Annotated in this window: 111 protein-coding genes and 1 tRNA gene (1 of these 112 cut by a window edge); 48 read left to right on the forward strand and 64 right to left on the reverse strand. The window is 68.7% G+C overall.

Translation table 11 applies throughout. The features are described from left to right. The 8 genes from RAMLITH_RS22190 to RAMLITH_RS22225 all read right to left on the reverse strand — a co-directional run. Positions 1-125: GTP-binding protein (locus RAMLITH_RS22190; protein ID WP_238344209.1), on the reverse strand; the 125-nt coding region annotated here is incomplete at its 3' end. Between the two features lie 242 nt (positions 126-367). Beyond that, positions 368-2470: an elongation factor G gene (gene fusA / locus RAMLITH_RS22195; RefSeq protein WP_168109645.1), complete on the reverse strand. Its 2103-nt coding sequence runs from the start codon at positions 2468-2470 to the stop codon at positions 368-370. Positions 2471-2540: 70 nt separating this feature from the next. Further along, positions 2541-3014, reverse strand: a complete 474-nt coding sequence (gene rpsG / locus RAMLITH_RS22200; protein WP_168109646.1) for a 30S ribosomal protein S7 — start codon at positions 3012-3014, stop codon at positions 2541-2543. A 164-nt stretch (positions 3015-3178) separates the two neighbouring features. Next, entirely contained in the window at positions 3179-3556 is a 378-nt protein-coding gene (rpsL, locus tag RAMLITH_RS22205) for a 30S ribosomal protein S12 (protein ID WP_017759704.1), read from the reverse strand. A gap of 255 nt (positions 3557-3811) precedes the next feature. Next, positions 3812-4969, reverse strand: a complete 1158-nt coding sequence (locus tag RAMLITH_RS22210) for a D-alanyl-D-alanine carboxypeptidase family protein (RefSeq protein WP_168109647.1) — start codon at positions 4967-4969, stop codon at positions 3812-3814. 14 nt (positions 4970-4983) lie between these two features. Then, entirely contained in the window at positions 4984-5613 is a 630-nt protein-coding gene (locus RAMLITH_RS22215) for a thioesterase domain-containing protein (RefSeq protein ID WP_168109648.1), read from the reverse strand. Positions 5614-5617: 4 nt separating this feature from the next. Next, positions 5618-5959 carry a (2Fe-2S) ferredoxin domain-containing protein gene (locus RAMLITH_RS22220; RefSeq protein ID WP_168109649.1) on the reverse strand — a complete coding sequence of 114 codons (342 nt, stop codon included), beginning with the start codon at positions 5957-5959 and terminating at the stop codon, positions 5618-5620. Then, positions 5956-7089 (reverse strand): VanZ family protein, encoded by a 1134-nt coding sequence (locus tag RAMLITH_RS22225; RefSeq protein ID WP_168109650.1) that lies wholly within the window; start codon positions 7087-7089, stop codon positions 5956-5958. The genes RAMLITH_RS22220 and RAMLITH_RS22225 overlap by 4 nt, the downstream gene beginning before the upstream one ends. 478 nt (positions 7090-7567) lie before the next feature. Between RAMLITH_RS22225 and hemB the strand changes: the two genes are divergently transcribed. The 3 genes from hemB to RAMLITH_RS22240 are packed head-to-tail and all read left to right on the forward strand — an operon-like array spanning position 7568 to position 10418. After that, positions 7568-8569: a porphobilinogen synthase gene (hemB, locus tag RAMLITH_RS22230; protein WP_168109651.1), complete on the forward strand. Its 1002-nt coding sequence runs from the start codon at positions 7568-7570 to the stop codon at positions 8567-8569. Between the two features lie 5 nt (positions 8570-8574). Further along, a complete protein-coding gene (locus tag RAMLITH_RS22235) occupies positions 8575-9678 on the forward strand; it encodes a magnesium transporter CorA family protein (protein WP_168109652.1) in 1104 nt (367 codons plus the stop codon). A 2-nt stretch (positions 9679-9680) separates the two neighbouring features. Next, positions 9681-10418 (forward strand): DUF72 domain-containing protein, encoded by a 738-nt coding sequence (locus RAMLITH_RS22240; protein ID WP_337786195.1) that lies wholly within the window; start codon positions 9681-9683, stop codon positions 10416-10418. An 11-nt stretch (positions 10419-10429) separates the two neighbouring features. Here RAMLITH_RS22240 and RAMLITH_RS22245 read toward each other — a convergent pair whose 3' ends face one another. The 4 genes from RAMLITH_RS22245 to RAMLITH_RS22260 are packed head-to-tail and all read right to left on the reverse strand — an operon-like array spanning position 10430 to position 13264. Next, positions 10430-11083 (reverse strand): glutathione S-transferase family protein, encoded by a 654-nt coding sequence (locus RAMLITH_RS22245; protein WP_168109653.1) that lies wholly within the window; start codon positions 11081-11083, stop codon positions 10430-10432. Beyond that, on the reverse strand, positions 11080-11964 hold the full coding sequence (locus RAMLITH_RS22250; RefSeq protein WP_168109654.1) for an amidohydrolase family protein: 885 nt from the start codon (positions 11962-11964) through the stop codon (positions 11080-11082). The genes RAMLITH_RS22245 and RAMLITH_RS22250 overlap by 4 nt, the downstream gene beginning before the upstream one ends. 1 nt (position 11965) lies before the next feature. Further along, positions 11966-12649 (reverse strand): dienelactone hydrolase family protein, encoded by a 684-nt coding sequence (locus RAMLITH_RS22255; protein WP_168109655.1) that lies wholly within the window; start codon positions 12647-12649, stop codon positions 11966-11968. Between the two features lie 15 nt (positions 12650-12664). Further along, positions 12665-13264: a 2-hydroxychromene-2-carboxylate isomerase gene (locus tag RAMLITH_RS22260; protein ID WP_238344335.1), complete on the reverse strand. Its 600-nt coding sequence runs from the start codon at positions 13262-13264 to the stop codon at positions 12665-12667. 90 nt (positions 13265-13354) lie between these two features. Here RAMLITH_RS22260 and RAMLITH_RS22265 point away from each other — a divergent pair, with 90 nt between their 5' ends. From RAMLITH_RS22265 to RAMLITH_RS22275, 3 genes are read left to right on the forward strand one after another with little or no spacing between them, the layout of a single operon-like run. Further along, entirely contained in the window at positions 13355-14101 is a 747-nt protein-coding gene (locus RAMLITH_RS22265) for an SDR family oxidoreductase (protein WP_168109657.1), read from the forward strand. Further along, complete coding sequence (locus tag RAMLITH_RS22270) at positions 14101-14604, forward strand: MaoC family dehydratase (RefSeq protein ID WP_168109658.1); 504 nt, start codon at positions 14101-14103, stop codon at positions 14602-14604. The genes RAMLITH_RS22265 and RAMLITH_RS22270 overlap by 1 nt, the downstream gene beginning before the upstream one ends. A 1-nt stretch (position 14605) precedes the next feature. Then, positions 14606-15238 carry a MarC family protein gene (locus RAMLITH_RS22275; RefSeq protein ID WP_168109659.1) on the forward strand — a complete coding sequence of 211 codons (633 nt, stop codon included), beginning with the start codon at positions 14606-14608 and terminating at the stop codon, positions 15236-15238. A gap of 9 nt (positions 15239-15247) precedes the next feature. Here the strand turns inward: RAMLITH_RS22275 and RAMLITH_RS22280 are convergent, their stop codons facing one another. From RAMLITH_RS22280 to RAMLITH_RS22305, 6 genes are all read right to left on the reverse strand, one after another. Next, entirely contained in the window at positions 15248-15814 is a 567-nt protein-coding gene (locus tag RAMLITH_RS22280; protein ID WP_168109660.1) for a cyclic nucleotide-binding domain-containing protein, read from the reverse strand. Positions 15815-15824: 10 nt separating this feature from the next. Beyond that, positions 15825-16466 (reverse strand): ABC-type transport auxiliary lipoprotein family protein, encoded by a 642-nt coding sequence (locus RAMLITH_RS22285; RefSeq protein WP_168109661.1) that lies wholly within the window; start codon positions 16464-16466, stop codon positions 15825-15827. After that, the gene (locus tag RAMLITH_RS22290) at positions 16463-17419 is read right to left on the reverse strand and encodes an MlaD family protein (protein ID WP_168109662.1); all 957 of its coding nucleotides are present in this window, start codon (positions 17417-17419) and stop codon (positions 16463-16465) included. The genes RAMLITH_RS22285 and RAMLITH_RS22290 overlap by 4 nt, the downstream gene beginning before the upstream one ends. A 20-nt stretch (positions 17420-17439) precedes the next feature. Then, positions 17440-18252: an ABC transporter ATP-binding protein gene (locus RAMLITH_RS22295; protein ID WP_168109663.1), complete on the reverse strand. Its 813-nt coding sequence runs from the start codon at positions 18250-18252 to the stop codon at positions 17440-17442. Beyond that, a complete protein-coding gene (locus tag RAMLITH_RS22300; protein ID WP_168109664.1) occupies positions 18252-19361 on the reverse strand; it encodes an ABC transporter permease in 1110 nt (369 codons plus the stop codon). Before RAMLITH_RS22300 ends, RAMLITH_RS22295 begins: the two co-directional genes overlap by 1 nt. Positions 19362-19430: 69 nt before the next feature. Continuing rightward, complete coding sequence (locus RAMLITH_RS22305) at positions 19431-20372, reverse strand: LysR family transcriptional regulator (RefSeq protein WP_168109665.1); 942 nt, start codon at positions 20370-20372, stop codon at positions 19431-19433. A gap of 98 nt (positions 20373-20470) precedes the next feature. On the opposite strand from RAMLITH_RS22305, the gene RAMLITH_RS22310 reads away from it, so the two are divergent. The 3 genes from RAMLITH_RS22310 to RAMLITH_RS22320 all read left to right on the forward strand — a co-directional run bounded on the left by RAMLITH_RS22310 (position 20471) and on the right by RAMLITH_RS22320 (position 24677). Further along, positions 20471-22012, forward strand: a complete 1542-nt coding sequence (locus tag RAMLITH_RS22310; protein WP_168109666.1) for a CoA-acylating methylmalonate-semialdehyde dehydrogenase — start codon at positions 20471-20473, stop codon at positions 22010-22012. A 156-nt stretch (positions 22013-22168) separates the two neighbouring features. Next, positions 22169-23920, forward strand: a complete 1752-nt coding sequence (locus RAMLITH_RS22315) for a GMC family oxidoreductase (RefSeq protein WP_168109667.1) — start codon at positions 22169-22171, stop codon at positions 23918-23920. Between the two features lie 220 nt (positions 23921-24140). Next, a complete protein-coding gene (locus RAMLITH_RS22320) occupies positions 24141-24677 on the forward strand; it encodes a DUF2946 family protein (RefSeq protein WP_168109668.1) in 537 nt (178 codons plus the stop codon). Between the two features lie 102 nt (positions 24678-24779). Here the strand turns inward: RAMLITH_RS22320 and RAMLITH_RS22325 are convergent, their stop codons facing one another. Then, positions 24780-25700 (reverse strand): c-type cytochrome, encoded by a 921-nt coding sequence (locus tag RAMLITH_RS22325; protein WP_168109669.1) that lies wholly within the window; start codon positions 25698-25700, stop codon positions 24780-24782. 134 nt (positions 25701-25834) lie between these two features. Between RAMLITH_RS22325 and RAMLITH_RS22330 the strand changes: the two genes are divergently transcribed. Continuing rightward, positions 25835-25910 (forward strand) — tRNA-Arg (locus RAMLITH_RS22330). 53 nt (positions 25911-25963) lie between these two features. Here RAMLITH_RS22330 and RAMLITH_RS22335 read toward each other — a convergent pair. Genes RAMLITH_RS22335 through RAMLITH_RS22370 form a run of 8 tightly spaced genes read right to left on the reverse strand, consistent with a single transcriptional unit; the run spans position 25964 to position 35598 of the window. Further along, positions 25964-26725, reverse strand: coding sequence for an SDR family NAD(P)-dependent oxidoreductase (locus tag RAMLITH_RS22335; RefSeq protein WP_168109670.1), 762 nt, complete (start codon positions 26723-26725; stop codon positions 25964-25966). 1 nt (position 26726) lies between these two features. Continuing rightward, on the reverse strand, positions 26727-28046 hold the full coding sequence (gene hisD, locus RAMLITH_RS22340) for a histidinol dehydrogenase (protein WP_168109671.1): 1320 nt from the start codon (positions 28044-28046) through the stop codon (positions 26727-26729). 47 nt (positions 28047-28093) lie between these two features. Beyond that, on the reverse strand, positions 28094-29026 hold the full coding sequence (gene kce, locus RAMLITH_RS22345; RefSeq protein ID WP_168109672.1) for a 3,5-dioxohexanoate:acetyl-CoA acetone transferase: 933 nt from the start codon (positions 29024-29026) through the stop codon (positions 28094-28096). 8 nt (positions 29027-29034) lie between these two features. Further along, positions 29035-29982 (reverse strand): 3-hydroxyacyl-CoA dehydrogenase, encoded by a 948-nt coding sequence (locus tag RAMLITH_RS22350; RefSeq protein WP_238344336.1) that lies wholly within the window; start codon positions 29980-29982, stop codon positions 29035-29037. A gap of 9 nt (positions 29983-29991) precedes the next feature. Then, a complete protein-coding gene (locus RAMLITH_RS22355) occupies positions 29992-30774 on the reverse strand; it encodes an SDR family oxidoreductase (RefSeq protein WP_168109673.1) in 783 nt (260 codons plus the stop codon). Positions 30775-30817: 43 nt separating this feature from the next. Beyond that, positions 30818-33400 (reverse strand): branched-chain amino acid ABC transporter ATP-binding protein/permease, encoded by a 2583-nt coding sequence (locus RAMLITH_RS22360; protein ID WP_337786196.1) that lies wholly within the window; start codon positions 33398-33400, stop codon positions 30818-30820. Positions 33401-33405: 5 nt separating this feature from the next. After that, on the reverse strand, positions 33406-34287 hold the full coding sequence (locus RAMLITH_RS22365; RefSeq protein WP_168109674.1) for a branched-chain amino acid ABC transporter permease: 882 nt from the start codon (positions 34285-34287) through the stop codon (positions 33406-33408). A gap of 57 nt (positions 34288-34344) precedes the next feature. Next, positions 34345-35598, reverse strand: coding sequence for an ABC transporter substrate-binding protein (locus tag RAMLITH_RS22370; RefSeq protein WP_181017812.1), 1254 nt, complete (start codon positions 35596-35598; stop codon positions 34345-34347). A 170-nt stretch (positions 35599-35768) separates the two neighbouring features. Between RAMLITH_RS22370 and RAMLITH_RS22375 the strand changes: the two genes are divergently transcribed. Both RAMLITH_RS22375 and RAMLITH_RS22380 read left to right on the forward strand, forming a co-directional pair. Next, positions 35769-36500, forward strand: coding sequence for a GntR family transcriptional regulator (locus tag RAMLITH_RS22375; protein ID WP_168109675.1), 732 nt, complete (start codon positions 35769-35771; stop codon positions 36498-36500). Between the two features lie 120 nt (positions 36501-36620). Then, the gene (locus tag RAMLITH_RS22380; RefSeq protein WP_168109676.1) at positions 36621-37238 is read left to right on the forward strand and encodes a DUF2231 domain-containing protein; all 618 of its coding nucleotides are present in this window, start codon (positions 36621-36623) and stop codon (positions 37236-37238) included. Positions 37239-37282: 44 nt separating this feature from the next. Here the strand turns inward: RAMLITH_RS22380 and RAMLITH_RS22385 are convergent, their stop codons facing one another. The 4 genes from RAMLITH_RS22385 to RAMLITH_RS22400 all read right to left on the reverse strand — a co-directional run bounded on the left by RAMLITH_RS22385 (position 37283) and on the right by RAMLITH_RS22400 (position 40073). After that, positions 37283-37510: a hypothetical protein gene (locus tag RAMLITH_RS22385; RefSeq protein WP_168109677.1), complete on the reverse strand. Its 228-nt coding sequence runs from the start codon at positions 37508-37510 to the stop codon at positions 37283-37285. A gap of 142 nt (positions 37511-37652) precedes the next feature. Further along, positions 37653-38402 carry a class I SAM-dependent methyltransferase gene (locus RAMLITH_RS22390; RefSeq protein WP_168109678.1) on the reverse strand — a complete coding sequence of 250 codons (750 nt, stop codon included), beginning with the start codon at positions 38400-38402 and terminating at the stop codon, positions 37653-37655. Between the two features lie 50 nt (positions 38403-38452). Then, the gene (locus tag RAMLITH_RS22395; protein WP_168109679.1) at positions 38453-38869 is read right to left on the reverse strand and encodes a hotdog fold thioesterase; all 417 of its coding nucleotides are present in this window, start codon (positions 38867-38869) and stop codon (positions 38453-38455) included. Between the two features lie 40 nt (positions 38870-38909). Beyond that, positions 38910-40073, reverse strand: coding sequence for a mandelate racemase/muconate lactonizing enzyme family protein (locus RAMLITH_RS22400; RefSeq protein WP_168109680.1), 1164 nt, complete (start codon positions 40071-40073; stop codon positions 38910-38912). 136 nt (positions 40074-40209) lie between these two features. Here RAMLITH_RS22400 and RAMLITH_RS22405 point away from each other — a divergent pair, with 136 nt between their 5' ends. Further along, the gene (locus RAMLITH_RS22405) at positions 40210-41106 is read left to right on the forward strand and encodes a LysR family transcriptional regulator (protein WP_168109681.1); all 897 of its coding nucleotides are present in this window, start codon (positions 40210-40212) and stop codon (positions 41104-41106) included. Between the two features lie 138 nt (positions 41107-41244). Here RAMLITH_RS22405 and RAMLITH_RS22410 read toward each other — a convergent pair whose 3' ends face one another. Then, positions 41245-42117: a c-type cytochrome gene (locus tag RAMLITH_RS22410; RefSeq protein ID WP_168109682.1), complete on the reverse strand. Its 873-nt coding sequence runs from the start codon at positions 42115-42117 to the stop codon at positions 41245-41247. Between the two features lie 9 nt (positions 42118-42126). After that, the gene (locus tag RAMLITH_RS22415) at positions 42127-42534 is read right to left on the reverse strand and encodes a c-type cytochrome (RefSeq protein WP_238344337.1); all 408 of its coding nucleotides are present in this window, start codon (positions 42532-42534) and stop codon (positions 42127-42129) included. Between the two features lie 25 nt (positions 42535-42559). On the opposite strand from RAMLITH_RS22415, the gene RAMLITH_RS26150 reads away from it, so the two are divergent. The 7 genes from RAMLITH_RS26150 (at position 42560) to RAMLITH_RS22445 (ending at position 49202) form a co-directional block, all read left to right on the forward strand. Continuing rightward, positions 42560-42685 (forward strand): hypothetical protein, encoded by a 126-nt coding sequence (locus tag RAMLITH_RS26150; RefSeq protein ID WP_272954212.1) that lies wholly within the window; start codon positions 42560-42562, stop codon positions 42683-42685. Between the two features lie 136 nt (positions 42686-42821). Beyond that, a complete protein-coding gene (gene coxB, locus RAMLITH_RS22420) occupies positions 42822-43808 on the forward strand; it encodes a cytochrome c oxidase subunit II (protein WP_168109683.1) in 987 nt (328 codons plus the stop codon). 20 nt (positions 43809-43828) lie between these two features. After that, positions 43829-44878 carry a sodium:calcium antiporter gene (locus tag RAMLITH_RS22425; RefSeq protein WP_168109684.1) on the forward strand — a complete coding sequence of 350 codons (1050 nt, stop codon included), beginning with the start codon at positions 43829-43831 and terminating at the stop codon, positions 44876-44878. Positions 44879-44881: 3 nt separating this feature from the next. Next, a complete protein-coding gene (gene ctaD, locus RAMLITH_RS22430) occupies positions 44882-47428 on the forward strand; it encodes a cytochrome c oxidase subunit I (protein WP_168109685.1) in 2547 nt (848 codons plus the stop codon). Between the two features lie 5 nt (positions 47429-47433). Further along, positions 47434-47775 carry a hypothetical protein gene (locus RAMLITH_RS22435; protein ID WP_168109686.1) on the forward strand — a complete coding sequence of 114 codons (342 nt, stop codon included), beginning with the start codon at positions 47434-47436 and terminating at the stop codon, positions 47773-47775. Positions 47776-47931: 156 nt separating this feature from the next. Beyond that, entirely contained in the window at positions 47932-48762 is an 831-nt protein-coding gene (locus tag RAMLITH_RS22440) for a TIGR02587 family membrane protein (RefSeq protein ID WP_168109687.1), read from the forward strand. Positions 48763-48770: 8 nt separating this feature from the next. Next, positions 48771-49202, forward strand: a complete 432-nt coding sequence (locus tag RAMLITH_RS22445) for a hypothetical protein (RefSeq protein ID WP_168109688.1) — start codon at positions 48771-48773, stop codon at positions 49200-49202. Here RAMLITH_RS22445 and mobB read toward each other — a convergent pair. Further along, positions 49187-49723, reverse strand: coding sequence for a molybdopterin-guanine dinucleotide biosynthesis protein B (gene mobB, locus RAMLITH_RS22450; protein WP_168109689.1), 537 nt, complete (start codon positions 49721-49723; stop codon positions 49187-49189). The genes RAMLITH_RS22445 and mobB overlap by 16 nt on opposite strands. A gap of 394 nt (positions 49724-50117) precedes the next feature. On the opposite strand from mobB, the gene RAMLITH_RS22455 reads away from it, so the two are divergent. The 3 genes from RAMLITH_RS22455 to RAMLITH_RS22465 all read left to right on the forward strand — a co-directional run bounded on the left by RAMLITH_RS22455 (position 50118) and on the right by RAMLITH_RS22465 (position 54185). Then, positions 50118-52676: a molybdopterin-dependent oxidoreductase gene (locus tag RAMLITH_RS22455; RefSeq protein ID WP_168109690.1), complete on the forward strand. Its 2559-nt coding sequence runs from the start codon at positions 50118-50120 to the stop codon at positions 52674-52676. Positions 52677-52707: 31 nt separating this feature from the next. Next, positions 52708-53487 carry a 4Fe-4S dicluster domain-containing protein gene (locus RAMLITH_RS22460; RefSeq protein ID WP_168109691.1) on the forward strand — a complete coding sequence of 260 codons (780 nt, stop codon included), beginning with the start codon at positions 52708-52710 and terminating at the stop codon, positions 53485-53487. Between the two features lie 62 nt (positions 53488-53549). Next, positions 53550-54185, forward strand: a complete 636-nt coding sequence (locus RAMLITH_RS22465) for a TorD/DmsD family molecular chaperone (protein WP_168109692.1) — start codon at positions 53550-53552, stop codon at positions 54183-54185. A 51-nt stretch (positions 54186-54236) separates the two neighbouring features. On the opposite strand, the gene RAMLITH_RS22470 is transcribed toward RAMLITH_RS22465, so the two are convergent. From RAMLITH_RS22470 to RAMLITH_RS22510, 9 genes are all read right to left on the reverse strand, one after another. Then, the gene (locus tag RAMLITH_RS22470; RefSeq protein WP_168109693.1) at positions 54237-54683 is read right to left on the reverse strand and encodes a rhodanese-like domain-containing protein; all 447 of its coding nucleotides are present in this window, start codon (positions 54681-54683) and stop codon (positions 54237-54239) included. Between the two features lie 18 nt (positions 54684-54701). Further along, positions 54702-55523, reverse strand: coding sequence for a class II glutamine amidotransferase (locus tag RAMLITH_RS22475; protein WP_168109694.1), 822 nt, complete (start codon positions 55521-55523; stop codon positions 54702-54704). A 48-nt stretch (positions 55524-55571) separates the two neighbouring features. Further along, on the reverse strand, positions 55572-55817 hold the full coding sequence (locus tag RAMLITH_RS22480; RefSeq protein ID WP_168109695.1) for a thioredoxin family protein: 246 nt from the start codon (positions 55815-55817) through the stop codon (positions 55572-55574). Between the two features lie 54 nt (positions 55818-55871). Then, the gene (locus RAMLITH_RS22485; RefSeq protein ID WP_168109696.1) at positions 55872-56924 is read right to left on the reverse strand and encodes a permease; all 1053 of its coding nucleotides are present in this window, start codon (positions 56922-56924) and stop codon (positions 55872-55874) included. A 69-nt stretch (positions 56925-56993) separates the two neighbouring features. Further along, complete coding sequence (locus RAMLITH_RS22490; protein ID WP_168109697.1) at positions 56994-57608, reverse strand: sigma-70 family RNA polymerase sigma factor; 615 nt, start codon at positions 57606-57608, stop codon at positions 56994-56996. 40 nt (positions 57609-57648) lie between these two features. Beyond that, entirely contained in the window at positions 57649-58722 is a 1074-nt protein-coding gene (gene arsB, locus RAMLITH_RS22495; protein WP_168109698.1) for an ACR3 family arsenite efflux transporter, read from the reverse strand. Between the two features lie 11 nt (positions 58723-58733). After that, positions 58734-59240: an arsenate reductase ArsC gene (locus RAMLITH_RS22500; RefSeq protein WP_168109699.1), complete on the reverse strand. Its 507-nt coding sequence runs from the start codon at positions 59238-59240 to the stop codon at positions 58734-58736. Next, positions 59237-59584 carry an ArsR/SmtB family transcription factor gene (locus RAMLITH_RS22505; RefSeq protein WP_168109700.1) on the reverse strand — a complete coding sequence of 116 codons (348 nt, stop codon included), beginning with the start codon at positions 59582-59584 and terminating at the stop codon, positions 59237-59239. The genes RAMLITH_RS22500 and RAMLITH_RS22505 overlap by 4 nt, the downstream gene beginning before the upstream one ends. 51 nt (positions 59585-59635) lie before the next feature. Beyond that, positions 59636-60103, reverse strand: a complete 468-nt coding sequence (locus RAMLITH_RS22510) for an Lrp/AsnC family transcriptional regulator (protein ID WP_168109701.1) — start codon at positions 60101-60103, stop codon at positions 59636-59638. 128 nt (positions 60104-60231) lie between these two features. Between RAMLITH_RS22510 and RAMLITH_RS22515 the strand changes: the two genes are divergently transcribed. Next, positions 60232-62091, forward strand: coding sequence for a thiamine pyrophosphate-dependent enzyme (locus RAMLITH_RS22515; RefSeq protein WP_168109702.1), 1860 nt, complete (start codon positions 60232-60234; stop codon positions 62089-62091). Continuing rightward, positions 62088-62675, forward strand: coding sequence for an indolepyruvate oxidoreductase subunit beta (locus tag RAMLITH_RS22520; RefSeq protein ID WP_168109703.1), 588 nt, complete (start codon positions 62088-62090; stop codon positions 62673-62675). Before RAMLITH_RS22515 ends, RAMLITH_RS22520 begins: the two co-directional genes overlap by 4 nt. A 16-nt stretch (positions 62676-62691) precedes the next feature. On the opposite strand, the gene RAMLITH_RS22525 is transcribed toward RAMLITH_RS22520, so the two are convergent. The 3 genes from RAMLITH_RS22525 to RAMLITH_RS22535 all read right to left on the reverse strand — a co-directional run bounded on the left by RAMLITH_RS22525 (position 62692) and on the right by RAMLITH_RS22535 (position 64421). Further along, positions 62692-63525, reverse strand: coding sequence for a dioxygenase family protein (locus RAMLITH_RS22525; protein ID WP_168109704.1), 834 nt, complete (start codon positions 63523-63525; stop codon positions 62692-62694). A gap of 34 nt (positions 63526-63559) precedes the next feature. Next, positions 63560-64009 carry a DoxX family protein gene (locus tag RAMLITH_RS22530; RefSeq protein WP_168109705.1) on the reverse strand — a complete coding sequence of 150 codons (450 nt, stop codon included), beginning with the start codon at positions 64007-64009 and terminating at the stop codon, positions 63560-63562. Between the two features lie 64 nt (positions 64010-64073). Continuing rightward, entirely contained in the window at positions 64074-64421 is a 348-nt protein-coding gene (locus RAMLITH_RS22535; protein WP_168109706.1) for a DUF4148 domain-containing protein, read from the reverse strand. A 167-nt stretch (positions 64422-64588) separates the two neighbouring features. Between RAMLITH_RS22535 and RAMLITH_RS22540 the strand changes: the two genes are divergently transcribed. From RAMLITH_RS22540 to RAMLITH_RS22550, 3 genes are read left to right on the forward strand one after another with little or no spacing between them, the layout of a single operon-like run. Continuing rightward, positions 64589-65635, forward strand: a complete 1047-nt coding sequence (locus RAMLITH_RS22540) for a histone deacetylase family protein (protein ID WP_168109707.1) — start codon at positions 64589-64591, stop codon at positions 65633-65635. 16 nt (positions 65636-65651) lie between these two features. Further along, on the forward strand, positions 65652-66551 hold the full coding sequence (locus tag RAMLITH_RS22545; protein WP_168109708.1) for a LysR substrate-binding domain-containing protein: 900 nt from the start codon (positions 65652-65654) through the stop codon (positions 66549-66551). An 18-nt stretch (positions 66552-66569) separates the two neighbouring features. Then, the gene (locus tag RAMLITH_RS22550) at positions 66570-67637 is read left to right on the forward strand and encodes a phospholipase A (protein ID WP_238344339.1); all 1068 of its coding nucleotides are present in this window, start codon (positions 66570-66572) and stop codon (positions 67635-67637) included. Between the two features lie 72 nt (positions 67638-67709). On the opposite strand, the gene RAMLITH_RS22555 is transcribed toward RAMLITH_RS22550, so the two are convergent. After that, positions 67710-68441, reverse strand: coding sequence for a transporter substrate-binding domain-containing protein (locus tag RAMLITH_RS22555; RefSeq protein ID WP_168109710.1), 732 nt, complete (start codon positions 68439-68441; stop codon positions 67710-67712). A 99-nt stretch (positions 68442-68540) separates the two neighbouring features. On the opposite strand from RAMLITH_RS22555, the gene RAMLITH_RS22560 reads away from it, so the two are divergent. Next, positions 68541-69317 (forward strand): SDR family NAD(P)-dependent oxidoreductase, encoded by a 777-nt coding sequence (locus RAMLITH_RS22560; protein ID WP_238344340.1) that lies wholly within the window; start codon positions 68541-68543, stop codon positions 69315-69317. A gap of 78 nt (positions 69318-69395) precedes the next feature. On the opposite strand, the gene RAMLITH_RS22565 is transcribed toward RAMLITH_RS22560, so the two are convergent. From RAMLITH_RS22565 to RAMLITH_RS22585, 5 genes are read right to left on the reverse strand one after another with little or no spacing between them, the layout of a single operon-like run. Then, the gene (locus RAMLITH_RS22565; protein ID WP_168109711.1) at positions 69396-70379 is read right to left on the reverse strand and encodes a Bug family tripartite tricarboxylate transporter substrate binding protein; all 984 of its coding nucleotides are present in this window, start codon (positions 70377-70379) and stop codon (positions 69396-69398) included. Between the two features lie 34 nt (positions 70380-70413). Further along, entirely contained in the window at positions 70414-71760 is a 1347-nt protein-coding gene (locus RAMLITH_RS22570; protein ID WP_168109712.1) for an MmgE/PrpD family protein, read from the reverse strand. A gap of 18 nt (positions 71761-71778) precedes the next feature. Beyond that, positions 71779-73194 (reverse strand): aldehyde dehydrogenase family protein, encoded by a 1416-nt coding sequence (locus RAMLITH_RS22575; RefSeq protein WP_168109713.1) that lies wholly within the window; start codon positions 73192-73194, stop codon positions 71779-71781. Further along, positions 73191-73814, reverse strand: a complete 624-nt coding sequence (locus RAMLITH_RS22580; protein WP_168109714.1) for a thiamine pyrophosphate-dependent enzyme — start codon at positions 73812-73814, stop codon at positions 73191-73193. The genes RAMLITH_RS22575 and RAMLITH_RS22580 overlap by 4 nt, the downstream gene beginning before the upstream one ends. A 10-nt stretch (positions 73815-73824) precedes the next feature. After that, on the reverse strand, positions 73825-74367 hold the full coding sequence (locus RAMLITH_RS22585; RefSeq protein ID WP_168109715.1) for a thiamine pyrophosphate-binding protein: 543 nt from the start codon (positions 74365-74367) through the stop codon (positions 73825-73827). 221 nt (positions 74368-74588) lie between these two features. On the opposite strand from RAMLITH_RS22585, the gene RAMLITH_RS22590 reads away from it, so the two are divergent. Next, on the forward strand, positions 74589-75572 hold the full coding sequence (locus tag RAMLITH_RS22590; RefSeq protein WP_168109716.1) for a tripartite tricarboxylate transporter substrate binding protein: 984 nt from the start codon (positions 74589-74591) through the stop codon (positions 75570-75572). A 4-nt stretch (positions 75573-75576) separates the two neighbouring features. Continuing rightward, a complete protein-coding gene (locus tag RAMLITH_RS22595; protein ID WP_337786197.1) occupies positions 75577-76410 on the forward strand; it encodes an alpha/beta fold hydrolase in 834 nt (277 codons plus the stop codon). 18 nt (positions 76411-76428) lie between these two features. Here RAMLITH_RS22595 and tcuB read toward each other — a convergent pair whose 3' ends face one another. The 3 genes from tcuB to RAMLITH_RS22610 form a co-directional block, all read right to left on the reverse strand. Beyond that, a complete protein-coding gene (gene tcuB / locus RAMLITH_RS22600) occupies positions 76429-77592 on the reverse strand; it encodes a tricarballylate utilization 4Fe-4S protein TcuB (RefSeq protein ID WP_168109717.1) in 1164 nt (387 codons plus the stop codon). Then, entirely contained in the window at positions 77579-78988 is a 1410-nt protein-coding gene (gene tcuA, locus RAMLITH_RS22605) for an FAD-dependent tricarballylate dehydrogenase TcuA (RefSeq protein ID WP_168109718.1), read from the reverse strand. The genes tcuB and tcuA overlap by 14 nt, the downstream gene beginning before the upstream one ends. 296 nt (positions 78989-79284) lie before the next feature. After that, positions 79285-80217: a LysR family transcriptional regulator gene (locus RAMLITH_RS22610; RefSeq protein ID WP_168109719.1), complete on the reverse strand. Its 933-nt coding sequence runs from the start codon at positions 80215-80217 to the stop codon at positions 79285-79287. Between the two features lie 178 nt (positions 80218-80395). Between RAMLITH_RS22610 and RAMLITH_RS22615 the strand changes: the two genes are divergently transcribed. From RAMLITH_RS22615 to RAMLITH_RS22670, 12 genes are read left to right on the forward strand one after another with little or no spacing between them, the layout of a single operon-like run. Continuing rightward, positions 80396-81541, forward strand: coding sequence for a CaiB/BaiF CoA transferase family protein (locus tag RAMLITH_RS22615; RefSeq protein WP_168109720.1), 1146 nt, complete (start codon positions 80396-80398; stop codon positions 81539-81541). A 1-nt stretch (position 81542) separates the two neighbouring features. Further along, a complete protein-coding gene (locus tag RAMLITH_RS22620; protein ID WP_168109721.1) occupies positions 81543-82340 on the forward strand; it encodes an enoyl-CoA hydratase/isomerase family protein in 798 nt (265 codons plus the stop codon). 2 nt (positions 82341-82342) lie between these two features. Beyond that, the gene (locus tag RAMLITH_RS22625) at positions 82343-83290 is read left to right on the forward strand and encodes a hydroxymethylglutaryl-CoA lyase (RefSeq protein ID WP_168109722.1); all 948 of its coding nucleotides are present in this window, start codon (positions 82343-82345) and stop codon (positions 83288-83290) included. Positions 83291-83306: 16 nt separating this feature from the next. Continuing rightward, positions 83307-84497 (forward strand): acyl-CoA dehydrogenase family protein, encoded by a 1191-nt coding sequence (locus RAMLITH_RS22630; protein ID WP_168109723.1) that lies wholly within the window; start codon positions 83307-83309, stop codon positions 84495-84497. A gap of 55 nt (positions 84498-84552) precedes the next feature. Beyond that, positions 84553-85905: an MmgE/PrpD family protein gene (locus RAMLITH_RS22635; RefSeq protein ID WP_168109724.1), complete on the forward strand. Its 1353-nt coding sequence runs from the start codon at positions 84553-84555 to the stop codon at positions 85903-85905. A gap of 38 nt (positions 85906-85943) precedes the next feature. Beyond that, positions 85944-86972 carry a TRAP transporter substrate-binding protein DctP gene (dctP, locus tag RAMLITH_RS22640; protein WP_168109725.1) on the forward strand — a complete coding sequence of 343 codons (1029 nt, stop codon included), beginning with the start codon at positions 85944-85946 and terminating at the stop codon, positions 86970-86972. Then, on the forward strand, positions 86972-87541 hold the full coding sequence (locus tag RAMLITH_RS22645; RefSeq protein WP_168109726.1) for a TRAP transporter small permease: 570 nt from the start codon (positions 86972-86974) through the stop codon (positions 87539-87541). Before dctP ends, RAMLITH_RS22645 begins: the two co-directional genes overlap by 1 nt. A 1-nt stretch (position 87542) precedes the next feature. Then, positions 87543-88817, forward strand: coding sequence for a TRAP transporter large permease (locus RAMLITH_RS22650; RefSeq protein WP_168109727.1), 1275 nt, complete (start codon positions 87543-87545; stop codon positions 88815-88817). Next, the gene (locus tag RAMLITH_RS22655) at positions 88814-90334 is read left to right on the forward strand and encodes a class I adenylate-forming enzyme family protein (protein WP_168109728.1); all 1521 of its coding nucleotides are present in this window, start codon (positions 88814-88816) and stop codon (positions 90332-90334) included. The genes RAMLITH_RS22650 and RAMLITH_RS22655 overlap by 4 nt, the downstream gene beginning before the upstream one ends. Next, the gene (locus RAMLITH_RS22660; RefSeq protein WP_168109729.1) at positions 90322-91299 is read left to right on the forward strand and encodes an aldo/keto reductase; all 978 of its coding nucleotides are present in this window, start codon (positions 90322-90324) and stop codon (positions 91297-91299) included. Before RAMLITH_RS22655 ends, RAMLITH_RS22660 begins: the two co-directional genes overlap by 13 nt. Beyond that, positions 91280-92101: a GntR family transcriptional regulator gene (locus tag RAMLITH_RS22665; RefSeq protein ID WP_168109730.1), complete on the forward strand. Its 822-nt coding sequence runs from the start codon at positions 91280-91282 to the stop codon at positions 92099-92101. The genes RAMLITH_RS22660 and RAMLITH_RS22665 overlap by 20 nt, the downstream gene beginning before the upstream one ends. A 52-nt stretch (positions 92102-92153) precedes the next feature. After that, positions 92154-92543 (forward strand): RidA family protein, encoded by a 390-nt coding sequence (locus tag RAMLITH_RS22670; protein WP_238344341.1) that lies wholly within the window; start codon positions 92154-92156, stop codon positions 92541-92543. 27 nt (positions 92544-92570) lie between these two features. On the opposite strand, the gene RAMLITH_RS22675 is transcribed toward RAMLITH_RS22670, so the two are convergent. Together RAMLITH_RS22675 and RAMLITH_RS22680 are read right to left on the reverse strand one after the other, a co-directional pair. Then, positions 92571-93764: a CaiB/BaiF CoA transferase family protein gene (locus RAMLITH_RS22675; RefSeq protein WP_168109732.1), complete on the reverse strand. Its 1194-nt coding sequence runs from the start codon at positions 93762-93764 to the stop codon at positions 92571-92573. 3 nt (positions 93765-93767) lie between these two features. Then, a complete protein-coding gene (locus RAMLITH_RS22680; RefSeq protein ID WP_168109733.1) occupies positions 93768-94928 on the reverse strand; it encodes an acyl-CoA dehydrogenase family protein in 1161 nt (386 codons plus the stop codon). 154 nt (positions 94929-95082) lie between these two features. Here RAMLITH_RS22680 and RAMLITH_RS22685 point away from each other — a divergent pair, with 154 nt between their 5' ends. After that, positions 95083-95871, forward strand: a complete 789-nt coding sequence (locus tag RAMLITH_RS22685) for an SDR family oxidoreductase (protein ID WP_168109734.1) — start codon at positions 95083-95085, stop codon at positions 95869-95871. Here the strand turns inward: RAMLITH_RS22685 and RAMLITH_RS22690 are convergent. After that, positions 95854-96366 carry a GNAT family N-acetyltransferase gene (locus tag RAMLITH_RS22690; RefSeq protein WP_168109735.1) on the reverse strand — a complete coding sequence of 171 codons (513 nt, stop codon included), beginning with the start codon at positions 96364-96366 and terminating at the stop codon, positions 95854-95856. The two genes, RAMLITH_RS22685 and RAMLITH_RS22690, sit on opposite strands and share 18 nt — an antisense overlap. A gap of 28 nt (positions 96367-96394) precedes the next feature. After that, complete coding sequence (locus tag RAMLITH_RS22695; protein ID WP_475493629.1) at positions 96395-97828, reverse strand: MFS transporter; 1434 nt, start codon at positions 97826-97828, stop codon at positions 96395-96397. 72 nt (positions 97829-97900) lie between these two features. Here RAMLITH_RS22695 and RAMLITH_RS22700 point away from each other — a divergent pair, with 72 nt between their 5' ends. After that, positions 97901-98389 (forward strand): c-type cytochrome, encoded by a 489-nt coding sequence (locus RAMLITH_RS22700; RefSeq protein WP_168109736.1) that lies wholly within the window; start codon positions 97901-97903, stop codon positions 98387-98389. A gap of 35 nt (positions 98390-98424) precedes the next feature. On the opposite strand, the gene RAMLITH_RS22705 is transcribed toward RAMLITH_RS22700, so the two are convergent. The 3 genes from RAMLITH_RS22705 to RAMLITH_RS22715 all read right to left on the reverse strand — a co-directional run bounded on the left by RAMLITH_RS22705 (position 98425) and on the right by RAMLITH_RS22715 (position 101032). Continuing rightward, positions 98425-99417 carry an NYN domain-containing protein gene (locus RAMLITH_RS22705; protein WP_168109737.1) on the reverse strand — a complete coding sequence of 331 codons (993 nt, stop codon included), beginning with the start codon at positions 99415-99417 and terminating at the stop codon, positions 98425-98427. 13 nt (positions 99418-99430) lie between these two features. Continuing rightward, entirely contained in the window at positions 99431-99703 is a 273-nt protein-coding gene (locus RAMLITH_RS22710) for a hypothetical protein (RefSeq protein ID WP_168109738.1), read from the reverse strand. A gap of 624 nt (positions 99704-100327) precedes the next feature. Continuing rightward, a complete protein-coding gene (locus tag RAMLITH_RS22715; RefSeq protein WP_168109739.1) occupies positions 100328-101032 on the reverse strand; it encodes a hypothetical protein in 705 nt (234 codons plus the stop codon). Positions 101033-101398: 366 nt separating this feature from the next. Here RAMLITH_RS22715 and RAMLITH_RS22720 point away from each other — a divergent pair, with 366 nt between their 5' ends. The 3 genes from RAMLITH_RS22720 (at position 101399) to RAMLITH_RS22730 (ending at position 108513) form a co-directional block, all read left to right on the forward strand. Further along, positions 101399-106000 carry an AAA domain-containing protein gene (locus RAMLITH_RS22720; RefSeq protein ID WP_168109740.1) on the forward strand — a complete coding sequence of 1534 codons (4602 nt, stop codon included), beginning with the start codon at positions 101399-101401 and terminating at the stop codon, positions 105998-106000. A 609-nt stretch (positions 106001-106609) separates the two neighbouring features. Then, entirely contained in the window at positions 106610-107311 is a 702-nt protein-coding gene (locus RAMLITH_RS22725; protein WP_168109741.1) for a hypothetical protein, read from the forward strand. A 5-nt stretch (positions 107312-107316) separates the two neighbouring features. Continuing rightward, entirely contained in the window at positions 107317-108513 is a 1197-nt protein-coding gene (locus RAMLITH_RS22730; protein ID WP_168109742.1) for a PIN domain-containing protein, read from the forward strand. A 23-nt stretch (positions 108514-108536) separates the two neighbouring features. Here RAMLITH_RS22730 and RAMLITH_RS22735 read toward each other — a convergent pair whose 3' ends face one another. After that, a complete protein-coding gene (locus RAMLITH_RS22735) occupies positions 108537-110081 on the reverse strand; it encodes an argonaute/piwi family protein (RefSeq protein WP_168109743.1) in 1545 nt (514 codons plus the stop codon). Continuing rightward, positions 110078-110092: the 3' end of a toll/interleukin-1 receptor domain-containing protein gene (locus RAMLITH_RS22740; RefSeq protein ID WP_168109744.1), read on the reverse strand. Its footprint extends 1374 nt past the window's final position; the window shows 15 of its 1389 coding nt (coding positions 1375-1389); its start codon lies beyond the right edge, outside the window; the stop codon is at positions 110078-110080. Before RAMLITH_RS22740 ends, RAMLITH_RS22735 begins: the two co-directional genes overlap by 4 nt.

Raw genomic sequence — 110092 nt, forward strand, 5'->3', positions numbered from 1 at the left:
CCGCCGAACTTGGAAGCCAGCACCGAGGTGATCGCCGCCGTCAGCGTGGTCTTGCCGTGGTCCACGTGGCCGATGGTGCCAACGTTGACGTGCGGCTTGGTGCGCTCGAATTTTCCTTTTGCCATTTCAAATCTCCAAAGAGCATGCCCGTGTCGGGTTTAACGTCTGCATCGCACTGCTGGTTCCTTCGCCACGGGCAGCGAAGGTGGTGCGATCGCAGACAAATTCAATTCGGATGCGGACCTCCGTACGCAGAGGCCGCAGAAGATACGCAGAAGCCGCAGAAGAACAACCAGATGCTGATTGGACTTTTCTGCGGTCTCTGCGGCTCCTTTGCGCCCTCTGCGTACGGGTGTCCGATTTCGCCTTACTTCTGACGGGCAGCGACGATCGCCTCGGCCACGTTGCGCGGGGCCTCGGCGTAGTGCTTGAACTCCATCGTATACGTGGCGCGGCCCTGCGACATCGAACGCAGCGTCGTCGAGTAGCCGAACATCTCCGACAGCGGGACCTCGGCCTTGATGACCTTGCCGCCGCCGGGCATGTCGTCCATGCCCTGCACCATGCCGCGGCGGGACGACAGGTCGCCCATCACGTTGCCGGCGTAGTCCTCGGGCGTTTCCACTTCCACGGCCATCATCGGCTCGAGGATCACGGGGCTCGCCTTGCGCGCGGCCTCCTTGAAGCCGAAGATGGCGGCCATCTTGAACGCCTGCTCGGACGAGTCCACTTCGTGGTACGAACCGAAGGTCAGCGTCACCTTGACGTCCACCACCGGGTAGCCGGCCAGGACGCCCGAAGTGAGCGCTTCTTCCACGCCCTTCTGCACCGCCGGGATGTACTCGCGCGGCACCACGCCGCCCTTGATGGCGTCGACGAACTCGAAGCCCTTGCCGGCCTCCTGCGGCTCCAGCGAGAAGACGACGTGGCCGTACTGGCCCTTGCCGCCCGACTGGCGCACGAACTTGCCTTCGACGTCGGTGACCTGCTTGCGCACCGTCTCGCGGTAGGCCACCTGCGGCTTGCCGACGTTGGCTTCAACGCCGAATTCGCGCTTCATGCGGTCGACGATGATTTCCAGGTGCAGCTCGCCCATGCCGCCGATGATGGTCTGGCCCGACTCCTCGTCGGTGTTGACGCGGAACGACGGGTCCTCGGCGGCCAGGCGACCCAGCGCGATGCCCATCTTTTCCTGGTCGGCCTTGGTCTTCGGCTCCACGGCCTGCCGGATCACCGGCTCCGGGAACACCATGCGCTCCAGCGTCAGGATCGAGTTCGGGTCGCACAGCGTCTCGCCCGTCGTGACGTCCTTCAGGCCCACGCACGCTGCGATGTCGCCGGCGCGGATCTCGTCGACCTCGAGGCGGTTGTTGGCGTGCATCTGCACGATCCGGCCGATGCGCTCCTTCTTGCCGCGCACCGGGTTGTAGACGGTGTCGCCCTTGGAGAGAACGCCGGAATAGACGCGCACGAAGGTCAGCTGCCCGACGAACGGGTCGGTCATCAGCTTGAACGCCAGCGCCGAGAACTTCTCGCCGTCGTCGGCCTTGCGCTGGACCGGCTTCTCGTCCTCGTCCATGCCGCTGACCGGGGGAATGTCCACCGGCGACGGCATCAGTTCGATCACGGCGTCCAGCATCCGCTGCACGCCCTTGTTCTTGAACGCCGTGCCGCACAGCATCGGCTGGATCTCGCCGGCGATGGTGCGGGTGCGCAGGCCGTGCGTGATCTCGGCTTCGGTCAGGTCGCCTTCCTCGAGGTACTTGTTCATCAGGTCCTCGTTGGCTTCGGCGGCCGCCTCGACCATCTTCTCGCGCCATTCCTTGGCCTGCTCCAGCAGGTCGGCCGGAATGTCCTCGAAGGTGAACTTCATCCCCTGGGACGCTTCGTCCCAGATGATGGCCTTCATCTTGCGCAGGTCGACCACGCCCTTGAAGTTCTCCTCGGCGCCGATCGGGATCACGATCGGCACCGGGTTGGCCTTCAGGCGCGCCTTCATCTGGTCGTAGACCTTGAAGAAGTTCGCGCCGGTGCGGTCCATCTTGTTGACGAAGGCCAGCCGCGGCACGCGGTACTTGTTGGCCTGGCGCCAGACGGTCTCCGACTGGGGCTGCACGCCGCCCACGGCGCAGTACACCATGCAGGCGCCGTCCAGCACGCGCATGGAACGCTCCACCTCGATGGTGAAGTCCACGTGGCCGGGGGTGTCGATGATGTTGATCCGGTGCTCGGGGAAGGACAGGTCCATGCCCTTCCAGAAGCAGGTCGTCGCGGCGGACGTGATGGTGATGCCGCGCTCCTGCTCCTGCTCCATCCAGTCCATCGTCGCGGCGCCGTCGTGCACCTCGCCGATCTTGTGGTTCACGCCGGTGTAGAACAGGATGCGCTCGGTCGTCGTCGTCTTGCCGGCGTCGATGTGGGCGGAGATGCCGATGTTGCGGTACCGCTCGATGGGCGTTTTTCGGGCCATGATGCTCTTTCGATCAATGGACGCAGGCCCGCTCGTGACGGGCCCGCGCGCCAGGTGTTTGGGACGGAGGTTAGAAGCGGAAGTGGCTGAACGCCTTGTTCGCTTCCGCCATGCGATGGACTTCGTCGCGCTTCTTCATCGCGCCGCCACGGCCTTCCGTGGCCTCCATCAGCTCGTTGGCCAGGCGCAGGGCCATCGACTTCTCGCCGCGCTTCTTGGCGGCTTCCTTCAGCCAGCGCATGGACAGCGCCAGCCGGCGCACCGGGCGCACTTCCACGGGCACCTGGTAGTTGGCGCCGCCGACGCGGCGGGACTTCACTTCGACCATCGGCTTCACGTTGTTGATGGCGATGGTGAAGGCTTCCACCGGGTCCTTGCCCGGGTTCTTCTTCTCGATCTGCTCGAGCGCGCCGTAGACGATGCGCTCGGCGACCGCCTTCTTGCCGCCTTGCATGATGACGTTCATGAACTTGGCGAGCTCGATGTTGCCGTACTTGGGATCCGGCAGGATTTCACGCTTAGGGACTTCGCGACGACGTGGCATTTCAATACTCCAGTTGCTTCAGTTGGCCGGCCCTTCCGGGTGGCCGCGGGTGCCATCGGGCATCCCACTTACTCGACCCACAGGCACAATTGCCTGCTTCGGGTCACTACGCTCTGCTCAGCCTGCCAGGGCCGAACGAGCACCGACAAACCATGAATGGCCGATCAGGCCTTCTTCGGGCGCTTGGCGCCGTACTTGGAACGCGACTGCTTGCGGTCCTTGACACCCTGCAGGTCCAGGGAGCCGCGAACGATGTGGTAGCGCACGCCCGGCAGGTCCTTGACCCGGCCGCCGCGCACGAGCACCACCGAGTGCTCCTGCAGGTTGTGGCCTTCGCCGCCGATGTACGAGATGACCTCGAAGCCGTTGGTCAGGCGGACCTTGGCGACCTTCCGCAGGGCGGAGTTCGGCTTCTTCGGCGTGGTGGTGTACACACGGGTGCACACGCCGCGCCGCTGGGGGCTGTTCTGCATCGCGGGGCTCTTGGACTTGGTCTTTTCGACCTCCCGCCCCTGACGCACGAGTTGATTGATGGTTGGCATGAAGAAAACGTCCCTAAACGTCTGGTGTCGAAGGCGCCGGACGGCGCCGATCGCCGCGGATGCGGCAATTGCTCTCCCGCCCCAATTGCGGGAAAGCCCTCCAGTATAGCCCGATGGGCGCCCGCCCTCAATAGTCGAGGAGGCTTTTCCGGCCTCCGGGGTGGCAAGAAAGGCGCCGCAGCCGAAAAGAGAGGCCGATAGTTCCAAAAAGTCAGCCTGGCTGCCCCACCCGTCTGCCAGGCAGCACGGGCCCCGTCACTTGATCCACAGGCGCAAGGCGTCCCAGGCGCGGCTCAGTGCGCCGGCCTCCTCCACCGCCTCCAGCGCCACCAGCGGCACCTCCAGGAGCGGCTGCTCGCCCGAGACGACCTTCAGCGTGCCCACCTGCTGGCCCTTGGCCAGGGGGGCGATCAGCGGGTCTGGCCGCGCCACCTGGGTCTTGACCCGGCTGGCGGTGCCCGCCGGGACCGCCACCACGATCGGCTGGGCGCGGCCCAGCTTGGCCGTCTTTTCCCGGCCCTTCCAGACCGTCGGCGTCACCACGGCCTGGTTCGCATCGAACAGCTTGATGCCCTCGTAGGCCGTGTAACCCCAGTTGAGCAGCTTCTGCGCTTCATTGGCGCGCGCGGTCTCGCTGGACGCGCCCAGCACCACGGCCAGCACCCGGCGCGCGCCGAGGTTCGGAAAGTCCCGCTTGGCCGTCGCGATGAGGCAGAAGCCGGCCGCCTGGGTGTGGCCGGTCTTGAGGCCATCCACCGTGGGATCGCGGAACAGCAGCATGTTCCGGTTGGTGTCGTTGGCCGTCGGCGTGCCGGCGTAGCGGTACTTCTTGATCGCGTAGTAGTGCGTGTACTCGGGGAAGTCTCGCAGCAGGCGCGTTGACAGGATGCTCAGGTCGCGGGCCGTCGTCGTATGGCCAGGCTCGGTCAGGCCTTCCGGATTCTTGTACGACGTATTCTTCATGCCGAGCGCCTTCGCCTGCTCGTTCATGAGCTGGACGAAGCGCTCGACGGTGCCGCCGACGCCTTCGGCGAGCGCCACGGTCGCGTCGTTGCCCGACTGGACGACCATCCCCTTGATCAGGTCGTCCACCGGCACCTGCATGCTCGGGTCGATGAACATCCGCGAGCCGGGCATCTTCCAGGCCCGCGTGCTCACCGGCAGGGTCTGCTTGAGGTCGATCTTCTTGCTGCGCAGCGCGTCGAAGACCAGGTACTGGGTCATCAGCTTGGTCAGGGAGGCCGGCTCGACCGGCGTGTCGACGTCGCGTCCAGCCAGCACCTGGTCCGCCGTGACGTCCATCACCAGGAAGGACCGCGCCGCGATTTCCGGCGGTTGCGGCGCCTGCGCCAGGACGGTGAGGCTGAACAAGGCAAAGAATGCGGCGGCGATGGCCTGCTTGGCAGTTTTCATTGGGGCGTGGGGGATCAGGAACGGAGGTGGCGCGCCACCAGGCTTTTGAGCAGCGGCAATTGTCCGTGAAAGAAATGACCGCCCCCGGGAACCACCGTAACCGGGAGTGTCTGCGGCCGCGCCCAGTCGAGCACGGCGGCCAGCGGCACGGTGTCGTCGTGTTCGCCGTGGATGACCAGGGTGGCGTCGTGCGCCTCGGCCGGCAGCTGCGCCACATCGAAGCGCGAGGCCGCCGCGCCCACCAGCACGATCTTTTCGGCGCGGCGACCCGCCCACAAGGCGGCCGCCGCGCGGCTGGCGACGAATGCGCCGAAGGAGAAGCCGGCCAGCGCCAACGGTCCGTCGGGCGCCTCGCTCGCCACCAGCGCCAGCATGTCGTCGAGTTCGCCGCGCCCCTCGTCGTGCACCCCTTCGGTCGCGCCGACCCCGCGGAAGTTGAAGCGGACGGCGACCCAGCCGGACTGCACGAAGGCGCGGGCCAGCGTCTGCACCACCTTGTTCTCCATGGTCCCGCCGAACAGCGGATGCGGATGCGCGATCACGGCGGTGCCGCGCCGTGCCAGCCCCGCTCCCGGCTCGTCCCGCAGCGCCTCGATCGCGCCGGCCGGACCGGCCGCGCGGAAGCGCCGGGTGTGCACGTTCACGGTCTCAGCGGCCCAGGTGCGGCGGCGTCAGCAACCGCTCGACCACCCGGCCGTTCTTCAGGTGCGACTCGACGATCTCGTCGATGTCGTTCAGGTCCACGTAGGTGTACCAGACGGCCTCCGGATAAACCACCGCCACGGGCCCGGCGGCGCAGCGGTCGAGGCAGCCGGCCTTGTTGACCCGCACCTGCCCCGGTCCCGCCAGTCCCGCGGCCTTCACCTGCGCCTTGCAGCGGTCGAACGCCTCCTGGGCGTGATGGTCGGCGCAGCAGGGCTCGCCGTTGGTCCGCTGGTTCAGGCAGAAGAAGATGTGGCGCTGGTAGTAGGACGAAGCGGGTTGCGTCATGCCGTGATTTTATTTTGGCGGTCCGGTGCCGAGAGCCGCAGCACCACATACAGCAGCACCGCGTAAGGCCAGAGCCACCCGAGCCACTGCGCCAGCCCGTGGAAACGGATGAACCGGCCCTGCTCCCACGCCTGCAGGGTATCGGCGAAGTAGGCGCTCGCCGGCGCCTGGTTCAGCAGGCTCAGGTGCAGCATCAACGCGAGCAGGACCAGGGCGGCGCAGCCGCGCCGGGGCATCGCGAGCAGCACCACGGCGAACCCCAGCCCGACGGCCAGCCCCAGCCGCACCGGCAGGCTGAGCCAGGCCCAGGCGTGGGAAGGCCCCCAGCTCAACGCCGCGGACAACGCGGTGGCGGCGACGCCCACCGCCACCGTCGCGACCGCGAACACCGCGCGGCGGCCGGGCGACCGGATCACCGAATACGCCAACAGGCAGGGCGCCAGCGCGCCCAGTGCCACGCACACCAGTTCGACCCCCGGAACCAGCGGCTGGAGTTCGACGTCGCGCACCGGCAGCCACTCGAGGAAAGGGGTGTCCATCAGCCACTCGGCGAGCGCCAGCTCGAGCCGCTCGAACACCTGCCCGAGCCCCAGCGGCACGGCTGCCGGGAACAGCAGCGCGAACGGCCACAGCGCCAGCAGGACCAGGGCGCCACGCGCATCCTCCACGAACCAGCGCACCCGAAAGCGGCTCCACCGGTCGATGGCGCCGAAACGCTCCAGGCCCGCGGCCGCCAAGGCCCCGGCCAGCGCCCCGGCGGCATTGAGTCCGAAGTCGAGGTTGGACGCCACGCGCGAAGGCAGGTACGTCTGCAGCGCCTCCATCGCAAGCGACAGCGCCGCGGCGGCCGCGCCGGCCACGGCGATGGCCGCCGTACGGCTGGACGGCGCAAACCGGGGACTGCCGCGCCGCAGAAAGCTGAGCGCGAGCAGGAAACCAAGCGGCGCATAGCCCGCCGCGTTCGCGGCAACGTCGAAGCCGGTCCAGTACCTGGGCCAGGGGCTCCAGAGGAACTCCCAGGGCGCGATGCCCTGGTCGCGCCACCCGGCGAACGGGTAGAGGCTCGCGTAGAAGATCAGCGCCGCATACGCTTGCGCAAGCGGCCAGGCGGAGGTCTTGTGCTTGGGCACCGGTCAGCAGCGAAAGCGCATCTGTTTGCGCAAGATCAAAAGCGCACGTTGCACCTCGGCCACGAAGAGCCGCGAGCCGGCCCGAAAACCGGTTGCGGCAAGCCGTCGCGCAGGCATTCGGTCGCACCGGCGCATGGTCGTGGCGGGTCTGGGAACCGGGGGCAAAAGCATGCCGCGAGTGTATGGACAAACGGGTAGCCGCGGCTGGCCGCCTGGCAGCTGCAGGAAGCGGTTTTCCCTCTGGGAGCACAAAAAAAACCCCGGCCTGAAAGCCGGGGTGGGAAGCCTTTTTGCTGTCACACATCAAGGCGCCCGCTCAGGGAGGAAAAGCGGGGGACGGCAAGCCGCCCGGAATGAATTTAGCAAAGCACCCCGCGCCTATCAATACGGCCCGGATGAACCTTTACCCCGGGACCGGGGCGCCGCACCGTGCGCGAGCCGGCGCGCCGCATGTGCGGATGGTGGACAATTTCCGGCCATGAGCCTCCATGCCCCTTATCCCCAAGGCCGGCCGCGCCGGCTGCGCCGCGACGAATTCACGCGCAACCTGGTCCGCGAACACAGCGTGACGGCGCACGACCTGATCTATCCGGTGTTCGTGCTCGACGGCCAGCGGCGCCGCGAAGCGGTCGCGTCCATGCCGGGGGTGGAGCGCCTGAGCCTGGATCTGCTGCTGCCGGTCGCCGAGCAGTGCGTCGCGCTCGGCATTCCGGTCATGGCGCTGTTCCCCGTCATCGATGCGTCGCTGAAGACGCCCGACGGCCGGGAAGCCTTCAATCCGGAAGGCCTGGTGCCGCGCGTGGTGCGCGAACTCAAGCGGAAGTTCCCGCAGCTGGGCGTGATGACCGACGTGGCACTGGACCCGTTCACGAGCCACGGCCAGGACGGACTGCTCGACGAGACCGGCTACATCCTGAACGACGAGACCGTGGAAGTGCTGGTGCGCCAGGCCCTGACCCAGGCGGAAGCCGGCGTCGACATCGTGGCGCCGAGCGACATGATGGACGGGCGGATCGGCGCCATCCGCAGCGCGCTGGAAGGCAGGCGCCTGATCCACACCCGCATCATGGCGTACAGCGCCAAGTACGCCAGCGCCTTCTACGGCCCGTTCCGCGACGCGGTGGGTTCCGCCTCCAACCTCGGCAAGAGCAACAAGAAGGTCTACCAGATGGACCCCGGCAACACCGACGAGGCGCTGCGCGAGGTCGCGATGGACATCGCCGAGGGCGCCGACATGGTGATGGTCAAGCCCGGCATGCCGTACCTGGACGTCGTGCGGCGCGTGAAGGACGAGTTCCGCGTCCCCACCTTCGCCTACCAGGTGAGCGGCGAATACGCGATGCTCAAGGCCGCGGCCGGCAACGGCTGGCTTGACCACGATGCCGTCATGCTGGAGAGCCTGCTCGCGTTCAAGCGCGCGGGGGCGGACGGCGTGCTCACGTACTTCGCGATCGACGCGGCCAGGCTGTTGCGCGCCTGAAACGCATGCAGGTCGTCGAGTTCGCCGGCGGCAACCTCCGGTTCCTGGACCGCCCCCCGCCGCGCGCTCCCGACGCCGGCTTCGTCTGGATCGCCGTCGAGCGCCCGGCCCTCGAGCGCGAACTCCCGCTGCTGCAGCAGGCAGCCCAGGACCTGGGTGGCTCGACGCTGCTGGACCTGCACCTGAAGGACCTGGGGAACGCGGCGCACCCGTCGCACTACGACTACACGTCGGTGTACGACCTGGTGATCTTCCGCCGGCTCTCCACGCCCTCGGAACTGCCGTCCGAAGCCGATGACGGCGGCGAACCACCAGTCCACGCGGGGTCCCTGCCGGCCTTCGGGCGCATTCGCACGCAGCCGGTCGGCTTCGCCGCGTTCGACCGGCTGCTGATCACCGTGCACACGTCGGGCTGCGTCATCGCCAGAACGTTCACCGAGCGCTATGCCGCCGAAGCCAGGCAACCGAACGGAGGCGGCGTCGCCGCGCGCAGCCGCCAGCCGTCGAATCCCGACGACCTGATGCTGCGCATGCTCAACGTCATGGTCGACAGCTACCTCGAGCTGCGCAAGCACCTGGCGCGCGAACTCGAGCACTGGCAGCGCCAGTTGCTCATGCCGCGCTCGCGCGGCGCGGACTGGGGCGCGCTCATGGCGGCACGGCAGGCCCTGCACACCCTGGAGGACCTGTGCGAGGAGCAGAACGACGCGGTTCAGGAATGGCTCGACACGCACCAGGAGGAGCCGCCGGCCGGCATGCGCCAGGCCGAGCACGACAACCTCGTGGCGCGGGCGCGCGACGTCATCGAACACATCGCCCGCGTCGTGCACCACGTGCGGCGCATGGAACATGGCGCCGAAACGGCGGTGCAGATCCACTTCTCGGCCCAGGGCCAGCGCACCAACGAGACCATGCGGGTGCTGACGGCGCTGACGGCCGTGTTCCTGCCGCTGAACCTCATCACCGGTTTCTTCGGGATGAATTTCGAGTTCCTGCCGCTGATCCACTCGGTGGACGCGATGTGGGTCGTGCTGGCGATGATGGCGCTGGTCGCGGCGGTGCTGCTGATCCTGTTCTGGCGCAAACGCTATCTGGCGCGCAGCGGCTAGCCGTGGCGCAGGCGTTCATCGGCTGCGCCGGCTGGGCCCTGCCGCGCGACGTGCAGGACCGCTTTCCGGGCGAGGGCAGCCACCTGCAGCGCTACGCCGGGCAGTTGCCGGTCGTCGAGATCAATTCCTCCTTCCACCGCCCGCACCGGCACGCCGTCTACGCGCGCTGGGCGGCCAGCGTGCCGCCTCACTTCCGCTTCGCGGTCAAGCTGCCGAAGACGATCACGCACGTCGCCAAGCTGCGTGGTGGCGCGGTGGAACTCGACGAGTTCCTGGGCCAGGCGACCGGCCTGGGTGAGCACCTGGGCTGCCTGCTCGTGCAGCTGCCGCCCAGCCTGGCGTTCGAGGCCGAAGTCGCGGGGACGTTCCTCGACCTGCTGCGCACGCGCTGGGCCGGACCCGTCAGCCTCGAGCCGCGCCATGCGTCATGGTTCACGGGCGAGGTCGACCTGTGCCTGGCTGCGCGGCACATCGCGCGCGTCTTGGCCGATCCCGTGCTGCATCCAGGCGGCGAGCGCCCCGGCGGCTGGGACGGCTTCGCCTATCTGCGGCTGCATGGCAGTCCGCGCACCTACTACTCCAGTTATCCGCTGAAGTTGCTGCGGGCGCTTGCCCGGCGGCTGGCGCGGGCGGCGCGGGAAGGGCAGCCTGTATGGTGCATCTTCGACAACACGGCCGCCGGGGCCGCCGCAGGCAACGCGCTGGTCCTTCAGGAGTGCCTGCGCGCCGAACCAGCGTGACCGCCGGCCGCTCACACGAACGGCGCGGCGAGTTGCTCGTTGGCGAACACGCGCTGGACGGCCGGGCGCGCCAGCATCCGCTGCAGGTAAGGCCCCAGGTGCGGCCGGTCGCGGGCCGGCGCCTCGTTGCGGAAATTGCGCGTCCAGCGGCACATCGTGAAGACGTAAGGGTCAAGCGCGCTGTACGTCGCGCCGCCGAACCACGGCTGCCCGTGCCGCGCCAGTTCGGCATCGAGCTGGTCCAGCAGCCCGGCGACCTTGCGCTCGGCGTGGCGCTTCACCTGGGCCGCGCCCTCGGCATTGCCTTCGTCCACCCAGCGCTCGGGATAGAAGTACAGGATCAGGCTGGCCTGCAACGTGTTGGTGAGCCACACGAGCCACTTGTAGAAGTGCGCGCGTTCCGGCGTCCCCGGCGGCGGCGCGAGCTTCGCCTGCGGCTGCGTGTCGGCCAGGTGCAGCGCGATCGCCGCGGTCTCGTACAGCACCAGGTCGCCGTCGACCAGCACGGGGATCAGCCCGTTCGGGTTCAGGCGCAGGTACTCCGGCTGCCTGTGCGCGTTCGCCGCGCGCGACACCGGCACCCGCTCGTACGGCGCGCCGATCTCCTCCAGCAGGATGTGGGGCACCATCGCGGCGGTGCCAGGGTCGTGGTGAAGTTGCATCATTGGCCGACTCCAAACAGGTTCGCGCCATTCTCCCACCCGATGCGCGCGGCGACGTCGGTGGGCAGGTCGCCGAGCCAGGTGCGGTAGCCCTGCATCAACTGGTCGTAGTACTGCCAGCGCTGGTTCACCCAGGTGTCCGAGCCGATCATGAAGCGGCCCGGATATTTGAGCAGCAGCTGCCGCCACTCGGGACAGAGCCTGCCGCCCTCGCACGTGAGTCCCGGACGATAGGACAGCTCGCCCATCAGCAGCGGATAGCGTGCGAACAACTGGTCCACGCGAGCGGCCGGCGCGCCGCCGATGCCGGTGTGCGCCCAGATCAGCCGCACCTTCGCGCCCTTGGAGGGGGTGTTGGCCATCAGGAGCTCGATCGCCGTGTCGTCCACGTGCGCCAGCACCGCCAGCCGCCTTTCCTCCGCCAGCGCCATCAGCTTCTTCGCCACTGGGCCGTTGGCATTGGCGCTGTCGTACAGGTGGAACTCGCCGATGCCGCGGAACGGCCCGGAGGCCGTGCCACGCGCCAGCTCCGCCAGCACCATCTCGTGGATGGACTCGTCGCGGTACCAGTTGTCGTAGTCGGCACGGTTCCGGTACAGCCGCACGAACGGCACGACGCGCACGCCGGCCTGCGCCGTCTTCGGTGAAGCGGCCAGCGCCGTCGTGCCGTCGTTCGGCCGCGAATTGGCCAGGACGGCACGCACGCCGTTGCGCTGCATGCGTGCCAGCACGTCGTCGAGCGGATGCGGCGACCGTGCCTCGTCGTTGTAATGCAGGTGCGCGTCGAACAGCGGCCCCGCGTAGTCCGCGGCCCGCGCGGCGAGCGCCAGCGGCAGCGCCGCCAGCAGCGCGAGTGCCCGCCGCGCGAAACGCCGTGCGTCCATGTCAGCGCAGGTGTTCGGCGAAAAACGCCAGCGTGCGCTCGCGCGCCAGTTTCGCCGCGGCGGCGTCCCACGAACCGCGCTGGTCGCAGTTGAAGCCGTGATTGGCGTGGTACACCTGCACCTGCACCTCGGGATGGGCCTTGGCGAAAGCTTCCACGCTGTTCATGGGAATCCAGTGATCCTGGTCCCCGAAGTGCGCGAGCACTGGCACCTTCGGCCGCCGCGCGACCTCGTCCGGGGTCGTCATGCCCCCGCCGTAATAAGGCGAGGCGGCCGCGAGGCCGTCGAGCGTGCACGCCGCGCGCCAGGTGAGCAGCCCGCCCCAGCAATAGCCGACGATGCCCACCTTGCCGGCCCGGGACGCGTGGTCGATCGCCGCCTGGATGTCCGGCATCACGCCAGGCGCTGGCAGTGCCTCGACCGCCGTCTTGAGCGCCATTCCGGCGGCCATGTCGTCCTGCCCGTAGCCCAGTTCGACGCCGGTCTTGACGCGGTGGAAGGTAGACGGCGCGACGGCCAGCCAGCCCTCCTGCGCGTAGCCGTCGGCCACGGCGCGGATGTGCGAATTCACGCCGAAGATCTCCTGCAGCACGACGACGCCGCCCTTGGGCTGGCCCGCAGGCTGCGCGACGTAGGCGGGAAACACGAAGCCGTCAGCGGCCTTGAGGTCGATGAAAGAACCCATGAACTCTCCTTGTGGTCAAGATTGCAGCCGTCGCTGCACGAATTCGAGCCTGTCCTGTCCCCAGAACAGTTCGCCGTCGACCGCGTAGGTGGGAGCGCCGAACACGCCGAGATCGGCCGCCTCCTGGGTGTTGGCGTCATAGCGCTGCTGCACCGGCGCGCTGCGCGACTCCTCCAGGCGTTGCGGCTGCAGCCCGTTTTCGGCCAGCAACTGCCCCAGCACCTGTGCGTCGGCGATGTTGCGCTCCTGCGCCCAGACGGCCCGCAGGATCGCCCCCGCGATGGTCAGCGCCGCCTGGGTGCCGTCGTGCAGGTCGACGGCGATGATCAGGCGCGCCGCGTCGTCGCCTGCGACCGGAAAGTACTTCGGCTGCACGTTCAGCGGAATGCCCAGGTGCTCGGAGAACCGCCGCAGTTCCACCAGCCGGTAGGCCTGGCGCTGCGGTGCGCGCTTTTGCAGCGGCAGGCCGCCGGAAACCGGAAAGATCCGGCCCAGGTCCACCGGCAGCACGCGCACCACGGCGCCGGCCTGGGCCGCCATGGCGGCGAAGCGTTCGTGGCCGAGGTAGGTCCAGGGACTCTGGGGTGCGAGGTAGTAGTCCGCGCGGTGGCTCAAGGGATCTCCTTTCGATGCGCTCGCGCATCTTTGCTGTAATGGCGAACCACGGGTTGTAGCGTACCCACGGCTTTTTTGCAGGAGATGGTCTTGGAGCAGGTTCTGTTGGTCACGGGTGGCAGCCGCGGCATCGGCGCGGCCACCGCCCTTCTCGCGGCGGCCCAGGGCCATGCCGTGGCGGTCAATTTCGTCGGGCGAGCGGACGCGGCCGCTCAGGTGGTGCGGCGCATCGAGGCGGCGGGCGGGCGCGCCATCGCCGTGCAGGGCGACGTCGCCAGCGAGGCCGACGTCCTGCGGATGTTCGCCGAAGTGGACGCGCGCCTCGGCCGCCTCACGGCCCTCGTCAACAACGCCGGCGTCGTCGATGTGAGCGCCCGCGTCGAGGACATGAGCGCCGCCCGGCTCAAGCGCATGTTCGACATCAACGTGATCGGCACCATGCTCTGCGCCCGCGAGGCGGTCAAGCGCATGAGCAAACGCCACGGCGGCAGCGGCGGCGCGATCGTGAATGTCTCCAGCGCCGCGTCGCGGCTGGGGTCGCCGGGCCAGTACGTCGACTACGCCGCCGCCAAAGGCGCGGTGGATGCCTTCACCGTCGGCCTCGCCAAGGAAGTCGCTGCCGACGGCATCCGCGTCAACGCGGTGCGACCGGGACTGATAGACACCGAGATCCATGCGTCCGGCGGGCTGCCCGATCGCGTGCGCGACCTGGCGCACCAGGTGCCGATGGGGCGCGGCGGGACGGCCGAGGAAGTGGCCCAGGCGATCGTCTGGCTGCTGTCGCCGCAGGCGAGCTACACCACCATGTCGATGCTCGAAGTATCGGGAGGCCGTTGATGGCGGACATCAGGCACTACTGGGAAGACCTCGCCGCCGGTTCCACTCGCGACCTCGGCACCGTGACGCTCACGGCGCAGGAGATCAAGGACTTCGCGCGCCAGTTCGATCCGCAGCCGTTCCACCTCGACGAAGAGGCGGGCCGGCGTTCGATCTTCGGCGGCCTGTGCGCCAGCGGCTGGCACACCTGCTCGCTTGCGATGCGGCTGACGGTGGAGAACTTCCTGCGCGAGTCCTCCAGCATGGGCTCGCCGGGACTGGAGAACCTGAAGTGGCTCAAGCCCGTCTATCCGGGCGACACGCTGCGCCTGCAGCACGTGATCCTGGAGTCGCGGCCGCTGCGCACCCGGCCGGACGTCGGCCTGGTGCGTTCGCGGTGGGAGATGTCCAACCAGCGCGGCGAACCGGTGATGCAGATGGAAGGCTACGGCATGTTCCGCCGGCGGCATCCCGCCGCGGCGGACGAGATGGACCGCTCCGAAACGAACGGGGACAAGGACTGACGTGGACTTCAAGCCGCTGGTGACCCTGCTCGCGATCGTCAATCCGCTGGCGATCGTTCCCTTCTTCATCCACTACACGCAGGGCTTCACGCTGGAGCAGCGGCGCCGCACGGTGACAACCGCGGCGATCACGGCCTTTCTCGTCATCGCCGCCAGCGCGCTGCTGGGGCTGCGAATCCTCGAGTTCTTCGGCATCTCGCTCGCGAGCTTCCAGGTCGGCGGCGGCATGCTGCTGCTGATCAGCTCGCTGAACATGCTCAACGCGCAGCCGGCCGAGGCCAAGCCGAACAGCCATGAACTCGAGGACGGCGCGCAGAAGGCAGCGATGGGCGCGAGCATCGCCGTGGTGCCGCTGACGATTCCGCTGCTGACGGGCCCCGCGACGATCTCCACCGTGGTGATCTATGCCGACCAGGCGCGGACCTGGCTGCAGCTCGTGGCGCTGGTGGGGTATGGCGTGGTGATCGGCGTCGCGACCTGGCTGGCGCTGGCCCTGGCGTACCCGATCTCCCGCGTGCTTGGACGCACCGGCATCAACGTCATGACCCGCCTGATGGGACTGATCCTGGCGGCGCTGGCCGTGGAAGTGATGGCGCTGGGGCTGCTGAAGCTGTTTCCGTCGCTGGGCAGGTGAGGCGAGGGCTTACGCCGGCCCCGTCTTGCGCAGGATCTTCACCAGCTGGTTGCTGGTGTTGCGCAGGCGCTGCGCCAGCTGCTGCGTGAGCTTGACCAGCAGCTTGGCGCCCAGCGCCGGATGCGAGTTGATCAGGCGGGTGACGGAGGGCCGAGTGAGTACCGCGGCCTCCACCTCGCTCAGCGCCCAGACGCTCGCGTAGCGCGGCTCGCCGTCGAGCATCGACATCTCGCCGATCACGGCGCCTTGGCGCAAGACCGCGAGGCGCGTGGTGTCGCCCGGCTCCTGGCTGTCCATTTCCGCGCCCACCTTGCGCTTGCCGATGTCGACGGTGCCGTGCAGCAGGATCATCATCCAGTCGCTCGCCTCGCCTTCCGCGATCAGGATCTGGCCGGGCTGCGCGCCGATCCGCAACATGTGCGCGCCCAGCAGTTCCGCTTCCGCCGGAGTGAAGTCGCGCAACAGCGCCGATTCGGCGAGCAGCTCGGTACGGTGCGACAGGTGATCGCACGGCCCGAGCAGTTGCAGCCCGCGCTCGCGCAGTTGCTGCTCGATCACCTGGTTCGCGGTGGGCACGGCCGGTGCCTCAAGGCTGCTGGTGCAGCCACTGCGCGATCTCCTGCGCCGCGGCGTCGGTCGCGGCCGCGAGTGCGCGCACCCCGCCCGCCGCGTCGGGACTCGGCGCGGGCCGGCGCAACGACACGCTGCGCTGCCCCAGCAGGCGTTCGCCGGCCGGCGTGTTCTCGGTCAGGGTGGCGCGCACCCGGATGAGTCCCCAGCTTTCGCGCGGCGTCTCGAACCAGTGCGAGAACTCCTCCAGCTGCAGCCGCAGCACGCGCGGCATTCTGCCGTCGGTGCGGGCAAGGGCCGAACTCTCGCCGGCGTCGAGCACCGGCCGCTCGCGCGAGAGCAGTTCGCGCAGCCGCTGCCGGATCAGTTGCGGCGGCGGCGCCGACCAGCGCGCCTGGGCGTAAGGAAGCAGCTGGTTTCCGTCGGCATATCCCAGGCGGTACAGCAGCGCCGAACCGTCCCACGCGCTCGACGTCTCGATCTCGGCCAGGATCAGGGGCGCGAGCGGCGGCAGCGCCGCGGCCGGCGCCGGCGCGACCGGACCCGGACCGAAGTCGTACCGGGTCGCCCGCCCGGGCTTGTCGGGGATGACCGAGCAGCCCGCCAGCGCGAGCACGGCGCAGGCGGACACGAGGAGCGAGCGCAACGTCGATTTCATCGGGCGGCCCCCGGCGTGGTGAAGCCCGGCTCGCCCGGACCCGGCGGCACCGGCCCGGTGCCGTACAGCAGCGACTGCGGGTTGTCGCCGATCTGGTTGGCCGTGCGTCCGAGCTGGCGCACGGCGCGCGAGGTTTCCTCGGTGACGCGGTTGATGCGCGGCAGCGTCGACGCGTTGAACGCGTCGGCCGCGTGCGACAGCGCCGCGGTGCCTTCGGCCAGCCGGTCGATCGGGCCGTCCTGCGCGTTGAGGCGGCTGGCCGTCTGGCGGAACTCCGCCGCCGTGCGGCCGATCTCGTCGGCGCTCCGCTCGAACGACTTCATGGTCCTGGCCGCCTCGGTCAGCACCGGATCGACCCGCTGCGCCACGGTCTGGTCGAGCCGCTTGACGAGCTGGTTCGCGCTCACGGCGGCCGAGTCCAGGTTCTCCAGCGTAGAGGCGAACCGCTTCTGGTTCGGCTCGCCCAGCAGCTGGTTCATGCGCTTCGTCGTCTCCTCCACCTGCTCCAGGATCACCTCGCCGCGTTTTTCGAGCTTGGCCAGGAACCCGGGCTGCAGCGGAATGCGCGGCGGATTCTCGTCGTCGGGCGGCAGCCGCGGCGCCGGCTTGCCGCTGTCGTCGAGTTGCACGAAGGCCAGTCCGGTGACGCCCTGGAAGCTCAGGGCGGCGAAGGTTTCGCGGGTGACGGGCGCTTCCTCGTCGATCTCGAGCTGCACCAGCACGTTCCCCTGGACCTTCGGGTCGAAGGCGATCGACGACACCTTGCCGACGTCGACGCCGCGGTAGCGCACCGGCGCCTGTTCCTGCAGGCCGGTGATGGACTCGCGCGTCGAGATCTCGTAGACATGGCGCACGCCGGTCTCGCGCGTCAACCAGGCGGCCAGCGCGATCAGCAGCACGGTGACCGCCACCACGAAGATGCCGGCGGCGAGGGCATGGGCTTTGTTTTCCATGAATGGCCCTTTCTTGAAATCTAGACGGCAAACGGGTATTCGCGCAGCAGCTCCATCGCGCGCTGCCCGCGCTCGCCCAGAAAGAAGTCGTGGATGAATGGATGCTGGAAGGCGATCACTTCCTTGGGCGGGCCGGTCACGATGACGCGGCGGTCCGCCAGCACGGCGATCCGCGTCGACAGTTCGAACAGCGTGTCGAGGTCGTGCGTGACCATCACCACCGTGAGCGCCAGGTCGCGATGCAGCGAACGCAGCAGCGTGACGAAGCCGTCGGAGCTTTCCGGGTCGAGCCCGGCGGTGGGTTCGTCCAGCAGCAGCAGCGGCGGGTCCATCACGAGCGCGCGCGCCAGGGCCGCGCGCTTGATCATGCCCCCCGACAGGTCGGAAGGCATCTTGTCGGCGTCCTCGGGCTTGAGGCCCACCATCTGCAGTTTCACCATGGCCGCCTCGCGCACGAGCGCCGCCGGCAGCGTCTTGAGTTCGCGCAGCGGGAACGCGATGTTCTCCAGGACGCTGAAGGCCGAGAACAGCGCGCCGTGCTGGAACAGCATGCCGATGCGGCTGGCGGCGCCGGCCTTGCCGATCTCAGACACCGGCTGCCCGAGCACGCTGATCTTGCCCCTGGCGGGCTGCTCCAGTCCGAGCATCTGGCGCAGCAGCACTGTCTTGCCGGTGCCCGAGCCGCCGACGATCGACAGCACCTCCCCCGGCCAGACGGCAAGGTCCAGGTTCTCGTGCACGACGAAGCGCTTCTCGGGCGTGGTGAAAACGCTGGAGAGCCCGCGGATGTCGACCACGGGTTCCGGCGCGGACGGCGGGACGCTGGCGTCCATCAGATCCCCACGTCCTTGAACAGCACCGCAAAGAGCGCGTCCACCAGGATCACCACCGTGATCGACGCGACCACCGACGCCGTCGTGCCTTCGCCGAGACTTTGCGTGTTGGGCTTCACGCGCAGGCCGAAGTGGCATCCGACGAGGGCGATCAGCAGCCCGAAGACCACCGACTTGGCACTGGCCAGGGTGAGGTTGTCGACGTGCACCGCCTCGGGCAGCGCGCTCATGAAGAACGCCGGTGTGATGCCGAGCGACACGTCGGCGGCGATCATCCCGCCGCCCAGCGCCCAGGTCGTCGTCCAGACGCTGATCAGCGGCATCGCCACGGCCAGCGCCAGGGCACGGGGCAGCACCAGCCGGAAACCGTGCGAGATGCCCATCACGCTCATGGCGTCCAGTTCGTCGGTCACCCGCATCACGCCGATCTGCGCGGTGATGGCGGAGCCGGAGCGGCCGGCGATGAGGATGGCGGCCAGCATCGGCCCGAGTTCGCGGATGACGGCGATGCCCAGGATGTTGACGATGTAGGCGTCGGCGCCGAACTGCCGCAGTTGCTGCGACGTGAGATAGGCCAGCACAACGCCGATCAGGAACCCGACCAGGGCCGTGATCGGCAGGGCCGTCCCGCCGATGCGGTAGAGGTGCCCCGAGAAATCGCGCCACGGACCGGTGTGCGGCAGGCCGGCCAGCCGCAGCAGGTTGAGCGCGAGTTCGCCGATCAGCTGGACGAACCCGCGCACGTGGTTCACCACCCGCAGCACCGCTTCGCCCAGGCCGAGCCAGGCACGGCGCCAGCTGCGGCGCGGCCGGGGGGGCCGCGCCCCGGTGAACCGAGCCACCCGCTCGAGCACCGCACGCTGGGTAGGGAGCGCCTCCAGGTCGTCCGGCCAGCGCCGCCCCCACCGGTCCCACAACCACTGGGCGCCGACATGGTCCAGGCGCTCGGCTCGGCTCAGGTCCCAACCGCCGGCCGGCCCGAGGCTGCGCTCGAGCGACCGCAGCAACCGGGGCCGGGCGAACTGCGCCGCCGTCCATTGGCCGAGAACCAGCAACCGGCCCCCTTCGCTCGCGGGTTGTCGTTCGATGCGGGGGGTGGGGTCCGGCACGACTGCATCCTAACGGCAGAGCCACGCCCCGCCTTGTAGGACTCGGCTGTCGGTTTGCCGGCCAGGCGATCAACGGCCGGAAATCGGGAAGCCCTTGGCAAACACCGTCCGCAGATGGTCCACCAGGCATTGCGCCGCGCGCGGGACCTGCGGCGACCAGGGCCGGATCGCGTAGATGCCGTCGCCGAAGAATCCGAGCGGCCGCCAGCCCGGCAGCACCGGCACCAGCTCCCGCGGTCCCAGGTGTCCCGCCGCGCTGAAGTCGGGCAGCAGGCCGATGCCCAGGCCGCCCAGCACGGCCTCGCGCAGCACCTCGCTGTTGTTGGCGCGCAGGGGCCCGTCGACGGCGACCACCACCCGCTCGGCCTTGCGGCTGCTGCCGCGCTCGAACGACCAGCTCTGGCGGCCGCCTTCGCGCAGGTAGGGCAGGCAGGCGTGCGCCGCCAGCTCCGACGGATGGGCCGGCTGGCCGCGCCGGCGCAGGTAGGCAGCACTGGCCACGAGCAGCGAGCGGGTCGGACACAGCAGCCAGGCCACGTGCGTTTCCGGCGGCGACTGGGTGTGCCGGATCGCCATGTCGAAGCCTTCCTGCGCCAGGTTCACGAAGCGGTCGGAGAGGTCCAGTTCCAGCCGGATCTCCGGGTATTGCAGCAGGAACGCGGGGAGCGTCGGCGCGATATGCTGGCGGCCCAGGGCCACCGGCGCCGTGAGCCTCAGCAATCCGCGCGGGCTGCCGGCCAGGTCGCGGATGCCGGCAAAGCTCTGCTCGATCCGCTCGAACGCGCCGCGCGTCTCGTCGGCCAGTTGCTGTCCCGCCTCGGTCAGCCCGACCGAGCGCGTCGTGCGCCGCACCAGCGGCACGCCGGCGGCGCGCTCCAGGTCCGCGATGCGGGTGCTCACAGACGCCTTGGAGATCCCCAGGCGCCGGGCGGCCTGGGTGTAGCTGCGCGTCTGCGCCAGCACGGTGAGCAGGTGCAGGTCGGCGAAGGCGGGCGACGGATCGGTTTTCATCTGGATTGTTCATTTTGCCGAACAATCTGATCGGCAGGCGCGTATTTCCAAACCGCGCGCCGAGCCCTAGACTGGCCGGCATTGCCAAGGAACCCGCCATGAACGCACCCGACAAGTCCCGTCCCGCCGCCGCGCTGTCTTCCATCGAGCACTGGATCGGCGGCCGCGTCGTCCCCGGCCAGAGCGGCCGCCGCGCCGACGTCTTCAATCCCGCGACCGGCCAGGTGAGCGGCCAGGTCGCCATGGCGAACGCCGGCGAAGTGGCTCAGGCCGTGGCCGCCGCGCAGGCCGCCTTCCCGGCCTGGGCCGACACGCCGCCGATCAGGCGCGCCCGCGTGATGTTCAAGTTCCTCGAACTGCTGAACAAGTACCGCGACGACCTGGCGCGCACCATCACCGCCGAACACGGCAAGGTCTTCACCGACGCCCAGGGCGAGGTGAGCCGCGGCATCGACATCGTCGAATTCGCCTGCGGCATTCCGCAACTGCTCAAGGGCGACTACACCGACCAGGTCTCCACCGGCATGGACAACTGGACGATGCGCCAGCCGCTGGGCGTCGTCGCCGGCATCACGCCTTTCAACTTCCCGGTGATGGTGCCGATGTGGATGTTCCCGGTCGCGATCGCGGCCGGCAACGCCTTCGTGCTCAAGCCGAGCCCGCTCGACCCGAGCGCGTCGATCCGCATGGCCGAACTGCTGAAGGAGGCGGGCCTGCCCGACGGCGTGTTCAACGTGGTGCAGGGCGACAAGGAGTCGGTCGACGCGCTGCTGGAGCATCCCGACGTCAAGGCGGTTTCGTTCGTGGGCTCGACGCCGATCGCCCAGAAGATCTACGAGACCGGTGCCCGCCACGGCAAGCGCGTGCAGGCCCTGGGCGGGGCAAAGAACCACATGGTGGTGATGCCCGACGCCGACATGGACCAGGCCGTCGACGCCCTGATCGGCTCGGCCTTCGGCTCCGCCGGCGAGCGCTGCATGGCGATCTCGGTCGGCATCCTGGTCGGCGAGGCCGCCGACCGGATCATGGACAAGCTGGCCGAGCGCACCCGGTCGCTGAAGGTGAAGAACGGCACCGAACTCGACGCGGAGATGGGCCCCATCGTCAGCAGCGTCGCCCACCAGCGCATCACCGGCTACATCGGCCAGGGCGAAACCGAAGGCGCGAAGCTGGTGGTGGACGGCCGCAAGTTCCAGGGTGCGGCGGCCGGCGCCGGCTGCGACAACGGCTTCTGGATCGGCGGCACGCTGTTCGACGATGTCAAGCCCGGCATGAAGATCTACCAGGAGGAGATCTTCGGCCCGGTGCTCGGCTGTGTCCGCGTGAAGGACCTGAAGGAAGCGGTGGACCTGATCAACGCGCACGAGTACGGCAACGGCGTGTCGTGCTTCACGCGCGACGGCAACGTGGCGCGCGAGTTCTCGCGCCGGGTGCAGGTGGGCATGGTCGGCATCAACGTGCCGATCCCGGTGCCCATGGCCTGGCACGGCTTCGGCGGCTGGAAGAAGAGCCTGTTCGGCGACATGCATGCCTACGGCGAGGAAGGCGTTCGCTTCTACACGAAGCAGAAGTCGATCATGCAGCGCTGGCCGGAGAGCATCGGCAAGGGCGCCGAGTTCGTGATGCCTACGGCGAAATAAGCAGCGGCAGGACAGCCGGACGCAGAAGCCGCGAAAGTGACGCAGAAGCCGCAAAGAAAACCATGATGTGTTTTCCGCGGCTTCTGCGCAACTTCTGCGGCTTCTGCATTCTGGATGTTGAAACCGGACGCAATGTGAATGGCGCGAGGAGCCGACATGAGTGACACCACGTTCGACTACATCATCATCGGCGCCGGCACCGCCGGCTGCCTGCTGGCCAACCGCCTGTCCGCGGACCCGTCCAGGCGCGTGCTGCTGATCGAGGCCGGTGGCAAGGACGACTACCACTGGATCCACATTCCCGTCGGCTACCTGTACTGCATCGGCAATCCGCGCACCGACTGGATGTACTACACCGAAGCCGACGCGGGCCTGAACGGCCGCAAGCTGCGCTATCCGCGCGGCAAGACGCTGGGCGGCTGCTCCAGCATCAACGGCATGATCTACATGCGCGGCCAGGCGCGCGACTACGACGGCTGGGCGCAGGCCACCGGCGACGCCGACTGGACCTGGGACCGCTGCCTGCCGTACTTCAGGCAGCACGAGGACCACTTCCGCGGCGCCGACGAAGTGCACGGCGCCGGCGGCGAATGGCGGGTCGAGAAGCAGCGGCTGCGCTGGGACATCCTCGACGCGTTCTCGCAGGCCGCGCAGCAGACCGGCATCCCGGCCACCGACGACTTCAACCGCGGCAGCAACGAGGGCGTGGGCTACTTCCTGGTCAACCAGAAGAACGGCTGGCGCTGGAGCGCGGCGCGCGCGTTCCTGCGGCCCACCTGCGCCGCCCGGCCGAACTTCGAGCTGTGGACCTCTTCGCAGGTGGCGCAATTGCTGGTCGAGCAGCAGCCCGACGGCAGCAAGCGCTGCACCGGGGCGAAGGTGTGGAACGGCAGCGAACTCGTCACGGTGCGCGCCGCCGGCGAGGTGATCCTCAGCGCCGGCAGCATCGGCTCGCCGCAGATCCTGCAGCTGTCCGGCATCGGCCCCGCCCCGCTGCTGCAGCGCAGCGGCATCCCGGTCGTGCACGAACTGCCGGGCGTGGGTGGCAACCTGCAGGACCACCTGCAGATTCGCGCCGTGTTCCAGGTCGATGGCGTCAAGACGCTCAACACCATGGCCAACAGCCTGTTCGGCAAGGCGCAGATCGCGCTGCAGTACGCGCTGATGCGCAGCGGCCCCATGAGCATGGCGCCGTCGCAGCTGGGCGCCTTCACGCGCAGCTCGCCCGACATGCCGCATCCGAACATCGAATACCACGTGCAGCCGTTGAGCCTCGACGCCTTCGGCGAGCCGCTGCACGACTTCGACGCCTTCACCGCCAGCGTGTGCAACCTCAATCCGACCAGCCGCGGCACCGTGCGCATCCGCAGCAACCGCTTCGAGGACGCGCCGCTGATCGCGCCGAACTACCTCAGCACGCCGGAAGACCGGCAGGTGGCCGCCGATTCGCTGCGTCTGACGCGCAAGATCGTGAGCCAGCCGGCCCTCGCGCACTACCGGCCGCGCGAGTTCCGGCCCGGCACGCAGTACCAGAGCGACGATGAACTGGCGCGGCTCGCCGGCGACATCGCCACCACCATCTTCCATCCGGTCGGCACGACGAAGATGGGGCGCGACGATGATCCGCAGGCCGTGCTCGATTCGCGACTGCGCGTGCGGGGCATCGCGGGCTTGCGCGTCGTGGACGCCGGCGCGATGCCCACCATCACGAGCGGCAACACCAATTCACCGGTGTTGATGATGGCCGAGAAATCGGCCGGGTGGATCGTCGAGGCCGCCGCGGCGCGCCGTGGCGGCGCGGTCGCGGCGACGCCGGCTGCGGCGCCCGAGAAGAGCACGGTCGTACTTTTTTCATCCCGAATCCCCGGCCGGGAAAGTCCCGATGCCACGGCTGGGTCCGGGGGTTAGAGTCAGTTCACTCGCAGCGGGCAGTCAGGGGCCCGCGAGGGCGAGGGACCGAGGAGACAAGCCCTAGAACAGCACAAGATCTGTCGCTGGCACACAGAGACAATGCCCGCTTCACATCACGCCGCCTTCGGGCGGCGTTTTTTTTGCCCACTCTCCGGGCGGGGTCTCTGCCGGTGCGGGCATGGCTCCAGGGCGAAGCATGCCGTCCCATAATGTTCCGATGGATGACATCGTTCGCCAGGCGCTTGCGAAATGGCCCAACGTTCCTCATTGCTACGGCTGGCTGGGCCTCGACCGGCGCGGCCAGTGGTACATGCGCGACGACCGCGTGCAGGCCGCCGGTCCGTTCGCGGTGAGCAAGGGCGCGCTGCTGCGCCACGACAAGCTGATCGAGTTCATCGGCCGCAACTACGACCATGACGAACGCGGGCAGTGGTTCTTCCAGAACGGCCCCCAGCGCGTGTACGTCGAGCTCGAGGTCGCGCCGTACATCTGGCGCGTGGCCGCCGACTTCGCCGTGACGGCGCATACCGGCCGGGCCGCGCAGCCGCGCCGCACGGTGGTCGACGAAGGCGGTCGCCTCTACCTGGACACGGACATCGGCTTCGGCCTGGTGCACTCGCTCGACGTGCAGATCGCGGCCGACGCCATCGAGCAGGGCTTGTGGACGCCCGAGACCATGCGCGCGGGCGAGTTGCCCCAGCGCTTCGGCTACGCGTGCAGCCCCGCGACGCTGCGGCAGGAGGCCGCGGCCTGAGCCACGGGGCCCCCGACGAGCAGCCAGGATCAGGCAGAGCGGCACCCTCTGCTCGTGAAAAAGCCGGTCGGTGACCGGCTTTCTCGTTGTGGACGGCGCGAGTTACTTCGACGCGTTCACCATGTAGTTGACGGCTGCCGCGATCTGCGCGTCGGGGGCGGTCGACCCGCCCTTGGGCGGCATCGCGCCCTTGCCCTTGATCGCGCTCTGCACCAGGGCCGGCACGCCTTGCTGGAGGCGCGGGGCCCAGGCGGCCTTGTCGCCGACCTTCGGCGCGCCGGCGACGCCCGCGGCATGGCAGGCCAGGCAGGCCTGCTTGTACAGGGCCTCGCCGGCCGCTGCGTCGGCCGTCGCGGCCGGGGCCGCTGCCGCAGCCGGCGCGGGAGCCGCAACCGGTGCGGGGGCCGCCGCAGCGGCGGGAGCGGCGGCAGCCACGGTGGCGGGGGCAGCGGCGGCAGCCGGCGCCGCTGCGGCGGCCTGGCCGTTGGCGGCGGGGCGCTGCGGTTCGGCGAACTTGGCGCCGGCGGCGTTGGCCATGTGGACGACACCGCGCGCGATCTCCACGTCGTCGAAGTCACCGCCAGCCTGCGGCGGCATCGCGCCCTTGCCCTTCAGGGCGGACTGGACCAGCGCATCGAGCCCGGTGGCGATCCGGCCGGCCCAGACGCCCGCGTCGCCGAACTTGGGCGCCCCGGCCACGCCGGCGCCATGGCAGGCGGCACACTGCACGTTGTAGACCTCCTGGCCTGCGCGCAGCGGTCGGTTGGCGTCGCGGATCTCGACGGTGCCGACCTTGCGGATGCGCTCGGCCACGCCGCGTTCCAGGTCCTGCGGCGTCACGCCGCCCAGCGCCTGCTTTTCCGCCTGGAGGCTGCCGGCCGGCTTGTTGTCGGACACCACGTACGTCACGAGCCCGATGATCACGAACACCGGCACCACGAAGGAGAAGATCACCGTCAGCAGCAGCTGCTTGGGGGTCCTGATCGGGCCGCTGTGGGCGTCGTCGTGCATGGGATCGCTCATGTTGTCTCTATGAATCTGGCCGAGGGAGGGAGCCGGCGATTATAGCCAGCGCCCCCCGCGCGGCCGGGCCATCGGCGACCTGCCGCGGGACCGCCGCGCGTTTCGAGGATAATGCGCACTCGCCTCTTCATGATGCGGCTGTAGCTCAGTGGATAGAGTATTGGCCTCCGAAGCCAAGGGTCGTGGGTTCGATCCCCGCCAGCCGCGCCAGATCCCGGTTCCTGAACGGGGCACTCCGTCACCTGTTGCCCGCCGCGCGACGTTCAAGCGGCCGTCCAGCCGCCATCGAGCATGAGCGCGCTGCCGGTCATCAGGCTCGAGGCGTCGCTGGCCAGGAAGACGACAGCACCCATCACCTCCTCCGGGCGGCCGATCCGGCCCAGCGCGATGTTTCCGGTCGCCCACTCGCGAAAGCGCCGGTCCTCGAACATCGGCGCCGTCATGTCGGTCTCGATGAACGTCGGACAGAGCGAATTCACGCGGATGCCGGCGCTTCCGAGCTCCCAGGCCAGCGCCTTGGTCAAGCCCTCGATGGCGTGCTTGCTCGCGCAGTAGAGGGTACGCCGGGGACTGCCTACATGCCCCATCTGCGACGAGACGTTGATCACGGATCCCGGCAAGCCCGCGGCCAGCAGCCCGCGCGCGACCGTGCGGGTGACGTAGAAGGCCGCCTTGACGTTCAGGTCCAGAACGGCGTCGATGTCCTGGTCCTCCACCTCGACCAGCGGCTTCGGCCGGTTCATGCCGGCGTTGTTCACCAGGATCTGGAACGGACCGCGCTGCGCCAGCTCGCGCGTGACAGCCGCGGATTCGGTGACGTCAAGCACGAGGGTCTCGCACGCCAGTCCCGTGCCCCGCATCCGGTCCGATGCGGCCTGCAGGTCGGCGGCCGACCGGGCTGCCAGCGTGACCGACGCGCCTGCCTGTGCCAGTGCCACCGCCGCGGCAAGTCCAAGCCCGCGGCTGCCGCCGGTGACCAGCGCCCGCCGCCCGTCCAGCCGGAAGTCCGGGGGGCGCGGCAGCATGTCAGCGCTCCGCGGGAACAGGCTGGTACCAGGGCAGCTCGGGCCGCTGGCCGTAGCGGCGCACCCGGATGTTGGCCTGCTCGCCGTGCCCGGCGAAATTCTCCATGTGGCACAGGCGGGAACAGTACTCGCCCATCAGCGCGCTGGCCTCGTCGGTCAGCACCTTCTGGTAGGTGCAGGTCTTGAGGAACTTGCCGACCCAGAGGCCGCCCGTGTAGCGGGCGTTGCGGTTGGTCGGCAGCGTGTGGTTGGTGCCGATGACCTTGTCGCCGAAGCTGACGTTGGTGCGCGGTCCCAGGAACAGCGCACCGTAGTTGGTCATGTTCGCCAGGAACCAGTCGGGGTCGCGCGTCATCACCTGCACGTGTTCGAACGCGAGCTCGTCGGCCTTGGCCAGCATTTCGGCGTCGCTGTCGCAGACGATGACCTCGCCGTAGTCGCGCCAGCTTTGCGAGGCGATGGCCGCCGTGGGCAGCGCCTGCAGTTGCCGCTCGACCTCGCGCATCGTGTCCTGCGCCAGCTGCTCGCTGGTCGTGAGCAGCACGGCCGGCGACGTGGGGCCGTGCTCGGCCTGCCCCAGCAGGTCGACGGCGCACAGTTGCGCGTCGACGCTGTCGTCGGCGATCACCAGCGTCTCGGTGGGACCGGCGAACAGGTCGATGCCGACCCGCCCGTAGAGCTGGCGCTTGGCTTCGGCCACGTACATGTTTCCGGGACCGACCAGCATGTCCACCGGGGCGATGCTCTTCGTGCCTACCGCCATCGCAACCACGGCCTGCACGCCGCCCAGCACCAGGATCTCGTCGGCGCCGGCCATGTGCATCGCCGTCACGATCGCGGGATGCGGGCGGCCCTGGAACGGCGGTGCCGTCGCCACCACGCGCTTGACGCCGGCCACCTTGGCCGTGAGCACGCTCATGTGGGCCGACGCGATCATGGGGTACTTGCCGCCCGGGATGTAGCAGCCCACCGCGTTCACGGGAATGTGCTTGTGGCCCAGGACGACGCCGGGCGCCGTCTCGACCTCGACGTCCTTCATGGACTCGCGCTGGATGCGTGCGAACTGCCGGATCTGCTTCTGCGCGAAGGCGATGTCCTCGATCTCGCGCCCGGACAGCGCCCGGCGCGCCGCCTCGACGTCGGCCTGCGACAGGCGGAAATCGGCGGGATCCCACTGGTCGAACTTGCGGCTGTAGTCGCGCACGGCCGTGTCGCCGCGCCCCTCGACGTCCTTGATGATGGCCTCGACGGTCGCGCGCACCTTGGCGTCGTCGTCGGCGCGCACTTGCACGTCCTTGCCGCGCTTGAGAAAACGGATCATGTGATTCCCCGCAGGTTGGAGCCGGCGCGCGATGCGCGCCGTCGGCTCTAGAAGGCGACCTTGTCCGCGCCCTTCAGGCCCAGCAGGCTGCGAGCCTCGGCCGGCGTCGCCACTTCCAGGTTCAGCGCCTCCAGCACGGTGCGAATGCGCGTCACCTGCTCGGCACTCGATTTTGCCAGCTGCCCGGGCCCGATCCACAGCGAGTCCTCCAGCCCCACGCGCACGTGCGAACCCATCGCTGCGCCGATGCTGGCCAGGGCGATCTGGCCCTTGCCGGCGCCCAGGATCGACCACTGGTACTGGTCGCCGAACAGCCGGTCGGCCGTGCGCCGCATGTGCATGAGGTCCTCCGGGTGCGGGCCGATCCCGCCCAGGATGCCGAACACGGACTGCACGAACAGCGGACCGCTCACCAGCCCGCGGTCCAGGAAGTGGGCCAGGTTGTACAGGTGGCTGATGTCGTAGCACTCGAACTCGAAGCGGGTGCCGTTCTCGGTGCCCTTGCGCAGGATCGCCTCGATGTCCTTGAACGTGTTCTTGAAGATCAGGTCCCGGCTGTTTTCCAGGTGCTGTCGCTCCCACTCGTGCCTGAATTCCCTGAATCGCTGCAGCATCGGAAACAGGCCGAAGTTCATCGAGCCCATGTTCAGCGACGCCACCTCGGGCTTGAACGCCATGGCCGGCCGCATCCGGTCCTCCACGGTCATGTGGGGACTGCCGCCGGTCGTGATGTTCACCACCGCATCGGTCCGCGCCTTGATCTGCTCGAGGAACGGGACGAACAGCTCGGGATCCTGCGACGGCCGGCCGTCCTCGGGATTGCGCGCATGCAGGTGCAGGATGGCGGCGCCGGCCTGAGCCGCCGCGATCGCGGCGGCCGCGATCTCGTCGGCGGTCACCGGCAGGTACGGCGACATGCTGGGCGTGTGGATCGCGCCGGTCGGGGCGCAGGTGATGATGACCTTTCGGCTCTTGCTCATGGGATTCCTCAGGTTGTCTCTTTGCCGGCGGCCTGCTTGTGCAGCGCCAGCGCCATCAGGCGGCGGTCGCGCCAGGTGCGGCGCTCGCCGAGTGCCTCGGCCGGCAGCAGGGCGCGGCGCTCCGCATGGAGGCGGGCCACCAACTCCGGCGACCAGGGCTCGGTCGAGGTCTGTTCCTTCGCGATGGACTGATACAGACCGCCGTACCGGCCGCAGTAGTCGGCCAAGCCGCCCGGGGCGTTCAGGTCGATCGTCTCGAACGGTCCAATGAACGACCAGCGCAGGCCCAGCCCGTCGCGTACCGTGGTGTCCAGCCCGTCGGCGTCGACGTACCCCTGCTCGACCAGCCGGAAGGCTTCGCGCAGCAGCGCGCCCTGCAACCGGTTGAGGATGAACCCTTCCAGTTCCTTGCGCACATGGACCGGCTTCTGGCCGATTGCGAGCATGAGCGCCTGGCATCGGTCAATGGTGTCGCTGCCGGTCCACGGCGCGCCGCACACTTCCACCACCGGAATGAGATACGGCGGGTTCACCGGGTGGGCGACCAGGCAGCGGGCGCGCCCCGCGAGCTCCTCGGTGAAGGCCGAGGCCGGGATGCTGGAGGTGGAGCTGGCCAGCACCGCGGCGGCCGGCGCGATCGCGTCCATGCGCGCGAAGATTTCGCGCTTGAGCGCCAGGACCTCGGGCAGGTTCTCCTGCACGTAGTCGACGCCGCCCAGTGCATCCTCCAGCCGCGCGCAGGTGGCGACCCGCGCTACCAGTTCGCCCGCATTCCGAACCAGGCCGCTGCCAGCGAGCTCGGCCGCCAGTTCGCCCACCAGCACCCGTGACCGGGCCAGTGCCGCCGCGTCGCCGTCCCACAGCCGCACCTCGCACCCGGCGCGGGCGAACACCAGCGCCCAGGCCTGGCCGATCAGCCCGGCCCCGATCACGGCAATCTTCATGCTCTTGTCCATGCTGCTCTTTCAGCTCAAGGCCTGGGTGTGGCCGTCCACGGCCAGCGCCTGGCCGGTGATGCTGGCGGCGGCGGCGCTGCTGGCGAACAACACCGTGTTGGCGACGTCCTCGGCCGTGACCATGCGCCCGAGTGAGGCCTGGCTTTCATAAGCCTGCGTCACGCTTTCCACGCTGGCTCCGCTGACACCGGCTTTCGCGGCGATCACCGCCCGGATGCGCGGCCCGTCCACCGCGCCCGGAAGCACCGCATTGACGCGGATTCCTTCGCGGCCCAGCTCGATCGCGAGCGACTTGGTCAACCCGATCACTGCCCACTTCGACGCGGAGTACGCGGAACGCCCGGGCATGCCCAGGTGACCGGCGGCCGAGGACATGTTGAGGATCGAAGGACTGCGCGCCCGCCGCAGCCGGTGCACGGCGTGCTTGGCGCAGAGGAACTGGCCGACCACGTTGACGTCCAGGGTCCGCACGATGTCTTCCCGCCGCAGATCCGCGATCAGCGCCGTGGGGCCAGCGACGCCGGCGTTGTTGACCAGCACGTCGAGTCCCCCGAGGGCCGCGTCGACCTGCGCGAACATCGCTTCGACACTGGCTTCGTCGGCGACGTCGGCCACGCACCCGTTGAGGCCGGCAACCGCCGCCCGCGCCTGCGCCAGTGCCGCCGCGTCGATGTCGCAGACGAACACCTTCGCCCCCGCTTCGGCGAAGCCGCGCGCCATGACCAGGCCGATGCCGCTGCCGCCGGCGGTGACCAGGACCCGCAGGCCGGCCAGTGAAGGATCTTTCAGCATGGATCGTGCTTCTCTCTGTGTTGATGGTCCGGGTGGATTGGCTTCAGATCCAGAGCTTCTCGCGCCGGAAGTCCAGGTCCTTGAGCAGCGGCAGCGCCGGCCCGTGATGGGAGACGCGGCCGCGGTCGAGCACGATGGCGCGGTCCGCCAGCGCCAGCGTCAGGTCGAGGTTGTGGTCGACGATCAGCATCGTCACCTCACCCTTCAGGCGCAGGATGGCGTTGAACACCTCCTCGGTCATCGCCGGCGACAGGCCCTCGAACGGCTCGTCCAGCAGCAGCACCTTGACGTGACCGGCGAGCGCGCGCGCGATGGCGACCATCTGCTGCTCGCCGCCCGAGAGCAGCTCCACGTTGACGTCGTAGCGCTGGCGCAGCTGCGGGAAGATCGTGAAGATCCGATCGTCGGTCCAGGCGTTGGCACCGGCGCCGCGGCGGCGCAGCCGGCCGAGCATCAGGTTGTCCCGCACGGTGAGCCCGGGGAACAGCCGCCGGCCCTGCGGCACGAACGCGATCCCCAGCCGCGCCATCACCTCGGGCACCGGCGCCGTGATGGTGCGCCCCGCGATGCGCACTTCGCCGGCGCCCAGCCGGGCCATGCCGATCAGGCTCTTGAGCAGCGTCGACTTGCCGGCGCCGTTGCGGCCCAGCACGGCCAGCACTTCGCCGTCGCGCGCCTCGAAGCCGATGCCCGAGAGTATGTGGCTCTTGCCGTAGTACGCCTCGATGCCGGCGACGGCGATGCACACGTCCTCGCCGAGGCGGGTGGGCACCACCTTCTGCGCCAGTGCCTCGGTCCCCGAGCCGATGTAGATTTCCCGAACCCGCTGGTCGGTGCGCACGGCGGCCGGAGGGCCCTCCACCAGCACCGTCCCCATGCTCATCACGGTGATGCGGTCGGACAGCTCGAAGACGCGGTCCACGTCGTGCTCCACCAGCAGCACCCCGATGCGCTGCGCCAACTGGCGGATCAGGCGCCCGATGCGTTCGCGCTCGGCCGCGGCCAATCCGGCCAGCGGTTCGTCCAGTAGCAGGATGCGCGGCGCCGAGCCGAGGGCGAGCCCCATGTCCACCAGGCGCTGGCCGCCGTAGGAAAGATCCTCCGCCGGCGCAGCTTCCATGCCGTCGACGCCGAGGAAGCGCACCAGTTCGTCGGTCTGCGCTTCGGTGTGCTCGAGCGCGTCGGCGCGGCGCAGCATCGAGAAACGGTGGCGGTCGCGCGCCATGACCGCGAGCCGGAGGTTGTCGCGCACCGACAGCCCGCCGAAGAGATTGGTGATCTGGAACGACCGGCTGATGCCGGCTGCGCAGACCGCCGTCGGATCGTTGCCGCCGAAAACCCGGTCGCCCAGGCGGATCGAGCCCGTGGCCGGCGTGAACATGCCGGACAGCAGGTTGAACAGCGAGGTCTTGCCGGCGCCGTTCGGGCCGATCAGCGCATGCAAACCGGCCGGCATGACCTTCAGGTTCACGTTGCTGACGGCCTTGAACGGGCCGAAATGCAGGCTCACGTTGTCCGCGACCAGCGCCGCCTCGCCGCCGCCCGGCAGGAAGGACGGGAACGGCTGCGCCGTCGCCGGCGTCTTGCGCGCGGCCATGGCGGCCGACACGGTGGCCTCGGGACGGAGCCAGCGCAGCAGCCGTGCGCCGATGCCGACCAGGCCCGAGGGCGACAGCAGGATGAAGGCCACGAACACCAGGCCGAAGAACAGCAGCCAGTTCTCCGTGTACTGCGAGAGGTATTCGCGGAAGAGCAGGAAGAACAGCGCGCCGATCAACGGCCCCGCGAAGCTGCGCATGCCGCCGATCAGCACCATCGCCAGCAGTTCGCCGGAGAAGGGCACCGAGAGCATCTCGGCCGAGGCGATCCGGTGATTGAGCACCGACAGGCCGCCGGCGAGGCCGGTGACCAGCGCGGAAATGACGAACGCGGCCAGCTTGTAGCGGCCGATCGGGAAGCCGATGAAGCCCGTGCGCTGCTGGTTCTCGCGGATGGCGACCAGCACCTTGCCGAACGGCGACTGCGTCAGGCGCAGCATGAACATGCCCACCAGCAGCGCGATCACCGCCACGAAGACGTAGAAGTTCCAGGGATTGTCGAGGGAGATGCCCAGGACCGATCGCCGCTCGACGCCGCCCAGGCCGTTCTCACCGCCGGTCAGCGCCGTCCAGCGAAACGCCACCGTGAACGCGAGCGCGCTGAGCGCCAGCGTCAGCAGCGAGAAGTACACGCCCTTGCGGCGAAGGATCAGTGCCCCGAGGACGGCCGATGCCCCCAGCACCAGCGCCGCCGACAGGGCCAGCGGCAGGACGACCGAGCCCGGGAAGTAGCGCAGCTGGATGATCGCCACCGCATAGGCGCCAAGCCCGAACCACGCCGCATGGCCGAACGAGACGAGGCCCGTCGAGCCGAGCAGCAGGTTCAGGCCGAGGCCGACCATCGCGAGCAGCACGCAGTCGACCGCGGAGGTCATGGTCAGCCCGCCGGCCTGCAGGGCGAACGGCAGCACGACCAGTCCGAGCGCCATGCCGGCGGCGACCTTGGCCTCGCGCCAGGCGGAGGAACGGGTGGCGGCCGCCTGCTGGTCCACCTGGAGGCCCTGAAGGGTTCTTGCGTTCGTGCTCACGGGCTTCACTCCAGGCGATCCATGCGCTCACCCATCAGCCCGCGCGGACGCAGCAGCAGGACGATCAACATCAGGACGTATAGCGACGCCTCGGACGCGGGCGGAAAGAAGTAGGTGGTCAGGCCCCGGATCACGCCGACCAGCAGCGCCGCCACCACCACGCCCCAGAAACTGCCCAGTCCGCCGATGACGACGACGACGAAGGCCGCGGTCATGATCTCCTGTCCCATCGCCGGATGCACTCCCGTGATGGGCGCCAGCAGCACGCCGGCCAGTCCCGCCATGCCGATGCCGATGCCGCACACCGCCGTCAGTACCGGACCGAGCGAGATCCCGAGCGCCCGCACCATCTCCGGGTCCGCGACGCCGGCCTTCACCACCTTGCCGAACGACGTCCGGTTCAGCAGCACCCAGGTGGCCGTCAGCGTCGTGGCCGCCACCGCGAGCATGCCGATGCGGTAGTACGGGTACATGAAGTCGCCGATCGCCAGCTGGCCACGGGCGAAGGCGGGAATATTGAATTGCAGCGGCGAGGCGCCGTAGGCCATGCGCAGCCCCTGCTCGATGATCATCGCCAGCCCGAACGTGAAGAGCAGGCTCAGCACCGGATCGGCCTTGTAGAAATGCCGCAGGAACAGCCGCTCCAGCAACATGCCCAGCGCCGCGACGATCAGCGGCGCGGACACGAAGGCCACGCCGTAGCCCGCCAGCTGGGTGACCTGCACCATCAGGTAGGCGCCGATCGCGAACAAGGCCCCGTGGGCCAGGTTGACCACGCCGCCGAGGCTGAAGATGATGGACAGCCCCAGCGCGATCAGCAGGTAATAGACGCCGAGCAGCAGGCCGTTGATCACCTGCTCGGCCAGAAACACGAATTCGACAGCCAACGCTTTCTCCCCGGGGTGTCCAACGGGCCGGGTGCAGCGGCACCCGGCCCCCTGCCGTCAGGCGAACGTACAGGCGTTTTCCTCGCGGGTCGGCGCGAGCACTTCAAGGCTCTCGTTCGGGCCGGGGACCGACGCGCTGGTCTGCATCACGTCCCACTTGCTTGCCGGCTTGCCCTCGGCCGGCTTGACGGTGTACATCTCGAACATCAGCTGGTGGTCCCACGGGCGGAAGTAGCCTTCGCGGGCGCGCAGGACGTCGAACTTGACGCCGCTCTCCAGGTAGCCGATGAGTTTCTGCACGTCGGTGGTCTTCGTTTCCTGCATCGCTCGGGCCAGGACCTTCACCGCCAGGTAGTCGGCCACGGCCTGGTTGTCGGGCGGCCGGCCCCAGCGCTTGGTGAAGCGCTCGGTGAAGGCCTTGGCGGTCGGCGACTGGACCTGGTGCGTCCAGATGATGGGCCAGGTTCCGGAGAAACTGCCCTCCCCGGCGCCCCAGATGCTGGACGCGTTGAGGTCGGCGCCGGCCAGCGGGATCGGCAGGTTGAACTCCCGGTACTGCTTCATGAAGTTCGTCGTCTGGTTGCCGGCCAGGTTGCTCATGACCAGGTCCGGCCGCTGCTGCCGGATCTTCAGGATCATCGAGCTGTATTCGGTCGCGTCGGTCGGGATGTTGTCGTTGGAGACGAAGACGGCGCCGTTCTGGTCCATGAAGCGCTTGGTCTTCTCGAACAGGTCGTGGCCGAAGGCGTAGTCGGCGGTGAACGCCATCCAGCGCTTGCCCTTGACCATGTTCTGGCGCAGCATCTCGCGCCCGATGGTGCGCACGTACATGCTGTTGTTGGCCTCGAGGTGGAACATGTAGCGGCTGCAGCTCTTGCCGCGCAGTTCGTCCGAATTGCAGCCGGTCTGCAGGAACAGCTTCTGCGCGCGCGAGGCAACCTGCGCGATGGCCAAGCCGGACGCCGAACTGATTTCGCCGACGATCACGTCCACCCGGTCGCGCTCGACCATGCGTTGCGCCTTGGTGGAGGCCGTCTGGGGATTGACGCTGTCTTCCATCAGCAGTTCGTAAGGCCGGCCGAGCACGCCGCCGGCGGCGTTGATCTCCTCCACGGCGAGCGTGACGCCCATGACCGCGTACTCGCCCATCGGGCCCAGGAAGCCAGTGCGCGGCGTCAGGTGGCCGATGCGGATCGAATTGGACTGCGCCCGCAAGATGGCCGGCGCACCGAGGCCGAGGGCCGCCGTCGCCATCGCGCCCAGGACAAGCCGCCGGTCTTGCTGCGCGGGCAAGCTCTTTTTGTCATTCATGTGCTGTCTCCTCGTGGTGAATCCGCAGCGATGCGGGAAATGAGGGTGTCGCCCTCGGCCCGCGCATGGTAACGTTGTGATCACAGATATCTGATACGGGATTACCCTGCGACCCGCCGCGCCGGGCCGTTTCCACACCGGCGAAAATCCGGGTTCATGGATGGAGTCACATGTCAGTCACGAGCCTGGTCACGCCGCTGAAACGCCAAACGTTGAGTGGAGACGTCTACGACCAGTTCAAGGAACTGCTCATCAGCGGCCGCATGATGCCGGGCGAGCAGATCTCGCTGCGCAACATGGCGCAGGCGTTGGGAGTCAGCGTCATGCCGGTACGGGAGGCCGTTCAACGGCTGGCGGCCGAGCAGGCACTGGAAATCTCGCCGAACCGGACGCTGCGGGTGCCACGGATGTCGGTGAGCCAGTTCCGCGAGATCACCAGCATTCGCACGAATCTCGAAGGGATGGCGACGGCTGCCTCGACCGCGACGATGGAGACCGCTGAGATCCAGCAGGTGGTGCTATGGCACGAGCGGTTCACGCACGAAATGGCAAAGAAACAGCCGGACGGCTCGCACCTGATTTCCTTCAACAAGGAACTGCACTTTGCCATCTACCGCGGCGCGCGCATGCCGGTGCTGCTGCAGCTCATCGAAGCGTTGTGGCTGAGGATAGGACCTATCCTCAACTACGACTTGCGATCCGGCCCCACGCGGGTCGGTGAGCGCGTCGCCCTGAGCCACCACGCCAGTCTGGTCCGCGCGATACAGGCCCGCGACAGCGAGGCGGCGAGGACGGCGCTGCAGGCCGACATCAACAGCGCGGCCGATTTCATCATCTCGGTGGGAGCCTTGGTCGCCGCCGATGCACCACCGCCGGTTCCGCAGGCTGGCAATCCGAAGTGAGGCTGGCCTGACCAACGCTGCGGCGGCGCCGGTCCCGTCCGGCATCCAGTCGCAAGCCGGTCCTACAGCGCCATGAAGCGCCCCGGGTGATGGTGGGGTTCCGCACAGAGGAGCCCTGCCATGCGCACGCCCGCCCAGCTCGCCGGCCATCCAATCCACCCGATGCTCGTTCCCATCCCGATCGGGTTGTGGCTGTTCTCGTTCGCCTGCGACGTCATCGCGACCCGTGTCGCGGAGCCGGCCAGCTGGGTCACCGCATCCGAATACGCGATGGTGGGCGGCATCCTCGGCGCGCTGGCGGCGGCGCTCCCCGGGCTGGTCGACCTGCTGTCGCTGCGCGGCCGCCCCATCCAGAAGACCGCCATCAAGCACATGGTCCTCAACCTGGTCGTCGTCGCCCTGTTCGCCGCCAACGCGTGGCTGCGCCTGCAGGATTCGATCGGCCACGGCGCATCGCTTGCGCTGTCGGCCGTGTCGATCGCGCTGCTCGGCGTCTCCGGCTGGCTCGGCGGAAAGATGGTCTACGAAGCCGGCGTGGCGGTGAATGCCGACGATGCCGCCGCGACTCGCGCCACCGGCTGGCAGCCCGACCGCAACCGGGGCCGTCCCGCGTCGCAAGGCTTCGGCACCGGCCACGCCATGGCCGCGGACAGCGCGCGTCCTTCGCGCGACCGCAATGACGGCCGCGCTTCGGCCGCGCGAAGCGAACGGGACACGGACCGGGACTCCGGCCGCTGACCGACCCCCTGGGCCGGGACGGTACTTCCGTCCCGACCGCGAGGTCACTGCGCGTCGTGGGCCGTCGGACGATCCTGCGAGCGCAGGGAACGGCTGACCGAGTCCTGCACCGCGCTGCATTCGTCCTTCAGCCGGCGCACCTTTTCCTCGAGGATCGCCACCGCGCGCCCGCCGGGGTTGCGCTGGCGTGCGGTACGCAGTTCCAGGTCCGCCAACACCCATTCGCCGTAGGTGGACCGCCACCGCTCCAGACCGCTCTCGACCGAATTCATGCCTGCTTCCTTTCCTCGCGGCTCCCCCGCGTGCAATGCACGAGCGTACGGCCAAGCGCCGATCCCTTGCGTAGGTCCCGCGTCGCCAGTTGCGTAGGAATGCGCGGACAGCCGGGCCGGGACCGAGTCCGGTCGGTGACGTTCACCTGCCAGGTGCCGGCGCAGCCGGCGCCGAGCGGCGCGCCATCGCCAGCCAGGCCGGCGCCGGCAGGTCCCAGCGCCGCTCGATTTCCGCGGCCCGCGCGGCAAGCACATGCTCGGGCGGCAGTTCGCCGCAGTGCGCGATCACGACCACGTTGCCGGCCTCGGTGGGCGGAAACTGCCACAGCGCACGCGGCCGCAGGCCTTCGCGCAGCCGCGCGACGCACGCGCGCGCATCGAGGGCCCGGCCGATCAGGTTCACCGCGACGGTGCCGCCTTCGCGCAAGCCGGTGCGGCAGCCGGCGTAGAAGGCCTCGGTATCGAGCACGGGCTTGTCGACCGAGCCGGTATAGGCATCCACCTGCAGCACGTCGATGCTGCGACGGGTGGCCGGCCGCGCGATGTATTCGGCGGCATCGCCGTGCACCACCCGCAGCCCGTTGCCGTCGGGCGGCAGCATGAAGTGCGCGCGGCACGCTTCGATCACGCCCGCATCGATCTCGACGGCGGTCGCGTGCATGCCGAGCACGCGATGGGCGAACTTCGTCAGCGAACCGGCGCCCAGACCCAGGGTGACGAGGTGCTTGCCGGCCAGCGACTCCGGGTCGTGGAAGAGCAGCCACGCCGACATCCGCACGGCGTACTCCAGTTCCAGCCGGTCCGGTGCGGCTATGCGCATCACGCCCTGGCACCACCGGGTGCCGAAGTTCAGCAGGCGCAGGCCCTCGGCCTCGGTGACGACGATTTCCATCGAGCGAGCCTACCGCAGGCCATAGGCCGTCGCCGCTCCGTCCTGCGCCGTCAGCCGGCCTGCTCGCGAATGATCCGGAACGTGCCCTGGCCGAGGGCGACCACGCCGGCGCGACCATCGAGGATCTCGGCGCGCATGAAGACGGTGCGGCCGGTCTTCCGCAGGCTCGCCGCTTCGCACGTGAACGGGCCGTGCGTCGCCGGCGCGGGGTACTGGATGCTGCAGTCGACGGTGGCGACGCTCTCGCCGGGCCCGGCCAGCGACATCGCGGCCCAGGCCATGGTGGTGTCGATTACCGTGAACAGCACGCCGCCGTGCGGGCTGCCCGGCGAAGGCCAGCAGGCATTCGCCGTGGGTGCGAGCGTGGCCCGCGCCTGTCCGCCGCCGCAGTGCTCGATCCGGATGCCCAGCGCGTGGTACAGCAGGTTGTCGTTCAGGCGAGCAAGCGTGTCGGGCGAAAAATCCACGGAAGTCTCCTCGGGCCGCCCAGGATGATGCCAGCTTGTGTCACGCCAGCTGGCGCATCACCTCGTACAGCGCCGCCTTGGCTTCGAAGCCGACGCCGGGCACCTGGGGCAGGCCGACGTAGCCGTCCTGCACCGAGATGCCGTCGGCAAAGCCGCCGAACGGCTGGAATACGTCCGGGTACGACTCGTTGCCGCCCAGGTGCAGGCCGGCCGCGATGTTCAACGACATCTGGTGGCCGCCGTGAGGCACCACGCGCCGCGTCGACCAGCCAAGCTCCTTCATGACATCCAGCGTGCGCATGTACTCGACCAGGCCGTACGACAGCGCGCAGTCGAACTGCAGCCAGTCGCGGTCGGGGCGCATCCCGCCATAGCGCAGCAGGTTGCGCGCGTCCTGGTGGCTGAACAGGTTCTCGCCGGTGGCGAGCGCGCCCGGATAGTGCCCGGCCAGTTCGGCCTGCAAGGCGTAGTCGAGCGGGTCGCCGGCTTCCTCGTACCAGAACAGGCCGTAGGGCAGCAGCGCCTTGGCATAGGCGATCGCGGTCTTGAGGTCGAACCGGCCGTTGGCGTCGACGGCGAGGTACTTGCCGTCGCCCACGACGGCCAGCACCGCCTCGATACGGCGCAGGTCCTCTTCGAGGCTGGCGGCGCCGATCTTCATCTTCACGACCTTGTAGCCGCGATCGAGATACCCGCGCATCTCGTCCTGCAGCTTGCCGTGGTCCTTGCCCGGGTAGTAGTAGCCGCCGGCGGCATACACCCACACCTTGTCGTCGGCCTCGCCACCGCGGTAGCGGTCCGCTAGCAGCCGGTACAAGGGCTTGCCCTCGATCTTGGCGACCGCGTCCCACACGGCCATGTCGATGGTGCCGACGGCCACCGAGCGCTCGCCGTGGCCGCCCGGCTTCTCGTTGGTCATCAGGGTCTTCCAGATCGCGAACGGATCCAGGTTGTCGTGCTCGCGGTCGACGAGGCTGTCGGGATTGGCGGTCAGCACCCGGTCGATGAAGCGCTCGCGCATCAGCGCGCCCTGCCCGTAGCGGCCATTAGAATTGAACCCGTAGCCCACCACGGGCTTGCCGTCGCGCACGACGTCGGTCACCACCGCGACGACCGAGCACGTCATCTTCGAGAAGTCGATGTAGGCATTGGCCATCGGCGACGCGATGGAAACGGTCTTTTCCCTGATCTCGGTAATTCGCATGTGCAGCTCCAGTTCGATTGACGTCGCCAAGGGTACGGCCGCGGGCGGCGCGGGGCCAATGCCGTTTCGCGGCCGCGCGATGCCGTTGCGGCATCGCCCGGGAAGCGCCGGATAAGCTGCACCAGGCGCTCGCTGCATGGAACTGGTCTGGCTGCAGGATTTCGTCGCGCTCGCCGAGTGCGGCAACTTCTCGCGGGCCGCCGCGGCCCGCCACGTCACCCAGCCCGCCTTCAGCCGCCGCATTCGCGCACTGGAGGAGTGGATCGGCGTTCCCCTGTTCAACCGCACGCCGCACGGCTGCAGCCTCACGGCGGCCGGCGAGCGGTTCCGTCAGGACGCGGAGCATGTCGTGCGGCAGCTGCTTGCGCTGCGGCAGGAGGCCAGGGACGCTGGCGGCAAGGAGTCGCGGACGCTGCGGTTCGCGGCCACGCAGACCTTGTCGTTCACGTTCTTTCCGGGCTGGATGAGGATCCTCGGGCAGCAGGCGGACTTCGGCGAGATCCAGCTCAACACCGGCAGCATGGCAGCCTGCGAGCAGATGCTGCTGCACGGCCAGGCGCAATTCCTCCTGTGCCATCGGCATCCGGCCGTCGAAGTGCCGCTGCCGCGCGACGATTTCACGTTCCTGGTCGTCGGCCACGACCGGCTGGTCGCGCTGACCGCCGCCGACGAGAGCGGCAAGCCGCGCTGGCGCCCCGGCCATGGCGGCGACATCTCCTACCTGGGCTACAGCCCGGACTCGGGCATCGGCCGCATCGTCGAATCGCTGGCGCCACCGCAGCACGCCCGCTCCACGCATCGTCCGGTGCTCACGTCGCACCTGGCCGCGGCCCTGCTGCCGATGGTGCGCAGCGGCGATGGCCTGGCGTGGCTGCCGCACAGCCTGGCGCAGGCCGAGATGGAGGCCGGCCACCTGGTGCGGGCGCTGTCAGCCGGGCAGGACATTCCCCTCGAAATCTGCCTGTTCCGGTCCGTCGCGCCGCTCGGCGGCGCCGCCGAGGCCTTCTGGCAGCTGCTGCAGGCGCGCGGCTGACGACGCCGCGGCGAGCGCGATCGCACGCGTCTCGGGCTTGGGTCCGCGCCCCGGATCGGAGTCGCAGCCGAAAGGTCCCAGCAGCACGGCGACCATGAAGACATAACGTGGCGTCATTGCGTTCTCCCGATAAGGCCGTCAGTGCACCTCGTCCAGCGTGGCCAGGAAAGCCGCGATGTCGCGTGCGTCGCGCTCGGCCAGCCCCAGCGCCGGCATCGCCGACAGCGGATCGAACTGCTGCGGGTTCTGCAGCCATCGGACCATGTTGTCGGGCGTGTTGGGAACGACGCCGCCGATGGAACGGCGCGTGCCCATGCCGGTCAGCGGCGGCCCGACGTGCCGGTTGGCGCCGACGATGCCCGGGATGACGTGGCACGTCGCGCACAGGTAGTGATGCGCGGCCCGGCGCCCGGCGTCCGGATCCCCGCGCGGCGCGGCCGAGGCCAGCGTGGCGCCGCCACCGGCGCCCTGCTCGCGCTGGTGGCGAGGCGGCGCGGCATCCTGCGTCATCGCCGCATACTCGCGCGGCGTCATGCCCACGCTGGCCTCGACGAAGGCGACCGTGTCCCAGATCTCGTCGTCGGTCATGCGGTATTGCCACGCCGGCATGCCGCTCATCTTGACGCCGTGCTTGACCACCCAGAACGTCTCCGCGGGCTTCCAGGTGCGCGCCGTGGCCACCAGGTTGGCCGGCGCCGGCGTCATGCCCAAGGCGAGCGCGCCCGGAGCGACCCCCGGGGCGCCATGGCACTGGACGCAGTGCTCGCGGTAGTGCGCGGCGCCGCGGCGCACGCGCTGGGCATCGCGGAGATTCGGCACGGCGTCCTCGTCTGCCCGCGCCATGACCGAGCGCCGCATCGCGTAGTCGAGCACGTGGTAGACGGGCGCCGTGTGCTGGTCGGTCGCCGAGATGTCGTAGAGGCCCAGCCAGACCACCAGCCCCGCGCCGGCGCCGCCCAGCCCCAGCAGCAGCAAGGCGGCCATGGCGAGCGTGCGCAGCCTGATCGTCATCGCCACGGTTCAGTGGACGGAATACAGGTAGGCGGCCATGTCCCGAGCCTCCGCTTCGGAAACGCCAAGCTTGGGCATCACCGTCCGCGGTGCGACGGCCGGCGGGTCCTGCAGCCATCGCACCAGGTTGTCCGGAAGGTTGGGCAGCACGCCGGCAAGGTAGACGCGGGATGCGAGCTGGCCCAGCGGCGGTCCGACGTTCGCGCCGTAGGCAGGGATGCCGGGAATGGTGTGACACGCCGGGCAGCCGTAGCGCTCGATCACCGCCTTGCCGCGCCCGGCTTCGCCGCCGGCAACGTGCAGCTTCGGAGGCGACTCGCTGCAACCGACGAGCAAGGCCACCGACGCGAGCAGCCACTGCAACGGCCAGCGGTTGCAGTGCGCCGGGCTGGGTGCGCGAGCAATCGTCGCGCGCAAGGTGGATCGTTGTCGTGACGGCGGCATGGATGCGCTGGCTCGCGGCGGTGGCGCGCCGACGGCCCAGGTGAAGCGTTTCATTCTGCGGGAGCGGCTCGGCGCGGCGGCGCGCAACCGTTTGTTCCGGCCGGTAACAAACCAAAGCAAGTGAAAAAAACGCGTAGCCGGCCCGCACCGCGCGCCATCGCGGCCGCGATTCGTGAATCATTTGTGCCAATCGATGGGCGCGCCGGCACCGCCAGTGCCACGCCGCGCCATCGCAACCGCCTCATCAACTGCTCCTCTCCATGCCGTCCGCATTGACGATCTGCCTCCTCGCGGTCCTGCCCGCCGCGGCCCATGCGCAGATCGCCGCCTTCGAGCCGGCGGGGGACCTCGCGGCTCAGACCCTGGCGATCACCAACGTCCTCTTCATCGGCGGGGGCGTGATTTTCGCGGCCGTGATGCTGGTGCTCGGCGCGGCCATGCTCGGCCCGGCCCGGCTGCGCGCCGCGCTGTCGCACCGCCGCTGGCTCGTCGGCGCCGGCGTCGTCTTTCCGGTGGTGGTGCTGTCGGCCCTGCTGGTCTACACCTTCAGCGCCGCCTCGGCGATGGTGACGGGGCAGCAGGCGCCTGCCGCCGCCCGCATCGAGGTCGCGGCCGAGCTATGGTGGTGGCGCGTGCGCTACCTCGACGAGCGCGGCAACGCGCTGTTCGAAACCGCCAACGAGATCCGCATTCCCGCCGGGGAGCCGGTGCAGCTCGACCTGATCTCGCCCAACGTGATCCACAGCTTCTGGGTGCCGGCGCTGGCCGGCAAGATCGACATGATCCCCGGCCGCGTGAACCGGATGCGTTTGCGCGCGACGGCGCCGGGCACGTACCGCGGCCAGTGCGCCGAATACTGCGGTGGCCAGCACGCGAAGATGGCATTCCACGTGGTCGCGCTGGCGCGCGACGACTACGCCGGCTGGATCGCGCAACGACGCGGAGCAACGGCGGGCGCCGGCGAGCGGCCCGGCGCGCCGGGGCGCGACCTGTTCTCGCGCAACGGCTGCGGCCTCTGCCACGCGGTGCGCGGCACCGAGGCCGCCGGCACGATCGGACCGGACCTGACCGACGTCGGCAGCCGGGAGTGGCTGGCCGCCGGCACGCTGCCGAACACGAGAGCGAACATGGCGCGCTGGATCAGCGACAGCCAGGCGCTCAAGCCCGGCAGCCGCATGCCCGCCTATCGGCAGTTCTCCACCGAGGAACTCGCCGCCCTGGCCGATTACCTGGGCAGCCTGCGTTGAGCGCGCCGACCGGACCTCGCGTGGAACCGCTCGATTTCAGCTCCAACCCGCCCGGCCTCAACGCCGCCGTATTCGCTGCGTCGGCCGCCGTCGTGTGGATCACCGGCACGAAGGTCGCGCACTACGCGGACGACCTGGCCATTGCCAGCGGTATCGGCCATGCCACGGTCGGGTTGGTGCTGCTGGCGGGCATCACCTCGCTGCCGGAGGTTGCCGTCGCGCTATCCTCCGCGGCCGCCGGGGCGCCGGCGCTTTCCGTCAACAACCTGCTGGGTGGCGTGGCGATGCAGATCGCCATCCTGGCCGTGGCCGACGCGATCATCGGCAAGCAGGCGCTGACGGTGATCGCGGGCACGCCCCTGCTGCTGCTGCAAGGCACGGCAACGGTGATGCTGCTGCTCCTGTTCGTCGCGGGCGTTGCCGTCGGTGACCGGCCGCTCCTCGGCGAGGGCGCGTGGTCATGGGGCCTGCTGGTCCTGTACCTGCTGTCCATCTGGACCATCGCCAACGCGCAGGGCAGCCGCGTCTGGCTCGTGCACAAGACGCAGGAGCAGACGGAGCAGGCCCCGGTCCACGAGCCGACGCAAACGGATGGCGGACACCTGAAGCCGCTGTTGCTCAAGCTCGCCGCCGGCGCCGCCGTGATCCTGGTGGCCGGCTTCGTCCTCAGCCGCGCCGGCGATGCGATCGCCGCCCAGACCGGCCTCGGGCGGAACTTCGTGGGCGCGGTGTTCCTGGCGCTGTCGACGTCGCTGCCCGAGATCAGCGCGGTGCTCGCCGCCGTGAAGCTGCGGCGCTACGAAATGGCCATCTCCGACATCTTCGGCACCGGCCTGTTCAACGTGGCGCTGGTGTTCCTGGTCGACGCGGTCTACGCCGGCCCGCCCGTCCTCAACGAGGTCGGGCGCTTCTCCCTCTTCGCTGCCGTCACGGCCGCCCTGCTGGTGTGCATCTATCTGGTCGGCCTGATCGAGCGGCGCGACCGCACCATCGCCCGCATGGGCATCGACTCCCTGGCGGTGCTGCTCGCCTACGCCGGCAGCCTCGCGATCCTGTACCACCTTCGATAAGCCATGGCACAAGACGGCAGCACCCTCGATCCGCTTCCGAACCCGCTGCCGCGCCCGGACGGCGAGCTCGAGGAGTTGAAGCGGGTGTGGAAGCCGCCGTCGGGCTTCGCCTTCATCACCGCGGTCAACAACACCTACATCGGGCTGTTCTACGTCGGCACGGCCTTCCTGTTCTTCCTGCTGGCGGGGGTGCTGGCGCTGCTGATGCGCACGCAGCTGGCGGTGCCGGAAAGCGACCTGCTCACGCCGGACCGCTACAACCAGATCTTCACCATGCACGGCACGGTGATGATGTTTCTTTTTGCCGTGCCGGTCGTGGAAGCCGTGGGCGTGCTGCTGCTGCCCAACATGCTGGGCGCGCGCGACCTGCCCTTCCCGCGCCTGAGCGCCTACGCCTTCTGGGCCTACGCCGTCGGCGGACTGGTGTTCTTCGGCACCATCTTCTGGGACCTCGCGCCGCGCGGCGGGTGGTTCATGTACCCGCCGCTGACCAGCTCCGCCTACGACCCGCAGACCAACGCGGACTTCTGGCTGCTTGGCATAGGCTTCATCGAGATCTCCGCCATCGCGGGCGCGATCGAGATCGTTGTCGGCGTGCTGCGCACGCGCGCGCCGGGCATGACGCTCGACAAGATGCCGGTGTACGCCTGGGCCATGCTGGTGGTCGCCGGGATGATCATCTTCGCGTTCCCGGCCGTCATCCTCGCCACCATGCTGCTGGAGGTCGAGCGCGCCTTCGGCTGGCCGTTCTTCGTCGCCGACAAGGGCGGCGATCCGCTGCTGTGGCAGCACCTGTTCTGGTTTTTCGGCCATCCCGAGGTCTACATCATCTTCCTGCCCGCGGCCGGCATGGTGTCGATGATCATCCCGGCGATGACCGGCACCCCGCTGGTCGGCTACCGGCTGGTGGTGCTGGCGCTGATCGGCGCGGGCTTTCTCAGTTTCGGGCTGTGGGTGCACCACATGTTCGCGACCGGCATCCCGCAGCTTTCGCTGAGCTTCTTCTCGGCCGCCAGCATGGCCGTGAGCATCCCGAGCGCGATCCAGGTCTTCGCCTGGATCGCCACCATCGCCGCCGCCCGGCGCCTTCGCCCGCTGAAGGTGCCGATGCTGTTCGTGCTGGGGTTCTTCTTCCTGTTCGTGCTCGGCGGCCTGACCGGCGTGATGGTGGCCGTCGTGCCGTTCGACTGGCAGGCCCACGACAGCTATTTCATCGTGGCGCACCTGCATTACGTCCTGGTCGGAGGGATGGTATTCCCGCTGTTCGCGGCCTTCTATTACTGGACCCCCTACGTCAGCGCGAAGCCGCTGTCGGAGCGGCTCGGCAAGTGGAGCTTCTGGCTCATGTTCATCGGCTTCAACCTGGCCTTCTTCCCGATGCACCTCACCGGCCTGGCCGGAATGCCGCGCCGGGTCTACACCTACGACGCCTACCTCGGCTGGGGACCGCTCAACATGGTCTCGACGGTCGGCGCCTTCGTGATCGCCGCGGGCGTGCTGGTGTTCATCGTCGACGCGGCGTTGCACTTCCGCGTGAGCCAGGAGAAGAACGCCGGGAACGTGTGGAACGCCGGCACCCTGGAATGGCTGCCGAACGGCACGTACTCGACGCGCAGCATCCCCATCGTGACCAGCCGCGAGCCGCTGTGGGACCAGCCTGGCCTGCCGGAAGACGTGGAAGCGGGACGCTACTACCTGCCGGGCGCGGCGACCGGCCGCCGTGAGACGATCGTCACCAGCGCGCTCGACGCGCGGCCACAATACCTGGTGCAGATGCCGGGGCCGGGCTGGTCGCCGCTGGTGGCGGCGCTCGGCACGGCCGGCTTCTTCCTGCTGCTGACGGTGAAGCTGGTCTGGCCAGCCGCCATTTGCGGCGCGATCGCCATCGTGATGGTGCTGCGCTGGCTGTGGGCCAGCGATCCGGGCCCGTACCACGCGCCGGTGGACATCGGCGGCGGCATCACGCTGCCGGTGTACTGCAACGGGGCCGCCTCCCATTCGTGGTGGGCCATGGTGGTGCTGATCCTGGTGTCGGGCTCCATCTTCGCGTCGCTGGTGTTCTCGTACCTCTACCTCTGGACCGTCTCGCCCGAGGTGTGGCCGGACGGCGGGGCGCTGCCCGCGCTGCGCTGGCCGCTGGCCTCGGCGGCGCTGCTGGTGGCGAGCGCCGCACTGGTCTGGTGGTCGGCGCGACGGCTGCGCAGCGACGGCGCCAGCCGGCAATGGCGGCTGCAGGTGGCGCTCACGCTGGGCGTGCTGCTGCTGTGCGGCGCGCTGGGGCTCGAGATCGCCGGCCACCTGCTCGCCGGGCTGAGCCCGCGCGACAGCGCGTACGGCGCGGTGGTGTTCATGACCATCGCGCTGCAAGGCGTGTTCGTCGTGACGATGATCTTCATGGGTCTGTACACGGTCGCGCGCTCCATGTCGGGCCTGGTCAGCGTGCAGCGCCGGGCCACCTTCGACAACACCATGCTGTTCTGGTACTACACCGTGGCGCAGGGGCTGATAGCGCTGGTGCTCGTGCACTCCTTCCCGCGGCTGGTGGGATGACGGCCATGCGCAGCTCGCCCTTCACCCACGACTTCCTGCTGCTGTTCTCGGCCCCGCTGATCTGGGCCTTGCACTTCGTCGCCATCTACGGCTTCAACGGCATCCTGTGCGCCCGCCCCGGCGCCAACGCAGCGTGGCTGGGGCTGAGCGTCGCGACCTGGGTGCTGCTCGCGGCCGGGCTGGCCGCCGCGGCCGCGATCGTGGCCTGCATGACCGTCGCACCGCGCGATGCCGCCCGCGAGAACCGCCGCTTCGTCCGCTGGGTCACGCGCGGCCTCGGCGGGCTGGCGCTCGTCGCCATCGCGTGGGAGACCATGTCGGTGCTCCTGGTCCCGGGCTGCCCATGAACGAACGCCCGTCGCCTCGCCGACTTCCGATCCGCCGTCGCCAGCTCTTCAGGCAGCGTCCGACACGTGCCGGTCCTGCCGTCCGATGTGGCACGCGCGCGACTCGGCCGATCATCGGTCGAACCGGACCGCGCACCAGCCGCCGCGGCCGCATCGATGACCAGTCACACCCAGCGCCGCAACATCGACTTCCTGCGGGGCCTCGCACGGGCCTTCGCGGGCGCGATCATCTTCGCGCTGCCGCTGCTGATGACGATGGAGATGTGGTTCCTGGGCTTCTCGATGGAAACCTGGCGGCTCGCCCTGTTCCTCGTGCTGTTCTTCCCGGTGCTGGTGGCGCTGTCCTGGCACATCGGCTTCGAGGACACCTTCAGCTGGCGCGATGACGTGGTCGACGCGCTGGTGGCCTACGCGGTCGGCTTCTGCTCAGCCGGGCTGATCCTGCTGGTGCTGGGCGTCCTGGACTCGACCGACTCGCCGCGCGAGATCGTGGGCAAGGTGTCGCTGCAGGCGGTGCCGGCCAGCATAGGCGCGCTGCTGGCGCAGACGCAGTTCGGCGAGGAGAAGGCGGAGGGTGCGGCGCGGCGGCAGGGCCCACGGTATGCGAGCGAGCTGTTCATCATGGGCGTGGGTGCCCTCTTCCTCGCCTTCAACCTCGCGCCCACGGAGGAAATGCTGGCGCTGGCCTTCAGGATGACGCAGGTGCACGCGCTGCTGCTGGTGGCGTTGTCGCTCGCCTTGATGCACGCGTTCGTCTACGGCGTGGCGTTCCACGGCCGGCCGGGCGGCCACGAACAGACCCCGGCCTGGAGCCTGTTCCTGCGCTTCACCATCGCCGGCTATGCCATCGCGCTGCTGCTGGGCGCCTACATCCTGTGGTCGTTCGGCCGGCTCGACGGCGTGTCGCTACTGGTGGCGGTGAAGGCGGTGGCGGTGGTCGGCTTTCCGGCCGGCATAGGCGCCGCGGCCGCGCGCCTCATCCTGTGAAGGCGGACATGGCAGACACCCAGCACGAACAGCAACGGGCCCGTCCGCAGGCCGGTTCGCCCGAGGCCGCGCCGCCGTTCTGGGAATGGGTCGCGGCCGGCGCCGGCCTGCTGCTGGTCCTGGCCAGCGTCGGCGTACTGGCGTATTACGCCTGGACCGGCCGGGCCGACCTGCCGCAGCCAGAGGTGCAGGTGGTCGCGATCGAGCGGCAGCCGGCCGGCTGGCTGGTAGCCGTCCGCATCCACAACCGGGCGCAGGCGACGGCGGCCGCGCTGCGCCTGACCGGGCAATTGCGGCAGGGACCCGACGTCGTCGAGGAACGCGGACTCGAGCTGCAATACCTGCCCGGCGGTTCGTCGCGCGAAGGCGGGGTCTTCTTCTCGCGCGATCCGCGGCTGCACCGCCTGGAGTGGGCGTTCGAGAGCTACGAACGGCCGTGAGCGGCGCGGCGCTGCGCTACCCAGCCGCGGGACTTCGCATTCGCGACCACGAAATCAGCGACGGCAGCGGTGTCGTGCAGGTCCAGGCCCGTCACGGCGCCCGTCGGCAACGGCCGGTCGCTCGCGACGGCGACGATCCCAGGCCACGCCGGCCACAGCAGCGGTTTGCCCACGGCGGCGCGCCACACTTCCAGTTTCGGGAAATCGTCGCCCTTGAAGCCTTCGACCAGCACGAGATCGCAGGCCTGCATCCGGTCCAGCAGGTAGTCGAGCGACGGCTCCGGCGCGCCGCGCTGTTCGTGCATCAGCGCCCACCTCTTGTCGCCCAGCAGCAGGACCTCCATGCAGCCGGCCTCTCGCAGCCGGTAGGAATCCTTGCCGGGCCGGTCGATCTCGATGTCCTTGTGGCTGTGCTTGATGAGGGACACCGAGAGACCGCGTGAACGCAGTTCGGGCACCAGCCGCTCCAGCAGCGTGGTCTTGCCCATGCCGGAATGCCCGGCGACTCCGAAGACTTTCATGGCGGCAGCGTAGCCGCGGCCGCGCGTCGGGGCGTGACCCGCGTCAAGCGCGGCAGCGATCGCGGCCTCGCCCGCGTCGCGTCGCGTCGGGGTGCCCGACCAGTGCGGTCGACCATTGTCGTAAACCCTGAGAACGTTGACACCGCTCAACGCGCTGCGCAGTGGAACCGGCACAGTGCGCACCAAGAGAAGGCCATCAATCCGGAGGTTCGCAGTCAGGGTCACGACACGGCGCGAGTGATTCTTCGCGCATTGCTTCGACGGTAATCATCACGCATCGCAGCCGCGGGTCACGCACTCGCCGGCCAGGGAGAGCTTTGCGCCGTCGCAAGCCCCTGCACGCCTCATCCTGTTGATGGCCCGACCGGGTCTTCAATCCTTACCAGGAGCACACATGAGGCTGACACGGCGTAGTTTCATCATGGCGTCGGGCGCCACGGCGGGCCTGGCAGTCTCCGGCTGCGCGATGCTGCCGCGCGCGCCGCTGCACAGCGCGCTGGTGCCGTACAAGGCGAAGCCGAGCAGCCCCGCGCAAGGGGAATGGGTCGCCAGCACCTGCCAGGGCTGCACCCAGTGGTGCGCCATCGAGATCTTCGCGCAGAACGGCCGCGCGGTTCGCGTGCGCGGCAACCAGGCGAGCAAGTCCAACCACGGCTATGTCTGCCCGCGCGGGCACATGATTCCGCAGCAGATGTACGACCCGGATCGCATCAAGGGGCCGATGAAGCGCACCAATCCGGTCAAGGGCCGCGGCATCGATCCGAAGTTCGTGCCGATCACGTGGGACGAAGCGCTCGACACGGTCGCCGACAAGATGATCGAACTGCGCAAGGCCGGCGAGACGCACAAGCTGGTCTACCTGCGCGGCCGCTACTCGTCGACCTCCACCGAGCTGCTCTATGGCACGCTGCCCAAGGTGTTCGGCACGCCCAACTACTTCTCGCACAGCGCGATCTGCGCCGAAGCCGAGAAGATGGGACCTGGCCTCACGCAGGGCTTCTTCGGCTATCGCGACTACGACCTGGAGAAGACCAACTGCCTCGTGGCCTGGGGCTGCGACCCGCTGGCCTCCAACCGCATGGTCCCGAACGCGATTCACCGCGTCCACGAGATCGCCAAGCGCGGCACGGTGATCGCCGTCGATCCGAGGCTGTCGAACATCGGCACCAAGGCGCACGAGTGGCTGCCGGTGAATCCGGGCACCGACGGCGCGCTGGCCGGCGCGATGGCGCACGTGCTGCTCACGGAGGGCCTGTGGAACCGCGACTTCGTCGGCGACTTCAAGGACGGTCGCAACCAGTTCGTCGCCGGCAAGGCGGTGGACGAAGCGGCGTTCGTCGAGAAAGAGACCCACGGCTTGGTCAAGTGGTGGAACCTGGAGCTGAAGGACCGCACGCCGGCGTGGGCCGAGAAGGAAACGCTGGTGCCGGCCGCACAGATCGTGCGCGTGGCCAGGACGATGGGCAAGGCAGCCCCGAAGACCGTCGTGTGGATGGGCCCCGGCGTCGCGATGAACCCTCGCGGCACGTATGCCGCGATGGCCGTGCACGCCTTGAACGGCCTGCTCGGTTCCATCGACGTCGAAGGCGGCGTGTGGCAGAGCCCGACGGGACCGAAGCTCGGCAGCTTCCCCAAGGCCGACGCGTACGTCGACGAGCAGGCCAAGAAGGCCGCCGCCAACAAGAAGCTGGACGGCCGGGGCGCCAAGGACATGCCGGCAATGATGGGCGCCAGGCCCGGCAGCGGCGTGGTCACCAACAACGTCGCCAACGGGATGCTGAAGGACCCGGGTGCCGTGAAGGTGATGATCGCGTCGTGGGCGAACTTCAACTTCTCCTGCACCGGCGCGGACCGCTGGGACAAGGCGATGGCCAAGGTGCCGTTCTTCGTGCACATGGTCCCGAATCCCTCGGAGATGACCCAGTTCGCCGATATCGTGCTGCCCTCCACCTTCAATTCGGCGGAAGGCTGGTCGATCATCACCAACATGGCCAACGGCTATGCCTACGCGGCCATCCAGCAACCCACCGTCAAGCGGCTGTGGGACGTGAAGCAGGAAGAGACGGAGGTGATGTGGCTGCTGGCCGAAAAGCTCAAGGCCAAGGGCTTCCCGAACCTGTTCGACTACTACTCGAAGGAGTTCAAGGATCCCGAAACCGGCAAGGCACCGGCCACCGCCATGGAGTTCTCCGCGATCGCCACCAAGATGTCCAGCGCGCCGATCTGGGCCGCCAAGGAAGCGCTGCCGGGCGACGCGCCGATCAAGGGCTGGGCCGAGTTCAGGAAGAAAGGGATGTTCAGCGGCGCGCGCTACCCGCTGAAGAAGAACTGGGGCGGCAAGTTCGCCACCGCGACCAAGAAGTTCGAGTTCTACAGCGAGACGCTGAAGAAGGGCCTGCTGGAACACGCGAAGAAGTACGAGACGACGCCCGACGACATCCTGGCCGTGAGCGGCTACCTGGCGCGCGGCGAACTCGCCTTCGTGCCGCACTACGAAGCGCCCAAGCGCCATGGCTCGGTGCAGGACTATCCCTTCGCGTTCGTGGACTACAAGTCGCGGCTGAACCGCGAGGGCCGCTCTGCCAACCTGCCCTGGTACCAGGAGTTCAAGAAGGTCGATCCGGGTGACGTGTCGTGGAACGACGTGGTCAAGATGAACCCGGCCGACGGCGAGAAGCTGGGCCTGAAGAGCGGCGACACGGTGCGCATCACCTCGCCGGCCGGGGCGATCGTCACCCAGCTGCGCCTGTGGGAAGGCGTGCGACCCGGCACCGTGGCGAAGTGCTACGGCCAGGGGCACTGGGCCTATGGGCGGGTGGCGGCGAAGGACTACGCCAAGGCGATCCCGAACGGCGCGAACAACAACGAGCTCCTGGTGGACGACTACGACCGCCTGAGCGGCTCCACGGCGCGCAACGGCGGCTTCACCGGCGTCCGCGTCCAGAAGGTATGAGCAGCGCAACCAGCAGACATTGGAGCGATTCATGACAAGACTAGGAATGGTCATCGACCTCTCGAGATGCGTCGGTTGCGGAGCCTGCGCCTTCGCCTGCAAGGCCGAGAACAACACGCGCACCCGCGGCTCCGGCCAGAGCTACAACTGGGGCGACTTCCTGATCCGCACGGAAGGCCGCTTTCCCAACGTCACCCACCAGGTCATGCCGGTGATGTGCAACCACTGCAGCGACGCGCCCTGCGTGAAGGAATGCAAGGCCAAGCCGAGCCCGCACAAGGCGATGTACAAGACGCCCGAGGGCATCACCATGCACGACCCGGCGCTGTGCATCGGCTGCCAGCGCTGCCAGGAGGTGTGCCCTTACAGCAGCGAGCAACTGGGCATGCCGAGCCTGGACGGCAGCAGCTACAGCGTCATCAGCTTCAACTACGACGACGAGCCGACCCAGCCCGAGTGGGCGGACAAGAAGGCGGCGATTCCCGGGTGCACCGCTTCCGGGGCCGAAACGGCGGCAAAGGCCGGCGCGCCCGTGCCGGCGATGAGCCAGTGGACCGCGGGCGACCTGCAGCCGATCCGCAAGGACGGTGTGGTCGAGAAGTGCACGTTCTGCTACCACCGCACGCTCAACGGCCTGCAGCCCGCCTGCGTGGAGGTGTGCCCGTCGCAGGCCCGCATCTTCGGCGACCAGGACGACCCGAAGAGCCGCATCTCGCAGGTGCTGGCCAGCCAGAAGAGTTTCCGTCTCCTGGAGGAAAAAGGAACGAAGCCGAACGTACACTACATCGGCAAGTACAGCCCGCGCGCCTGAGCTGCGCGAGGCAGCACCGATGGGGCGGTTCCGGCCGCCCCTTTTTCATTGCAGGAGTCAACATGCCCGAACTGGACCTCGAACAGGCGACCGCGCGCGAAGACCTGTGCCGATTTCTCGCCGCCTGCCACTACGAGCCGGATGCGGCCTTCGCCGAGGAGAAGGTGTTCGATTCGATGGCCGCCGCGGCGCGGCGGCTCGATCCGCAGCTCGAGGCCGGCGCCCGGCGCCTCGGCGAGGCTTTCGCGGCGCAGGACCTGCAGGAGTTGCTGGTCGATTACACCCGCCTGTTCCTGGGACCGCCGTCGCCGCTGGCCGCACCATACGGCTCGGTATGGCTCACCGGCGAAAACGCCGTGATGCAGGAATCCACCGTGGCTTTGCAGGGCCTGTACGGCGAAGCCGGCTTCGAGCTCGATGAGGATCTGGCCGAAATGCCGGACCACGTCGCCGTGGAACTCGAGTTCCTGTACCTGCTCACGTTCAAGCAGAACGAGGCGTGGCGAGCCGGCGACGAGGTCGCGATCGGCGCCTGGAACCAGTTGCACGGGCTCTTCCTGCGCGACCACCTGGGCGCCTGGATCGGGCGCTTCGCCGCGGCGGTGCGGGACCGCGCCCAGACCTCCTTCTACCGCGAACTGGCCGACCTGACGGCGCGGTTCGTGCAGGCCGAATCAGCCCGCCGGCAGCCGCGCTGAGCAGGCAACAGGTGCGGGCTGGCCTGGCCCCCGGCCCGCCACGTCCGGCAGCTACCTGATGTCTTCCAGGAACTCCTTGGCATCATCGCCGCGCAGGCGCTCCGCCAGGCCAATCAGACCGTCGGCGAGGTAGCGCGCGTTGTAGCCCTTGCTGCGCAGGTAGGCCATCGCGAGCGCCGACCGATCCTTGTGCGGGCAGGCGACGACCACGAGTTTGTCCCTGGGTAGCTCCTGCCAGCGCGCAGGCAGCGCGTTCAGCGGGATGTGCAGGCCGAACCCCATCTTCCACGCCTGCGTTTCCTCGGGGAACCGGATGTCCACCAGCACCGCCTTCTTCTCGACCAGCAGCGTGACCAGCCGCTTGCTGTCGATCTTCATGTCGGCGCGCGTCTCGTAGTCGAAGCTCCGCAGGAACCGGTCGAAGTCAGCCTCCTGCGCCGATGCCGCACCCGTACAGGCCAGGACCAGGATGGCCGCCACCGTGATCGCCGTCTTCATCGTCGTTCCCTCGCTTCGTCAGTCCGGCAGGCGCCTTGCCAGAAGTTCGCCGCCACGCACCGCCAGCAGCTCGCCTTCCGCCAGCGGACGCCAGGCTTCGTCCGTCAGCGGCACGCTGGCGACGCACTGCACCGTTCGCCCGCCATCGCCATCCATGATCGACACGCCGCCCTGGCACTGGGGCGGTTCGTCGCCGCCGGCGCAATGCCGCTGCAGCGTCCACAGGCCGGGCGGCTCGATGCGGCCCAGCGCCGGTTGGATGCGCCGGTGCCCATGGGCGAACAACGCGTCGCCGTCCGAGTAGAGGAAGTTCGCCGGACCCAACCGGCGCAGGTCGGCTGCGAAATCGGCCAGCAACGGCAGGCGTTCCAGCAGCGCAGGCACGGCCGCTGCGGCCCACAGCGGCTCGACGCGGGCCAGCAGCGCGCAGAACGCCCGTTCGGAATCGGTGTCGCCTACGGGCTGCCAGCGGCCTGCGCCGAGCGCGTCCCTTGCTTCGATGCCCAGCAGGTTGCCGTTGTGCGCGAACACGTGGGCCCGTCCGGCGAGCTGCCGCACGAATGGCTGGGTGTTCGCCAGCCGCACCGAACCTTGCGTCGCGTGGCGGATGTGCGAGATCGCCAGTCCCGTCGCCGGTCCGTGCGACTCCAGGAAAGTCACCAGCGCGCTGTCGCCGGCGGCGCCCGGCTCGCGATACAGGGCGACGTCCTCGCCCTGGTAGAAGGCGACGCCCCAACCGTCGCGCGTCCCGCCCGTGGGGCTGCCGCGCGCGGCCAGCGTGTGCAGCGAAAACGCCAGGCGCGCGGGCTGGGAGGTGGAGACGGCCAGCAGTTCACACATGGAGGACTCAGGCGAGTGCGGCGAAGGCCACGGTGGCCGCTCGCCGCTTCAGGCCGCGAGCCACGCCTCGATCTTCTCACGGCTGGGCACGCCGCCGGCATGCACCACCTTGCCGTCGATCACCACGCCGGGCATGCTCATCACGCCGTAGCCCATGATGTCGCGCAGTTCATCGATCCTGCTGAGGGTGACGGGTATGCCCTTGGCCCTGGCGACCTGTTCGATCTGTTCCATCAACGCGACGGTGTTCCTGCCGGTCGCGCAGCAGCCCGTGCCCAAGACCTTGATGTCCATGGAAGCCCTCCAGAGTGGATGAAAGTGAAATGCCCGGGAATCGGCGGCGCGGCATCACAGCACCGCGTTGAAGACGAAGCCCACGACCAGGATGCCGGTGGCGACCACGGCTACGAAGGTCGCGATCAGCCGAACCTTGAGCACCTTGCGCAGGATGATGAGTTCCGGCAGCGAAAGCGCAATGACGCTCATCATGAAGGCGAGCACCGTTCCCAGCGCCGCGCCCTTGACCAGCAGCGCCTGCACCACCGGGATGATGCCGGCCGCGCCGGAGTACATCGGCACGCCGACCGCCACCGCCAGCGGCACCGACCACCAAGCGTCCTTGCCCATGAACGAGGCCATGAACTCCTGGGGCACCCAGCCGTGGATGGCGGCACCGACGGCGATGCCGGCCATCACGTAAGGCCAGACCTTGCCGACGATCTCGCGCACGCTCGTGAACCCGGCATCGATCCGCTGCGGCAGCGTCATCGCCTGGCCAGCGACCGCGGCCTCGACGCGAGGCATGTCGCGTACCCAGTCTTCGAGGTGGCGTTCCATCTTCAGGCGCCCGATCACCCAGCCGGCGACGACGGCGATGGCCAGGCCCAGGCCCAGGTAGAGCACAGCGATCTTCCAGCCGAACAGCGCCAACAGCAGGGCCAGGGCGACCTCGTTGATCATCGGCGCGGCAATGAGGAAGGAGAACGTCACGCCCAGCGGCACGCCCGCTTGCACGAACCCGATGAACAGCGGCACGGCCGAGCACGAGCAGAACGGCGTCACGATGCCAAGGCCGGCGGCCATCACGTTGGCCGCGCCTTCGGCACGGCCCGCGAGCAGTGCCCGAGTGCGCTCCGGCGTGAAGTAGGAATTGACCATGCCCATGACGAACACCACGCCGGTGAGCAGCAGCAGCACCTTGGGGGCGTCGTAGAGGAAGAATTGCAGCGCCCCGCCGAGATGGCTCGTGCGGTCGACCGGCAAGGCGGCCACGAGCCATTCGGACGCCGGCTCCAGCGTCAGGTAGACGGCGAGCCAGACAAGGGCCGCCAGCACGAGAAAGACGCGCGGCGATTCCCTGGGCAGGATCCGGGTGCGCCACGCCACTGTGAGTTCGGTCATGTCAGCCTCCATGCACATGGAGACGAACCGGGGGCGAAAAGGATGCAGGCGGCCGCGCGACGGCCGCGCTCAGGAACCGCTCCAGGAAGGGCCGTCCGACGGAGCCGCGTGGCAGCAGACCCTGCCCTCGCCGTCGAAGCGGACGCCGCAGGCCCGCACCAGCTCGGCGCGCAGCCGCTGGCGTGCGCGCAGCAGCCGCGACTTGGCGGCGGGCAGGGAGAGCGCGTGAGCCGCGGCAAACTCTCGTTGCGGCACGCCGTCGATGTCGCAAGCCCGCAGGATGGCGGCGTCCTCGACCGGCAGGACCTCCAGCGCCCCAGCCAGGCAGGCGGCGAGTGCGTCGACCGGATCCAGCGCCTGCCGTCCCGGCGCCTCGAGGCGATCGGCGTGATCCTCGATCGGCTCCACGGGATGCGCGGTGCGCATGCGGTCGACCATGGCGTTGCGGGCCACCTGGAACAACCAGGCCCGCGGGCGCTCGAGCGAACAGAAGGCCGCCTGATGGCGCAGCGCCTTGACGAACACGTCCTGCAGCACGTCGTCGGCAGCCGCCGGGTCGCTCAGGCGGTGCCGCAGGTAGGCGTGCAGTTCGGCTTGGTGCAGGGTCCAGGCCGACACGACGCACGGGAACGAGCCGCCATCCGCCGACGCGCCTGGCTCGGGTGGCGATGAGCTGGTTCGCATTCGGTCGCCTGCGTCCTGATGCGGGTACCCGGTGCCGGGTTCAGCGCGCCGCCCCGCGCTCGTACCAGCCCTTGCTGGAATTGACGACGCGCACCACCAGCAGCATCACCGGCACTTCGATCAGCACGCCCACCACGGTGGCGAGCGCCGCGCCGGACTGGAATCCGAACAGGCTGATCGCCGCGGCCACCGCCAGCTCGAAGAAGTTGCTGGCGCCGATCAGCGCCGACGGGCAGGCGACGCTGTGCGACTCGCCCAGCTTGCGATTGAGCCAGTAGGCGAGGCTGGAATTGAAGAACACCTGGATCAGGATCGGCACCGCCAGCATGGCGATGATCAAAGGCTGCTCCAGGATCGCCTTGCCCTGGAAGGCGAACAGCAGCACCAGCGTCGCCAGCAGGGCCGCGATCGACCACGGCCCGATCCGGTGCAGCGTGGCGTCGAACGCCGCCTGGCCGCGCGCCAGCAGTGCCTTGCGCCACCACTGGGCCAGGATGACGGGGATCACGATGTACAGCACCACCGACGTGATCAGCGTGTCCCACGGGACGACGATCGAAGACAGCCCGAGCAGCAGCGCAACGATCGGCGCGAAGGCGAACACCATGATGGTGTCGTTGAGCGCCACCTGCGACAGGGTGAACAGCGGATGGCCGTTGGTCAGCCGGCTCCAGACGAAGACCATGGCCGTGCATGGCGCGGCCGCCAGCAGGATCAGTCCCGCGACGTAGCTGTCCGCCTGGTCGGCCGGCAGGTAGGGCGCGAACACGTGGCGGATGAAGATCCAGCCGAGCAGCGCCATCGAGAACGGCTTGACCGCCCAGTTGACGAACAGCGTCACGCCGATGCCGCGCCAGTGCTGGCGCACCTGGTGCAGCGCGCCGAAGTCCACCTTCAGCAGCATCGGGACGATCATCACCCAGATCAGCAGGCCCACCGGCAGGTTGACCTGCGCGACTTCCATGCGGCCGACAGCCTGGAACAGCGCGGGAAAGAGCTGGCCCAGCGCGATGCCGGCGACGATGCACAGGAACACCCAGACGGTGAGGTAGCGCTCGAAGACGCTCATGGAAGCCGACGTGGGGGCCGGGGCGGAAAGGGTTGTCGTGTTCATTCTTCGGTTGTTCAGTTGCGGCCGATCTCGGCCAGCGCCTCGCGCAGCGCGGCGGGCTCCATGGTCTCCAGCGGCAGGGCGAGCAGTTGGAGCATCCGGTAGCCGAGGGCCTGGCGCGTCAGTTCGAACGCGCGCCGCTTTCCTGCGTCTCCTCCGTCCGCGTTGGAAGGATCCGGATAGCCCCAGTGCACCTTCAACGGCTGGCGGCCGCTGCCTCCGAAGAACACAGGGCACTGCTCGGCGGCCGCGCTGTCGCAGACCGTGATGACGATAGCCAGCGGCGGCGCGCCGTCGCCGGTGAACTCGTCCCAGCTCTTGCTGCGATAGCCGGCAGTGTCCACGCCGGCGTTGTGCAGCGCCTCCAGCGCAAGCGGATTGAGCCGGCCGCTCGGCGCGCTGCCGGCGCTGTGTGCACGAACGTCCTTGCCCAGCCTTGCAGCCCAGTGATTCAGCATGCCTTCGGCCAGCACGCTCCGGGCCGAGTTGTGCGTGCACAGGATCAGGACGTGAACCGTCATGCTGCCACCTTCTTCGGCCGCGCGGTCCGCTTCGCGGCCGGCAGCTCACACGTCCCCCCGCCGGCCTCGCAGCAGTGCGCCGTCAGGTAGCCGAGCAACTCGTTCATCTGGGCGAGCGACGGGCGGTAGATCAGGTTGCGTCCTTCGCGCTCCTGCGACACCAGGCCGGCGTGCAGCAGCTCCCTGAGGTGGAATGACAGCGTCGACGCGGGCACATCCAGCGCCGCGGCCAGGGCGCCGGGCGTCATGCCTTCCGGCGCGGCGCCGATCAGGGCCCGGAAGACGCGCAGGCGCATGACCTGAGCCAGGGCCGCGAGCGATTCGACGGCAATTGATTCATCCATATTTCCATTATTGTGGAAATATGGAATCGGTGCAAGCGGCCGCGCCGGCCCTCACACCGGCAGCACCGTCGTCTCCTTCACCCGCTGCAGCGCGAAGCTCGACTTCACGTCGGCGACGCCGGACTGCTTGAGCAGCTTGCCCATGATGAAGCGCGAGAAGTGGTCCAGGTCCTCCACCTGCACCCGCAGCAGGTAGTCCATGTCGCCGGTCATCGAATAGCACTCGGTCACCTCGCTCCAGGTCTCGACCGCGCTGGCGAAGTCCTCGGCCGGCATCTGGCCCTTCTTCTCCAGCTTGACGCTGACGTAGGCCAGCATGTTCAGCCCCACCTTGGCCGGATCCACCAGCGCCACGTAGCGCTTGATCACGCCCGCCTCCTCCAGGCTGCGCACGCGGCGCAGGCACGGTGACGGCGACAGGTTCACCTGGGCCGCCAGTTCGTTGTTGGCGAGCCGGCCGTCGCGCTGCAAGGCGTCGACGATGCGCCGGTCGATGCGGTCCAGGGCCTGCTGGTTCATGGGTGTCTCCGCTGAGGGTGTTCGCGCAACTATATAGCTCGTATGGACGATTCCACGGCATCCAACGCAATCGGATTGCCTGGATCGCGCCATAACATCACCAGAGAACAACAGGTCCAGGAGACGCCATGGGATCGCGCGACAGCGGGCTGCAGACCCGGTTCATGTCAGGCAACGAGGCGGTGGCGCAAGGCGCCCACGACGCCGGGCTGGCCGTGGCCGCCGCCTATCCGGGCACGCCGTCCACCGAGATCGTCGAGACGATCTCGCGCTTGCCCGGCGTGCATGCCGAGTGGTCGGTCAACGAGAAGGTGGCGCTGGAGGTGGCGCTGGGCGCTTCGCTGATGGGGCGGCGGGCGCTCACCGCGATGAAGCACGTCGGCCTGAACGTGGCGGCCGACACGCTCATGTCGGCGGCGCTGACCGGGGTGCACGGCGGGCTGGTGATCGCCGTCGCCGACGACGTGGGCTTCTCCTCTTCGCAGAACGAGCAGGACAGCCGCGTGTGGTCGCGCTTTGCGCACCTGCCGGTGCTGGAGCCCGCCGATGCGCAGCAGGCGTACCTCATGACGCGGGACGCCTTCGAGCTGTCGGAGCGCCACGAAGTCCCGGTGCTGCTGCGCCTGACGACGCGCGTGTGCCACGTCAAGCGTGCCGTGCTGTTGCAGCCGGCGATGCCGCGTCCGGATCCCATCGAATACCGCAAGAACGCCGAGCGCTGGGTGCTCTCGCCTGGCCACGTGGCCAAGCGGCTGGAAGCCCGTGCCGCCCGCGACGCCGCGCTGCGCGACGTCGCCGAGCAGTCGCACTGGAACGTCGTGACGCCCGGCGCCGACCGGCGCCTGGGCGTGATCGCCTCCGGACCGGTCAGCCATGCGGTGCGCGAGGCGCTGCCCGATGCGCCGTTGCTGACGCTGGGTCTCAGCGCGCCGCTGCCTCTGGGGCTGGTGCGCGAATTCGCCGCCGGCGTCGGCACGCTGCTCGTGGTCGAGGAGTCCGAACCTGTCGTCGAGCCCGAACTGCTGGCCGCCGGCCTGGCCGTGCATGGCCGCGCGGTGCTGCCGCCGTACGGCGAGATCAGCGCGCGCCACGTGCGCGACGCCGCCCGCACCATCCTGGGCGAGCCGGCGGCGAGCCCGCCGGCCGTGACGGCGCAGCGAATCTTCACGCGGCCGCCCACGCTGTGCGCCGGCTGCGGCTACCTGGGCGTGTATTACTGGTTGTCGCGCATGCCCAATGCCGTCGTCTGCGGGGACATCGGCTGCTACACGCTGGGCGCGAGCCCGCCGTGGAGCTCGGTCGACACGGTGCTGGCGATGGGCGCTTCGCTGGGCATGGCCGGCGGCGTCGCCAAGGCGCAGGCAGGAGACGCCGCGCCGCGGCCGGTGGTGGCCGTGATCGGCGATTCCACATTCCTGCATTCGGGCATGCAAGGCCTGCTGAATCTCACCTACCAGCAGGCCAACGTGACGGTGCTGTTGCTGGACAACAGCGCCACCGCGATGACCGGCGGCCAGAACAACCCGGCCAACGGCCGCGACCTGCACGGTGGCGCGGCGCCGGTGAAGGTCGACTTCGCGAAACTGGTCGAGGCCCTCGGCGTGCGGCCGGAACGAATCCGCCACGCCGATCCCTACGAACTGCCGGTCTTCGTCAAGACGCTGCGCGAGGAGATGAAGGCCAGCGCGCCGTCGGTGATCATCACCAGCCGGCCCTGCGTCTTCACGCCGGACTTCAACCGCGACCTGCCGCTGGTGGTGGACGAGGACCAGTGCAACGGCTGCGCCAACTGCCTGGACGTCGGCTGCCCGGCGGTCCTCACGACGCGGCGCGAGCAGCAGGTGCGCGCCTCGGGCAAGGTGGTCGACCTGGCCTGGGTGAAGATCGACCCGCAACTGTGCACCGGCTGCGAGATCTGCGCCAAGGCCTGTGCTCGCGGCGCCATCGCCAAGCCCGCCCGCCGCGTCATCGCCCTGGAGCCCGCATGAACTCGAACATCCTGGTGGTCGGCGTCGGCGGCCAAGGCGTCATGACCGCCGCCGAGGTGCTGGCCCGCGTGGCGCTGCGGGCCGGCTGGGACGCCTGCAAGACCGAGATCGCCGGCATGTCGCAGCGCGGCGGCGTCGTCAGCTCGCAGGTGCGCATCGGCGAACAGGTGCATGCGAGCGAGATCACGCCCGGCACGGCCGACGTCCTGCTGGCGCTCGAGTCGGCCGAGGCCTTGCGCTGGTGCCACTGGCTGGCGCCACGGGGACGCGCGGTGGTCAACACCTTGCGCGCCGTGCCACCGGTGGTCAGCAGCGGCCGTGCCACCTATCCCGACGATCCGGTGGGCTCGGTGCGCGCGCTCGGTTACGAGGCATCGGCGATCGACGCCACCGGCATTGCCGTCGGCCTGGGCGACGTGCGCCTGGCCAACACGGTGATGCTCGGCGCGGCGGCATCCTGCCTGCCGTTCGAGGCGCAGGCACTGCTCGACGAGGTGCTGCGGCGCTTCGCCGGCAAGCAGGCGCTGGCGCGGCTGAATGCGCAGGCTTTCGAGGCCGGGCGGGCGCAGGCTACGCTGCACTGAGCTCGCGCGACGCCGGTCAGGCGCGCTGCACCAGCGGCTCGGCTCGGGCCGTGCCGCCCAACCCGTCGATCGCCGCGCCGAACACGTAGGCATCCATCGCCAGCACGCCGTGGACGATGCCGCCGTCGATCACCGTGGCCGGGCGGCGCGATGCGGCAGCGCCGGCAGCCACCAGCAATGGCCAGAAGTGCTCCGCCGTCGGATGCGCCCGGCTGGCATGGGGCGCGCGCTCCAGGGCGAACTGCAGCCGCTCGCAGTCGCCACTGGCCACCGCCTCGCGCATCCAGTGCGCGAATTCGGCGGCGTAGCGCTCGCCGGCGCCCTGCGCCATGCGGAACTCGTACAGGTTGTGGGTCAGGCTGCCCGAGCCCACGATCAGCACGCCTTCACTGGCCAGCGGCGCCAGCGCGGCGCCGAAGGCCCAGGCGGCTTCGGGGTCGAGGCGCGACGGCAGCGAAACCTGGAACACCGGCACGTAGGCCTGCGGCAGCAGGTGCAGCAGCGGCACCCAGGCGCCATGGTCCAGGCCCCGGCGTTCCTCGGCATGCGCCGGCCAGCCGGCCGCACGCAGCACCTCGATCGCCCGCTGCGCCAGGTCGGGATGGCCTGGCGCCGGATAGCGCAGGTCGTCGAGCGCCGGGTCGAACCCGCCGAAGTCGTGGATGGTGTCCGGCCGAGCGGCCGTGCCGACCCGCGCGGTCGGCGTCATCCAGTGGGGCGACACCACCAGCACCGCGGCCGGCCGCTCGAGCGCGCGCCCCAGCTGGCGCAGGCGCTGACCGGCCAGGCCCGGCTCCAGCGCGAAGGTGGGGGCGCCGTGCGAGACGAACAAGGTGGGTTGGCGATGCATCATGGTTTCCCGGAAATGAGCGCGGTTGTGCTTGTCAGTCGCGGGCCGCTGCAACCAGCGCGGCATCGGCCGAGGCCCGCCCGGCGCCGCTGACCAGCAGCGACAGCGAGGCGGCAAACATGACGAGGGCGAATTCGTAGCCGTTGTTGGCCATGAACAACCCCTTGTCGATGTGGACGCTGAAGATCGCGACCAGCATGGCGAAGGCGAGCGCCGCAGCCGCGGGCCGCACGAGCAGGCCGAGCACCAGCGCAAGGCCGCCGAAGAACTCGGCGCCGCCGGCCAGCAAGGCCATGAGGTAGCCCGGAGCGAGGCCGATGGACCCCAGCCACTGCCCGGTGCCTTCGAGGCCGTAGCCGCCGAACCAGCCGAACAGCTTCTGCGCGCCGTGCGCGATGAAGATGAAGCCGACGGGAAGGCGCAGGGCCAGCGGCGCGAGGCCGGCGTCGGTCGAGGCGATGCTCTCAATCAGTCGATTGCTCATGGAGTGCTCCGTGAAAGTTGGGAGGACAGGCCCCCCGGGGCCCGTCCGGTCGGTGGTGAAGCGGTTACTGCGCCTGCGTCGGCTGGCCGGCGAGGCGGACGGCCTGGGCGCGAGCGTCGCGGTTGCGCACCAGGAAGGCCGAGCCGCTGTCCTCGGCGGTGAGCGCGGCGACTTCGCGGCGCGACGCCAGGTACTCGGCCACCACGTCGGCGCGGCTGCGCTGGGCGCTGAAGTGGGCCAGCGGGTTGTACTGGGTGGACCACACGTTGGGGCCGCGCTGCTGCAGCTGGGCCTGCACTTCGGCGCGCGTCCTGGTGGAGACGAACGGCGTCGTGTCGATGGTGATGTCGTCGGCAAACGCGGTGGTGGCGGCGGCGGCGAGAACGAGGGCGAAAACGGAATTGCGGTTCATGATGGATCCTTGAGGTCGTTGCGGTGGAGGGGCCGGGCGGCTGGTGACCCGGCCCGTGTGCCTCGGAAGGGATTCGTCCGCGGCATGGGATGAACTTTAAATATTCAACGACAAGAGATAAACTTGCGTCAGCGGCATTCACTGTTTCGAATTTTGGGCTAATCTCCATGATCACCTTCCACAACGACCTGCACGCGCTGCACCACGGCAAGCTGGAGATGTTCCGCGGCGCGATGGTGCCCTGCTTCGAGGTGCCGGCCCGCGTCGACCACGTGCTGGCCGAACTGCGGGCGCGCGCGCTGGGACCGGTGCAGGCCCCGCCGGCCTGCGGCGACGACCCGATCGCGCGCGTCCATGCCCGCCGCTATCTCGACTTCCTGGCCGGCGCCTGGGACGAGTGGGTGGCGCTGGATCCGGCCAACGCGAGCCGCGACGCCATCCCGTCCTGCTGGCCGATCCGCACCTTCCGCAGCGACGTCCTGCCGGCCAGCTTTCCGGCGCGGCTGGGCCTGTTCTCGTTCGACGCGGGCAGCCCGCTGACGGCGGGCACCTGGACGGCGGCGCGCAAGGGAGCCGATTGCGCGGTCGCCGCCGCGCAGCGGCTGCTGGCGGGCGATCGCGCCGCCTTCGCGCTGACCCGGCCGCCCGGCCACCATGCCGGCGCCGACTTCTTCGGCGGCTACTGCTTTCTCAACAACGCGGCGATCGCGGCGCAGGCGCTGCGCGACGGCGGGCTGGACCGGGTGGCGGTGCTCGACATCGACTACCACCACGGCAATGGCACGCAGTCGATCTTCTACGGCCGCGGCGACGTCTTCTTCGCCAGCGTCCATGGCGATCCGCGCACCGAATACCCGTTCTACCTGGGTCACGCCGACGAGCGAGGCCTGGGCGACGGGGCCGGCTGCAACCTCAACCTGCCGCTGGCCCGCGGTACCGGTTTCGACAGCTGGCGCAGCGCGCTGGCGCAGGCGTTGCAGGCGATCCGCGCGTTCGGCGCGCAGGCGCTGGTGTTGTCGCTGGGCGTCGACACGTTCGAAGGCGATCCGATCTCCGGGTTCCGGCTGGCGAGCCCCGACTACCTGAGGGTCGGCGAGGACCTCGCGGCGGCGGGCCTGCCGACGGCCTTCGTGTTCGAAGGCGGCTACGCCGTCGCCGAAGTGGGAATCAACGCCGTCAACGTGCTCGACGGCTTCTGCCAGCGCGCGGCCTGACCGCGAAGGAGGTGCCGTGGACCGATTCCAGGAAATGAGCGTCTTCGCGGCCGTCGTGGATGCCGGCAGTTTCGTCGGTGCCTCCGATGCGCTGGAGATGTCCAAGCCGGCGGTGTCGCGCCACGTCGCCGAGCTCGAGGCGCGGCTGGGCGTGCGGCTGCTCCACCGCACGACGCGGCGGCTGTCGCTGACCGAGGAAGGCGAGGTGTTCTACGCCCGCTGCAAGGAGCTGCTCGGCGAGCTGGAAGAGGCCGAGGCCGAGATCACGTCGCGCACCGGCAAGGCCTCGGGCCAGTTGAAGGTGAGTGCCCCCGTGTCGTTCGGGCTGCTGCACCTGGCGCCGCTGTGGGCCGGCTTCATGGCGCGGCATCCCGACGTGGTGCTGGACGTGACGCTCTCCGATCGCATGGTGGACCTGGTGGAAGAGGGTTTCGACCTGGCCGTGCGCGTGGCGCGCCTGCCGAGCTCATCGCTGGTCGGCCGCAAGCTGTCCTCGACCCGCTCGGTGCTGTGCGCCTCGCCGAAATACCTCAAGGCGCACGGCACGCCCACGCACCCGGCGGAGCTCGCACGGCACACGGTCATCGCCTACAGCCTGCTGTCCACCGGCGACACGTGGTCGTTCGAGGGCCCCGAAGGGACCGTCGCGGTGAAGGTGGAGCCGCGCATGCGCACCAACAGCGGCGACACCTGCCGCGCCGCGGCGCTCGGCCACCAGGGCATCATCATCCAGCCCACCTTTCTGGTCGGCGACGACCTGCGCTCCGGCGCCCTGGTGGAATTGATGCCGCAGTATCGCGGCGTCGAACTGGGCGTCTACGCGCTGTACCCTACGCGCAAGCACGTCCTGCCGAAGGTGCGGTTGCTGGTGGACTACCTGGTCGCGGCGCTCAAGAAGAAATCGTGGCCGGACTGAATGACAGGAGAAGCGCGAATGCGAAGAACGACCGCCGCGCGGCGGCAGGCATGGTGGCTCGGCGTGGCTGCCCTGGCCTGGTCGACCACGGGCGCGGCGCAAGGCGTCGCCGAGTGCGTCATGGAGGCCGACAACCAGTTGCGGCTGGCCTGCTACGACCGGCTCTTTCGCGAGCGCAAGCCGGCCGGGCCGGCGGCCAGGCCGGTGGCCGCCGCGCCGACCGAGCCGGCGCAGCCGGCCGACCGGCCAGAAACCCTGCTGGTGTCCACGGCCTTCACCAAGGCCTGGGAGCTGACGCCAGAGGCCAAGCGCGGCACCTTCGTCGTGCGCACCTACCTGCCCAATTTCATCCTGCCCCTGCACGCCACCAGCAGCATCAACCGCACGCCGACCAGCCCGACGCGCGGCGTCACCACCGGGCGCCCGGACTACAAGCCGCTGGAAGCCAAGATGCAGGTGTCGCTGCGCGCCAAGGTCGCCGAGGGACTCGTGCTGCCCGATGCCGACCTGTGGTTCGCCTTCACCCAGCGCTCGCTGTGGCAGGTGTGGAACCGGCAGGAATCGTCGCCGTTTCGCAGCACCGACTACCAGCCCGAGGCGATCTACGTGATTCCGGTGCCGCCGCGCCTGGGCGCCTTGCCGGGCGGCTGGCAGTGGCGCATGGCACAGCTGGGCATCGCACACCAGTCCAACGGCCAGGGCGGCTCGCTCTCGCGCAGCTGGAACCGCGTATATGCGTCGGCGGCCTTCGACCATGGCGAATTCGGGCTGGTGCTGCGCGGCTTCCGGCGCCTCGGCGAGAAGACCAACGACGACAACCCGGACATGTCGCGCCACATCGGCAACACGGAGGTGATGGCTTCCTGGTTGCCGGGGCTGGCCACGGCGTCGCTCACCTGGCGCACTCACCCGCGCGCGCTGGATCGCGGTTCGCTGCAGTTCGACTGGACCTATCCGGTGAGCGTGAAGCAGCCCGCCGGGCTGCGCTGGTACGCGCAGGTGTTCACCGGCTACGGCGAAACGCTGCTGGACTACAACCACCGCCAGACCAGCCTGGGGCTGGGGCTGACGCTGTTCCAGTTCTAGCCGCGCCGGCGGTCTGGACTCCCTCTCCCGCTTGCGGGAGAGGGCGGGGGTGAGGGTGCCTCCTGGGCCGGGTCAGTGGAGCGCCGTCGCGCCTTCTATGCCGTGGCGCTGCAGCGCCTCGCGCACGAACCCGCTGCGGCGCTGCTCCACGATGAAGGATTCGAGCAGGGCCTGCGCCGCGTCGCTGCGCCCGCGCGGCATCGCCATCGCCTGCTCGATCACCATGAAGCGGCCCGGCAGCAGTCGCACGCCGCCCACGCGGCGTGAGTCCGCCTCGAGCTGCTGGCGCACGCCGGCCGCCACTTCGATCGCCGGGTCGGCCAGGAACGCCTCGACCACCGCTTCCGACGTGGCCACCTTCACCAGCTTGGCGTGCTGCAGGTGCCGGCTGAGGAACAACTCGTAGGCGCTGCCCTCGCCCACCACCACGCGGGTTCCGGCGCGGTCGACTTCCTCGTTGCGCTGCAGCGCGGACGCCTCGCGCACCATGTAGCAGCCTTCGATCTGCACGTACGGCGACGTGAAATGGATCGTCTCCGCGCGCTTGGGATCGATCGCCATGAATCCGATGTCGGCTTCGCCGGCGGCGACGGCAGCCCCGGATTTCGCGGCCGTTTCGTACTGCAGCAACTGCGCTTCCACCCCCAGCATCCGCGCAAGGCGGCGCGTGAGGTCGATGGTGACGCCGGCCGGCCGCTCGGGCGACGTGCGGCTGTGGGCGAGCACGGGATTGCCCATGTTGAGGGCTGCGCGCAGGCTGCCGGTGGGCGCGAATTCGCGCACGATGGAAGGATCGATCTGCATGGCCGCAGGATACCGCCTGCGGTCAGCGGGGCAAAGCGCGCGCTCTACACTTGCCGTTCGACGGCGCCGTCGCGCCGCGCATTTCACGAGGAGCAACGCATGCTGGAACTGGGCCTCAAGGACAAGATCGCGATCATCACCGGCGGCAGCGACGGGCTCGGCCGCGCGAGCGCGCTGAAGCTGGCGGCCGAAGGAGCCAAGGTGGCGATCGCCGCGCGCCGGGCCGAACACCTGCAGCGCGCCGCCGACGAGATCCGCGCCGCCACCGGCGCCGACGTGCTGGCGGTGCCGGCCGACGTCACGGTGGCCGCCGATTGCGAGCGGCTGGCCCAGGCCGCGCTGCAACGCTGGGGCCGGGTCGACATCCTGCTCAACAACGCCGGCACCTCGGCGGCCGCGGGATTCGCCGACGTGGACGACGGCAAGTGGCAGGCGGACTGGGAGCTGAAGGTGATGGGCGCCGTGCGCATGTGCCGGCTGGTGCTGCCGCACATGCAACGGCAGCGCGACGGCCGCATCGTGAACATCACCACCGTCAGCGGCAAGACGCCCAAGGCGCGCAGCCTGCCCACCTCGGTGAGCCGCGCCGCCGGCATCAACCTGACCAAGGCCCTGGCCTGCGAATACGCGCCCGACAACGTGCGCGTCAACACCATCTGCATCGGACTGGTGCACAGCGCGCAGATCGACCGCATGGCCAAGGGCGGCGACCTGGAGGCGCACTACGCGCGGCTGGCGAAAGAGCGCGTGCCGTTGGGACGCGTGGCGCAGGCGACCGAGTTCGCCGACCTGTTCGCGTTCCTGGTGTCGGACCGGGCGAGCTACATCACGGGGACGGCGATCAACTTCGACGGGGGCGGCGGGGCCACTGTCTGAATTGCCGGATACAGGCAGACGTACGCAAGAATGAAACGGGCAGCACAAGGCTGCCCGTCCTGGTCAGGCGAGCCGGGCTTATTGAGCCGTAGCGCCCGAAGCCTTCACCACGGCCTTCCACTTCTCGTACTCGGCCTGGGTGAACTTGCCGAACTGCTCCGGCGTGCCGCCGACCGGGTCCGCGCCTTCGCGCACCAGCTGCTCCTCCAGCCCCGGCAGCACGTCGTTGACGGCCTTGTTGATGGTCGCGATCACCTGCGGCGGCGTCCCCTTGGGCGCGAAGAAGCCGAACCACGAGCCCGCCTCGAAGCCGGGGAAGCCCTTTTCGGCCACCGCCGGAATGCCCGGCAGCGAGCGCGAAGGCTTCGCGCTGGACACGGCCAGGGCGCGCAGCTTGCCGGCCTTGATGTGCTGGATCACCGAGGGGATGGTGGCGAACATGAATTGCAGGCGGCCGGCCAGCAGGTCGTTCAGGGCCGTCGCACCCTTGTACGGCACGTGCAGCGCTTCGGCGCCGACCCGCTGCGTCAACATGTAGCTGGAGAGGTGGGCCGAGGTGCCGACGCCGGTGGAGCCGTAATTGAGCTTGCCGGGATTGGCCTTGAGGTAGGCGACGAACTCGTCGAAGGTCTTCGCTGACACCGACGGATGCACCACCAGCACGTTGGGCACGTCGGCGATCTGGACGATGGGGACGAGGTCCTTCAACGGGTCGTACGACAGGGTCTTGTACAGCGTCTGGTTGATCGCGATCGGGCCGACCGAGTCGACGATCAGGGTGTAGCCGTCCGGCGCCGAACGCACGACGAACTCGGTGCCCAGGTTGCCGCCGGCGCCCGGCTTGTTGTCGATGACGAACGGCTGGCCGAGCTTCTCCTGCAGCTTCTGGCCGACGGCGCGCGCCAGGATGTCGGTGGTGCCGCCGGCCGTGAACGCCACGACGATCTTCACCGGCTTGGCCGGATACGGGTCGGCAGCCACCGCGTTCGGGGCGGCCACGGCGACGGCAGCCGCCAGCAAGGCGCCCAGGAACTGCTGGCGAGTGGGGGCGAAGGACTTCATGCGGGGTTGCTCCTCGTTGTGGTGAATGCGGTCGTCACAGGCTGCGCAGCTTCAGCGCCGCGAGGTCCTGCCGTTCCAGGTGCCAGAGCTGGTCGAGCAGCGCTCGCGCCGGCTCGGCGCCGATCACCGGCGATGCCAGTTCCAGGAACTTGTCGTTCAGGTCGGCGTCGGTAAGCGGCGCCTCCGGATCGCCCTTGCGGCACGGCGCGAACTGCTCGATCACCTGGCCGTTGCGCAACTGCACCGTCACCCGCGCCGCGCGCACGTTGGGGAATTTCGCGCTGAGGTCCGGATCGGCAACCAGCCTTGTCCTGGCCATGAGTGCGCGGATCGCGATGTCCGCCAGCCGCTGGTCCTCGAAGGCGTTGAGCCGCACCGCGCCGTACAGCAGCGCGTGGCCGACGACGTAAGGCAGGCTGAACTTGGCCTCGAACGCCGTGCGCGGCTCGAAGTTGCCGGTGACGTCCAGCGCCGTCTTGTAGGTGTCGACGCGGATAGCCTCCACCTGCGCCGGGTCGATGCGATGCTGCGCCCGGATGTCCAGCATCGCGTCGATCGCGGCGAAGGTGTGGCCGCAGCAACCGTGGTTCTTCTGGGTGATGGCCGTGATGTTGTAGCGCGTGCCGAGGCCGTCGGCGGCGCGCTCCCACTTCGGATCGTCGGACAGCGCCGCGCCGAAACCGGCCGCGCCTTCCAGGATGTCGAGCGCGCCGGTAATGCCGCTCGCCGCGCCCACGCCGGCCGTGACGCCGACCCAGGCGGCATGGCCCGCGTGCAGCGCCTTGGTCATGGCGTCGGAGCGGAATGCCTGCTGCAGGCCGGAAGCGAACGACGCCGCGGTCGCCAGCGAATGGCGCATGACGTCCGCATTGCCGGGGCCGGTCAGGGCGGCCGTCGCCGCGGCGCCGCCGAAGCAGCCGACGGTGCCGGTGGTGTGGAAGAACTTGTAGTGCGAAGGCTGCACGGCCGCGCCGATGCGGGTGGAGATCTCGTAGCCGATCGTGATCGCCTTGAGCAGCTGCTCGCCGCTGGCGCCGCGGTCCTCGGCAACCGCCAGCGCGGCGCCGATGGTCGGGCAACCCGGGTGGTAGACCGCGTCACGGAAGATGTCGTCGAACTCCACGGCGTGCGACACGCTGCCGTTGATCCAGGCGGCAGTGGCGGGAAAGGCGCTGGTGCGCTGGCCCGGCAGGCTCGAGCGGCCGTGTCCCAGTTCGGCGGCATGGGCCTTCAGCAGCTGGGCATTCGGCGCAACGCCGATGCCGGGGAACAGCGCCGAGAACCAGTCGATCAGCGCGCGCTTGGCGTGGTGGCTGACTACCGGCGACAACGGGCGGCCGGCTTCGAGCTGCGCGTAGCGGGCGAATTCGTCGATGATCATGATGAAGCTCCGTGGCGCTCAGTAGGCGACCGTGACCAGCCGCTCCTCCGTCATCTCGCGGATGGCGTAGGCCGGGCCTTCCCAGCCGAAGCCGCTGTCCTTGACGCCGCCGAACGGCATGGCGTCGACGCGGGCGCTGGACGCTTCGTTGATGTGCACGCCGCCGAAGCGCAGTTCACGGGCGGCCTTGAACGCCGTGTGCAGGTTGCTCGTGAACAGTCCGACGGCCAGGCCGAACGACTGGTTGTTCGCCTTCGCCACGGCTTCGGCTATGCCGTCGAACGGCACCACCGACACCACCGGGGCGAAGATTTCCTCGCACACCACCTTCATGTCGTCGCGCACGTCGGTCAGCACCGTTGGCTGCATCACGCTGCCTTCGCGCTTGCCGCCGGTGAGCAGCTTCGCGCCGGCGGCGACGGCGGCATCCACCCAGCCTTGCGCGCGCTCCGCGTGGTGCAGGCTGATCATCGGGCCGATGATGGTCGCCGGATCGGCCGGATCGCCGGCCTTCATCTTCCGCGCGGCGTCGACCAGCTTCGGCACGAACGCATCGACGATGCGCCGGTCCACGTACAGGCGCTGCACCGAGGTGCAGACCTGCCCCGCCTTGCGCAGCCCGGCGCTGAGGATCTTGGGGATGGCGAGGTCCATGTTCGCGTCGTGGCACACGATGGTGCTGGCGATGCTGCCCAGTTCCAGCTGGGTGCGGCGCAGGCCCGCGGCGGCCTGGATCTGCCGGCCCACCCGCGTGCTGCCGGTGAACGCGTAAAAGGCGATGCGCTGGTCGGCGAGCAACTGCGGGCCCACCACGGCGCCCTCGCCGTGCAGCAGCGCCAGCAGGTTCGCGGGCAGCCCGGCTTCGATCAGCACCTTGCACAGCTCGATGGCCGTGAGCGGCGTGAACTCCGACGGCTTGACCACGACCGCGTTGCCGCCGGCCAGCGCCGGACCGACCTTGTGCGCCAGCACGTTGAGCGGCGAGTTGAACGGCGTGATGGCGCACACCACGCCGCGCGGCGCGCGGATGGTGAAGCCGAAGCGGTTCTTGACGCCGTCGCCGGCCTGCAGCGGCGCCATGTCGCCGTTCAGGCGCTTGGCTTCCTCGGCCGAGAGCTCCAGCGTCTGCATGCAGCGGCGCACCTCGTTGTCGCCGTCGGCGCGGGTGAAGCCGGCCTCGTGCCGCATCAGCTCGATCAGCGGCTCGATGCGGCCTTCCAGCAGGCGCGCGGCCCGCGACAGGATCTGGAAGCGCTGGTACGGGCTCAAGGTGGACTGCCGCTGTCCCTCGATGGCGCCGCTGACGGCCGCCGTCACCTGTTCGGCGGACGCGACGGCCATCTGGCCGTACACGTCGCCGCTGTACTTGTCCTTGAGCGCTTCGCTGGAGGCGCCCGCGACCCACTGGCCGCCGATCAGCAGCTGGCCGTTCATGCCCGGCTGCTCCCGTTCAACATGCCTTCCATGAACCGGATGCGGATCTTGTTGGCGTCGCGCTCGGTCACGCCGGCCGGCGGCTGGTTGTCGGTGCGCGCGCAGATGAAGATCGGCCCGTCGCCCTTGAGCGCCAGGTCCACCAGCGATTCGAAGTGCGACTCGTCCTTCGCCCAGGTGCTGCGCGCGATGCCGGCGCCCTTGGCGATGGCGACCAGGTCGACGTTGGTGGACGTCATCGTCGGCTGCGCGCCGGTGATCTGGTAGGCCCCGTTGTCCCACACGATCACGGCGAGGTTGCGCGGATTGACGGCGGCGATCGTGCCGAGGGCGCCGAGCTGCATCAGCAGCGAGCCGTCACCTTCGAGGGCGAACACCTGGCGCTGCGGCTGCGCCATGGCGACGCCCAGCGCGATCGGCGCGGCCAGGCCCATGCTGCCCAGCATGTAGAAGTTGGTCGGGCGCTGGCCGGCGGCCCACAGGTCGAAGTGGGTGTGGCCGATGCCGCCGACGACGGCTTCTTCCTTCTTCAGCTTCGCGACCAGGCGGCGCGTGAGGTCGGAGCGATTCATCACCTTCACCGCGTCGCGGGTGGTGGAGATCAGGGTGGTGTCTTGCATCGCGCGCTCCTCAGTAGCTCTTCTTGCCGCGGCTGGTGAGCAGCGGCGACATGATCAGGGCGGCGCCGGCCTGCGTGGTGAAGGCCTGCTTGATCATCCGGTCGGTGACGAACTCGACGTCCTCCAGGCGCTGGATCGCGAAGTGCTCGATGCCCAGCGTCTCCAGGATCGGGCGCATGGTGCGGCAGACGATGGCCTGTCCCAGCTGGTGGTCGCCGATCGTGCCGCGCTCGGAAATCATCATCACCAGCGGGATCTGGCACGGCACGGTGAGCGAGGCCAGCACGTTGGCCAGCGTCGTGAAGCCGCTGGTCTGCATCAGCACGATGCCGCGCAGCCCCGCCATGTAGGCGCCGGTCACGATGCCCACTGCCTCTTCCTCGCGCGCCGGGCTGATCACCGTGAAGTAGTCGTCGGCCTGGAGGCGCTTGATGACGGGCGCGAGCACCTTGTCCGGCACGTAGGCGACCAGCTTCACCTCGTTCGCCTTCAGGACCCGGACGACGATCTCGTCCCAGGTTTCGCCGGCCCTGCCGGCCATCTCTTCAGCCATCGCACTACTCCTCGGTTCGGGACCACGCACGCCCGCGCATGGTCGGAGGATTTTAGGTGTCGCCTCCCGGCGCAGCCATCACGATCCGTGATGACCCCCACAGCCGCCGCGCGGCCGGCATGGGGAAACCGCGAGGCACGATGACTCGCGTGCCGGGCCAGAATCCGGACGGACGCCGCGCGCCGGCGCACGCTGAACTCACCATCAACAGGAGACCAGGGATGACTCCCAATCGCAGACAAGTTCTCACCGGCGCCGCCGCCCTCGCGCTCGGCGGCATGGCGCCGCTCGTGCGGGCCCAGGCCGGTGCGGAGTGGCCGAACGGCCCCGTCAAGATCGTCGTCGGCTTTTCCGCCGGCGGCCCCACCGACCTCGCCGCCCGCCTGATCGCGGCCAGGCTGCAGGCCGCCTTCGGCCAGAGCTTCGTCGTCGAGAACAAGGCCGGCGCCGGCTCCAACCTGGCCTCCGAGATCGTCGCGGCCGCAGCGCCGGACGGCCATACGCTGCTGATGGCGGCCGCGCCGATCGCGATCAACGGGCACCTGTACAGGAACCTCAAGTTCGACGTGCTGAAAAGCTTCGACCCGGTCAGCCAGGTGATGTCCGCGCCCTGCATCCTGGCGGTGCGTCCCGATTCGTACAAGACCATGGCCGAACTGCTCGCCGCGGCGAAGAAGGAGCCCGGCCGGCTGAGCTACTCGTCGTCCGGCGCCGGCGGCTCGCAGCACCTGGCCGGCGAGTTGCTGCAGCAGAAGGCCGGCATCCAGTTGATCCACGTGCCGTATAAGGGCGCCGCGCCGGCGCTGAACGACCTCCTGGGCGGCCAGGTGGCGATGGGGTTCATGACGTCGCTGTCCTCGGTGCCGCACTTCAAGTCCGGCAAGCTGCGCGCGCTGGCCGTGGCGGCACCGCAGCGCCTGCCGCAACTGCCGGACGTGCCGACCATGGCCGAAGTGGGCCTGCCCGGCGTCGAGATCAACTCCTGGTCCGGCCTGCTGGCGCCGGCGAAGACACCGCCGCAGGTCGTCGAGAAGCTGCAGCGCGAAGTGGCCAAGGCACTGGCCGCGCCGGACGTGCGCGAGAAGCTGGTGGCGCAAGGCGCGGTGGTCGTCGGCGGCACCTCGGGCGAGTTCGCCAGCTACCTGGCGCGCGAGCACGGCGAATACGGCAAGCTGATCAAGTCCATCAAGCTCAGCCTGGACTGAACGGGTGTCCCAAAGCGAAGACGACGCACGGGCGCTGGTCGCCCGCCTCGAGCAGCGTGCGGCAAGCGTCGACGCCCGCTTCGAGGGCTCGCGCATCCGCTGGCGGCGTATCGGCAGCGGACCGCCGCTGGTGCTGCTGCACGGCGGCAACGGCAGCTGGCTGCACTGGGTGCGCAACATCGAGCCACTGGCCGGGCGGCACCAGCTCTGGTTGCCGGACCTGCCGGGCTGCGGCGACTCCGACGAGGTCGCGCCGCCCGCGAACCTGGAGCGGCTGGTGGCGACGCTGCAGCACAACGTCGCCGAGCTGGTGGGCGGCGAGCGCGAGATCGACGTGGCGGCGTTCTCGTTCGGCTCGGTGCTGGCCTCCAACCTCGCGCTGGCGCGCGGCCGCGTGCGGCGGCTCGCGCTGCTGGGCGCCACCGGCCACGGCCTGCAGCGGCGCCAGCTGGCGCTGAAGAACTGGCGCACGCTGGAGCCCGGGTCCGCGCAGGAGCAGGCGCACCGGCACAACCTGGCCGAACTGATGCTGCACGAGCCGGCGGCGCTCGACGCGCTGGCGATGCTGGTGCATCGATCGGCCAGCGAGCGCACGCGGCTGCGCAGCAAGCAGTTGTCGCATACCGACGCGACGCGCCGGGCCCTGGACAAGCTGCAAATTCCAGTTCTGATGGCCTGGGGCGAACACGATCCCACGGCCAGCGGCGCGGCGACGGCGCTGGCGTTGGGGCATGGCCACCCGGAACGACGGTGCGTGGTCGTGCCGGGGGCCGGCCACTGGGTTCAGTACGAACGGGCCAACGAGATCAACACGCTGCTGGCGCGCTGGTTCGACTGACGACGCGCCGCCGCGGCCTCAGTCCGCCCCCAGCGCCAGCCTGTTCGGCTGCCGCTTCTCGATCGCGTGCTTCATCAGCGCGGCGGCGCGGTACACCGCATGCGCGAACTTGCCATAGGGCAGCGTCAGGAACAGGCCCATCACGAACCCCAGGTGCACGGCCAGCAGCGAGGCCATCGCGCCGGTGTCGCGCCACGCCAGCAGCGCGAGGCCGGTCAGGGCGTTGCAGAACAACAGCGTGATGAACGCGCGGTCCATGGGACGCTGCGCCGGGTCGCCGTGCAGCGGATGGCGCCGCAGGTTCAGCCACAGCAGCCCGGCCGGCCCGACCAGGAGGCCGATGCCGCCCAGGGTGCCCAGCACCACCGGCAGGCTGGTCACCGGATATGGCGCCGGCCAGCCCAGCAGGTAGTGGTACAGCGTGGCGACGCTCGTCGCCGCGAAGCACAGCAGGAAGCCGTAGAACGTGAAGTGGTGGAAGCGCCGGCGCGCCAGCGTGAAGCGGTCGTCGGCTTCGTTGCAGCCCTTGCCGTGGCCGCCGTCCAGGTACGTGAGGCGCAGCACGTCGTGCGTCGCTTCGGCCGCGGCCCCGCCGCTGGCGGGCCCCGGCGTCCACTCGCGCCAGAAGCGCCGGGCGCCCATCGCCAGCGCCAGCAGGGCGAAGCCGAACACCGCGCCGAACATCGCGACCAGCATGTTGTGCGGGAACACCGCGTAGAAGTTGCCGGCCAGCGGCTCGTGGACCAGCGTCCCGCGCCAGGCCAGCACCAGCACCAGGAACAGCGCGAGGCCCAGGCCGGTGGCCAGCGCCACCGTCAGGCCGTTGCGACGGTACAGCGCGCCGAACGCCGTGGGCCAGGCGTAGTCGGTGTAGGTCTGCTGCCTCACCTGCGCCATGGCCCGCGGCACGTTCACCGCGAACTCGTGCGGCGGCGCGTACTGGCACGCGTGCAGGCAGGCGCCGCAGTTGTGGCACAGGTTGGCCAGGTAATGGATGTCCGCCTTGGCGAAATCCAGCCGGCGCGTCATCGCCGGGAACACGGCGCAAAAGCCCTCGCAGTAGCGGCAGGCGTTGCACACCTGCATCTGGCGCGCGACTTCGGCCTCGCCTGCCGTCAGCGACACCGGTTCGCCCTGGGCCAGCGCGACCGCGTCGCGCGCGAGCGCGTCAAGCTGCTGCATGGATGCGCTCCTCTTGCTTCAGTGCCGCGGCGGCGGCCTGGGTGCCGGCGATCCGGCCGAAGGCCGTGCCTATGCTCATGCCGACGCCGGCCGTGTAACCCTGGCCCAGCACGTTGCCGGCCATCATCTCGCCGGCGACGAACAGGTTGCCGCTCGGCTCGCCGCCGAAGTGCACGGCGGCCTGGTCGTTGGTCTTCAATCCGAGGTAAGTGAAGGTGATGCCGGGCCGCAGCGCGTAGCCGTAGAACGGCGCCGTGTCGATGGGGCGGGCCCAGTGGGTCTTGGGCGGCGCGAGCCCTTCGGTGTGGCAGTCGTCGAGCACCGTGTGGTCGAAGTCGCCGACCCGGCAGGCCGCGTTGAAATCGGAGACGGTCTGCATGAAGGTCGCGACGGGCAGGCCAAGCTTCGCGGCCAGCTCGGGCAAGGTGTCCGCCTTCTCGCCGGGAAACACCGGCGGCATGAAGCGGCCGATGGCCTTGCTGTCGATGATGCAGTAGCCGATCTGGCCGGCCTGCTGCGCGACCAGCCGGCCCCAGATCGCATAGCGCTTGGGCCAGAAGTCCTCGCCTTCGTCGTAGAAGCGCAGCCCGGCCTGGTTCAGCATGACGCCCAGCGACACGCAGTCGACGCGGGTGCAGATGCCGCCGTCGTACAGCGGCGCCCGGGCGTCGATCGCCACGCAATGCGACTGCGAGGGGTCGCCGATGATGTCGGCGCCCGCTTCCATCATGTACTTGATCAGCACGCCCTGGTTGAACCGCGTGCCCCTGATCAGGAAGTTGTCGGCCGGCCATTCGCCCAGTTCGTTCCGGCCCCAGGCCTCGCGCAGCCATTCGCGGTTGGACTCGAAGCCGCCGGCCGCCAGCACACAGGCTTTCGCCGCGATGCGCTCGCCTTTGCAGTGCGCCGCGACGAAGCGCCCCCCCTCCAGTTCCAGCCGGTCCACCGGCGCTTCGTAGCGGATCTGAACGCCGAGCTCCTCGGCGCTGCGGTAATACGCGTTGACCAGCGCCTTGCCGCCGCCCATGAAGAAGGCGTTGGTGCGCGACAGGTGCAAGGTGCCGGACAGCGACGGCTGGAAGTTGACGCCGTGCTTGCGCATCCAGCCGCGGCAGGTGGAGGACTCGCGGATCACCAGGCGCGCCAGCTTCTCGTCGGTCACGCCCTTGGTGACCTTGAGCAGGTCCTGCCAGAACTCCTCTTCCGGGTAGGCATCGACCAGCACGTCCTGCGGCGCGTCGTGCATGCAGCGAAGGTTGCGGGTGTGCTGCGAGTTGCCGCCGCGCCATTCGCGCGGGGCGGCCTCCAGCAGCAGCACGCTGGCGCCGGCCTCGCGCGCCATCAGCGCGGCGCAGAGCGCGGCGTTGCCGCCGCCGATCACAAGGACATCGATCAATTGTTTTCTCCCGGGGCCCCGGTCGAGGCGCTGCCGCGCCCCGGGCCTTTCGACGTCATGAACTGTACTGGCGCGGGCGCGGCGGCGACAGCCGGGACGGCGCTCGGCGGTATCACGAATCGTGATGACGGGGAAGCTCTGAACAAATCGCGTCGCGCGCGCTCGAGGCAGGAACGGGATGATTTGTGCGCCAACGTTTCGCAGCCGGTGCTGGACGCACCGGCCAGGAACTTGGTGCGCAAAGCGCCCGTTGTTGCCCGAGCCCGTAGGGACGGCGGGCTTTGGTCAGAGCTTCCCTACGCCGCCGCCAGCGTCGCCCCGCCCCAGCGGCCGGCGCCCACCAGGTCGCGCACGCACTGGGCCAGCACCACGCGCGCGGCGAGGCCGGCCGGCGACAGCTCGTCGTCCGACAGGCTGCACAGCGAATTGAGGCGGCTCGCCTCGGGGTCGGCAAGCTCGGTCAGCACGAAGCGCCTGGCTGCGTCCGCCTGCCGCCCGATGGCGGCCCAGGGCTGGATCGTGCATCCCAGGCCATGGTCGACGGCGTCCATCAGCACCGCCAGCGAATCGATCTCGGCGACCAGCCTGGGCTTGGCCCTGGCGCGCGCAAAGGCGGCGTCGAGCGTGCTGCGCAGGCCGTGCGGCCCGCTCGGCAGCACCAGCGGCAGCTCCTTCAGTTCGGCGATGCGCGCGCTCGCGCCGAATTCGCGCACCAGATGCCGGCGCGACTGGATCAGGAACAGCTTTTCCTGCAGCAGCGGCGTGACGCTCCAGCGCCGCGCCGGATGGGTGTCGAACAGCACCGCGAGGTCGAGCTGGCGCGAGTTGAGCATGTTCGACAGGTGCCCGGACAGCGCCGACACCATGTGCAGCCGCACGTCGGAGTAGCGCTCGCGCATGGCCAGCATCAGCGGCACGCCGAGCACGGAGGCGGTGGTCGGCGCCAGGCCGACGCTGACGCTGCCGGTCAGGCGCGACTCGTGCGCCGCGCGCGCGGCCTGGTCGGCGTGCCGCAGCGCGAGCTGCGCTTCGCGGAAAAACGCGAGCCCTGCTTCGGTCGGCGTGATGCCCTTGCTGGTGCGCCGCAGCAGCCGAGTCGCGAGCTCGCCTTCGAGGCGGCCGATCTGCTGGCTCAGCGCGGACTGCACCAGTTGCAGGTCGAGCGCGGCGCGGCTGATGCTGCCGAGCTCCACGACGCGTACGAAATAGCGCATCTGGCGCAGTTCCATGGCTAGTCGCGCGTCCTGAAGGTCATTCGGCGATTCTACGAAGTCAGGGTTTTTCCGGGGACGGTCGGGGACCAGCGGCGTTGACAGCAGCCGGCCGCGAAGCCTACGATCTGTCCGTACATTTGAAATGTACGGACATTGACGGGCGCCCGCACCTGGCGCCGCTCACCACACCAGCATGACCAAGCCTCCAACGCCATTCGCGGACCTCGTCGTCGTCGAACTCGGCCACAGCGTGTCGGCCCCGTTCGCGGGCCAGATCTTCGGCGACCTCGGCGCGCAGGTGATCAAGATCGAGAAGCGCGAGGGCGACGACGCGCGCAAATGGGGGCCTCCGTTCTGGGAAGGCGCGGCCGCCTCGTTCCAGACCCTCAACCGCAGCAAGCGGTCGGTCGTGTGCGACCTGCGCTCCGCGCGCGACCGCGACGCGCTGCTGACGCTGATCGTGGAGCGCGCCGACGTCGTGCTGCAGAACCTGCGGCCGGGACAGGTCGAGGAACTCGGGCTGGACGGTGCGACGCTTCTCCAGCGCAAGCCGGCGCTGGTCTACTGCAACATGGGCGCCTTCGGCCGCGCCGGCCCGCTCAAGGATCGTCCCGGCTACGACCCGCTGATGCAGGCCTTCGGCGGCGTGATGGCGACCACCGGGGAGCCGGGCCGGCCGTCGGTGCGGGTCGGCCCGTCGATCATCGACATGGGCACCGGCATGTGGGCCGTGATCGGCATCCTGGCGGCGCTGCGCGAGCGCGCCGCCACCGGCAAGGGCGCGGTGGTCGACGTGTCGCTGTACGAGACCAGCACCAGCTGGGTCTCGCTGCTCGCGTCGCAGTACCTCGCTTCCGGCGAGTCGCCGGGCAAGCAGGGCTCGGGCGCCAACGGCATCGTGCCGTACAAGGCCTACGCCACCCGCGACGGCGAACTGGTGGTCGCCGCCGGCAGCGAGGGCCTGTTCCGCAAGCTGGCCGCCGTCGTCGGCCATCCCGAGTGGATAGCCGATCCGCGCTTCGCCGACAACCCGGCCCGCGTGCGCAACCAGGGCGAGCTGTACGCGATGCTCGACGCGATCATGCTGACGGCCGACACGGCGCACTGGGCGGCGCAGCTCGAGACCGCCGGCATCCCCTGCTCGCCCGTGCAGTCGATCGCGCAGATGGTGGCGCACGAACAGACCGCCGCGCTGGGACTGGTGCAGGACGTGCCGGGCACCGCGATGCGCTTCCTCGGGCTGCCGCTGGCGATCGACGGCCAGCGGCCGCGGCCCAGCGCCCGCCCGCCGGCGCTCGGCGAACACACCGGAATCCTTTTTGGCCACAGCGAGAACTGACATGGACTTCCCCCGCTACGAAACCCTGCTCACCGAGATGGTGGGCCCCCACGTCCTGAAGCTGACGATGAACCGGCCCGAGGTCGGCAACGCGCTCAACACGCAGATGGGCCACGACCTGCTGGACGTCTGGAACCGCCTGACGGTGGACGCCGGCGACGTGCGCTGCGTGGTCTACACCGGCGCCGGCGACCGCATCTTCTGCGCCGGCGGCGACCTCAAGGAGCGCAACGGCATGACCAGGCAGCAGTGGGTGCGTCAGCACGAGCTGTTCGAGCGCATGTACTGGACCCTCACCGACATGCCAGTGCCGGTCATTGGCGCCGTGAACGGCCACGCCTATGCCGGCGGCTTCGAGATGATGCTGTGCTGCGACTTCGCGTATGCGTCGAGCGCGGCGCGCTTCGCGCTGACCGAGGTGACGCTGGGCATCATGCCCGGCGCCGGCGGCACGCAGAACCTGCCGCGCGCCATCGGCGAACGCCGGGCCAAGGAGATCCTGCTGACCGGCCAGCCGATCACGGCCGCGAAGGCGCTCGACTGGGGGATCGTCAACGAGCTGTGCGAGCCGGGCCAGGTGTACGACCGGGCGCTCGCCACCGCCAACACCATCGCCGGCAACGCGCCGCTGTCGGTGCGGCAGATCAAGAAGTCGGTGCGCTACGGCGGCCAGATGGAACTGCGCACGGCCTTCCGGTTCGAGATCGAGGCCTACAACCACCTGGTCGAGACCGAGGACCGTTACGAAGGCGTGCGCGCCTTCAACGAAAACCGCAAGCCGGCCTTCAAGGGATGCTGAACATGAAACACGACATCGATGTCATCGTGCGCGAGGTGGGCCTGCGCGACGGCCTGCAGATCCACCAGACCTTCATGCCGACGGATCGAAAGCTGGCCTGGATCCAGGCCGAAGCCGCCGCCGGCGTGTCGGAAATCGAAGTGACTTCCTACGTGCCGGCGAAGGTGATCCCGCAGTTCGCGGACGCCGAGGAGGTGACGGTGCGTTCGCTGGGCATCCCCGGCCTCACCGTCGCGGCGCTGATCCCGAATTTCCGCGGCGCCGAGCGCGGCATCGACCTGGGCGTGCACAAGCTGAACTTCGTGATGTCGGTCAGCCGCACGCACAACATGAACAACGTGCGCCGCGAGCGCGAGGAATCGGTCGCCGACTTCAAGCGCATCGTGGAGCTGGTGCGCTCGCAGCCGGCCGGCAAGCGGCCGATCCTGGTCGGCGGCCTGGCGACGGCGCTGGGCTGCTCGTTCGAAGGCCGGGTGCCGGTCGACGACGTGGTGCGCTATGCGGTCGCGCTGGCCGAGGCGGGTGCGGACGAACTGGTGGTGCCGGACACCGTGGGCTACGCCGACCCGGCACACGTGAAGCGCGTGTTCAAGGCGGTGCTGGCCGCCGTCGGCAAGCTGCCGGTGGCCGCGCACTTTCACGACACGCGCGGCACGGGCCTGGCCAATGTCACGGCAGCGCTGGACTGCGGCGTGACTCGCTTCGACGCCTCGCTGGCCGGCATCGGCGGCTGCCCATTCGCGCCCGGTGCGACCGGCAACATCGTCATGGACGACCTGGTCTTCATGCTGGACTCCATGGGCCTGCGCACCGGCGTCGACATCGAAAAGCTGGTCGCCGTGCGCGAGATCGTGCGCGAGACCCTGCCCGATATCGAGATGCACGGCGCCATCGCGCGCGCCGGGCTGCCGAAGAACTACGTGGGCGCCGCGGCACGCGCGGCCGCCTGAACCCCGGGACAAAGAGATGAGCACCACCACCCGAATCGAAGACGTGTCCGTGCCGCTGGGCGAGGACTTCCCCGAGATCCGCGAGAGCGTCCGCCGCATCTGCGCCGGTTTCCCCGGCGCCTACTGGCGCGGCCTCGAGGAGCGCGAGGCCTACCCGACCGAGTTCGTGCAGGCCCTGACCAAGGCCGGTTTCCTGGGCGCGCTGATCCCCGAGGAGTACGGTGGCGCCGGGTTGCCGCTGCGCGCCGCGGCGGCGATCCTCGAGGAGATCCACGCCGCCGGCTGCAACGCCGGCGCCTGCCACGCCCAGATGTACATCATGGGAACGCTGCTGCGGCACGGCTCGCCCGAGCAGAAGGACCGCTACCTGCCGAAGATCGCTTCCGGCGAACTGCGGCTGCAGGCCTTCGGCGTGACCGAACCCACCAGCGGCACCGACACCACCAAGCTCAAGACGCGGGCCGTGCGCGACGGCGACCATTACGTCGTCCATGGCCAGAAGGTGTGGACCTCGCGCGCGCTGCACTCCGACCTGATGCTGCTGCTGGCGCGCACCACGCCGCTGGAGGAAGTGAGCAAGCGCACCGAAGGCCTGTCGGTGTTCCTGGTCGACATCCGCGAATGCCTGGGCAAGGGCCTGGAGATCCGGCCGCTGAAGGCCATGATCAACCACCACGCCACCGAGGTGTTCTTCGACGGCATGAAGGTGCCGGCGAAGAACCTGATCGGCCAGGAAGGCAAGGGCTTCAAGTACATCCTGGACGGCATGAACGCCGAGCGGATCCTGGTGTCGTCGGAGGCAATCGGCGATGCCCGCTGGTTCACGAAGACCGCCGTAGCCTACGCCAACGAGCGCGTCGTGTTCGGCCGGCCGATCGGCCAGAACCAGGGCATCCAGTTCCCGATCGCCCGCGCCCACGCCGAGACCGAGGCGGCCGCGATGCTGCTGCGCAAGGCGGCCGCCCTCTTTGCCGCCGGCCTGCCCTGCGGCGACGACGTCAACATGGCCAAGCTGCTGGCGTCGGAAGCGTCGTGGCACGCGGCCGAAGCGTGCATGCAGACCCATGGCGGCTTCGGCTACGCCAGGGAATACGACGTGGAGCGCAAGTGGCGCGAGACGCGGCTGATGCAGATCGCGCCGATCTCCACCAACCTGGTGCTGTCCTACATCGCCGAGCACGTGCTGGGCCTGCCCCGGTCGTACTGATCGTTCAACGTGTTCCGGGCGCCGCGACCAGGGTGCAGCGTCCGCAGGAGGATCCATGAGTGGTTTGACCGCACAACTTGCCGCCTTCACCGCGAATCCGCGGTTCCCCGACCTGCCGGCTCGCGCCGTCGAGATCGTCCAGTCCGGCTTTGCCGACACCATCGCCACCATGCTCGCCGGGCGCGAGGAGCCGGTGGTGCGGATCGCGCAGGACTTCGTCGCGGCGCGCCAGTCGCCGGCGAGCGAGTCTTCGCTGCTGCTGGGAACGCGCAAGGCCGCCAGCGCCGACGCGGCGCTGGTGAACGGCGCGGCCGGCCACGCGCTGGACTTCGACGACGTGGCGCTGGGCGGCCATCCCAGCACCGTGCTCGTGCCGGCGGTGCTGGCCGAAGGCGAGCGCCTCGACGCGAGCGGCGAGGAAGCGCTGCGCGCGTATCTCGTGGGTTACGAAGTATGGGCCGAGCTGTTCCGGCGCGAGCCGGACGCCTACCACCTCAAGGGCTGGCATCCGACGGCGGTGCTCGGCACCGTCGGCGCGACGGCCGCGGTGGCCTGGCTGAACAAGCTGCCGCAGGACAAGTGCCGGCATGCGATCGCCTTGTCGGCCAGCATGGCCTGCGGGTTGGTGGCGAATTTCGGCACCATGACCAAGCCCTTGCACGCCGGCCGCGCGGCCGCCGCCGCGATCGACGCGGTGCGGTTCGCCGCCGCCGGGCTCACCGCCGCGCCCGATGCCATCGAGCACCACGCCGGCTACCTGGCCGCGCTGTCGCCGCAGGGCCGCGCCGACCGCGAGTCGCCGGCCTCCGCCCTGGGTCGCGAACTGCGGGTCCTGGAGTACGGCCTCTCGATCAAGAAATACCCCACCTGCTACGCGACCCACCGCGTGATCGACGGCGTGCTCGACCTGGCACGCGAGCACGGCGTGCGCAGCGAAGACGTCGAGGAAGTTCGTGCCCGCATCGGCGTCGCGCAGGCGTCGATGCTGCGCAACCACCAGCCCGTGACCGGCCTGGAAGCCAAGTTCAGCCTCGAGTTCGCCGTCGCGTCGGCGCTGGTCGCCGGCAAGGTGGGCCTCGCCGAACTCACCGACGAATTCGTGGGACAGCGTGCCGTGCGCGACGTCTTTTCCAAGGTGAAGATCGCGACCGACGACTCGCAGTGCCCGATCGAGCCGATCTTCGCCGAGAACGACCAGGTGCAGATCGTGCTGCGCGACGGCCGCACGCTGGCCAGCGGCGACATCCGGTTCGCGCGCGGCAACGCCATGGCGCCGCTGGCGCAGGCCGACCTGCGCACCAAGTTCATCGACTGCGCCGGCCGCGCCGGCGACATCGATGGCGCGGCGCTGTTCGACCGGCTGATGGACCTGCGCTCGGTGCCACGGCTGCGCGCCCTCGCCCGTTGACCCCTGTTTTTCTTCACAACGATCCATAGGAGACAACCATGATCACGAAACGCATTGCCCTGCTCGGCGGCCTCATGGCCGCCGCTTCCGCCTTCCTGCCCGTGCCTGCGGCGGCGCAGGAGAAGCTTCGCATCACGCTCGACACCAATCCGACCCACGTGCGCAACCGGGGCGTCGAGGTCTTCGCCGAGGAACTGAAGAAGCGCGTGGGCAGCAAGCTGGCGGTCGAGATCTATCCGAGCGGCCAGCTGTTCCGCGATCGCGACGTGCCCAAGGCCCTGCGCCAGGGCGCTGTGGAAATGGCGGTGCCCGGCACGTGGCAGCTCGATGGCGTCGAGCCGAACGTGGCGCTGCAGACGCTGCCGATGTTCTACGGCGTCGAAGGACCGGTGGTGCACCAGGTGCTCGACGGCAAGCTGGGCCAGTTCCTCAACGCCAAGCTCGAGGACCGCATGAAGGTCAAGGTGATCGGCAAGTGGATCGACCTGGGCGGGCAGCACTTCTTCGGCATCAACAAGCCGATCAACAGCTATGACGACCTGAAGGGCCAGAAGATCCGCCACTCGGGCGGCACCGCGAACGCAGCCCGGCTGGCGGCACTGGGCGCCAATCCGATGCTGGTGCCGTTCCCCGACGTGCCGATGGCCATGAGCCAGGGCGTGATCGACGGCGTGGCCACAACCTATGAAAGCGCCTGGACGTCCAAGCTTCACGAGTCCGGCCTGAAATTCGCGTTCGAGGACAACCAGTTCTTCGGCCAGTACGTCCCGATGATCGGGCAGCAGTTCTGGAACAAGCAGCCCAAGGACGTGCAGGAGGCGATCATCGCCGCGTGGGACATCGCCGCGCGCGGACAGCGCGAGCTCGCCGCGAAGTCGCAGGCCGAGGCTCGCGACAACCTGGTCAAGGCCGGGATGAAGATCGTCAAGCCCGCGCCGGCCGCGGTCGACGCCAGGCGCAAGCAGCTGATGGCGACCCAGGACGACCTGGTCAAGCAGATGAAGATCGAAGCCGATGCGATCCAGGCCGCCAAGGCAGGGCTCGCCGCCGCCAAGGTGCCGTTCTGATGGAAGCCAAGGATGCAGCGCTGCCGCCGCAGCCTGCCGTCTACGAGGCGCTGCGGCAGAAGGCGGCGGCCGAGCTGGCACAGGAGCATGGCGAAGCGGCGCAGCCCTTGTGGCTGCGCATCGAGGACCTGCTGGTCGGCGGCCTCGCCGTCTGCGCCCTCCTGCTGTGCTCCTACAACGTGGTGGTGCGCTACTTCCATCCGGCGTGGACGCTCGAACTGGTCGACGAGGTGCAGGTGTACGTGATCGTGTGGGCGGTGCTGCTGTCGCTGGGCGCCGTCACCGTCGCCGACCGGCACGTGAAGGCCGACCTGTTCGTCACCTTCTTCCCGGAGAAGCTGCGCCGCGCGACGGAACTGTTCGTCGACCTGCTGGGGCTGGCCTTCGCGGGAATGCTGCTGTGGTACGGCGCGACGCTGGCCTACCAGTCGTGGGACTACGGCGACGTTTCGACGACCACGCTGCGTTTTCCCCTGTGGATCTACTTCTCGGCGTTGCCGGCGGGCGGGCTGGCCCTGTGCATCGGCTACCTGATCCGGCTGCGCCGGCGCCTGCGCACCGGGAGCTGACATGGCCGTCGCGACCATCCTGCTGTTCTTCGGGCTCCTGGTCATCGGCGCCCCGATCTACCTGACCCTGGGCGCCAGCGCCGCCGTGATGTTCGCGGCCGCGGACAGCCTGCTGCCGTTCGCGCAGAAGATCATCGACGAGCTCAACTCCGTCACACTGCTGGCCGTGCCGTACTTCGTGATCGCCGCCACCTTCATGGAACGCGGCGGCGTCGCGCGGGCACTGATCGATGCCGCAGCTGGATGGGTGGGCCGCCTGCCGGGCGGGCTCGGGCTGGTCGCGGTGCTCGCCTGCACGATCTTCGCGGCAATGTGCGGCTCGTCGGTGGCGACCGCCATCGCGATGGGCACCATCCTCGTGCCCGCGATGCTCCGCGGAGGCTACGCCCGAGGCTTCGCGTCGGGCATCGTCGGCGCGTCGGGCACGCTGGGCATCCTGATCCCGCCGTCGCTGGCTTTCGTCGTCTATGGCGTGCTGGCCGACATCTCGATCCCGCGGCTGTTCCTGGCCGGGGTCGTGCCTGGGCTGATGCAGGCGGCGCTGCTGGCCGGCTACATCCTCTGGTTCAGCCGGCGCGCCGGTTATGCGCTCGAAGCCGAGATGCCCACGCGGGAGAAGCTGCGACGCACCTGGTACGCGCTGCCGGCGCTGTCGGTGCCGGTGATCGTGCTGGGCGGACTCTATGGCGGCATCGTCACGCTGACCGAGTCCGCCGCGCTGTCGGCCATCGTCGCGATCGTGCTGTCGCTGTTCGTCTACCGCGGCATCCAGCCTGCGGCGCTGCTGTCGACGATGGCCGGTGCGGTGCGCAACGCCGCGGTCATCATGATCATCATCGCCGTGGCGCTCGCGTTCGGCCACTGGGTGACCGAGACCGGCGTCACGGCGCATGCGGTGCAGCTGATCAAGGACTGGGGCATCGAGGGCTGGCAGTTCCTGATCGTGATCAACATCCTGCTGCTGATCCTGGGCATGTTCCTCGAGGTCTACTCGGTGATGCTGCTGATCGTGCCGGTCGTGATTCCCATGCTGGAGCCGCTGGGCATCGACCCGATCCACTTCGGCGTCGTGCTGGTGATCAACATGGAGATCGCGCTGCTGACGCCGCCGGTCGGGCTCAACCTGTTCGTCATCGCCAACATCTCCAAGACACCGCTGGCCGAGGTGGTGCGCGGCACCATGCCTTTCGTCGCGCTGATGCTGTGCCTCCTGGTGCTGGTCACCTACGTTCCGGTGTTCTCGACGTGGCTGCCCGGGTTGATGCTGTCGAAATGAACGCCGTCCCGTGGTCGGCCCAGTTGCGCGCGCTCGCCGCGCGCTTCGGTGATGCGCCGGCCGTGACGGCGGAACACGGCGGCACGCTTTCGTACGCCGGGCTCAGCGACCGCGCCCACGCGCTGGCCGAAGTGCTCGCGGCGCGCGGGATCGCTGCCGGAACACCGGTGGCGATCCTGTTGCCGAACTGCGCCGAAAGCGTGTGGTGCGCCTACGGAGTGCGCCTGGCCGGCGCGGCCGACACGCCCCTCGGCTGGGGCTCCACCGGCGAGGAGGTCGCCTGGGCGGCGCAACTCGCCGGTTTCAGGACCGTCATCACGACGGCCGACCGCGCGGAGGCCGTGCGCGCCCTCGGCCTGGATCCGCTGCTGCCCGGCTCGGTGCGGGCGACGCCGGGCGGCCAGGCAGCATGGGACGCCGTCCCCGCCGATGCCACCGGTCGCGTGCTCTTCACGTCGGGCACGACCGGCAAGCCCAAGGGCGTGCGCTACTCGCACGGGAGGCGCTGGATCGCCGAGCAACTGCTGCGCGCGACGCTGCCCTTCACGCCGGCGCGCCGCTCGCGGCTGCTGCTGGTCACGCCGTTCGCCCACGGTGCCTCGCTGCTGACGTTCGCGTGGTGCGAATACGGCGGCGAGGTGCTGCTGGAAGGCGGCGTCGACCCGGCGCGGGTGCGCACGCTGCTGCGGCGCGGCGGCGTCGACGCCCTGTTCGCGCCGCCCACGGTGATCGCCAAGCTGGCGGCCGCGCTCGGCGACGAGCGCTTCGAGGGCGTGCGCTGCATCTTCACCGGGACCCAGCCGCTGCCGCCGGGCCTGTACGCCAAGGCCTGCGCCATGTTCGGGCCGGTGGTGCGGGTCACCTACGGCAAGACCGAGTGCTTCAATCCCATCACCGTGCTGGAAGCGCCGGACACCCACGACTGGTTCACCCAGCAGCCGGTGCCGCCCGGGGCTTGCGTCGGCTGGCCCGCGCCCGGCGTCGAGGTCGAGATCCGCGATGGCCAGGTCTGGCTGCGCTCGAGCCACATGTCCGAGGAACTGGTCGGTCCCGACGGACCGATCCCGCACGCGGATGGCTGGCACGCGACCGGCGACCTGGGCCGCATCGACGACCGTGGCCGGCTGGTGCTTCTCGGCCGCGTGGCCGACGTGATCAAGAGCGGCGGCTACCGCGTCAACCCGGACGAGATCGAGGCGCTGCTCGCCGGCCTGCCCGGCTGCGGCGCGGTGTGCGTCGCCGGACTGCCGAGCGAATACTGGGGCGAGATCATCATCGCCGTGGCGGAACATGCGCAGCCGGGCTGGGAGGATGCCGTGCGCGGCCGGGTCGCGGCCTTGTCGAAACACAAGCAGCCGCGCCTGTTCGTTGCCCTGCCGGCGCTGCCGCGCAACGCCCAGGGGAAAATCAGCCGGCGCGAGGTGGTACGGTGCGTGCTGGCCACCCACCGGCTGGCCGACGGCGCCCATCCCGCCTTGTCGCCCAAACCCGAAGAGGAACTGCAATGGAATACGTGAGACTGGGCCGCACCGGCATGAAGGTGTCGCGGATCTGCCTGGGCTGCATGACGTTCGGCGAGCCGAACCGCGGCCGCCACCCGTGGACCATGGGCGCGGAGCAGAGCCGGCCCATCATTCGCCACGCGCTGGAAGCCGGCATCAACTTCTTCGACACCGCCAACAGCTATTCCGACGGCAGCAGCGAGGAGATCGTCGGAGGGGCGCTGCGCGACTTCGCGAAGCGCGACGAGATCGTGATCGCGACCAAGGTGTTCAACCGCATGAGGCCCGGCCCCAACGGCGCCGGCCTCTCGCGCAAGGCCATCCTGCACGAGATCGACCAGAGCCTGAAGCGCCTGGGCACCGACTACGTCGACCTGTACCAGATCCACCGCTGGGATCCCGGCACGCCGATCGAGGAAACGCTGGAAGCGCTGCACGACGTGGTGAAAGCCGGCAAGGCGCGCTACATCGGCGCCTCGTCGATGTTCGCATGGCAGTTCGCGAAGGCGCTGCACACGTCCGAGCGGCGCCACCTCACCCGCTTCGTCACCATGCAGGACCACCTGAACCTGCTGTACCGCGAGGAGGAGCGCGAGATGCTGCCGCTGTGCCGCGACGAAGGCATCGGCGTGCTGCCGTGGAGCCCGCTGGCGCGCGGCCGGCTGGCGCGGCCCTGGGGCCAGGCCACGGCTCGTATTGAGACCGACGACTTCGGCCACCAGCTGTACGACGCGACCGAGCAGGCGGACCGCGCCGTCGCCGATCGCGTCGCGCAGGTGGCCGCGCAGCGCGGCGTCCCCATGGCGCAGGTGGCTCTGGCCTGGGTCGCGCAGCACCCCGGCGTCACGGCGCCCATCGTCGGCGCGTCGAAGCCGCAGCACGTCGACGACGCGGTGGCCGCGCTCAAGGTCAATCTCTCGCCAGAGGAGACGGCGCTGCTCGAGGCGCCGTACGTTCCCCATGCCATCGCCGGCCAGTAGGAAGGGCCCGGGCGGCTCCACCCGCGCACCGGCCAAGCCGGCGCAGCCGCGCTACGCCTGGCTACGCGAGCGCATCCTGAAGGACATCACCAGCGGCAAGTACCCGGTCGGCTCGCTCCTGCCGCCAGAAAAGCAGCTCGCCGAAACGTACGGCGTGAGCCGGCACACGGTGCGCGAAGCCACACGCAAGCTGGCCGACAGCGGCCAGATCTCGCGCCAGCCCGGACGCGGCACGGTGGTCTGCTCAGTGACCGAGCCGAGCCCGTACGTGGCGGGCCTCGGCACGGCCGAGGACCTGGTCGCCTACACCAGCGCCACCCGGCTGGAGGTGCTGCGCTCGCGCCACCTGGTCGCCGACGGAGACCTGGCGCAGGCGCTGGGCTGCGAGGAAGGTTCGCGCTGGCTGGAGGTGGAAGCCTTCCGCCATGCGATCGAAGGCGCGGCGCCGATTTCATTCACGCGCGTCTACCTGCGGCCGGAGTTCGCCGACATCGTGATGCGGCTGCGCGGGCGCCACATGAGCATCTACTCCATGCTGGAGCAGCACCACGGCCAGAAGATCCATGCCGTGCGCCAGCAGATCGAGGCCGCGCTGATGCCGGCGCCTGCGGCCAGGCTGCTGGGCGTGCCCGCGCGCAGCCCGGCGCTGCACATGCGGCGCGCCTACCTGGACAGCGCCGGCCGCGTGCTGGCCGTCTCCGCCAACCTGTACGCGGCGGAACGCTTCCGGCTGGAGACCTACTGGCGCGGCCAGGAGGAGCCGCCGGCGGTGCGCGGGAAGCCCAGGAAGCGGGCGCCGTGATGCCTCACTTCGATCGGCGGGCGAGCGGGAGCGACCCGGCACAATGAACCTCATGACCCACGACATCTTCATTCCGCCAACCGGCGCCGGCCTCGCCCCACCGGGCGGCCATTACAGCCACGCCGTGCGCGCCGGGGGCTTTGTCTTCGTATCGGGGCAGTTGCCGATCGCCCAAGACGGGCGGCGGCTGCACGACGCCCCTTTCGAGGCGCAGGCGCAGCAGGCGCTCGCCAATGTCGCAGCCGCCTTGCGCAGCGCGGGCAGTTCCGTCGACCGGCTGGTCCAGGTGCGCGTGTACATCACCGACATCGAGCTGTGGCCGACCTTCAATGCGCTGTACGCGCAGTGGGCCGGCGACGCGCGGCCGGCCCGCGCCGTCGTGCCGGTGCCGCAGCTGCACTACGGCTTCAAGATCGAGATCGAGGCCACCGCGCTCGCCTGATCGCCGCCCCCGGCCAGGGTCGCGGTCTCAGATCGCGCCGCTTTCCCGCAACCGCGCGATCTGCGCGTCGCTGCGCCCCAGTTCGCGCAGGATGGCCTGCGTGTGCTCGCCGACCGCGGGCACGGGGTCCATGCGGTAATCGAAGCTGCTGACGCGGCCCGGCGGTAGCAGCGCCGACACCTCGCCGGCCGGCGTGGCTACGGTCGCCCAGCGGTTGCGCGCCGCCAGCTGCGGATGGGCCCAGACCCCGGCCATGTCGTTCATGCGGGCGTTGGCGATCTGCGCCTGGTCCAGTCGCGTCACCAGTTCCTGCGTCGTGAGGCCGGCGAAGACATCGAGCACGATGGCGCCGAGCGCCTCGCGCTGCTGGTTGCGCTTGCCGTTGCTGTCGAAGCGGGCATCGGACGCCAGCGCCGGCTGCTGCAGCACCACTTCGCAGAACAGCTTCCACTCGCGCTCGTTCTGCAATCCCAGCACCACGGTACCGCCGTCACTGGCTGCGAACGGGCCGTAGGGATAGATCGCCGCATGCGAAGCGCCGGTGCGCGGCGGTGGCGGCGCGCCCTCGAACGTGTAGTACAGCGGGTAGTTCATCCACTCGCCCAGCGCTTCCAGCATCGACACGTCGATGTGGCTGCCTTCGCCCGTGCGTCCGCGCAGCAGCAGCGCCGACAGGATGCTGCTGTATGCGTACATGCCGGCGGCGATGTCGGCCACCGAGATGCCGGCCTTGCTGGGCGTCTCTGGCGTTCCCGTGATGGAGAGGAATCCGGCCTCGCTCTGGATCAGCAGGTCGTAGGCCTTCTTGTCGCGGTACGGCCCGTCCTCGCCGTAGCCGGAGATGTCGCACACCACCAGCTTCGGGTGCCGGCCGCGCAGCGCTTCGTAGCCCAGCCCCATGCGCGCGCTGGCGCCGGGCGCGAGGTTCTGCACCAGCACGTCGGCGCGGGCGAGCAGGTCCATGAGCACAGCGGCCGCGCCGGGCTGCTTCAGGTCCAGCGTCAGGCTCTCCTTGGAGCGGTTGGTCCACACGAAATGCGACGCCAGTCCCTTGACCCGCGAGTCGTAGCCGCGCGCAAAGTCGCCGCTGCCCGGGCGCTCCACCTTGATGACGCGAGCCCCGAGGTCAGCCAGGTGCCGGGTGCACAGCGGGGCGGCGATCGCGTGTTCGAGGGAGACGACGACGATGCCGTCGAGGGGACGGGGTTTGCTGGAGGCCATGCGTCAGAAGGAGCGCGGCAGCCCGAGCAGGTGCTCGGCCACGTAGCTCAGGATCATGTTGGTGGAGACCGGCGCGACCTGGTACAGGCGCGTCTCGCGGAACTTGCGCTCGACGTCGTATTCGCGGGCGAAGCCGAAACCGCCGTGGAACTGCAGGCAGGCGTTGCCCGCCTCCCACGACGCCTTGGCGGCGAGGTACTTCGCCATGTTGGCCTCGGCGCCGCAAGGCTGGTGCGCGTCGAACAGTTCGCAGGCGCGAAAGCGCATCAGGTTGGCCGCCTCGACCTCGATGTAGGTTTCGGCGATCGGGAACTGCACACCCTGGTTCTGGGCTATGGGGCGGCCGAAGACCACCCGTTCGCTGGCGTACTTGCGCACCCGGTCGATGAACCAGTAGCCGTCGCCGATGCACTCGGCCGCGATCAGCGTCCGCTCGGCGTTCAGCCCGTCCAGGATGTACTTGAACCCCATGCCTTCCTGGCCGATCAGGTTCTCGGCCGGAATCTCCAGGTTCTCGAAGAACAGCTCGTTGGTCTCGTGGTTGACCATGTTCGCAATCGGCCGCACGGTCATGCCGCTGCGTTCCGCCTGGCGCAGGTCCACCAGGAAGATGGACATGCCTTCGGACTTCTTCTTCACCTCCGCGATCGGCGTGGTGCGGGCCAGCAGGATCATCCAGTCGGAGTGCTGCACGCGCGAGATCCAGACCTTCTGGCCGTTGACGACATAGCGGTCCCCCTTGAGCACGGCCGTCGTCTTGATCTTGGTGGTGTCGGTGCCGGTGGTCGGCTCGGTGACGCCCATGGATTGCAGGCGCCATTCGCCCGAGGCGATCTTCGGCAGGTACAGGTCCTTCTGCGCCTTCGACCCGTGCCGCAGCAAGGTGCCCATGTTGTACATCTGGCCGTGGCAGGCGCCGGCGTTGCCGCCGCTGCGGTTGATCTCCTCCATGATCACCGACGCTTCGGCCAGGCCGAGGCCCGACCCGCCGTACTCGGCCGGAATCAAGGCGGCCAGCCAGCCGGCCTTCGTCAGGGCGGCCACGAACTCCTCCGGATAGGCCTCCTGCGCATCGATGCGGCGGTGGTATTCATCGGGGAACTGGACGCACAGCGCGCGCACGGCGTCGCGAATGTCCTGGTACTGGTCGGGGGCGGTTTTCATCGGGCTCTCTTTCGCGTCTGGCCGGCGGTGCGCTGCGGCACCGGCAGTCCCCGACCATTTTCGCAGCGCCGCCGTCTGCCATGGCGGAACGCCTCCTTCGGCGAAGCCGAAGCCGCGCGGCCGCGCCACAATGGGCCATTTCCGGGAGACACGCATGGACCTCGACTTGGGCGGCCGGCATGTGCTGGTCACGGGCGGCAGCAAGGGCATCGGCCTGGCCTGCGCGCAGGAGTTCTGCCGCGAGGGCGCGCAGGTGACGATCGTGGCGCGCAGCCGCGAAGGGATAGCCACCGCGCTGGCCGGCCTGCAGGCGCAAGGATTCGCCTGCCGCGGCATCGCGGCCGACCTCGCGGACGCCGACGCTGCCGCGCACGCGGTCGACGAAGCACAGCGGCTGGGCGGGCCGGTCGACGTGCTGGTGAACAGCGCCGGCGCGGCGCGGCGCACGCCGTTCGAGGAGCTGACGCCCATGGCCTGGCACGACGCGATGCAGGCGAAGTTCTTCACCTACGTCCACGTGATGGATCCGCTGGTCAAGCGCATGGGCGCGGCCGGCCGTGGCGCGATCGTCAACGTCGTCGGCGCCGGCGGCAAGGTCGCCGGGCCGACGCACCTCGCCGGCGGATCGGCGAACGCGGCGTTGATGCTCGCCAGCGCCGGCCTGGCAGCGGCCTACGGACCGCGCGGCGTGCGGGTGAACGTCGTCAACCCGGGGCTGACGCTCACCGACAGGCTGCAGGAAGGGCTGGCGGCCGATGCGCGGCTGCAGGGCCGCAGCGCCGACGAGATCCTGACGTCGCAGCAGCAGCGCCTGCCGCTGCGACGCATCGCGACGCCGCAGGAGATCGCCAGCGCCGTCGTCTTCCTCGCCTCGGATCGCGCCAGCTACATCAGCGGCGCGATCCTGGCGATGGACGGCGCCGTGTCACCGATCGTCGTGTGACGCGTCCCCTTCCTCGAAATAGCGCACGCCGGGCTTGAGCTCCTCGTAGATCAGGTAGTCGGTCGGCGCCATGCCCAGCGACGAGTAGGTGCGCTGGGCCGTCGTGTTCTCCTTCTCCACGTACAGGCGGAAGCCGCAGACGCCGGGCTCGCCTTGCGCCAGCTCGCGGATGAAGTCGTACAGGCGCCGGTAGACGCCGCGGCGCCGCCAGGCCTGCACCACGTAGACGCTCTGGATCCACCAGAAGAGGCCATTGCGCCAGTCGCTCCATTCGTTGGTGACCATCAGGCAGCCGACCACTTCGCCCTCGTGTTCGGCCACGGCGTAGAAGCCGAGCGCCGGCTCGGCCAGCAGGCGGCGCACGCCGGCGGCGATCAGCTCGGGGATCAGGCTCCTGCCTTCGGTCTCCCAGGCCATGGCGCGGTTGAATGCGGCGATGTGGTCCGCGTCGGCGGCGTGGGCCTTGCGGATCCGCAGGGTATCGGACTGGGCCATGCGTCTTCCTGTTGCAGGTGTGAAAGGGTTATCGAACCGCGGGCTTGCGCACGCGAGCCACGCTGAACGCGGCCGCGATGGCCGCCAACAGCGCCGCCGCACCGATGGCGGCGCGCGGACCACGGCCGCCGGCCGTGCCCGCCAGCGAGAAGACAAGCGTGACCAGCACGGCGCCGCTTGCCTGTCCCGCGATGCGGGCCGTGGCCAGCATGCCGCTGGCCGCCCCGGCCCGGCTGAGCGGGGCGCTGGTAACGATGGTGTGGTTGTTCGGCGACTGGAAGAGGCCGAAGCCGAATCCGCACAGCAGCAGGCGCCAGGCCACCTGCAACGTGGACGGTTCGCCGTCCATGAGGGCGAGCAGCGCCAGCCCGGCGCAGAGGAAGGCCAGGCCGAGGCCCGCCAGCAGGCCGCCGTGGTAGCGGCCGATCAGCGCGCCCGCCAGCGGCGCGACGATGACCACGCCGCACGGCCACGCGGTAAGCAGCAGGCCGGCGTGCAGGGCGCTCAGGTGCCAGACGTCGAGCATCAGGAATGGGAGCGCGATGAACGTCAACACCTGCGCGGCGAAGGCCGTGATCGACGTGCCCATCGACAAGGCGAACACGCGGATTCGCAACAGGTCGACGGGCAGCAGCGGCAGGGCCTCACTGCGTTGCCGCTGCACGTAGAAAGCGCCAACGGCGAGGCCCCCGGCGACCAGCGCCACGCCCGTCAGCGGCGAGGCGCTGTGCGCCGATGCGCCCGCGCTGCCGCCCAACATGTTCATGCCCAGGAACATCAGGCCGAAGAAAAGGATGTTGAGGATGACGTCCACGGTGCGCAGGCGCGGCGGCGCCACCGCGCGCGCCACGTTGTGCGGCAGCGCCTGCGCGCCGAGCACCAGCAGCGCGAGGCCCAATGGAATGTTCAGCCCGAACAGCCAGTGCCAGCTGGCCACCGACAGGACCGCCGCGGCGACGGTGGGGCCCGCCACGGCCGAAGTCGCCACGACCACCGAGTTGAGGGCAATGCCGCGTCCCAGCATGCTGGCGGGATAGGTCAGCCGCACGAGGGCGGGGTTGACGGCCATGATGCCCGCCGCGCCGACCCCTTGCAGCGCACGGGCAGCGATCAGCAGCGGCAGCGAAGGCGCCAGCACGCAGGCCAGCGCGCCGGCCGCGTACACCGCCATGCCGCCGAGATAGACCTGCCGGTAGCTGGCGCGGTCGCCCAGCGCCGCGCACGGCAGCAGCAGCGCCAGGGTCGCGATCTGGTAGGCGTTGACGACGAGGATGGTGTCGGCGGCCGAAGCCTGCAGGTCCCTGGCGATGCCCGGCAGCGCCAGGTTGATCATCGAGCCGTCGAGCACCGTCAGCGTGATGCCCAGGAAGATGACGACCATGGACCAGTAGCGGGCGGGGGCCGGCAGGCCGTCGGGCGGTGCCTCGGTGGCCGGCGCGCCGGGGGATTCATCGCGTTGCACGGCACGGACTGTACCCGCTCGGCTGCGGCGTCGCCCGCGACGGCGCCCCCTCGTTTGCGCTAAGGTGCGCGCATGAAGTGGAAAGCCATCGTTTTCGGGGCTCTCGTGCTGGCCGCCGTCGTCGCCAGCGGGCTCTACTCATTGCGCGCCACGCAACCGGCGCCGGGGATCGCGCTGCAGCCTGGCAACGCCACCGTGGTACAGCGTGGTGCCACGGTCTACCGGGCGCATTGCGCTGCCTGCCACGGCGCGCAGCTGCAGGGCCAGCCGAACTGGCGCGAGCGCGGCGCCGACGGGCTGCTGCCGGCGCCGCCGCACGACGCGAGCGGCCACACCTGGCACCACCCCGACGAAGTCCTGTTCCGCCTCACCAAGCACGGTATCGGCCGCGAGGCGCGCATCCCCGACTACAAGACGGCGATGCCGGTCTACGAAGGCGTGCTGGGCGACGCCGACATCATTGCCGTGCTGTCGTGGATCAAGGCGCAGTGGCCGGCGGACATCCGCGAGCGCCAGGAACGCATCGACGCCGAGCACCGCAGGGCGCGGGCGGGCGGCTGAGCCCACTGCGGGAAAGCCGTCCAGGCCGGCGGACCTCAGATGCCTTTTCCCGGGGCCTGGTCCCCGGTCGCGGCGTCGGCCTCCGTCACGACCTCGGCCGGGCAGCCGGCACGCTCCACGTTCACCCGCTGGGCTGCGAAGCCCCGGTCGTTCCGAACCAGCTGGAAGCTGACCTCCATCTGTGGCTCGATTTCCAGCTGGGTCGCATTCAGCACGTCCGACATGTGAAAGAAGACGTTGTCGCCGCCGCCGGCAGGCCGGATGAATCCGTAGCCCTTGTCGGTGTTGAAGCTGAATACCGAGCCGCGACGCTCTTCCCCGCCGGTCCTTGGCGCCGGCGCAGAAGCCGGCGCGGCCGCCTCGCGTCGATGCTGCTCGGGCTCCGGTCGCAGGAAGAGATTGTTGACCAGCGGGTCGGTCCTGCGGTCTCGCGCGTCGATGACCGTGTTCATCATCACGGGGTAGTTGACCCGGTCGATGAGGCCGGTGGCCACGCGCGTGTGGGTGGTTCTGCCGTCGCGCTCGGCGACGAAATCCCAGCCCAGCAGCATGACGCGGGATCCGAGCGTGTTGAGCTTTCGCACCAGGGGCACGAAGTCGCCGTCGCCCGTGATCAGCACGCAGACGTCGTACCGCTTCAGGTTTGCCATCTCATAGGCTTCAAGCGCCAGCCACACGTCGATCCGCTTCTCCTCGAAGCTGCCGTCGGGCCGGGTCGAGACGTGCTGCTGGTGCAGGGTCACGTCTTCGCGCATCAGCACGTCTTCGAATACGCGCTCGTTGTAGAGCGTGTCCTGCTCCAGCGCCTGGCGGGCGGTGAGCCGCCCCCGGAAATACGAGGAGTCGACGATCTGGCAGTTGCGGACGTCGACGTTCTCCTGCCTGGCCACCTCGGCGACGATGAATTCGTGCAAGCCCTTGATGGAGATGCGTGCGCGTCGCTCGTGCTGGTAGAGATAGTAGTTCGACACCTTCTTGAAGTACGTGCCGTCGTAGAACACGGCGATGCGGCAGACCTTGCTTTCCATGTGAGCTCCCGATTCAGGCAGTGGCAAACGAACCTGCGGACTTGCGCCATTGGCGCAACCAGGTGCAGAGGGTGGAGGGCTTCAGTTGCAGCCCGAAGGCGTCGTTCAGCCTTGCGATGCGCAAGCTCGCCTGGCGTCGCTGAAAGGAAGCGAACGCGGCCACGTCGTGGCGATGTGGGCTGGTGGGGAAGGCTTCCGAGAGTTCGGTCCAGAAGCGGGTTCTGGCCTCGGCCGCAGGTGCATGGCGGCATAGCGCCGCCGCCCTCTGCTGGGCTGCTGTCTTCATGTTCACTCCAAACACTGCTCGCAGTCGTGGCGATGTCCACTCAGCGAGTCCATCCGCACCGGGGACCATCCACCGGCACCACAGATACCTTTGCACGATCGAGCGCAACGCCCTGAATCAAGACACTGGATTGATGAGGATAAAAAGCGGCCGAACGGCCGGGCGATTTACAGGTTCAGCGCCGTCTCGCCACGACAGCGCCGTGAATGTACGACACGGCGCCAGGCGTGTCACGCGCACGGCAGAGGATTATTTCAGTCTGCCAGCGGCGCGGCCGCCACGGCTCTCGCCAGCAGACGCTGGCGCACAAAAGCAATCGCCCACTCGAAAGTGGGCGTTTGCTGTGGGGTCCACTATCGAATGACCGGTTTTTCTCGCAACCTTTGTCAGGATGCGCGGGAAATTGGCCGGTTCGCACGGGCCAGCATCTCACAACCCCTGTCCACTCCTGCAGAAATCTCGCAACCTTTGACCGCTCCTGAATCCTAGTTCTTTGGTGGTCGTTTTTAAGACGTAATGCTGCAGGCTTCGCACATTATTCGTTGCGCACGCCCGGCGAGCACGAAGAGAGGATGGACGAGCGGTTTCCGAGCATGCGGCATCGAGGTCCTGCCCGCATGGGCGCTACTCACCGTCGATGTCGACCTGCGCCATGAAGGCTGCAAGGTCTCCCCCGCACTCCATGACAGTGTTGAAGAGGGCGTGAGCGTCCGCGTCCCACTGCGGATGCATCCGCTTCTCGTGCCGGTACGCCCAGAACCGCTCATGGATAAACGGCAGCACATCTGTACGCCAGAACAGCTGCTCCACGTTGGGGTAGCGCCTGGCCAAGTCGCGGTTGTGCTCTTCGCCAACCGCAACGAGCCGAGCACTCGAACCTAGGTCCGCCCAGAACCCCCGCTCATATAAAGCGGCCGCGACGGCGGGCATCTGGGCCGGCGCATAGAAGCCTGCGGCCGAAAGTACTCGTTCCAGGTTTCCCCGGCCTGGCTCAGTCCAAGCCCGATTCAGCCGACAGAGAGTCCTCTTGGTCTCAGCAAGAACGACTTGCATCCTGGCATTGCCGGCGAACAGCGGATGGTCGGGCATCGGCCGAACCTGATTCTCCGCCCGGTGAGGGAACCGCACTCCGAGGACATCGACGTCCGTGTGTTGGCCAACGCCCTCATCGACGTGCACGACAAAGTTGCTGATGGTCAGGAAACCATTCAGCCTGAAGAACCAGTGCGCAAGGCGCTCAGAGCGAATGTTCATGTGCCGAGCATCGTGTGCGTGACGGCCGGAGTCAATCCGAGCGCCGTTTTCAGGCCAGGTTTCCGGCAATTTCATGTGAGACGTGCAGCAGGCTGGGTCAACTCAATTGAGATTTTCAGCAGCCGCAGACATTTCATCTGAGATGCCTTGCAGCTGCGGACAGGTCAAATGAGACAACCTCCAGGTTTGGGCATTCCATTTGAGATTTCGGGAGGGCACGGATTGCCTTCAGAAGTCCGGTTCAGGCAGCCCAACGCGCGAGGTCGCGAATTAGCCGCAGGTGACCTCCATCCCAGCGTCGACGGCACGTGCCCGAACTGTGCTCCGGGCGCCGCCAACGCACTACCACCCCTTCCCACCAGCACGTGCCGGGCGACCTTCGGCCAGATGGACGGGTGAAATCCGCTCGATGATGGCTCGAACCCTAGGCAGAATCACCTCATGCCTACCCCCGCCGAGCAACTATGCAAGCTGCTTAACTATGTTGTCGAGCAGTCAAAAGAAATCGACCCACATGGGTACAAGCTTGTCGGGCACAAAGGGTTCCTACGGCACAAAGGGAACCTCACCGGACTGCCGGGCGTCAGCTTCAACCGCGAGGTGCAGGGAGACCATGTCTGGCTGCATATAGAAAGGCTCGAGGCGCAGCACCCGCCCGTGGTGCATCCCGAGGCCGTCCGCCCGTTGCTCACAGTATCGGAAGACCCCAGTGGAAAGCCGCCGAGCGTCAACGACGCAGCCCTGGCCCATCGCGTTGCGGCGGCCGCCAACGGCAAGTCACCAGAGCAGCTCCAGCAGGAAGCTTCCATCCTGCGAAGCACTGTAGAAAAGGCGCTGGACCAGTACTCGCCCCTCTGGAATGCATGGGCGGCCGGCGAAAAGCCTCGCCGCACGACCATCGACCTATACGGCGACTTGTTCTCCCTCGCCCACCAACTTGAGGCGGAGGAGACGGCTAAGCCGCAAGAACTGGTTTGGGGTCTTGGCATCACGGCCTGGAAGGTGTCCGCCGCGGAGGGCATTGGGGTAGTCGACTTCCAGTACCCGCTGATTACCCAGGCCATGGAAATCTCAGTCGAGGAAGACTTGAGCATCGTTCTCCGGCCGCGAGGGGTGGAGCCGCGGTTGGAGTTCGACGCCCTCTCCGCTTGCCAGCTCCTCAGCGTCCCCGAAGTCGAAAAGGCAGCCAAGCAGTCGTTGGAGGCCACGAAGGAGCGGCCCGTTTCCCCGTTCGACGCGGGCAGCTATGAGCCTGTACTCAAGCTCATATCAGGCAATCTGCATGAGAAGGGCCGGTTCGTTCGGGACCATGACGGCCTTCCGGCTCCTGGGGAGGACCTGCAAGTCACCGACGCATGGGTACTGCTGTCCCGGCCGCGGTCGAACAACTTCCTGCATGAGGACATCGAGCGGCTCAAAAAGAGCATAGGCGATGGCGCCAAGATTCCTGAAGGCGCTCTCGCCCTGGTCACGGCGCCCTCCGATGAAACTCCGGACTACAAACCGGTCACTTTCCGAGGCTTGTCTGGGACAAGTGGCGGCTGCGCCGGCGGAGAGCCCAAAGAACTCTTTTTCCCGCTTCCCTACAACCACGAGCAGGTGACCATCGTCGAGCAGCTGGAGCGCTCAGAGGGTGTCGCCGTGCAAGGTCCTCCAGGCACTGGCAAGACTCACACCATCGCCAACATCATCTGCCACTTCTTGGCCACGGGCCGGAAGGTGTTAGTCACCGCCAAGGGCGAGCAGGCACTTGAAGTACTGCAATCCAAGATTCCGGAGGAGGTGCGCCCATTGACGGTGGCCCTTCTCGCCGGCGACCGCGAGGGGATGCGGCAGTTCCAGACCTCCATCGAGTCCATCCTGCACAACGTCTCGCAGCTGAACCCCGAGGTTGTACGCACCGAGATTGAGAGGGTGCAGAGCGCCATCGGGCAAGCACATGGCGAGCTTACGGAGATTGACCGTCGCGTAGACGAGATTGCTCTCGCGCAGCTCTCTGACGTGCAGGTAGATGGTGTGCTGATGCGCGCCCAGAAGATGGCGGAGCTGGTCGTGCGAGGCCATGCGCAGCATGCTTGGTTCGTGGACGTCTTGGACCTATCCGGGCAGAACGCGCCTCCTTTGAGCGGTGCGGAAGCTGCGCAGCTACGCGAGGCGCGCCGGACACTTGGCCAGGACCTTGGCTATGTCGGGGTGCGAATTCCTCGCAGCCTCGAGCTCCCAAGCGCTGCTGACATTGGCCGACTGCACGACACGCTTGTCAGCATCCGGGACATAGAGGAGCGGGAAGCGGCAGGCGGCCTGCTCGCCCTGCGCGCAAACACGCCGGAGGTACTCGCCGAGGCTCGTAGGATGCTCTCCGTTGTGGAAGTAGCGGCGGCACTGGCTCACGAGTTGGAAGAGACCGGCGAAATTTGGACGGCGGAACTGCGGAAAAGGTGTCGTCAGGCGCAGTTCGATGCCGAACGCAAAGCCTTGGAAGCCCTGTTTTCCGACATCCAGGAGCTGGTGAAGGCGCGGGCCGAGTTCCTGCAGCAGCCGGTCGAAGTTCCCGAAGCAGCTCTCGGCCAGCCCAAGTTCACGGAAGCTGTAGGCCGCGGCTGTGAGACTGGCAAGCCCTTCGGCTTTCTGAGCATCGGCGCCGGTGAGGTGAAGGCCCTTGTTTCCGCGGTCCGTGTAGCAGGCCTGGCGCCGACAACGGCGGAGCGTTGGCAGCACGTCAAGCGATACCTGCATCTTCACGACCGCGTCCGGTCGTTTGCCGCCAGGTGGAACCAGTTTGCGCAGACCTTGTCGATTCCCGTTGTGGAGGCCGGCGTGCAGGCACTGCGGCATCTCGAGCTGGTGACGTCGAGCGCACGCAAGGCTCACTTGCTGGCCACGAACCACGACGCCCACCTCCCGGTGCTCGCGGAGCGTGTGTTCGCAAAGCCACCGCTGACGCAGGTGCGTGGGACGTCCGGAGACCTGAAGCAGGTTCGAGAGCACCTGCGTAGCCATCTCACCCGTGCGGACCTCGCTGAGGCGGCCGTGATGCAGGCGACGTTGCAAGAAAAGCTGGCAGGAGCCTCTGGCCCTGTGTCGGCCCAACTCCGTCAGCTGGCGGCCACCCTCGGCGACCGTTCCCAGAACACCGAGACTGTCGTGGCCCAGTACGCAGGCCTTGTCGCAGAAGTGCGTCGCATAGAGGCTCTCGGGCACGAGATTGGGACGGTCACTACCTTGGCCGAACGAGTGGAAATGGCCGGCGCTCCCATCTGGGCGGCTCGCTTGCGCTCGGAGACGGTTGCTGCTGCAGGCGAGGACCATGCTGTTCCGGTTCCTTGGCGAGATGCGTGGAACTGGGCTCGCTTGAAGACCCACTTGTCGCAAATCGAAGCTCGGGACGAGCTCCTCAAAATAGCCGCGCGACGGCGTGACTTGGAAGCGGGGCTGGCGCGCCTGTACATCAGTATGGTGTCCAAGTCGGCTTGGAGGTCCACGAAGCTCGCGGCGTCTCCGAAGGTGCTCTCGGCGCTTGAAAGCTATCGCACGGCAATCCACAAGATTGGTAAGGGCACGGGCCCGAATGCGACGCGGCACCGCCGTGATGCCCAGCGGGCGATGCAGAACGCCCAGGCCGCGGTGCCCTGCTGGGTCATGAGTCACTCGAAAGTCTCGGAGACGCTACCGCCCATTCCTGGCAGCTTCCACCTGGTAGTGGTCGACGAGGCCAGCCAGTCGGACCTGTGGGCGCTTCCCGCGATACTGCGCGGCGCCAAGATTCTTGTGGTCGGCGACGACAAGCAGGTCTCGCCCGAGGGCGGCTTCATTTCTTCTGTGCGCGTTCAGGAGCTGAAGGACCGATTCCTATCGGACCAGTACCACGCGGACATGTTGACGCCGGAGAAGTCGCTCTACGACATCGCATCGACTGTGTTCGCTGCCCAGAAGGTAATGCTGCGCGAGCACTTCCGCTGTGTGCCGGCCATCATCGCGTACAGCAACCGCTTCTACAACGGGGCGATGCAGCCGCTACGCATTCCTCGCGAGTCCGAGCGCATCGACCCGCCGCTGGTGGACATCTTCGTGCCTTCGGGCAACCGCAATCAACGAGATGTGAACGTGCCCGAGGCCCAGGCCATCCTCGCGGAGATTCAGGCCATCCTCGCGGACAAGCGCTTTGCCGGCCGCAGCATGGGCGTGGTCTCACTGCTAGGCGCCGAACAGGCGAAGCACATCGACACCCTCGTGCGCTCGAACTGCGATGGAGCGGAGCTGATTCGCCGGCACTTCAAGTGCGGCGACGCACGCGTTTTTCAGGGTAGCGAGCGGGACATCATGTTCTTGTCCATGGTGGTCGACCCGCGCAAGGCCACAGCCCTGTCCGGCAACATGTTCGAGCAGCGCTTCAACGTCGCTGCGAGCCGGGCGCGAGACCGGATGTACCTCGTACGTTCCGTGGAACTGAAGGACCTTTCCCAGGCCGACCTGCGCGCCAGCCTCATTGGACACTTCACGAAGCCCCTGGGCGGCAGTGTCGACGAAGCCAAGAGCCTAGTGGACCTATGCGACTCCGGGTTCGAGCGGGACGTGTACACGGAGCTTTTCAAGCGAGGCTACCGTGTCACCCCGCAGGTAAAGGCCGGCTCGTTCTTCATCGACATGGTCGTCGAAGGCGCGAACGACACTCGGCTGGCCATCGAACTGGACGGCGATGAGTTCCATGGACCCGACCGCTGGCAGGCAGACATGAACCGCCAGCGCGTTCTGGAACGGGCGGGCTGGACTTTCTGGCGATGCTTTGCTTCCACTTGGTCGCTGCACAGAAAGGAAGTCCTGCAGGAACTGCTTGGCCGACTGACGGCCATGGGCATCGAGCCGCTGGGAACTCTCGAAAGAGTGCCCTCGCTTGTGGAATCGCGAGTCTGGCAGCTCCCCATCAAGCTTTCCGGTGCTGAGCGCGCCGAGGAAGACGTTCTCGAACAGGCCATTGCCCAGGCAACTTCTGCCGCGTCAACGACTGGCGCATCCGTCTCCAGCTCACCACAAACGCGTCAGTGACCTCCGGAGAATGCGGGCGCAGCTGTTCGCAGCCGCCTACTTCCTTGACAAAGCCGGGTCAACGGCGTCTGGGCGGGCATCCAGCGCAACAGGGAGTCCTTCGGGGACCCGTTCGGCAGCTAAGCTCTAGGTCTTCTCTCATAACGTTGGTGCCATGCCAGTCAGCATCGAAGACGTGATGGGCCTGATGCGTGCGTTGAAGCGCCTTGCTGGCCCTCGATTCACGGGAGTAGGACTCATCTTCTACGAAGGCTCAGTCGCTCTGCCGGCCGTGCCATTGCGTGCGGGGGAGGATGCCCCTGCAGAACTCCCCGCGCCATGGAGCAATCTGCCGACGGTCCTTGCGCACGTCTCGGAGGCGGAGAGCCGCTGGCATGATGGTTTTCACTTCATTGACTGCAGAACTCTTGCACTCACCCACCTTGCGCAGTTTGTGGCTCCGCCCATAGCTCCAATTCTCAGACCACTGCCATCGCGCGGCGGCGCCCGACACATGACGGCGGCGCTCTCTTCGCGTGTTGCTGGCGTTCAGTGCGCAGCGCTCTTGACGTCGGATGGTAGGGCCAGCATCTATCGCGACGGCGAGTGCGTGGCAGCTGAGGACCTTGAATGACGAATCTGACTCTGACGCGGGACGAGCTCACACGGCTACTCATTGCCTTCAGTTGGGCTGCCTTTCTCTTTGCGGCAGCGCTCTGCTGGTGGAATGCCGAGGAAATTAAGGAGAACCAGTGGAGGGTTCTGCGCTACGTCTCGATGGGCATGACAGGAGCAACGGCAATCTTGTTCGTGTTCACTAAGTGGGCCTGGAAGTTGCCTTGGGTTGCTCAAGTCATGGGCCGCTCCATCGTGCACGGCGTCTGGGCAGGCCGCTTGAAATCCGACTTCCAACGCGACGGTGCAGGCGGTGTGGATGTCGCCATCGTCTTCCTCATCCGTCAAACCTACCTGACTCTCTCGATTCGGTCTCTGACGCGCAGCATGCGCGGCTCCTCGACACTGGAGACACTTATCCGTAACGAGAAAACGCAGGAAACCAAGGTGTCGTACGTGTTCAGACTGGACCAGCCCTGGAAGCCGGGCGGCAAGAGCGGTGCCGGCGCCGGGGAGCTCGAGCTGGAGTCGGGAGAATCGGTTCTTAGGGGCGTCTACTGGACGGACTCGCCCACACACGGAACCCTGCGGCTCCAGAGAGTCTCCGAGGACATCGAAGGCATTGCCAGCTTTGAGGATGCGCTCAGGCGGTATCCGGAAATCAATCACAAGCTGACTAGCACCGAAGGTCAAACCGCGCCGCTGGCTGTTAGGTGAAATCAATGAGCAGTCGAGACCGGAAGGCCGCAGAGCCTACACACCTACCGCTTTCCTCGCCAGAGGACGTCGGCGGCATTGCCGTCGACACGAACGTGTACAAGGAGTACGGCTTCCGGGTGAGAAGCCAACCATTGGTCGAACTCGCCCAAGTCAAAGAGCTCGGAATCAAGTGGCTGGTCCCAGAGTTCTGGGAACTGGAGCTGCAGCGACATATGGCGGAGAACGCCGACAAAGTGAACACCCTGCGTCGCGACCTCGCCAAGGCACGCGACTGGGCAGACAAGTCGCAGCTCGAACACGCGGAGAAGCTGTCGCAGGCGCTAGTCGCCGAGTCCAGCGCAGCGGTCGCTGCAAGGCTCCTCAAGGAACACTTGAGCAGCGGTAAGCCCGAACGACTGAAAACGGCGTGGAGCGCCGGCCCTGAAGTCTTGGGGAACTACTTTGCCAGCCGCGACCCGTTCGAGCCATCCGGCTCGAAAAAGAGCGAATTTCCGGACGCGTTCGCGCTGGCCACCCTGGCAGCCTGGGCGCGGAAGAACGATACCAAGGTGCTCGTGGTCACGAGAGATGCGGGTTGTCTGCGAGCGTGTGCGGCGTCGGATGTACTTGTTGGTTCGGACAGTCTGACCGAGGCCTTGGGAGCGCTGCGCCGGGCAGACGAGGGGCGCAGGGCAGTCATAGAGCAGTACGAGCAGTTGCTCTCCCGCGAGCTGCGCAATGAACTGTCGGAACTGCGGCGGAGCATCGACGCCATCATCGAAAAGCGCCTGCCGGAGCTGGAACTTGAAATCGAGTTCCTGGAAGACCGCGGCCTGGACTGCGACCATGAGGTGACGGATGTGAAGGTAGAGCGGATTGACCCAGTTGGCTACGCCGACGGCAGTCTGGAGCTCCGGGTCTTCACTGCCACGGTCGGCGAGCTGAGCTTCGCCTGTGAGTTCCAGGTTCGGGTCGAGGCCAAGGCACGATTTGCCCGGATATACCGTGGAAGCCGCACCAGCAGCCACCTGTACAACGCTCCAGAGGAAACCGCCGACGGCACCGTCGACCTGGAGGCCATCATCACCCTGCAGCCAGCCGGAGCTCTGTCCGCGCAGACGCTTCCGCAGGCGAACGTTCGCCGGGTGGAGCTCGACGTACGTGAAGCCAACATCGACTTCGGCTCCGTGGATGCCTGGGAGCCCGGCTACGAGGAGTGACTGATGCCTCCCGGCAGAGGCGCTCAGATGTAGAACTTGAACGGCAATCGCTTGCTGCCGTCGACCGGAGCGGCCACCAGCACGTCCCCTATGGCATCTGCAAAGCGGATGGTGACCGGGCTCCGGTCATTGAACAGGCAGGTGTTGAAGTTGATTTTGGTGAGAGCCATCACGTCCGCCATGACCGTAGAGATGTCATGTTCGCCCCGCCTGATGCTTACGAACAGTGGGTTTGGTGTGTCTGGGCCCATGTAGGTGTCGAGCCGCGGCACATAGCCAGTCGTCCAGAGATACCCAGACCTTGGCCCCGTGTACATCACCGTGCCGCGCACGACAGGGTAGCCGCCGTTGCGGAATAACTTGAGCTCGTCATACGCGTCGGAAATCTGAACGCCTACCAAGTTCGTATCTGTGCCGGCGACCGCGGCTTGGAAGCCAGCCCACTCCTCGTCGCTGAACGCCGCCTTTGCATGCACGAAGAGCTCTTTGGGCGATGCACCATGCCGGGCGCGGTACTCCTCAGCGACCATGCGCACGAGATTCCCGGCCGCGGATTCGTCCAGGTGGAACTGCTTAGTGTCTGGGTTGTACCAAGGCCCAAGTGCGCCTCTGAAGACGACGCCCTCTCCGTCAGATAGGAACATCTGCGCGGCACAGACTGAGAAGCGCGGGCGCCCGGCTTCCTCAGCGCGTTTGTAGACTAGGCCGACGTAGCAGACTCCAGGACGCATCCGGGCAATTTGCCAGGGCCGGCCGCCCGCCTTGTAGTACGCACCGGCCCCCAGCTTCCACGCGATGGTCGCGGGGTCCTCCACGCGGCGGCGAGGCTGTCCGTTGCTTTTCAGGAAGTCATTCGGGGTCAACGTGCTCTCACGAACGAGCTGCGTCACGACCTGGGAGTCCAGCAGCCGCGCCTTCAACTGTCGTCGGAAGTTGCGCTCGTACTTGTAGACCTCCGCGTCCTCCTCGTCGAATCCGAATAGGTTCGGCTGCGTGGTCATCTTGTCCGCAGCTTTCTTCGTCAGCTTGACCTCACCTTCGACCCTATCTGCTTTGCCCACCTTCGACTGCGGACGTCCGAGTGTGTAGACGAAATCTGGCAAGACGACGAACCAGAAAGACGGAGGGTCCTCATCGCGCGCACGGTGCGTCTCGAGCCTTGCGACGAAGATGTCTACCGCGCGCTTGACGGCCTCATGCCGGTTCCCGATGCGCAGAGCTTCGTGCAGCTCCTGCTCGCTGATGTCGTCGATGACTCTGGCCGGCCGCTTCGGCCAAGCGGAAAAGAACGCCTCGCTCATACCGGGGAATGGCACATGGTGCGGTTCCACGGGCTTTGAGCCGCGCCGCGGCGGGGGAACGTCGATGAACGTCGAGACTGATTCGGACCAGCGGCAGAAGCGCTCCAGTCCGTCTTTGGTTCCGATGTAGCCGTAGCGGATGGGGCGCGGCGTCACCTCGGCGTCCACTGGCCCGTACAGATAGAGCCCGTCGCGGGTGTATTCGAGTTCCTGCCCAAAGCGGAACTGCAGCCCTGGCTCGGGGACGTAGTCGACAGTGAGATTCATGCCTCGCCCTC

Origin of the sequence: Ramlibacter lithotrophicus, assembly GCF_012184415.1 — a bacterium.
GTDB classification, from domain to species: Bacteria; Pseudomonadota; Gammaproteobacteria; order Burkholderiales; family Burkholderiaceae_C; genus Ramlibacter; species Ramlibacter lithotrophicus.

Coding starts and splice junctions, on each gene's coding strand:
- fusA (WP_168109645.1), bottom strand. CDS start 2,470: ATGGCCCGAAAAACGCCCATCGAGCGGTACCGCAACATCGGCATCTCC.
- rpsG (WP_168109646.1), bottom strand. CDS start 3,014: ATGCCACGTCGTCGCGAAGTCCCTAAGCGTGAAATCCTGCCGGATCCC.
- rpsL (WP_017759704.1), bottom strand. CDS start 3,556: ATGCCAACCATCAATCAACTCGTGCGTCAGGGGCGGGAGGTCGAAAAG.
- RAMLITH_RS22210 (WP_168109647.1), bottom strand. CDS start 4,969: ATGAAAACTGCCAAGCAGGCCATCGCCGCCGCATTCTTTGCCTTGTTC.
- RAMLITH_RS22220 (WP_168109649.1), bottom strand. CDS start 5,959: ATGACGCAACCCGCTTCGTCCTACTACCAGCGCCACATCTTCTTCTGC.
- hemB (WP_168109651.1), top strand. CDS start 7,568: ATGAGCCTCCATGCCCCTTATCCCCAAGGCCGGCCGCGCCGGCTGCGC.
- RAMLITH_RS22235 (WP_168109652.1), top strand. CDS start 8,575: ATGCAGGTCGTCGAGTTCGCCGGCGGCAACCTCCGGTTCCTGGACCGC.
- RAMLITH_RS22245 (WP_168109653.1), bottom strand. CDS start 11,083: ATGATGCAACTTCACCACGACCCTGGCACCGCCGCGATGGTGCCCCAC.
- RAMLITH_RS22250 (WP_168109654.1), bottom strand. CDS start 11,964: ATGGACGCACGGCGTTTCGCGCGGCGGGCACTCGCGCTGCTGGCGGCG.
- RAMLITH_RS22255 (WP_168109655.1), bottom strand. CDS start 12,649: ATGGGTTCTTTCATCGACCTCAAGGCCGCTGACGGCTTCGTGTTTCCC.
- RAMLITH_RS22270 (WP_168109658.1), top strand. CDS start 14,101: ATGGCGGACATCAGGCACTACTGGGAAGACCTCGCCGCCGGTTCCACT.
- RAMLITH_RS22285 (WP_168109661.1), bottom strand. CDS start 16,466: ATGAAATCGACGTTGCGCTCGCTCCTCGTGTCCGCCTGCGCCGTGCTC.
- RAMLITH_RS22290 (WP_168109662.1), bottom strand. CDS start 17,419: ATGGAAAACAAAGCCCATGCCCTCGCCGCCGGCATCTTCGTGGTGGCG.
- RAMLITH_RS22295 (WP_168109663.1), bottom strand. CDS start 18,252: ATGGACGCCAGCGTCCCGCCGTCCGCGCCGGAACCCGTGGTCGACATC.
- RAMLITH_RS22305 (WP_168109665.1), bottom strand. CDS start 20,372: ATGAAAACCGATCCGTCGCCCGCCTTCGCCGACCTGCACCTGCTCACC.
- RAMLITH_RS22310 (WP_168109666.1), top strand. CDS start 20,471: ATGAACGCACCCGACAAGTCCCGTCCCGCCGCCGCGCTGTCTTCCATC.
- RAMLITH_RS22315 (WP_168109667.1), top strand. CDS start 22,169: ATGAGTGACACCACGTTCGACTACATCATCATCGGCGCCGGCACCGCC.
- RAMLITH_RS22320 (WP_168109668.1), top strand. CDS start 24,141: ATGGATGACATCGTTCGCCAGGCGCTTGCGAAATGGCCCAACGTTCCT.
- RAMLITH_RS22325 (WP_168109669.1), bottom strand. CDS start 25,700: ATGAGCGATCCCATGCACGACGACGCCCACAGCGGCCCGATCAGGACC.
- RAMLITH_RS22335 (WP_168109670.1), bottom strand. CDS start 26,725: ATGCTGCCGCGCCCCCCGGACTTCCGGCTGGACGGGCGGCGGGCGCTG.
- hisD (WP_168109671.1), bottom strand. CDS start 28,046: ATGATCCGTTTTCTCAAGCGCGGCAAGGACGTGCAAGTGCGCGCCGAC.
- kce (WP_168109672.1), bottom strand. CDS start 29,026: ATGAGCAAGAGCCGAAAGGTCATCATCACCTGCGCCCCGACCGGCGCG.
- RAMLITH_RS22350 (WP_238344336.1), bottom strand. CDS start 29,982: ATGGACAAGAGCATGAAGATTGCCGTGATCGGGGCCGGGCTGATCGGC.
- RAMLITH_RS22355 (WP_168109673.1), bottom strand. CDS start 30,774: ATGCTGAAAGATCCTTCACTGGCCGGCCTGCGGGTCCTGGTCACCGCC.
- RAMLITH_RS22370 (WP_181017812.1), bottom strand. CDS start 35,598: ATGAATGACAAAAAGAGCTTGCCCGCGCAGCAAGACCGGCGGCTTGTC.
- RAMLITH_RS22375 (WP_168109675.1), top strand. CDS start 35,769: ATGTCAGTCACGAGCCTGGTCACGCCGCTGAAACGCCAAACGTTGAGT.
- RAMLITH_RS22380 (WP_168109676.1), top strand. CDS start 36,621: ATGCGCACGCCCGCCCAGCTCGCCGGCCATCCAATCCACCCGATGCTC.
- RAMLITH_RS22385 (WP_168109677.1), bottom strand. CDS start 37,510: ATGAATTCGGTCGAGAGCGGTCTGGAGCGGTGGCGGTCCACCTACGGC.
- RAMLITH_RS22390 (WP_168109678.1), bottom strand. CDS start 38,402: ATGGAAATCGTCGTCACCGAGGCCGAGGGCCTGCGCCTGCTGAACTTC.
- RAMLITH_RS22400 (WP_168109680.1), bottom strand. CDS start 40,073: ATGCGAATTACCGAGATCAGGGAAAAGACCGTTTCCATCGCGTCGCCG.
- RAMLITH_RS22405 (WP_168109681.1), top strand. CDS start 40,210: ATGGAACTGGTCTGGCTGCAGGATTTCGTCGCGCTCGCCGAGTGCGGC.
- RAMLITH_RS22410 (WP_168109682.1), bottom strand. CDS start 42,117: ATGACGATCAGGCTGCGCACGCTCGCCATGGCCGCCTTGCTGCTGCTG.
- RAMLITH_RS26150 (WP_272954212.1), top strand. CDS start 42,560: ATGGATGCGCTGGCTCGCGGCGGTGGCGCGCCGACGGCCCAGGTGAAG.
- coxB (WP_168109683.1), top strand. CDS start 42,822: ATGCCGTCCGCATTGACGATCTGCCTCCTCGCGGTCCTGCCCGCCGCG.
- ctaD (WP_168109685.1), top strand. CDS start 44,882: ATGGCACAAGACGGCAGCACCCTCGATCCGCTTCCGAACCCGCTGCCG.
- RAMLITH_RS22435 (WP_168109686.1), top strand. CDS start 47,434: ATGCGCAGCTCGCCCTTCACCCACGACTTCCTGCTGCTGTTCTCGGCC.
- RAMLITH_RS22440 (WP_168109687.1), top strand. CDS start 47,932: ATGACCAGTCACACCCAGCGCCGCAACATCGACTTCCTGCGGGGCCTC.
- RAMLITH_RS22445 (WP_168109688.1), top strand. CDS start 48,771: ATGGCAGACACCCAGCACGAACAGCAACGGGCCCGTCCGCAGGCCGGT.
- mobB (WP_168109689.1), bottom strand. CDS start 49,723: ATGAAAGTCTTCGGAGTCGCCGGGCATTCCGGCATGGGCAAGACCACG.
- RAMLITH_RS22455 (WP_168109690.1), top strand. CDS start 50,118: ATGAGGCTGACACGGCGTAGTTTCATCATGGCGTCGGGCGCCACGGCG.
- RAMLITH_RS22460 (WP_168109691.1), top strand. CDS start 52,708: ATGACAAGACTAGGAATGGTCATCGACCTCTCGAGATGCGTCGGTTGC.
- RAMLITH_RS22465 (WP_168109692.1), top strand. CDS start 53,550: ATGCCCGAACTGGACCTCGAACAGGCGACCGCGCGCGAAGACCTGTGC.
- RAMLITH_RS22470 (WP_168109693.1), bottom strand. CDS start 54,683: ATGAAGACGGCGATCACGGTGGCGGCCATCCTGGTCCTGGCCTGTACG.
- RAMLITH_RS22475 (WP_168109694.1), bottom strand. CDS start 55,523: ATGTGTGAACTGCTGGCCGTCTCCACCTCCCAGCCCGCGCGCCTGGCG.
- RAMLITH_RS22480 (WP_168109695.1), bottom strand. CDS start 55,817: ATGGACATCAAGGTCTTGGGCACGGGCTGCTGCGCGACCGGCAGGAAC.
- RAMLITH_RS22485 (WP_168109696.1), bottom strand. CDS start 56,924: ATGACCGAACTCACAGTGGCGTGGCGCACCCGGATCCTGCCCAGGGAA.
- RAMLITH_RS22490 (WP_168109697.1), bottom strand. CDS start 57,608: ATGCGAACCAGCTCATCGCCACCCGAGCCAGGCGCGTCGGCGGATGGC.
- arsB (WP_168109698.1), bottom strand. CDS start 58,722: ATGAACACGACAACCCTTTCCGCCCCGGCCCCCACGTCGGCTTCCATG.
- RAMLITH_RS22500 (WP_168109699.1), bottom strand. CDS start 59,240: ATGACGGTTCACGTCCTGATCCTGTGCACGCACAACTCGGCCCGGAGC.
- RAMLITH_RS22505 (WP_168109700.1), bottom strand. CDS start 59,584: ATGGATGAATCAATTGCCGTCGAATCGCTCGCGGCCCTGGCTCAGGTC.
- RAMLITH_RS22510 (WP_168109701.1), bottom strand. CDS start 60,103: ATGAACCAGCAGGCCCTGGACCGCATCGACCGGCGCATCGTCGACGCC.
- RAMLITH_RS22515 (WP_168109702.1), top strand. CDS start 60,232: ATGGGATCGCGCGACAGCGGGCTGCAGACCCGGTTCATGTCAGGCAAC.
- RAMLITH_RS22520 (WP_168109703.1), top strand. CDS start 62,088: ATGAACTCGAACATCCTGGTGGTCGGCGTCGGCGGCCAAGGCGTCATG.
- RAMLITH_RS22525 (WP_168109704.1), bottom strand. CDS start 63,525: ATGCATCGCCAACCCACCTTGTTCGTCTCGCACGGCGCCCCCACCTTC.
- RAMLITH_RS22530 (WP_168109705.1), bottom strand. CDS start 64,009: ATGAGCAATCGACTGATTGAGAGCATCGCCTCGACCGACGCCGGCCTC.
- RAMLITH_RS22535 (WP_168109706.1), bottom strand. CDS start 64,421: ATGAACCGCAATTCCGTTTTCGCCCTCGTTCTCGCCGCCGCCGCCACC.
- RAMLITH_RS22540 (WP_168109707.1), top strand. CDS start 64,589: ATGATCACCTTCCACAACGACCTGCACGCGCTGCACCACGGCAAGCTG.
- RAMLITH_RS22550 (WP_238344339.1), top strand. CDS start 66,570: ATGCGAAGAACGACCGCCGCGCGGCGGCAGGCATGGTGGCTCGGCGTG.
- RAMLITH_RS22555 (WP_168109710.1), bottom strand. CDS start 68,441: ATGCAGATCGATCCTTCCATCGTGCGCGAATTCGCGCCCACCGGCAGC.
- RAMLITH_RS22560 (WP_238344340.1), top strand. CDS start 68,541: ATGCTGGAACTGGGCCTCAAGGACAAGATCGCGATCATCACCGGCGGC.
- RAMLITH_RS22565 (WP_168109711.1), bottom strand. CDS start 70,379: ATGAAGTCCTTCGCCCCCACTCGCCAGCAGTTCCTGGGCGCCTTGCTG.
- RAMLITH_RS22570 (WP_168109712.1), bottom strand. CDS start 71,760: ATGATCATCGACGAATTCGCCCGCTACGCGCAGCTCGAAGCCGGCCGC.
- RAMLITH_RS22575 (WP_168109713.1), bottom strand. CDS start 73,194: ATGAACGGCCAGCTGCTGATCGGCGGCCAGTGGGTCGCGGGCGCCTCC.
- RAMLITH_RS22580 (WP_168109714.1), bottom strand. CDS start 73,814: ATGCAAGACACCACCCTGATCTCCACCACCCGCGACGCGGTGAAGGTG.
- RAMLITH_RS22585 (WP_168109715.1), bottom strand. CDS start 74,367: ATGGCTGAAGAGATGGCCGGCAGGGCCGGCGAAACCTGGGACGAGATC.
- RAMLITH_RS22590 (WP_168109716.1), top strand. CDS start 74,589: ATGACTCCCAATCGCAGACAAGTTCTCACCGGCGCCGCCGCCCTCGCG.
- tcuB (WP_168109717.1), bottom strand. CDS start 77,592: ATGCAGCAGCTTGACGCGCTCGCGCGCGACGCGGTCGCGCTGGCCCAG.
- RAMLITH_RS22610 (WP_168109719.1), bottom strand. CDS start 80,217: ATGGAACTGCGCCAGATGCGCTATTTCGTACGCGTCGTGGAGCTCGGC.
- RAMLITH_RS22615 (WP_168109720.1), top strand. CDS start 80,396: ATGACCAAGCCTCCAACGCCATTCGCGGACCTCGTCGTCGTCGAACTC.
- RAMLITH_RS22620 (WP_168109721.1), top strand. CDS start 81,543: ATGGACTTCCCCCGCTACGAAACCCTGCTCACCGAGATGGTGGGCCCC.
- RAMLITH_RS22625 (WP_168109722.1), top strand. CDS start 82,343: ATGAAACACGACATCGATGTCATCGTGCGCGAGGTGGGCCTGCGCGAC.
- RAMLITH_RS22630 (WP_168109723.1), top strand. CDS start 83,307: ATGAGCACCACCACCCGAATCGAAGACGTGTCCGTGCCGCTGGGCGAG.
- RAMLITH_RS22635 (WP_168109724.1), top strand. CDS start 84,553: ATGAGTGGTTTGACCGCACAACTTGCCGCCTTCACCGCGAATCCGCGG.
- dctP (WP_168109725.1), top strand. CDS start 85,944: ATGATCACGAAACGCATTGCCCTGCTCGGCGGCCTCATGGCCGCCGCT.
- RAMLITH_RS22645 (WP_168109726.1), top strand. CDS start 86,972: ATGGAAGCCAAGGATGCAGCGCTGCCGCCGCAGCCTGCCGTCTACGAG.
- RAMLITH_RS22650 (WP_168109727.1), top strand. CDS start 87,543: ATGGCCGTCGCGACCATCCTGCTGTTCTTCGGGCTCCTGGTCATCGGC.
- RAMLITH_RS22655 (WP_168109728.1), top strand. CDS start 88,814: ATGAACGCCGTCCCGTGGTCGGCCCAGTTGCGCGCGCTCGCCGCGCGC.
- RAMLITH_RS22660 (WP_168109729.1), top strand. CDS start 90,322: ATGGAATACGTGAGACTGGGCCGCACCGGCATGAAGGTGTCGCGGATC.
- RAMLITH_RS22665 (WP_168109730.1), top strand. CDS start 91,280: ATGCCATCGCCGGCCAGTAGGAAGGGCCCGGGCGGCTCCACCCGCGCA.
- RAMLITH_RS22670 (WP_238344341.1), top strand. CDS start 92,154: ATGACCCACGACATCTTCATTCCGCCAACCGGCGCCGGCCTCGCCCCA.
- RAMLITH_RS22675 (WP_168109732.1), bottom strand. CDS start 93,764: ATGGCCTCCAGCAAACCCCGTCCCCTCGACGGCATCGTCGTCGTCTCC.
- RAMLITH_RS22680 (WP_168109733.1), bottom strand. CDS start 94,928: ATGAAAACCGCCCCCGACCAGTACCAGGACATTCGCGACGCCGTGCGC.
- RAMLITH_RS22685 (WP_168109734.1), top strand. CDS start 95,083: ATGGACCTCGACTTGGGCGGCCGGCATGTGCTGGTCACGGGCGGCAGC.
- RAMLITH_RS22690 (WP_168109735.1), bottom strand. CDS start 96,366: ATGGCCCAGTCCGATACCCTGCGGATCCGCAAGGCCCACGCCGCCGAC.
- RAMLITH_RS22700 (WP_168109736.1), top strand. CDS start 97,901: ATGAAGTGGAAAGCCATCGTTTTCGGGGCTCTCGTGCTGGCCGCCGTC.
- RAMLITH_RS22705 (WP_168109737.1), bottom strand. CDS start 99,417: ATGGAAAGCAAGGTCTGCCGCATCGCCGTGTTCTACGACGGCACGTAC.
- RAMLITH_RS22710 (WP_168109738.1), bottom strand. CDS start 99,703: ATGAAGACAGCAGCCCAGCAGAGGGCGGCGGCGCTATGCCGCCATGCA.
- RAMLITH_RS22715 (WP_168109739.1), bottom strand. CDS start 101,032: ATGAAATTGCCGGAAACCTGGCCTGAAAACGGCGCTCGGATTGACTCC.
- RAMLITH_RS22720 (WP_168109740.1), top strand. CDS start 101,399: ATGCCTACCCCCGCCGAGCAACTATGCAAGCTGCTTAACTATGTTGTC.
- RAMLITH_RS22725 (WP_168109741.1), top strand. CDS start 106,610: ATGACGAATCTGACTCTGACGCGGGACGAGCTCACACGGCTACTCATT.
- RAMLITH_RS22730 (WP_168109742.1), top strand. CDS start 107,317: ATGAGCAGTCGAGACCGGAAGGCCGCAGAGCCTACACACCTACCGCTT.
- RAMLITH_RS22735 (WP_168109743.1), bottom strand. CDS start 110,081: ATGAATCTCACTGTCGACTACGTCCCCGAGCCAGGGCTGCAGTTCCGC.